This window comes from Sporosarcina sp. SAFN-015 (genome assembly GCF_059415085.1).
The window spans coordinates 35,008-150,350 of sequence record NZ_JBPFDR010000005.1 but is presented as its reverse complement, the minus strand read 5'-3'; the positions used below and the strand labels follow the sequence as shown (position 1 = coordinate 150,350).

Here is a 115,343-nt window from a genome sequence, read left to right as displayed (position 1 = left end):
AAAAGGAAAATGTTGAGCAACTGATTGAGGATATTAAGAATATATAAAGACAAAAGTTGGAGAGTAGGTCAGATTCGATCTGACTAATGCTCCAACTATTTTTCATTTAATCGCGTTTGTTATGATAAATCAGTTGAACAACACCTGAAGAGAAAGTTTTAGTTTCAATTAATTTTAAATCTAGCTGTTTTTTAATGTCAGTAAACAATGCTTTTCCTTCACCTAAAACAACTGGATGAACAGACAACCTGAACTCATCAACAAGATCCAACTCAATGAAGGTTGTAATAAGGCTTGCCCCACCGTATAACCAGATATCCTTTCCAGGCTGGTTTTTTAGTTTATTCACTTCTTCGGCAATGTTTTTATTGATGTAGATTGTTTTGCTGTCAGTTCTGTTTTCATTTTTGGAAAATACATATTTATCTTTGCTGTGGACCAATCTCCACATTTCTTTTTCATCATCAGCGGCATTCGTTGGTGGATTAAATTCTCCCCACATATCATAACTTTTTCTTCCGTATAAAATGGTGTCAATCTGATGCAGGAAATCTGTAAATCCCATTTCAGCATCCATAATGCACCAATCTGTCTCGCCGTTTTTTCCTTCGATGAATCCATCTAGTGTCGTTGCTAAATCCAAAATGATTTTTCTTTGGCTTGTGCTGGACATTGTTTACCTCCTCTGACGATATTTGATAATGAAGCATTAATCGTATATCACATTTTTCCCTTCTTCAGTTAACTTTTGCAAAGATGTAAGCATATGATTTATCTGTTCATCGGAATGTCTTTCCCATGAGCCTAATTCGGCTACTATTTTCAATGGAGATGTTGACCGATAGGAGCGTGTGGGGTTTCCGGGAAATCGCTTGTCCGTTAAGTTCGGATCGTTTTCAAAATCACCTAACGGTTCCACGATATAAATTCTCTCCTTTTCATTGGATTTTGCTAATTCAGCACCCCATTTAGCAGCCTCTAATGTTGCAGTAAAATAGATATGGTTAGATTTTTTATCCTGATAATTGGAGAAGTGTAAAGGTTCAAGAAGATCTCCAATTTCCAGTTTTGCTTTCGTGCCATGAAAGAACGGACCTGGATCTAAGCTATTTTTATTGTCATTCATACAATTGCCCCCTTTTGCATTTTGACTTGCGTAGTACAGTATAAGGCAGTAATGGCGGGAAAAGTAGTCTATAAATGATCAGCAGATGATGGTATACTATAAGTAGAGAATAAGATGTGAATACTATCAATCCGTTAGAGAGTGCGTAAAGGAGAAGGGCAGCCAATGCTGCTCTTCTTTTCTTTTTTTCTATAGAAAAAATACAAATAGAAGCTCTCCATGACAAATCTGCGTTAGGGGTTGGTAGATTTTTCATGTAGTAATTCATTTAGGTTTCTTCTTCCCAATATGCTAAACTTGTTGTCCGAAAGGCAATCAAGAAGGTGGAATACATATGGGAAGAATTGAACATAAACAGCAACAGAACCGATTGAATAGAGAGAAGAAATGGTCAAACATAAAGAAACCTTTCCGAATACTATTATTCGTATTGCTACTTGTAGTCCTTTGTGGATTGGTCATGGTGAATCACCTAATTTCATCAAGTGATGTGAGTAAACTAGAAGAACCTGAACCGAGACCGACGTTTATTTACGATCAAAACGGAGAGATCGTTAGTAAAATTTCAATTTCCAACATTGAAGGAGTTCGTCTAGACCAAATACCAAATGAGTTGATAGAAGCAGTAATTTCTGTTGAGGATCAACAGTTTTATAAACATCATGGAATTAATTATTTCGGGATTGCGCGGGCATTTACTCAAAACCTGTTAAAAGGTGAGGTTGTGGCTGGTGGAAGTACGATCACTCAGCAACTAACAAAAAATATATTTTTAACCCAGGATCGTACATATTCTCGTAAATTCAAAGAATTACTTATCGCGAGGAAAATTGAGAGAACTTATTCTAAAGATGACATACTGGAACGCTACTTGAATCAAATTTACTTTGGCGAAGGAGCATGGGGTGTTCAACGGGCTGCGCAAATCTATTTTGGAAAAGATGTTAGCGAGTTAACGTTAAGTGAATCTGCTACATTAGCGGGATTAATTAAAGCACCTTCCCATTTATCTCCTTATAAAGACATGGAAAAGTCGGTGGAACGCCGCAACATTGTTTTATCGTTAATGAAAAGTGAAAAGTATATTAGTCAAGCAGAGTTCGATGAAGCGGTCGGACAAGAAATTGTGTTAGCCGATTCAACAATGACGGATTATAAAGGGAAATATCCATATTATATTGACTATATTATTGACGAGGCGGTCGACAAGTACAAGATTTCGAAAAACGAAGTGCTGTATGGAGGATTACATATATATACAGCGTTAAATCCTGTCATCCAAGATGCCCTTGAAGAAGTGTATCAGGATGATCGTTATTTTCCGAAGAGCAAGCCGGATCAACTCATTCAAAGCGGTTCGGTCTTCTTGAATCCTAAAACGGGTGGAATTAGTGCCTTGATCGGGGGCAGAGGAGAATATACGTATGGACGCTTTAATAATGCGACCGAGCTCGTTAGACAACCGGGATCATCCTTGAAACCACTTGTCTACACTGCGGCATTGGAGCAAGGCTATCATATTTCGGATTTGCTCGTTGACGAACCAATTAACATTAATGGATATTCTCCGCAAAATTTCGATCATAAGTTTAGAGGGCAAGTGACAATGTACGATGCAGTCACCCAATCGTATAATATCCCTCCCGTCTGGCTGCTACATAACATCGGAATTGAAATTGGCGTGCGGACCGTAGAGCGTTTCGGAATCCCATTGGAAGAAAACGACCATAATCTTGGCCTGGCATTAGGGGGCTTGCACAAAGGAACTTCACCCCTGCGAATGGCTCAAGCTTTCTCTGCATTTGCGAATGATGGGGTTATGATGGAAGCCCATGCTATTGTAGAAATAAAAGATTCAGAAGGCAAAGTCATTGGAAAATGGCGTGAACAATCAGTAGAAGTAACAGAAGCGGAAGTTGCTCAGCAAATGACCTATATGCTGCAAGGTGCTGTCGAAGTTGGTACGGCCAAGAAAGCTCAACTTTCAGGGATGGAAGTTGCCGGTAAAACAGGCACCACCCAGCTGCCATTCACGGGTGTAGATGGATCGAAGGATCATTGGTTCGTCGGCTATACACCGGACATCGTAGGTGCGGTTTGGCTAGGCTATGATAAAACCGATCCTGAACATCACTTAACGTCGACTAGTAGTTTCACAGCCCCACCAATTTTCGGGCAAGTCCTATTAAGGTCAATGAGTGAATATCCTACGAAGGAATTTGATTTACCGTTAATCGCTAAAGATAAAAAAGAGCTTGAGAAACAGAAAGAAAAGTTGAGGGAGAAAGAACAAAAAGCGGAAAAAGAGAAAAGGAAACAGGAGAAGAAAAAAGAGAAAGAACGGGAAAAAAGAGAGAAGAAAGCCAAGAAGGAAAGAGAGAAAGAAAGGAAAAAGAAAGAAAAGGAGAAACGGGAAAAAGAGATGGGGAAAGAAATAGAAGATAGCCTTGACCGATTGAAGAAGTGGATACAAGAATGATAAAGCAAAATGCAAAAAAGGATATTGAGAAGTTGGTCTTGTTTAAGGATCTACATGATTTCGATGCAAAGGAAACCAGTTCTGATTAAAAATGATCAGAACTGGTTTTTTCTTGAAATCGGAGTAAATCGATTTCATTATCATCAATGAAAAACTGGGGAGCCAATTTGATGTTGGGGAGATAGGATAGAGGGCATTGTCCCGTTGTACCATCACAATTTCGGGTACACAACCGTCCCGTTTTCCTCGATGATTGGCATGGCGCCCCATTTTCCAAGTTCGTGTGCGACCAGTTCGCCGCCGTCTTTTGTCGGGATGATGTGGGTGACTTCCCACTCATGAGCAGCAAGCCAATTGCTGATGAGCAGGCGATGGCAGCGGGCGGGGTGGCGCTCTGAGCAGCAGTATGCAGTCCTCTTCGATTTGGCCAGCTTCATCAGTTCATCGACGCCTTCCTGGAAGCAGTGCGACAGTGTGTAATCCGCATAATTATGGAACGAGGCATTCTGCCAACCGTCATTCAGTACAGGGGAGACCAGGTCGGAGGCGGGCCGCCTTCCGCCGAGATCAGGCATATGGCAGTACGCGATGTTGGCATTTGGCAGCCACTCCGCCATCGTTTCTTTTTTGAACCAAGGAAATTTACGGCTGCCCGGAAAAGACCGAACATCGACGAGCTGCTCAATCTTCGCAAGCTTGAGCAGCTCGATAAATTCTTCTTTTGAATGTGAATAATGGCCGATCGTAAAAATCTCCAATTCGTAACCCCCTCTGTTTATTACAAGTTTTCCACTGAAGGGTGCGGGTAAAACATAGCAGTGGAAAGCGCTGTACAGAACTTGCGATTGCCTCGGATGGGGGATTGAAACAGAATCGTCTCTGAATAAGAGAAGAGTTCGGGGTTTATCGTTCGCAGTTACATAGATGACTGCTTCACTATTCAAGCTACTCCGATTTGGATACTTATGCTCTATAGGAAAACTGCTGATTTAGGACATGAGGCCTTTATTTATTTTCTTCAAGTTTTAGTATAATAAATAGATTGTGAAAATGGAAAATATATAAAGTAGGACCAGTTTATCCAATTTAGAACATGACTGTACATAGTGAAGAAATAGGAGGAAAACAAATGGCGGAAGAAGTGAACACAACAGGTTGGGATGCAATTGAAGAAGCGGCAACGAAATTATACGGGGATCAGGAACCGAAGCATTATGGGACTGCGATTCCTTATTTGCTTGGCGGACAAGACCCATTGGATGGCCTTAGCGCGTATAAGGCGGAAACACCTTCTCCACATTGGCATATTATTACGTTTGGCTTTTCCGAGCTTTATGAGAAGGAATCGGAAAATGCCGAGTATAGCGGCTACGGGTTTGAGCTTTCGTTTCGGGTGTCCCGCACTGATGATGAGGAAGAGCCTCCTGCATGGGCTTTGAACCTTCTTCAAAATATGGGGCGCTATGTGTTTAACAGCGGCAACGTTTTTGCTTCAGGTGATTATTTGGATGCGAATGGTCCCATCTGCTTGGGAGCCGATACGGAGTTAACCGCTCTTGCTTTTATCACCGATCCAGAGCTAGGTATACTGCATACGCCTAACGGACGCGTTGATTTCCTTCAAATGGTTGGGATCACCGAGGACGAGCTGGAGGCGATGAAAGTATGGAATACAGCTGGTCTACTAGAAGCTGGAAAAGGACAGATTCCAGGTTATCTTACGGATTTATCCCGAACTTCGATGCTTCAAGTTCCTGCCGTTCAGGAAAGTGTTCAAATCGGCATAGACCGCGACGGTTCGAGCACTGGTTATTTATTTGTGGATCAATTGACTTGGGAACCCGGTAAGAAAGGGTTGTTCAAAAAGAAGCCTTCTGTGCTCACAGTAGGAGCGAAGCAAGCTGAAACGGTTGGAAAGTTGTTGCAAGGCCGGTTGCTGAAGGGTAGAGATTTGAGATTAGTAAGTAAAGAGGCAAACGTCACATTGGAGCTTGCTCCAACGACTGGATTCGAAACAGTTGAGGGCACGGTCCATTTACGTCTTGATGAAACAGTTGTCAACGAGCTAATGCATAAACTTCTTCCAATAGAAGGAGAAATTCATTTGTCTTCTACTAACGACTTCATCATACAAGTCGTTAAAACGTACATTAAGGATCAAGATGGACAGGTCATCTCTATCGTTGGATAAAGGATCGAAACATTGTTTACCTAAGAATTTATTTAGAGGTAAGTATTATGACCACGCATTGTCCACTATTTTTTCTGCAAGCTGCATTTAGGGCGAACACTTTTCGTCATGTTCCGGTGGAAAAGGCTACTAAAGGAGAGACGCAAATGAGTGACATCAACTCTCAAAATTGCAATCTAAATATATGGTATTACCTACCTGATAATGTATGGGATAAAGTGAAAAATATATATGAGAGTATGCCGGGGTGGAAAGGATATAAAGATGGAATTCCTTATTGGTTCGGGTGTGAAGAAGATAATGTTTTCATTACGGCCTCCGTTGAACCAAGCGGATTATCTTTTTATGCGCGGATGAGTAATGATGATTGGCATTCCTGGATAGAGAGATTTAAATTGGAAGCGACACAAGTATTAGGATTTGCTGTCGGTGAACCGGAGGAAGGATTTATGTAACAATGCAATAACATGCAATAATGTCGTACGTGGAGAAGCCGGAATGGTAAGAGCCCGCTTTTAAAGCGAGCTCTCCATGAACCTGATTAAGCTTCTCGCAACGTATTAATAACTTCCTCCGCATAGGAATCGGTAAACCGGATCATCCCGTTCTCCTGTACAATCCGCCCTTCCTGCATGCGAATATCAAGCCAATCTGTAATGAAGGAAGGGGCATAGCCGCCTTGGCCGAATTCATCACCAAATACGATGATGCTCGGATAAACAGCTACATATTGATCGCGGCTCGTGTCTGGATTTGCCCTCGTATATAACCAAAACTGTACGTCATACATGACATATGATAATTCGTCTGCGTGAAATGAAAAATGGCCTTTCTCTTCGACAATCCGTGTACAGATGCTGCGGATTTTCTGTCCCACCTGCTCCAATTCGATTACCCGAGAGCACAGCTCCTCCAGCAGAGGAGAAAATTTGCCGTATGCTACTTTCCCCATGGCCTCGATTTTATCTTCCTCAGAAGTATCATATTGTTCATCGTTCACTAAGCCTTTAATAAACTCCTCGAAATTAGCGGCTAGGAAGGTAATCTTATAATCATCTTCCTGATCGACATGGACAACTGCAGGTTCGCCATCTGAACCGCTTGCCCGATAGTCTAACATGACGACATCATGACCGGCTGAAGGGCAATCACAGATCACCACACCGATATCAGGATATCCCCATTCCTCAATCATAAAAGGACTGCCGAGATCCCCGCACAGTGAATAGCTTTTCTCGCGACCAATTCCCATAATCCCCGAAATGGCAATATGATTTTCCGCCCAAGAAGTCGGTTCCTCTGTTGGAAAGTTGGTGTTCTTCGGCACCCCGCCATTCTAGAATTATCCCGGTAATGCTAAATACAAAGGCTGTCTATCGCTATTATTAGAAGTTCATATAGACTGCTATATATTACAAATAAAAAAACTTCTGCCAATCGGCACTCGTCTAATGTTATGAAGGGGGATATGAAGTGGATAGCTATTCAATTGAACAAACGAAGTTACTACCGTATGAAAAGATCATTGATGAACTCATGATTGATTATGGTCAAGATATATTACAGCTTGTTATGCAATACGTACATAACCTCTCCGTTGCGGAAGATTTAACACAAGAAATTTTTGTAAAGTGCTATAGGGCATTGCCGACATTCCAGTTTAATTCTTCAATGAAAACTTGGTTATGGCGCATTGCGATTAATCATACAAAAGATTATTTGAAAAGCTGGTATGCAAAAAATGTAGAAGCGACCGAAGATAATCGAATCGCACAAGTGAAAAGTGGAGTTTGTGTCGAGCAGCAAGTTATTAGGCAACAAGAAGATGAAGAACTAGCACGTACTGTGTTCGCACTACCGCTGAAATATCGTGAAGTCATCTATTTATGCTATTACGAGGAACAATCGATGAAGGAAATAGCAGACGTCCTGCAGCTAAACAAAAGTACCGTGAAAACGAGATTGCGTAAAGCAAAACAATTATTGAAGAATCGATTGGAGTGTGAGTAGGAGTGGAAGAACGCTTAAAAAATTTGAAAAAAGCAGTCGATCAAACTGTCTTTAATAAAGTAGAATTTAAAACAAAACATCGACAGCAAATACATAAACAGTTACAAGTATTATCCTTACAACAAACATTACTATCCATGCTCACAGAATCAAAGTCAGGCACGGAAATAACGCAAATGCTGCATGTCCGTGGTGTCGAGCAAATTGTTCATAATGAAGGGATGATTTATTCGGTTTTACATGAAGCCGAGCAGCACGGTTGGCTTTCTGCAAGGTGGGAAAGTGGTGTGAAGTACTATCAATTAACGAAGCTCGGGAAAAAGCGATTACAGCAAGACAATGCGCATGAAAAGCTATCTCTTAAGGAACTAATTTGGGGGGTGCGCATGAATGTTGATTAAGGAGTTTCTACAGCAAGTTACAAGCTATATCCGTTCAAAAGAGGCACGTAGCTATGTAGAAGAAGAATTGCACCACCATCTGACGAAATCCAAACAAGCCTGGGTGAATTCAGGCTACTCTTCAATAGAAGCTGAGCAAAAAGCCATTGAGGAAATGGGCTCTGCTTCACAGCTCGGAAAATCAATGGACAAAATTCACCGGCCAAAATGGGATTTCTGGCTAATTGGCGCAGTGTTGCTATTGATTGCTGTAAGCATTACACCAATCTTAACGACAGATTTCAGCCATCGATTTGGTGTAGATATGACGAATTACTTTGTTAAAAATAAAATCCTTCATATCATACTAGCCGTTGCAGGGATAGCCGTCATCATGTATTTTGATTATCGTAAACTGCAATGCTATAGTATGTTCTTTTATAGAGGGGCACTGTTGTTATTAATCGTTCTCTGGGCTATGCCCAACATCTTTGTTAATGGAGAAGCAATGTATAAAATAGGTCCAATTCGTTTGCAGGCATGGATGGCGCTTCCGTTGTTATTAGTAGCCTTTGCAGGATTTTTCACTGAACGCAAATGGAGAGGTTGGAAACTGACTGGATTATTTCTACTTCCAATATTCTTATTCATGATGATAGGAAGTCTTTCTGTAACGCTACTATATATGGGAGTTGTAGCCGTTTTGTTTAGCTTTAGCTATTTCAACCGAAAAGCGAAGCTTATTGTGTTTTTAATAGTAGGGGGAATGGGGTTAGCGATAGCGGCATTTAGTGTTTATGCATATCACTATTTACTTGAGCCATATCAAACAGTACGCATCAGAGCTTTTTTACATCCTGAATTATATGCGGATTCAGCAGGCTACATGATGCTCCAATTAAATGAAGCACTTGCACGGGCTGGCTGGTTCGGGGCAGATAGGCTTCACTACATTCCTGAAGCCCACACTGATTATGCTTTGGTACAGCTTATTCAATCGTATGGCTATGTTGCAGGACTCGCAGTCATTGGTATCATATTCGCTGTTGCGCTACGCATTTTGTGGCTTGTTACTACAATGCCACAATCATATGGTAAGTTACTCGTTATCGCAGCAGGAACATTATACAGTTGCCAGAGTATTTACTCTGTTTTAATGGTGTTTGGCTTCTTACCACTAACAGGCGTGCCGTTACCGTTTATTAGTTACGGGATTACACCATTGCTGATAAATGCCTTTCTAATAGGCTTAGTCTTAAGCGTCTATCGGAGAAAAGCGTTTATCGGAAAACAAATTTACTCTGCATAAATCATCCATCTGAAGATGATGGCAACACAGAATGTGTGACGCTAAGTATATCATTGTCTCTATGGCAAAGATATTTGACTGGCGTCAATATCGGATCAAAAACAAAAATATCGGGTTTACATTTATCACTCTGTCATTTCGTTCATGAGCAGTAAAGCATTGTTACTCAAGGGCGGACAAGCACCAAGGAAATAAATGGTCCAGTTGTAATAGATCATACTATATGATATGGTTTAAAGTGCAAACTAATAGAAATATTATAAATGGCAGCATGATCTTTTATAAAAACTTTAAAAACTTAATAGTATGCACTAGGGGTGTTATTTAACTGAGATGAGTAGAGACTCAAACCCTTTGAACCTGATCTAGCTGAAACTAGCGTAGGAAAGTGTAAACTCTCGGACATACGAAGAGGGATGACTCTGTCTTCTTTTTGGTGTGTCGTCATAGTTTTACGCAACTTTCCTTTTGGAAGGTTGCGTTTTTTTATTAGCTGCCATTTACCGATTCAAAACGTATAAGAACAGGAGTGGTTAGGATGAGTAAAGTCGTATTGGTAACAGGAAGTAGTCAAGGACTAGGGGCAACGATCGTAAGAACATTGGCAAGCCAAGGATTTCGGGTAGTCGTCAATTACAATAAGAGCAAAGAGGCAGCCGACAAGATTGTTTCCGAGATTGGAAAGGAGTATGCGATTGCCATTCAAGCTGATGTAACCAATCGAACAGAAGTGGATCGTATGGTAGAAGAGGCAACTGACTATTTTGGGCAAATTGATGTTGTGGTGAATAATGCATTAATCGATTTCAAATTTGATCCAATCAAGCAGAAACCTTTCGCAGAACTAACTTGGGATGACTATCAAAGACAGTTGGATGGTACTTTAAAAGCAGCATATAACGTAATTCAAAGTGTCATACCTCAATTTATTGAACGACAAAATGGAAGTATTATCAATATAGGGACGAATCTATTTCAGAATCCTGTCGTTCCTTATCATGAATATACAACAGCGAAAGCCGGATTGATCGGTTTTACACGTAATATTGCTGCCGAGTTAGGAGCATATGGCATAAAAGCGAATGTCGTTTCAGGAGGCTTATTGAAAACAACTAACGCCAGTGCTGTTACAACGCCGGAAGTATTCGATTTGATTGCAAGTTCTACGCCACTGAAGAAGGTCACCACGCCACAAGAAGTAGCGAATATGGTCGCATATTTGTCTTCAGACAATGCAAGCGGTATTACAGGGCAGAATATCACAGTCGATGGCGGTTTAACAATGAACTGACAAATGGGGGAGTGAAAAATGGTTGAAATGAACGCAAAACAACTAAACTTAGGTGTTTTGCTGTATGGCTGCGGACACCACCAAGCTGCGTGGCTTATGCCTGACTCAAGTGTTGAACGGATTGGTGATATTACCTATTATCAAAACTTAGCCAAGTTGGCGGAAAAGGGCCTATTTGACGTCGTATTCTTTGCAGATAATCAATCTTTTGTAGGCAAAGATTGCAGTGATATGCCGGCGTTTTGGTTTGACCCGCTCATCAATTTAACAGCCATATCCCAAGTGACAGACCATGTGGGATTAGTTCCAACGATATCAAGTACTTTTTCGAATCCTTTTACAGCTTCACGACAGCTTTTAAGTTTAGACCATCTTACAAAAGGTCGTGTAGGTTGGAATCTTGTTACTTCAATGACTGATGTTGAAGCACAAAATCATAGTATGGATAAGCTGCCGTCTCATGATGAACGCTATGAAAAAGCAGATGAATTTGCTACTTTAATGAATCATTTATTTCTTTCATGGGATAGCAAAGCGTTTCTGCATGAACGTGAAGAGAAAAAATTGATCGATCCTTCACACATCACGCCATTTCATCACGAAGGTACCTACTTTAAAGTGTGTGGTCCGTCCACTACGCCGAAAAGTCCTCAAGGTAAACCGGTCGCAATGCAGGCAGGGGCGTCCAAGCAAGGCATTGCATTAGCTGCAAAGCATGCAGATGCAGTTTACTCAGTGTCGTGGAACTTCAAGCAAGCAAAAAGGTTTCGAGAAAAAATCAATGAGCAAATGAAACAAAGCGAGAATAGCAACAGATATATTAAAGTGTTTCCGGGCTTAGTCACCTATGTCGGCAAGAGTCGTGAAGAGGCTTTAGCCAAGAAAGCGGCATTAGATGTACAGTTACCTATTGACACGGCATTAAAACAGCTGAGCATTTTTATTCGGCAAGACTGCTCCAATTGGGCACTTGATGAAAAGGTTCCACCATTGCCGCCTGTGGAGGAATTTACTGGACCGGTCGGCCGATATGAGACGATAATAGAAATTATTCATGATACAAACCCAACAGTAAGGGAATTATTGGGGTATCTAAATGCTGGTGGAGGACATTTCACGCTCATCGGCACACCTGAAGAGATTGTCGATCAGATGGAGCTTTGGTTTAAAGCAGGGGTAGCCGATGGATTTAATCTTATGCCTCCCACATTGCCGAGTAGTTTAGAAGACTTTGTTGAATTCATAGTACCGGAGCTGCAAAAGAGAGGTCTTTTCAAAAAATATTATGAAGGACATACATTACGTAGACATTTAGGGCTAACATAATAAAAGATCATGAAAAGGGGAGCGATTCAATAACGCTGCCCTTTGGATTCCGTCTATAGCCCCAGAAATTCCGTTGGTTTTTCAGTATAATCAACCCTTTCCAATTCCACATATCAACATTCAATATACGTCCAGATACGGCCCTATGAATTCCGTAGAATTCACGTGCCATTTTTGTGTCTCCGATTGTTGTGGCAAGCAAGTCTTTCATTTCACTAAATAGACTTGTGGCGTACTTCGACGGTCCATTGTCCAACACAATTGAAGGCTTCTCATTTAGTTAGTTAAACTTTTGGGAAGCCTCTTTTCCTGCATGCAAATAGACATCAACTAATATAATCAAATAGTCTGCAAGAAGGGAGGTTAGGAACTGATGGTGACTAAAAAATACGATGAGATCTTTAGCCGAGTCGTGAAATCAAAGCATATACATGAGTCTGTACTATTTATCCAAAATGGAAATGGGGATTTTTCATACAAAAATGAGTATGGGGGCAAGAGCATAGATGCGCCATTGCTCATGGCAAGTATTACGAAGCTGTTTACAACTACATGCATTTTAATTTTGCTGGAGCAAGGGAAACTCTCATTAGATGATAAAGTGACACGTTTTTTTGATAAAGAGAAACTTAGTGGGCTCCATCTCTATAAAGGACAGGAGTATACCGCAAAATTGACCATCGCTCATTTGCTGTTTCAGACAAGCGGGTTACCGGATGTATCTGAAGAAGGTAAAAATAATCTTCGAAAACGTGTACTTCAGGAAGATATGAACATCACAATTGACGAAATAATAGCGTTTACGAAAGAGATGAAACCACACTTTGCACCTGACACATTAAATAGATCACATTATGCGGATATCAATTTTGATATTTTAGGCCAGATTATTGAGTCCCTTACGAATTCTTCATTGGAAGATGTCTATAAATCTTTCATTTTTGAACCATTGAAGCTTGAGAAAACATATTTACCTATAGATGAGGATGATTTTATTCCCAGTATTTATTTTAAAAATAATGCGCTTTCCCTTCCGAAATACATTAAAAGCTGTCGAGCGAGTGGAGGGGCAATTACCACTGCCCGCGAAATGATGGTCTTTATTAAAGCGTTTTTTGGAGGAGATTTATTTAATCAAGAAATCTTCAACCAATTGGAGATGTATAAGAAGTTACAAATCAGCTTTTATCCCATTCAATATGGTGGCGGCTATATGAGAATCCCATTAGGTGGATTTACAATGCTTTTTACTGGTAAGGGGGAATTGATCGGACATTCGGGCTCGACAGGTTCCTTTGCTTTTTATTATCCCGAGAAAGATCTGTTTTTTGTAGGTGATGTAAACCAAACGGCGAACCCTGCAACAGCAGTACGGATGGCGATACGACTTGCGGTTTCGAGTAAATAAAAGGAACGAATGCAATATTGCATTCGTTCTTTTTTTACATACTTTTGGTTACTCTTTGTTAGTGCGTTTCGCACCTTCTGCAGGAAGCGTGTAGTGCAAAGGGATAGAGAATTCCACATAGGAGGGACATACACCATTCAAGTAATAGTTACTACACGTTAGTTTTGGGCTGTCTTCGATTTCCCACGGCGACAAGGATGATCGTGAGAGATAGAACAATCATGCAAATAATGACAGTCCATATTATGGTGGGGTATTGGTTGTTGAATCCGGTTTCTGATGTATGTTTAGAGTAGATACCGAAATAAGCCCATAATACAGCCAAACCATATGCAGGGTTGTGTAAGCGAAGCATTGTTGTGACACTAATGATTGTTCCGATAATCAGGATAAGTATAGTCCATGTCACTTCAGATAACCCAAATCCATCCCATCTGATCGAGACGAGGAAAGCTGTAATGTTGGCAATGGTCGCAACTGTTATCCAGCCAAAATAGACACTAAAGGGAAGTTTGATAAAAAAACTCTCTTTTAAAGAGAGGGAAGCCTCTGCGGTCAATTTGTTGATGTTGATTAGGCAAAGAAGCAGCCCGATCATAGTGATGACGGATAAGAATAGTTTTTCATAATGCCATGCAAGTATCCAAAGGGTATTAAGAATTGAAGAAATTGAAAAGTAGATGCCGACTTGTGTTAACAGACGGGCTGTAGAAGGTTTTAGCTTTTTATGAAAGAAACCGAGTTGGTATAAGACATGTAATCCTAATAAGACATATATGACGCTCCAGATTGAAAATGTAAAGCCTGCAGGGGCAAATAAATTACTGTATTTCGCTGAAATTTCACCCGTTGTTTGCCCGTTAATGGGTAAAACGTTCGCCAATACATTAGTGACAATCATCAAGATGTATGTAAGAACGATTACTGTATTCAACCATACTCGTTTGCTAGTTAACTTCATCGAATCCTCCTTTCTCGAACTATATTCATCACTCTTTTCTACTATTCCTGTATTCCAACAATATAAACGATTTTTGGCAAGTGGCTGTTGAAGTGTAGAATTTCTAGCATTTTTTTGAAAGTTGAAGGAATTGTGCCGCGGAATAGAGAACAAGTACTTGTTAGATGCCATTTCTATTCAGAATACATGGGGAGGTTATCAATTGAAATTATTAGTTATTGGCGGAACATCGTTTGTCGGTCGTCATATTGTTGAGCAATTACTACTAAAAGGACATGAAGTAGTTCTATTCAATCGAGGAAAAACAAATCCTGATTTATTTCCAGCGTGTCGTCGCATTATTGGGGATCGTCGCATAAATATGGATCAGGCTGCCCTCGAACATTGGGATGCTGTCATTGATACAAGCGGTTATACGCCGAATGATGTAAAACCTGTTATTGAGGCACTGAAAGAAAAGAGTGATCATTATACATTTATTTCAACGATTTCAGTTTATGATGATTACTCAAAAGGCGATGTAAATGAGAATGGCTCGATATTTACACATACTGTCAACACGGACGAAGTGACGGGTGCAACGTACGGTCCGCTAAAGGTAATGTGCGAAAATGAAGTAAAGGATGGATTTGGCGAAAAGGCCCTAATTGTTAGACCTTGCATTATCGTAGGTCCGCATGATCCAACGGATAGATTCACATATTGGGCTTTGCGAACTGTAGAGGAAGGGCCAATTGCCATTCCGGGAGGAGACAGGAAAGTACAATGGATTGATGTTCGTGATTTGGCAAAGTGGATAGTAACCATGATTGAGGGGAAGAAAACAGGGACTTTTAACGCTGCTTCTGAACCCGTTTCATTCGAAGCGTTCATTGATGAATTAATTGCTGAACAAGGAATTGAGACAATCGCCATTCCTGATACGATTGTGGAAAAGGTAGAGATGGATGCAAAGCATCGTTTCCCATTGTGGATGCCAATTTCGGAACAGTTTCCACAAGGCTTTTTTATTGTCGATGCATCTAATGCTGTGGAGGCTGGGCTTTCGATTCGTCCCCTTCGCGACACTGCGGATGACACAAGGGAATGGGCAGCACATCTCGATTCCGGAACATGCAAAGTTGGTCCAAATAATGAAATCGAGAAATTATTACTTGAAACTGCTGCGAGAGAAAGAATATCAAATTGAATAACTGATGGGTGCTAATGACATTTGCCCCTACTTGTAGTGCCTATCCCCGAGCAATCTATTCTGTGGGGATAGGCACATTAGGTTATTAAATGAAGTCGTCAAAACGTAAAGCACTTCGATTACAGATTTTACGCGCTAGTATATGGCTTACATAAATCAAAACCAATGTCCAAATAGGAGTGATCTGCATTGTCGGAATCAACGAAAGGGGAAAGTAAATTTCCTGTCAGCATCATAGTTGCATTGGTGACTGCTTTAAGTCTTTTAGGAGATTCAATGTTATATATTGCGTTGCCTTTGTACTGGAAAGAGGCTGGTCTTGACTCCATTTGGCAAGTTGGTGTGCTTCTATCCATTAACCGTTTTATCCGTTTGCCTTTTAACCCACTTGTTGGATGGCTTTATAATAAGATTTCCCTTAAGACCGGATTAGTTATCGCAATTCTATTAGGAAGCATCACGACGTTAGGCTACGGATTATTGAGCGGTTTTATTGCGTGGATAATTTTACGTAGTCTTTGGGGAATTGCTTGGTCATTTTTCAGAATCGGAGGTTTATCCATTTTGGCCGTTGATACAAACAAGGACAATCGGGGTAAATCAATTGGTCTGTACAACGGATTATATCGATTAGGCAGCTTATTTGGTATGTTAGTAGGTGGATTGCTTGTGCCAATTATAGGGTTAAGTGCCGTTTCGATTATTTTTGGTTGTCTTACTCTGTTAGGGCTTCCTTTGATTTTAATGTATGTGAATACAACTTCCTCGATGGCTAATGTGCAGGATAACAAGGCTGTCATTGTTAACGAACGATTTATTAACAGACTTAAACAGGGCAGAGGAATGATTATTTTTACTGGCTTCTGTATCACTCTGCTCATTCAAGGGGTATTCATCTCAACTCTAAGCTCATTGATTGAACATAACCATGGGGAGAATGTCGTCTTGTTTGGATCAGTAATGAGTGTTACTTTCCTGACGGGAATTATTTTATCGATACGATGGATATGGGAACCGTTTTTAGGAGCACGTTTTGGGATTTGGTCCGATGGAGCAAAAGGAAGAGTGCCTTTACTCGTTCTATCCTTGATCTTTGGAGGCTTGACGTTTGGAATTATTTCCAATGAACTTTCACTCGCTGTGATGATTTTCTTTACTTTCTTAGTGATGATTGCATCTACATCACTTACAACCATTGTGGATGCAATTGCCTTGGACGTTTCAAAAAACACAAATGTCGTTTCATTTCTGACAACGTATACAATCGCTCAAGATCTTGGCGCATCTATAGGTCCTTTTATTAGCTTCATGATTTTTGGGTTAGTAAACGGATTCACTTACGTTTACTGGGGAGGGGCAATTGTATTTTTGTTCCTAGCAATCCTTTGGTCATTCAGCTATAAAAAAGAAAGAGGAGCATTTTCTATCACATCATAAACAGCCGTATGGAGAGGAGGAACCTCTCTCATCCGGCTGTTTTTTATTTCATCATTTAACGCTTATTCGATTCATCTTGGAAATCTTAGTAACTTGACGAAAAAGCTAAAGAGGAGTATTATATTTTACCTGTAGAAAAAGTTACATTAAAATAATGTTTTCCATAGATCAGAAGCAAAATAAAAAAGTAAAAGGTTGGTGTTTACATGAGAAAACAATGGAATATGAAAGATTTTCTTTTACACAACTTTTTAGGAATATATGCAATAGCTGTCTTAATGTTATGGATGAAAACATATATCGCTCAAGCTACACAGTTTGAATTAGGGGTAGAAGGACCTCTTCAGCAATTCCTTTTACTGCTAAATCCGCTCGGTTCAGCATTGCTATTTCTAGGAATTTCTTTTTTGTTTAAAGGAAAGAAAAAATATACATCGCTCGTCGTCATGTACATTCTCATGTCGATTCTATTATATGCAAATATCGTCTATTACCGTTTCTTCAGTGATTTCATTACAATTCCTACCCTTATGCAAACGCAAAATTTCGGGGATTTGGGCGGAAGTGTTCTGTCCTTGCTAAAACCTTATGATGTTTTGTTCTTTGTGGATGTATTCGTTATGATGTACCTTCGATTTTCACGTAAGGTACAAAAAGAGACAAATCGGGTAGGATCTAAAAAAGCGGCTGCGATTATTGCTGTCGCCTTAGTCATTTCTATTATTAATCTAGGACTCGCTGAATCAAGCCGTCCGCAACTATTGACTCGAGGTTTTGATCGAAACTATATTGTGAAATATTTAGGGATGTATAATTACACGATTTATGACTCGGTGGAAACGGCGGCAGCGTCATCACAAAGAGCTTTGGCGGATAGCAGTGATCTCACAGAAGTGATCAACTATACACAATCTGCTTACGCCGAACCGAATCCAACCTATTTTGGTGCAGCCGAAGGAATGAACGTCATCTATTTGCATTTAGAATCATTCCAAAACTTTTTGATTGACTATAAATTGAACGGGGAAGAAGTTACACCGTTTTTAAATTCATTAACAAAAGATAAGAATACAGCGTATTTCGATAACTTCTTCCATCAAACGGGCCAAGGTAAAACGTCCGATGCGGAATTCATGTTGGAGAACTCCATATTCGGATTGCCCCAAGGATCTGCTTTTATTACGAAAGCACAAAATACGTACCAAGCCGCCCCAAGCATTTTAAAGGATTATGGGTATACATCTGCTGTCTTCCACGGGAATAACGGAAGCTTCTGGAATCGAAATACCATCTACAAAGAATTTGGATTCGACCATTTCTTCGATGCGAGTTATTATGATACGAGTTCTCCTATCGACATGGCCGAATACGGATTATTGGACAAACCGTTCTATGAACAATCTGAAAGCATGCTCGCTTCATTGCCGCAACCTTTTTATACGAAATTCATTACGGTTGGAAACCACTATCCGTATGCTATGAACCAAGACTTGGTGACCATCGATAAAGCACAGACTGGGGACACCAGTGTGGACGCTTATTTCCAAACTGCGCGGTATACAGATGAAGCAATTGAAAAAGTCTTCACTCGATTAAAGGAAACAGGCTTATATGATAACTCGGTCATTGTTCTGTATGGTGACCATTATGGTATTTCAGAGAATCATAAAAAAGCGATGGGCCAAATCATAGGGAAAGACATTACACCTTATGAAAGTGCGAACTTGCAGCGCGTTCCATTATTCATACATGTTCCTGGAATGAAAGGTGGCATTAACCACACGTATGGTGGCCAGACAGACCTTCTTCCGACGTTATTACATTTGCTTGGAATTGACACGAAAGACTTTGTTCAATTCGGTTCCGATTTATTCTCGGAAGAGCATAATGAAGTCGTCCCGTTCCGAAATGGCGATTTTATCAGCCCGACGATTGATTCAATCAATGAAAAGTTTTATGATAATCAAACAGGCTTGCCTCTGGACGAGCGTCAAATGGAGCGTGCCAATGCTTTGAAAAAAGAAGTGGATTATAAATTGGAGCTTTCCGATAAAGTCGTGAATGGTGACTTATTGAGATTTTATACGCCAAAAGGATATACACCTGTCGATCCTTCTCAGTATAACTACACTAAAGATGCAGATGTACAATTAAACGATTGACATATTGCAGTTGAAGAAGCATGTTCTCTCCTAATGGAGAGGGCATGCTTCTTTTTTTCGCCGATTACCCATTCATAATATATAAAAAACAGCCGAATGGAGAGGGGGATACCTCACTCATTCGGCTGTTTTACATATCATCATTTACTTTCAAAGTCGCAATCCTTTAATGGAATCAGCTTTGTTTTGAACTTAACTTTATAAATTAGCCAAACGATCAAGAAAAGAGGAAGACCTATATAGGAAACGAGTGCGCCGTTCCAATCGATGTTACCGCCAGTAAAGGCTTGGAAGTTTTGGCCGGCAATGATGAAAATACATAGGACCAGAGCTAACAAAGGACCGAATGGGAACCATTTTGCGCGATAAGGAAGATCCGAGAGATTTCTGCCTTGTGCAATAAAGGCCCTTCTGAAACGGTAGTGACTGATTGCAATTCCGAGCCATGTAACAAATCCAGCCATCCCTGATGCGTTCAACAACCAGACGTACACCGTACCGTCTCCGAAGAAAGTGGAAAGGAAGGCAAGGGAACCGACTAATGTCGTAGCGATCAACGCATTGACCGGCACGCCTCTTCTATCTAATTTCGCTAAGAACTTTGGCGCTTTCCCATCACGCGCCAAATCCCAAAGCATTCGGGTAGATGCATACATACCCGAGTTACCAGCAGATAAGACCGCAGTCAAAATGATGGCGTTCATGACAGAAGCAGCAAATGCAAATCCGGCCCGTTCAAATACGAGTGTGAACGGACTGACAGAAACCGACTCACTCAATAATCGTGCATCCGTATACGGAATTATCATCCCGATGACGAAAATCGCAAAGATGTAGAAAAGAAGGATGCGCCAAAAAACAGAGTTTACCGCTTTGGGAATCGTCTTTTCCGGATTTTCACTTTCACCGGCAGCGACACCAAGCAATTCCGTACCTTGGAAAGAAAACCCTGCTGCCATGAAAATACCAAGGATCGCAAAGAATCCTCCGTTAAACGGTGCATCACCAAACGTGAAGTTCGAAAAGCCGATCGCTTCGCCGCCCATAATGCCAAAAATCATTAGAAACCCGGTAATGATGAAGATGATGACCGTTACAACTTTAATAAGTGAAAACCAGAATTCGGTTTCGCCAAAACCTTTAACAGACATATAGTTGATGCCGAACATGATCAGAAGGGCAAGTCCGCTCCATAAGAACGAAGGGCTATCAGGAAACCAGAATTTCATGATCAATACAACCGCTGCCAGTTCCGCAGCAATCGTAATCGCCCAGTTATACCAGTAATTCCAGCCGATTGCAAATCCGAATGCCGGATCGACGAATCGTGTAGCATATTCTTTGAATGATCCTGCCACAGGCATATAAGCGGCCATCTCCGCAAGGCTCGTCATCAGGAAGTACACCATGATCCCTACAGCTGCATACGCAACCAATGCCCCTCCTGGCCCTGCAGCATGGATTGCTCCGCCACTTGCCAAGAAAATCCCCGTTCCAATCGAGCCTCCAAGAGAAATCATCATCAGGTGACGGGCTTTCAATGTTCTTTTCAATTGAGGCGTATTCGTAGTTGTTAACTTGTTCTCCATGTTGTCCACTCCTCTTTATGACGGAAGGTTGTTACATCTACATAGTTTACCCAAATTAAAAAACAGCCATCAAGGCAAATCGACGGCTGTTGGATAAATGCGTAAATCCTTCCGAAGATAGTTCTCCACGTTAAAAACGTGACAATGATGTTCCTATTCGAAAACATCACCAGCATGGATAGCCAATGATCTATCCACACTTCGGCAACTCATCCTTTCAAACGGAGTCAACAATCTCAGAGAATCTCGTCCGTCCTACTCTTATGAGCAGCAGCCTCTATCCCATCGGTGAATGGGAGTATTAAATTAATGAATAAATTATAGGACAATATTATTCATAATGCAATGGTAAAACATTACACAATCAACTTCTTCAGATGTGCTACTTAATAATTTTTAAGATTTGTTTAAACTCTTTCGCATCCGCTGATTCTAGCAATTCATAAATAGCCATTTCTACACTTGTTCCAAAAATGCCAAGTGCCTCCATTTTTTCTAGTCCAAGTTGTTTATTTGCCAACGTGCGGGAAGATACGGCATCCTCAACGATTTGTACATCATAATTCGATTCTTTGAGATCGGCAGCTGTTTGGTAAACACAAATATGCGTTTCGATGCCCGCAATAAGGATTTGCGATTTTTGCGTTGTTAGCAGTGCATTCCTAAATGCCTCAGTTTTATAAGCGCTAAATGTCATTTTAGGAATTGGTGTAAGTCCTTCCAATTGTTCCGCCACTTCTTCTACAGTAGACCCTAAACCATCTGGATACTGTTCGAGCCAAATAATTGGCACATTCAAAATCCGCAAACAGCTGATCAGCTTCCTCAAATTATCGATTAACTCCTCGCTGTCATGCACAATTCTAGCCAATTTGCCTTGAACATCTACAAGTACAAATACCGTTTGATCTTTTGTGAACATGTGAAAATCCAGCCCCCTTTGTAAACTAGATTAATTATTTGATTATTCTATATCCAATCATATCATGTATCGCCAATAGGAACGGTGCAATTAATTATAAAAATTGATTGGAGTATTAAATTTGGGGATGCCCGAAATTCAATTTGCCGAGGTGATTGACGTATGGTATCCTAAATGTGTAATCGGTTACACATTAATGGATTTCCGAATGAAGGATGAAATAGGTGATTGGGTGAAAAAGAAAATAGTCGTCGTTGGCAGCATTAACATGGATATCGTCATTTCAGCGGAACGGCTTCCGAAGATGGGAGAAACAATTTTGGGCGAGCGGGTTACGTATTTGCCTGGAGGAAAAGGTGCCAATCAGGCAGTCGCCGCGGCACGACTTGGCGGTGAAGTCCGAATGGTTGGAGCAGTTGGAAATGATGAGTTTGGTCGTAGTCTTCTCTCGCAGCTGAAGGAAAATGATGTTGATACGGAGTTTGTAGAAACAATTGACGAAGTGCAGACAGGGATTGCGAATATCTATTCCGTCGACCACGACAATTGTATCACTGTCGTGCCTGGCGCAAATTTTGCCATAACTCCCGATAAGATCGATAAGCGGATTGAGCAAGTGATTGCTAGTGCAGATGTGCTTGTGACACAGTTGGAAATTCCGCTTGCCACCGTTGCTAAAGTCTTGCAAGTGGCGAAATATAATGGCGTAACGACAATTTTGAATCCAGCACCCGCACAGATTCTTCCTGTTGAACTGCTAGGATTGGTCGATTTCTTGACGCCGAATGAAACAGAGTTTGAAATGATGACTGGACATTCCTTTACATCTCGCGATCAATTGAGGGCACTAATGGATGAATGGCAAACTGTTCATGATCAAACCCTTCTCGTCACACTTGGAGCGGAAGGGTGCGCCTATTTAGATAACGGTATATTGAAAGTTGTTCCACCGCCCAAAGTAGAGCTGGTCGATACAACTGGAGCAGGTGATTCGTTTAATGGAGCGCTAGCGGTTGGCGTGACAAAAGGATGGTCGATTACTGACATGGTTACATTTTCAGTAAATGCATCGGCCAAGGCTGTGACGAAATTTGGAGCCCAGGAAGGGATGCCTTTCCTGGATGAATTGTAGGATAGGAGGTCAGTAGGATGGAGCATATTTCATTATCTTATATCGAAGAAAACTTAGAGTCCTATTTAAAGGAGACTTATACATTTTTACATCAGCATCCAGAACTTAGTAAAGAGGAGTACGAAACGCAAGCATTTATTGTGAAAGAATTGGAACGGCTCGGAATTTCTTATAGGAAGATGGCAAAGACAGGGGTTTGTGCTGAATTGACTGGAGCGGAGCTTGGAAAGACTATTCTGATCCGCTGCGATATCGACGCACTTCCAATCGATGAACAGACAGGACTTGACTATGCATCCACCCGGTCTTGTGTCATGCATGCGTGTGGCCATGATGCACATGTAACGGTCGGGCTCGGTCTTCTAACTATATTGAAAGAGCGGGAAGCCGACTGGAAAGGGACTGTGAAGGTGATGTTCCAGCCATCTGAGGAAGTACATCCTGGCGGAGCGAAATTAATGATCGATGAGGGAATTTTGGAAAACCCGAAAGTGGATGCGGCAATCTGCCTTCACACTAATCCATTTCTGACACCGGGAAAGTTTGAAATGAAGAAGGGGTATATGCTTGCAAATACAGATAGAATATTTGTTTCACTGATCGGGAAAGGTGGCCATGCGGCAGCGCCACAGCAAGGGATCGACGCTATAGCGATGGCGGGCCAATTCATTTCAGGAACGCAGAATATTGTGTCCCGTCAAACCTCGCCGCTCGATCCTGCGGTCATTACATATGGAACAGTGAACGGTGGTTTCACTTCAAATGTTATGTGTGATCGCGTGGACATTTCTGGAACTGTCCGCACGATCAAGAAGGAAACGCAGGACCGTATTGAACAGCAGATCGAGGCGCTGTTGCAGTCGGTGACTTCTTTTTGGGGTGGGACGTATGAATATGAATATAACCGGGGGTATCCGGCATGTTGGAATGATCCAGAGATGACAGAGGTCGTTTCCAATGCAATCCGAACAGCTTTTGGCGATGATAAAGTGGTGGAAGTAGAGCATCCATATATGAGCGGAGACGATTTTTCGATTGTCGCGAGCCACGTGCCGTCCGTCTTCATGTATTGGGGTACTGGGTCGACGGAGAAAGAGAATTTCCCATGGCATAACGCCAAATATCACGTTAATCTTGATGCACTTAAATATGGTATGGCGACTGCAGTAGAATGTATTGCAGCCTTACTCGAAACAAACAAGGTAGGAGGAGAGGAAGCATGAAAAAAGTAATTATCGATGTGGATACAGGAATAGACGATGCTATCGGTCTTTGTTTGGCAGTCCAAAGTGGACAAGCTGATATTGTTGGCATTACGACAGTGAACGGCAATACTTCACTAGAGCAAGCGACCGTTAATACGACAAAAGTGATGAAGTTGCTTGGCAGGGAAGATGTAGCTATCGTTAAAGGCGCTAACCGTCCATTGTTGAGAGATCCTCATTTTGAAGTGAGCGTCCATGGGAATGACGGAATTGGCGGCGCGTTGAAAGAGATGGAAATAGTAGTGAATGAAGACGGGTTCGCTCCTGACTTCATTATTGAACAGGCGGCAAAGTACAAGGGCGAGCTGACAATCATTTTGTTGGCACCAATGACAAATATGGCGCTTGCAATTCGTAAAGAACCACGATTGAAAGATTGGGTGAAGGAGCTAGTCATCATGGGAGGAGCTGTGAGTTCACCTGGCAATATAACTCCTACCGCGGAATATAACATTTTTATCGATCCTGAGGCAGCAAAGATTGTTCTTCATGCCGGTATTCCAATTACACTTGTCGGTCTGGACGTAACGCGGCAAACACTCTTGACGGAAGCGGATATTGAGCGGATGAATGCAGGTGCCGTCCGTGACTTCGTGCAAGAATCAACTACCCATTACATGAACCGTCATTTTCAATTGACTGGGAATCGTGCATGCGCGATGCATGATCCGCTTGCTGTAGGGGTGGCTCTCGACAAATCGCTCGTACGTACAGAACTGCACTACGTAGATGTGGAAACGAAAAGCGACTTATGTGACGGACAGACGGTTTGTGATTTCAAAGGCTGGCTGAAGAAAGAGCCAAATGTCAATGTGTGCGTGGAAGTGGATCGGGACCGGTTCATTGAGACATTAGTGGATACATTAGGTAGATAAGCTTTGGATTGGAGTCTGACGAAATGTGTCAGACTCTTCTCCGTTTAGAAAGAAGGAAATTGAATGAACTCTTTATCGAAGCCGGCATTATCGCTAGCCGGGGTGCAATGGCTGTTTTTCATGTTTGCCAATACGGTTGTCGTTCCGTTGTCTGTAGGTGCCGCATTTGAGTTGCCTGACATGGAAATAGCGGGCATTATCCGGACATCCTTCATCGTTACAGGGGCAGCAAGTATATTGCAGGCGGTATTGGGTCATAAGTATCCTCTTATGGAAGGCCATGGAGGAGTGTGGTGGGGATTGGTGCTCAGTCTATGTGCATCAGCGCCTGCTGTCGGACTCAGTTATGCAGAGGTCGGTGGCAGTCTTGCGCTCGGTATCATCCTCGCGGGAATAATGACGATTCTTCTCGGTGCATTCGGATTTGCGGGTACCTTGAAGAAGCTCTTCAACCCTATCGTCTTGACGGTATATCTGTTTTTATTGTCTTGCCAGCTGATCATGGTGTTCTTTAAAGGGATGCTTGGAATTGATGAGGAAGGGAAGATTAATGCACCTATCGCCATGCTATCGATCGGAATTGTAGTTCTTGTATTAGTACTTGCAACGAAAGGATTCGGAAAACTTGGGAATTATTCTATTTTGATTGGGATGATGGTTGGTTGGATTGCACATAGCCTTTTAATTACAACAAGTGTACAAGTGAGCGGTGGTTCGTCTACGCTCCTCCCGTTTTTACCTTGGGGAGCATTCCGGATGGACATCGGTATTGTCCTGACCGCTTTTCTCGCCGGACTGATTAATATGGCCAATTCATTGGTAGCTATTACAACAATTGAAAAGTTGTTAAAGACGAAGACTTCAGCTCGCCAATATCGCAGTTCTTTTATTCTGACAGGTTTTCATACGATCATTGCAGGGTTGTTCGGCCTCATCCCCTACGGGCCATATACATCATCGATCGGTTTTTTGGAGAGCACGAGAATTTACGAGCGACTGCCCTTCATTATAGGTGGAAGTCTTTTTATTGTGATGGGACTCGTACCGATGCTCGGTTCGTTTTTCTCAATGATGCCGACGAGTATTGGGGATGCCGTATTATTTGTCGCTTATTTACAGCTGTTTGGCAATGCGGTGAAAAATATTCGGCAGTTGCCGCTAGAGGAGATTCCCTTATACCGGCTGACCATACCTGCTCTTGTAGGATTAAGTGTCATGACTCTTACACCTGTGGCATTCAGCGTATTTCCTGTTCTTGTGCAGCCAATTATCAGCAATGGGCTGCTTGTCGGTGTTTTGCTATCATTGATAATGGAAATATCTTCGAAGAAGAAAGTGGAAGTTTGAAAAAAAGGTGAGTTCCATATTAGGAACTCATCTTTTTGTTGATTGTTTTTCCATCAATTTTACTGGGAAGCGTCTGCTCATTACATCGATAGATTTTTTATTAATTAACGCGACGACATACTCCATTGCCGTCTTACCGATCTCATAAATGGGCTGTGCAATAGTCGATAGCTCCGGCACCATCATTTCCATATGAATCCCGTCAAAACCGATGACTTTCACATCTTCTGGCACTTTGATGCCTCGTTCTATCAATGCTTTAACAGCGCCTGCAGCCATCAAATCATTGCTGGCGAAAATGCCGTCAAGATCGGGATGGGCGTTAAGGAGCTCATTCATAGAATCGTAACCGCCCCTCACTGTGAAATCACTGTAAGTAATGAGACTTGGCATGAATTGTCCTGTCTGCTTATAAGCCTCCTCATATCCTAAAGTGCGTTCTCGAGAGGAGATGATATGCATTGGACCGCAAATATGTCCGATCTTCCGGCAACCTTGCTCGACAAGATACTGTGTCGCTAATATGCCGCCGCCTCGATTATCAGCAAGAAGAGAAATGATATCCTGCCCTGGAAAAGCATTATCCATCAGAACGACGGGAATAGAGTGCTTTTGCAGATTAGCCACCTGATCTGGCTTAATTGTATAAGAAGAGATGATAATGCCATCGATCTGTTTCTGGATAAGTGTCTCGATGTATTTTGCTTCCTTATCAGGATCATTATCCGTATTGCAAAGCATGACTGTGTAACCGATTTCATGTGCCGCATCTTCTACCGCACGGGCAATTTCAGGGAAAAATGGATTTAAGATATCTGGAACCATTAGGGCGACAGTCGCTGTCTTTTTCCCTGCTAAACTCCTAGCAATATTATTTGGTCTGTAATTCAATTTTTCAATTACCTCTGTAATCGCTTGCGCCGCTTCTTTACTAACATATCCATTCTTGTTCAGAAAACGGGAGACGGTTGCCACGGAGACACCGGCCAGTTTGCTCACGTCTTTGATTGTAGCCATAAAGCACCTCAATTGTGATATCGTTTACATCAACATAACAACAATCCATAACTTGGTCAATGGTATGTTTTTAAATTCACATTGACAGTCGATAAAATGATATGGTAAATTACGTGTAACCGATTACACATAAAGTGTAAATGAGTTTAGTTTGGAACGGGGGAAAGGATTATGAATATATTAGTAGGCCTGTTAGGCTGTCTTGTAATCTTGGCAATTGCATTTCTATTATCCGAAAATAAAAAGAAGATTAACTATCGAATCGTTGGTATTGGGGTTCTTTTGCAAATTCTGTTTGGTTATATCGTGCTCAAATCCTCAGTCGGCCGAATAGTGCTTGAAAAAATATCGGAAGGGGTCAGGAATATTATCCATTACGGAAATGAAGGATTGATGTTCGTTTTCGGTGGATTGGCGGATGCCTCCCAACCTACCGGTTTCATTTTCGGTATCCGTGTCGCTGCAATGGCTATATTTGTAACAGCACTCATTTCTGTATTGTATCATTTCGGGATTATGCAACTTTTTGTCCGTGTTATCGGAGGAGGACTTTCAAAGCTCCTTGGGACAAGTAAGGCTGAATCGCTGACGGCTGCTTCAAATATTTTCTTAGGCGTTCAAGAAGCACCGGTCATCATCAAGCCCTATATTAAAACATTAACACGATCAGAAATTTTTGCGGTCATGGTTGGCGGATTGGCTTCCGTTGCCGGCGGTACGCTCCTTGCATATGCAGCACTTGGTATTCCAATCAATTATTTGCTCGCTGCTAGTTTCATGGCCGCGCCAGCTGGACTCGTTTTCGCAAAAATTTTGATCCCCCAAACTGAAACGCCATTGAATATAGTGGATCCGGAGAAATCTAATGCGACTGAAGCTGATGAAGTAAAACCGAGTGTAATTGACGCGATTACTAGAGGTGCCATGGAAGGTTTAAAGATGGCGGGTCTTATTATCGCCATGCTAATCGCCTTCATTTCGATAATGGCTCTGTTTAATGGTTTACTTGGAGGCATCGGTGGATGGTTCGGATATCCAAAGCTGTCGCTCCAACAGATTTTTGGTTATATTTTCTCCCCACTCGCTTTCGTGATGGGAGTCCCTTGGTCGGAAGCATTAACTGCAGGTAACTTGCTTGGCCAAAAGGTTGTATTAAACGAAATGGTAGCTTTCACGTCGTTCCAGCCTTTGATCGATTCATTGTCTGACAAGACGGTAGCCATTATGACATTTGCATTGTGCGGCTTTGCCAATGTGGGATCTCTTGGAATCTTGATAGCCAGTATGACCGCATTTGCGGAAAATCAACGCGGTGTTGTCGCTAAGCTTGGTATGAAAGCGGTTCTGGCTGGGACGCTCGCCAACTTGATGAGTGGTACCATCGCCGGAATGTTTATGTAAAAAAATAACCGTCCTGACATGATTTGTCGGGACGGTTTTGTATTTACCTAACTCTTTGTTTCCTCATCCATTGCGTTGCGACCCACTTTTCACCAGTGATAACAGGTGCACCGCCGTGTAAAGTTAAATCATTTAGATCTTGATCGTTATAGAAGTATTCGAAGTAGACTGCAGTCCCTTTTTTAGGCGATACTGAAAAGTTCAGTTTAGGGAAATAGGTTTCTCCGCCTTCTTCAACATCATTTAAATACATAACGAGTGTACTAATTCTATTGTTTGTTACTTTGCTTGTTGATGAAAAGAAATCATAATGAGCCTTATACTGTTGACCAGGAGTATACCGTAGGATTTGAAGGCCTTCTCCATGTTCAATAGGTATGTTCATAATCGTTGAGATTCTCTTTTCGATTCTCTCCACAATTTCGTTTTCACTTTCTTCGATAAACATACTGCTACTTGTTCTCAACTCATTTTCTTCGCGTGTTGTTCCAATCTTTGAGCGTTTCATTCTATCTGAAGACAATTTGATCAGTTCATCGCATTCTTCGTCACTTAAAATATTTCCTAAAACGACTACTAATGGCTCCTCTAATCTAGCGACAATGTCAATTTCTCTATCTGTCATAATTTTGCTTCCAACATGATTAAATATTGTTTGCTCTTTATTATCCGTTATCATCTTCGAACACCTCTTAAACTGTTTAGTTTTTAAAACAAATACGTTTTTGGGCAATAGGTAACTTGTAATAACGGCCTTCTTGTACGGTTTCCACTTCCTTTTGGAATTAAATTCAATTTATTTTATCACGTAGTTTTATATCACGTAAAATTTTAACTGAGGGATTTTTTCGGAATTATTTTCCAAGCGCGCTATGTAATAAATTTAAAATGATAAACCATATTAATCCGTAAAAAAGAAGCCAATCATAAGTCCTTGATTGGCTCCCTGTGTGTACATTATGGCAACTGTGCGTTCAATTTATACCTTTCTTTTCGAATACAAAAATAGACCTAACAACAATACTGTCTGTCCAAGAAAAGCAATGGCATCCCAAAAAGCGGATGGAGTCGAAGAATGAAATAGATTAGAAAGAACTCGTGAGTAAGCATAATAGGCTTGTGGCAGGAAGTAAAAGACAAGTAGACTAAGTGATAACAAAATCCCGCCGATATAAAATACGCTGTACATACGTACAACTCTTTGCTCTCCATCGAACGTCTCGGCATCCCTAGAGTACCTTCTTAAAAATGGCAGCCATTTACTTAAATATTGCCTCCCACTTTCCATCAAGTTATAACATCCAGTTATGTTTTCAACGAAGTAATATACGTCAGTTTTCATGTAGAAACAGCATTGATAGATTGTTTTTATGAAAATATCAAAAACGACTATACTAAGTATCCCTATTAAAATTGCATTCCCTTCCGGAAAGAGAAGCTGTATTGTTAATGCGATTAAAACACAAACTTGTTCAAATGACATACCGGCAAAATAGAGGATATTTCTTTGCCTTGGCGCCAGTCTCCATGCTGATGTTAAGTCTGTTTCAAAAACAACAAAGATAAGTCTGTTCCCAATCCCTAATGCAGCGGGTAAATTATAGGATCTTATAGCCAAAATATGTCCAAACTCATGGATGAAGATTAATACGAGGGAAATCAGCATGTAAGTAATGATATTGAACATCATCGAATCGAATATAAATATATCTTGATAATGTGGGAATAATCCAGGGTTCCACATGATAAGCGAAAGATTGATCAATACTAAAATGACATAAATCTTATTCATTATCCCATTAAAAAAGAAACGTCCGACAGAAGGGGGGAGCCATGTAAAACCACCAGAAGCTTGAATTTCTTTTTTTTGAATGATACTTTCCCCATCTATCTTTTCAACAAGACCTAATTCAATAAGCTGTTCGCCAAATTCGATCATGTCTACGTTTTCATTTGGATATTTCTTCTGCAGCTCTTTTTCGATTTCCCCTAATGTCTGGCCTTTATTTATTCTTTCAATCGCTTCTATACATATAACTGGCATTTCAAAAAAGTCACCAGAAACAGGTTCTTCCACGATATAATTCTTCTTATCTTTTTGTATGGTTAAAGGATATAAAGTGAATTGTGCTAGCAATGTTAATTTCAAACTTAGCTCCACCTCCCTTTAAAATGAAAATAGGATGCTATCAGATAGCATCCTATTGGTAGGATTCCTTAAACTTTGGGAATTAAGAAGCACCACCAACATGTCACTTTAACTTTCTTAAGCTTACGGATTTTCATGTTTGCATCCCTCCTTTGGTGTATGGTCTTTTAAATATTGTTTAGAGATTGTTATCCAATCTGGATACACTTGTTTAAAAACTTCCACCAATTCAGGATCAAACTGGGATCCTTTTCCGTCAATGATTCGTGTATATGCTTCTTCAAAAGGAAGCGCTGGTCGATAAGATCTAGTAGAAGTCATTGCATCAAAGGCATCTGCCACAGCTGTAATTCGAGCAACTAAAGGTGTTTCTTCTCCCACAAGCCCATCCGGATAACCCTTGCCATCCCATCTTTCATGATGATGATAAACGACGGCAAGATTATCGCCAATTCCTTCTACATCTTCAATTGCTTTAGCTCCTACAACAGGGTGGGTTTTAATAACTTCATATTCTTCTTCTGTAAGTTTACCATGTTTCGCCAAAATAGTGTCAGGAATATTTACTTTACCGATATCATGCAATAGACATGCATAATAAAAAGAATGTAATTCAGAATCATTTACTTTCCCTGTTGCTTTTGCAAGACTCATCGCATACTCCGCCACTCGCTCACTATGTCCACGTGTATAAGGGTCTTTGAGTTCTAATGTGGCGATGACTCCTTTCACCATACCAGCTAATTGCTCGTCATAAGAAGTTTTTAATACTGTAACGTATCTTAAGATTCGGTGTAGGAGAATATAAGATATACCTGCCAATATGATAAGAATAATAACTGGGAATAATATGACAGGGTCCTGTATGAATACTCCTACCAGTAAGTATTTTAAGATCAATCCTGATGTAACTAGATAAAAAAATCGTTTGTTAATGAAAATCGGCGAAAACATTATAATAACTAGCTCAACTAGGTTGCCACTTGAATAAGAATCTGCTTTGCCAAAGTAATAATAAATATCCGTGATGAGGTTCGTAACTAAAAAAGTAATGACGACAATATATTTGACCTTTCCGGGGTCTCCTTTTTTGAAGAAATAGATCGTAATAGGAATAAGACAGATAATAATAAAATGTTTAATGAAATTTAATAAATACCAAACTCCATCTGGTTTCACATTCGCCGTCCATGGAAATAACGGAAACAGATTATAATAAAAAATATCATATAAAAAAAAGACTATATAAAATAAGGACATAAATAAAACAGTAGCTCTTTTTTCTTCTTGTAATAAGGATGTAATCTTCATTTTTCTGCCCCAGTAAGTATGGCTCTAAGGTGATGTAGTTGTAACTCTCTCATAATCACTAGCTTCCTTCGTAATAGATTTTGCTTTATACATTCTTTTATCGGCAATTGTTAGCAAATATGAAGTGTTCTGCCCATCATAATGACGAGGAATGGAAAAATTAAAAGGGAGCCGATCATGTCAGTGCATGATTGGCTCCTTCTTCGTAGATTTTTAATCTAACTCGTTCTCCAAAACTTCCTTCACTAACCGACGTACTTCATCTGTCGTTTTCGTATTCATCAATTCGTTCCTCAATTCAGCAGCGCCTCTAAATCCGTGAATATAATACATACTCGTTTCATGCCTATTCCGTCTCGTATGTTGAAATGCCTCAATAGTAATTACTATACTAAAGAGATTTGAATAACGTGTGTAGACACAAAGAAGTCATCAATTCATGTGAATGCATGGATTATCCCTTCATCTGCATACCTTTTTGATAATTATTTTCTATACTAATTGCATGAGGAGAGGAGAACAAACTGTATTGAATAAAATTTCGAAAAAACTAGCTGCATACTTTATCATTTCTTTCCTTGTCCTTGAAACAGTTCTCATGATGTATTTGCACCAAAATATTGTTCATACAAGAGTGGATGAAGAATATTCTCGCCTATTGGCAACAGGCTCCAATCACCGAAACGTCTTAATCGATTATTATTCTGAAGAAACGATTACGCACATTGTGTTAATGGAAACCGAAGGAGACAGGGGAGTTATCATTACCGACAAGAACGGGGAAATCATTCGAAGTTCGGATGGAAAGCTGGAAGATCTCCTTCCGTCACGATTTTTATCACCTAACTCATTTGTTCAAGATGATCGGATTATAGAGCAAGAATGGGAAGATTCGCCATATATCATAAGCGCTCATCCCTACATGATTGACGAGAAGCATGCGGGGAATGTGTTGATGTTTCAAAGCACTGAACCATTGGAACAGCTGGTGCGCAAGCTGAATCTTCATTTTGGTTTAGCGGGTGGAGCAATTATTGTCATCCTGTTTATCATCTATTCGATTTTGTCCAAATTTCTTACTCGGCCTTTAATTCGAATGAAGGAGGCGACAGAGAAGTTAAGCGATGGGAAATTCGATGTTAGCCTTCCGGCTGGAGGTAATGATGAGCTTGGTGAATTATCGATTGCGATTCGGAGACTGGCGAATGATTTGGAGAGGATGAAAAAGGAGCGAAATGAGTTTCTTGCATCGATCTCACATGAATTAAGCACCCCTCTAACCTACTTAATTGGTTATTTGAAAGTGGCTATGAGACCTGATCTGACTGAAGAAGAGAGAAATCATTATTTAAAGATTATAGCGGAAGAATCAAATCGAATGAAAGATTTAATGAAAAATTTAATGGATTTAGCAAAAATGGATGAATTGACATTTTTAATTTCAAAGTCGGATTTTTCTGCGCGAAAATTCGCTGATGATATTTATCGCCTTGTCCAACCTTCTTTTGCTTTAAAGAATGTACATCTGGACTTGAAATGCAACGAGGATTTTCAAATTCATGCAGATCCGGTGAGATTGGAACAGGTTGTACTGAATCTATTGGATAATGCGTTAAAGTATTCAAATGAAAAAACTACTGTTACGTTTAGGATTTCCAAAGAACAAAATCGAACGGTCATTACAGTTGCGGATGAAGGAATTGGAATCCCGGCAGAGCAAATCGATATGATTTTCGAGAAGCTTTTCAGAGTGGAGAAATCCCGCTCGAGATCGTTTGGAGGATCGGGGCTTGGACTTGCTATTGCGAAGGAATTGGTGGAAGCACATGGCGGTTTGATTGAAGTGAAAAGTGAGTTGGGCAAAGGGAGCGAATTTACAATTAGGATGTAAAACGGTAAGGAGTTGAACAAATGCATACGATTTTGCTAATAGATGACGAACAGAGAATGCTTGATTTACTGGGGTTATTTTTGGCACCCCATGGATTCGAATGTATAAAAGCGCATACCGGAAAGAAAGGACTTGAAATCGTAAAGAACGAAAATGTCGATCTCGTATTATTGGATGTAATGATGCCTGAACTGGATGGTTGGGAAGTGTGCAAAAAGTTACGAGAACTGTCGACCATTCCGGTAATTATGCTCACTGCAAGGGCAGATAAAGTAGACATCGTGAAAGGCCTGGAATTTGGGGCGGACGATTATATCACAAAGCCTTTTGATGAAAGGGAGCTAGTGGCGAGAGTGAATGCATTACTCCGCCGCGCTTCAACCGAAGTTGCTGAAAGCAGCAATACAGTGTATGGAGATTTCATTTTGAATCGGGATTCTTATTCATTACATTACAAAAACATGGAAGTGCAATTGACGTTAAAAGAATTTTATATTATTGAGGCGTTGATCACTCAGCCGAAAAGGACATTTACACGTGAACAGCTTTTACGTACAGCGTGGGACTATAACACATTCACGGATATTCGAACGGTGGACTCGCATATACGGAATTTAAGGGAAAAACTAAAAGTTGCAGGCTTCCCAATTAATGACTTCCTAATAACGGTGTGGGGAATTGGATATAAGTGGAACTGATTCTTGAATCTTGGATTGAGTGAGATAAGTTGCTGAATAAACGATAGGAGGAGAGATCCTCAATGTATACGTTTTTATCGAAAATTAGCCAGGTCATCACGGAGCCGATTACAGGCATCCTTCATTCGTACGCAGATTTCCCGCTCATGTTTGCATTACTGTTAGGGGTGGTTGGCGCTGTTGCACCATGTCAATTGACAGGGAATATAAGCGCTATCACGCTATACGGCAATCGTACTGTTCAATTCAAGACTGATTGGCTCGAAATTTTTGCTTTTATTGCAGGAAAGGTTGTCGTTTTCAGCTCTTTTGGTCTTTTGGCATGGGGGTTCGGTCAAGCATTTGAATCCAAGATGACGGAATATTTTCCGCTTTTCCGTAAAGCGATAGGCCCTCTTATTGTTTTTACTGGACTTGTTCTATTGGGCGTATTGAAACTGAGAATCTTTCAACGTATGACGATACATATTCCGGTACGGATTCGAGAATGGAAGGCAGGTTCCTTTTTGTTAGGTGTGAGTTTTTCACTTGCATTTTGTCCGACAATGTTTGTTCTGTTTTTCGTGTGGCTCATGCCAATTATTTCCTCCACCTCTTATGGACTCATACTCCCCGCTGTCTTTGGGATTGCCACATCGTTTCCCCTTATCCTTCTATTCTTGATGATATGGCTATTTGAAACAGATCGCCGAATCATGAAAAAAAGTGTGAAAATCGGCCGGGCCATTCAACGTTTGGCGGGATTGCTACTAGTGGTGATCGGGTTTTTTGATACGTTGACGTATTGGGGGATGTAACGATTGGTCTCGTAAAATGCGTTTATCTGTAAGGAGTGTTTCTATTTGTTCACTGATTTGAATTTATTTCTAGCATTTGGTGCAGGTCTTCTTAACTTCATATCACCTTGTACGCTACCCCTGTATCCGGCTTTCATTTCCTATATTACAGGCATGTCCTTGGATGAATTGAAATCGGATAAAGTGAAAATAAGGAAAAGCGGTGTGATACATACGATTTTGTTCTTAATTGGCTTTTCCATCATTTTTATCTTTCTTGGATTTAGCTCTTCTTTCGTAGGTACTTTCTTTATTCAATACCAGAATTTGCTTCGGCAAATCGGTGCTATTTTCATCATTCTTTTTGGTTTGATGATCATTGGTCTGTTTACACCGGAATTCCTAATGAAGGAAAAGAAAATGCAGTTTAAAAACCGACCGGCTGGCTATTTTGGCACATTTCTTATCGGACTAGCGTTTGCAGCGGGGTGGACGCCATGTACCGGTCCTATTACAGGAGCTGTATTCATGCTTGCTTCCCAAAATCCGGGTGCAGGCGTCTGGTATATGCTTGCCTATGTTCTTGGATTCGCCATTCCGTTTTTCCTACTCTCCATTTTCATTACTCGTATTAAATGGATTCAAAATTATAGCCGAACAATTACGAAAACCGGTGGCGTTATTATGATTGCACTTGGAATTCTACTGTTCTTTGATGGATTGACGTTAATTATTGCATGGCTCAGTCCATTTTTCGGCGGATTCATGGGGTTCTAATACGAAAGTAATATCTAAAAGGAGTACGTGGTTATGGGCTTGCAAAAATATTATTTCCAGCAGCCAAATATATGTTATGTGTTACCTTACGATAGGTAGCCCCTGAAAGCTAATTCTTTGCATAAATTACGACCATTAGTAGAAACAACTGTCATATGCATATTTTTTCATACATTCTTGAAATACTGAAAAATGTAATCATCAACGAAAGGGGAAATAAGAGGTGGGTTTAAGGATAAAACTTGCCGCAACGGCAATCGGTATATTAGTCATCAGTGGGTGTAGTAAAAACGCTCAGCTTGGCGAGGAAATGGATCACTCGACAATGAATCAACATATGGAGGACATGGATCATTCCTCTATGGGTGATATGATGGAAGGACATATGAGTCATGACGATGTAGTTATGTTACATGATTCGACAGGGGAAAATGAATTGAAAATCCCTACGATGCTTGAACGGGATGCTGGGGAAGGGATTATATACACGGTTCGAGCACAAAAAGGAAAGACCGAAATATTCGACGGGACTAAAACGGAAACGTATGGATACAACGGATCGTTTTTAGGGCCGATGCTCCGTTTCGAAAAAGGGGACAAAGTTAAAATTAGAACGATCAATGAGCTGGACGAAGATACCACTTTCCATTGGCACGGGCTGGAAGTATCTGCGAATGTGGACGGCGGTCCCCACGATGCGCTAAAGCCGGGTGAAGAAAAGGTGATTGAATTTGAAGTTGCCCAAGAGGCGGCGACTTTATGGTTTCATCCACACCCTCATGGTAAAACATCTGAACAAGTATACAATGGGCTTGCCGGTTTAATTTATATTGAAGATGATAATTCGAAAAGCATTGGACTCCCGAGTATATATGGTGAAAATGATATCCCTTTAATTTTTCAAGATCGGAAATTTGATGATAAAAAACAATTGAATTACACCGCAGTAAAGAATGAAGACGGAACAATTGGCGATACATTATTGATTAATGGGACGTTGAATCCCAAGTTGACTGTAAAAAAAGAGAAGGTGCGTCTTCGTTTAGTAAATGGATCCAATGCCAGGAATTACACATTTAAATTGAGCTCTGGGGATCCGTTCGTTCAAATCGCGACAGATGGCGGTTTATTGAATGAACCGGTTACGTTGAAAAAGGTGACATTGACGCCTTCAGAGAGAGCGGAAATTATTGTTGATTTCTCTCAGATGAATTCGGAAGGTGAAATAGCATTAATTAATGAGGAAGGGTCAGTTCTTTTACCTTTCAAGGTTTCTGACCAAAGTGGTGCTGTCAGCAGAATACCAGGAGAGATGAATGATTTTTCATTGATAGAAGAAGAAATGGACTTGCCCGTCACAAAGAAGATAGAGCTTTTTGGAATGATGAAGATGGTAACGATAAATGGGAAGAAATTTGATCCGGAAAGAATTGATTTTACACAGCAACAAGGGGTTACGGAAGTGTGGGAGATTTATAACAAACCGGATATGATGGGTGGCATGATCCATCCATTCCATATACACGGCGCACAATTTAAAATCATCTCCAGAGATGGGGAAGCACCACCGGAAAATGAACGAGGATGGAAGGACAGCATTTCTGTAAAACCAGATGAGAAAGTGAAAATAGCTATACAATTTAAGCATAAGGGTGTTTATATGTTCCATTGTCATATTCTCGAACATGAAGACAACGGAATGATGGGACAAATTTTGATAGAGTAGCACAGTAAATGTTGAATATAGAAAGGGAGGGACATCATTCATGAGAAAAAGTGTACTCGTTGTATTCGGTTTATTGCTAAGCCTTGTTTTAGTCGCTTGTAGCAATGATTCGTCCGAAAGAAAGGAAATTGAAGATATAAAAGAAAAAGTACATGAGTATAGCGTTGGGAATTTTGGAGATGATGTAACAGCGTCCATTACATCTCATGAACTCATTGTTAAAGACAAAGGAAAAGAAACGACATATGACTTGCCAAGTAATGAATTCTTCGTTTCTATTGCTCCATTCATTACAACTACACATCCTTGTGGAATCCACAGTTTAACAGGGTGCCAAGGTGAATTAGTTAAAAAGGATTTCGACGTGTTTATTCAAGATGTAGAGGGCAACGTTGTGGTCGATGAAACAATGACCTCACTAGAAAATGGGTTTATCGATTTATGGTTGCCGCGGGATAAAAATTTTAAAGTGAAAATTACACATGACGGGAAAACGGTTGATGCTAATATTTCTACCTTTGAAGGCGACAATACTTGTATTACAACGATGCAACTAACTTAATGACTTACTTTTCATTCACACGGAATCGTGAAGTATTCACCATACTTCTCACGGTTCTTTTTATTTTTCAAGAGACTTCAATAATGAAACGAGAAATAAGGATTTTATAAGGAGATATGCAATTTCCGTTTAAATTAATACCCCTAGGGAAAAAATACACCGAATGAAAATCTCAGGAGGTGCGTTTATGAATACGAAATACGCAGAAACAATTAAGGTGATTCTAGAATGTCTTAAGGAATGCAATAGTTGTTTCGATGAATGCTTGAACGAAGAAGATGTAAAAATGATGGCTGAATGTATTCGGTTGGACCGAGAATGTGCCGACGCTTGTACATTCGCCGCGCAAGCGATAACGCGTAACAGCCCATTCACGAATCAGGTTTTAGAACTTTGTGCTGAAATCTGCAACCGTTGTGCTGAAGAGTGTGATAAGCATGACATGGATCATTGTAAACGCTGTGCAGAGGCTTGCCATAAATGCGCTGAAGCATGCCGTCAAGCAATAGCGTAATCGATATTGATGAAACTTCATTGGAGGAGCTATCTCGAGAAATGTAAGACGGTTTCTTGCGATAGCTTCATTTATAACTAATTTAGAAAAAAACAGAGGTGTAGTAGACAAATGAAGAAGCATGTATTTTTTCTAGGTCTCGCGATGGTTATCGGTTTAAGTGGATGTGGGGACAAAACGACCAACGAGAATAGTACAGACGTTAATAATGAGCCGCAACAAGAAGAAGATATGGAAATGGAGATGAACCATTCCGGCTCAGGTGAAGTGCCTGCAAACTTGAAAGTGGCTGAAAATCCAACCTATGAAGTCGGAAGTGAAGCCATCATTAAAGCTGATCATATGAAAGGGATGAAGGGGGCCGTTGCGACCGTTGTGGGTGCTTATGATACGACAGCTTATGTAATTTCATATACTCCGGTAACTGGCGGAGAAAAAGTGGAAGATCATAAATGGGTAATCCAAGAAGAGATTAAGGATGCTGGTGATAAAAAATTGGAGACAGGTACTGAAGTCACCGTAGAGGCAGACCATATGAAAGGGATGAAAGGAGCGATAGCAGAAATTGATTCAGCTGAAAAAACTACAGTTTACATGATTGACTATATGCCAACTACCGGCGGTGAAAAAGTAACTAATCATAAGTGGGTAACAGAAGAGGAACTTACAGCTAACTAACGATATAAAAGGAACGCCCCATATGTTGAGGGAATATCAACTTATGGGGCTAATCAGTTTATATGCAATTAAATTGAACTTGCCTCAATCCAATTCGTTATCCATAACTTCCTTCACTAACCGACGTACTTCATCTGTCGTTTTCGTATTCATCAATTCATTCCTCAATTCAGCAGCGCCTCTAAATCCACGAATATAAATTTTGAAAAAGCGGAGAAGTGGTTTGAATGGACGCGGCTCTTCTTCTGTTGAATATTTATCGTGTAAATCCAATTGCAATAACAGTAAATCGAGATATTCCTTCACGCTATGTTCTCTCGGTTCTTTCTCGAAAGCAAATGGATTCGTGAAAACGCCGCGGCCGATCATAACGCCGTCAACGCCGTATTGTTCCACGAGTTTTAGTCCTGTTGCACGGTCAGGAATATCGCCGTTGATTGTTAACAACGTATTTGGCGCAATTTCATCCCGTAACTTTTTGATTGCCGGGATCAATTCCCAGTGTGCATCCACTTTGCTCATTTCTTTTCTTGTGCGAAGGTGAATGGACAGGTTTGCAATGTCTTGCTCCAAGACATGCCGTAACCATTCGTGCCACTCGTCGATTTCAATATAGCCAAGTCTTGTTTTTACACTGACTGGCAATCCACCAGCTTTAGCGGCTTGAATGATTTCCGCTGCAACTTCGGGGCGTCGTATTAATCCCGCACCTTTTCCGTTTGCAGCAACGTTTTGCACTGGGCAGCCCATATTGAGATCGATGCCTTTAAAACCGAGTTTCTTCATGTCGATGCTCATTTGTTTAAAATACTCAGGTTTATCGCCCCAAATATGCGCGACAATCGGCTGTTCATCTTCTGTGAACATTAAGCGGCCACGAACGCTTTCTCTCCCATTCGGATGGCAATAGCTTTCCGTATTCGTAAATTCCGTGAAATACACATCAGGTGGTGCTGCTTCAGCGATGACATGACGAAACACTACGTCAGTCACATCTTCCATAGGTGCTAATATAAAAAACGGCTTTGGTAGATCAAGCCAAAAATTATCTTCGTTACTCATTTTGTATCCTCCTGTTGCATGCAAAATCCTTTGCTCATCAAATAGTATCATTTATTGTGGTCAATTGCACTGATACATTCTTAAAAAGTAGTAGTTTGTATGCATGATCGAATTAGGGCTCCATTAATCGCACAAGGGCTCCATTATTCTGCCAAGGGCTCTATTAATCGCATAAGGGCTCAATTAATCGAGCAAGGGCTCCATAAATCGCATAAGGGCTCAATTAATCGAGCAAGGGCTCCATTAATCGGTCAAAGGCTCCATTAATTGCACAAGGGCTCTATTCTATCGTCGTCGGAGTCATTTATTGAATGGAAAAACTAAACGTTCGGTCTTCCACAAACTCTCCGTCCCGGTATGTCCTTTCGACGAAAGTGATGTTATTCTCATTATCGATGAGAAGAGCTGTCGAAGAGCGGGTGCCATATCCTTCAGATTTAATGAATAGGGAAGAAAGAATACGTTCCAGTTGTTTTCCCACACCTGTATCAGGAAGTTGTTCGTCCGGAAACGGTTCGGCATGTTGCAGTATATCGAATAGTTCACTGGACTGTATGACGCGTTTCTGTTCGACAAGTCCCCGGAGATCTGCTTTTCCCTTAACGACTTTTGGCCATGGTGTATCAATAAAATGGTTACATAGCCCATATGTTCCGGGGGAAATCTCCTTCACTTCATTTTCGATATTCGAGTAATAGAACAACTCATCCGAAGTACCGACGATTACGTTGAATCCCGCATACTCCGCCTGCTTTCGTTGCAACGATTTCAGAAATTCAGCGGCAGTCAAATCGGAATCGAGAAAATTAGTCACAATTTCACCACGCGACCGAACGTTCTTCTTTTGCTCAGATGGATTTCTGTAGTTGGTCAGTGCAGCAAACCGGCCTTTTTTCGTAATGCCAAGCCATGTTCCGCCTTGGGATAAATCCTTGCCTGCCAACAAATAGGGCTTGTCTTCCCAAAAATGCGCCGGTGCAGTAGGGCGTTCGTAAAACTCATCACGGTTCGCAGCTACAATCAAACGGTAGATCGGATGGTCTTGAAAATGAAAATTAATCAAACACATGACAACATCACTTCTCCTTTCTAAAAGTATACATTGTTAATTGGGATTCGTACTACAGATAGTGAACGCTACTCCTACTTACCACAACTTTTGATAGAAGGATCTTTTATACAATGACATCATCTCTACGTACAATGTTTACGTGTTATACTAATTTTACAAACTTTGTAACTATTTTATATTAGATAGGTTTTTTGAAGGGGAATACAATAATGAACAGATGGCTTTTTGGATTTTTAGTCGTATTAACAACATCTTTAATGGGGTCAGCTTTCGCAATCGGAAAGATTGGATTGGTTTACGCTACACCGATCATGCTTGTAGCATTGCGCTTCCTTATAGCTGGGGCCATTATGTCAATAATTGTAAAATGTTTACGAATCGCTCATCCAAAGCAGATGGCAGATTGGATAAAAATAGCGTTGATCGGTTTTTTTCAAACGGCTGGTGTCATGGGATGTATTTTCGTCAGTTTACGGACGATAACAGCGGGGCAATCATCAATATTAACCTTTATGAACCCGCTTTTAGTTGTTATATTTGGAACGCTTTTTATGAAAATGAAATATAGTTGGCGCCAATGGTTCGGCGTTATTTTAGGTTTTGTTGGTGTAATGATAACGCTTGGAGCACAGGTGGACTTGAAAATTGGAACCCTTTTTGGCTTTCTGTCTGCCATTTCGTGGGCCATTGGAACTCTCCTCATTAAAAAGTGGGGCGTTCAATTTAATACTTGGGTGTTAACAGCTTATCAGATGTTGTTTGGTGGTTTGATTTTATTCGTTGGTAGTTTTCTACTGGAAGAACCTTCATTTCAAATTACCGCTATATCAATAACCATCCTATTATGGCTAGCACTCATGGCTTCCATAGTGCAATTCGCCGTATGGTTTTACCTTTTACAAACAGGAGAACCCGGTAAGACAAGCGCATTTTTGTTTTTAGCTCCATTTTTCGGTGTTCTTACTGGCTGGTTATTACTTGATGAAATGATTGCGTGGAATGTTGTAGTCGGTGGTGTATGTATATTTGGGGGTATATTTATGGTGAATTGGACGGCTAAAGTAAAGAAAAGTGTATGAGAAAGGAGGGGAGTACTCAAAATGGAAACAAGCTATAAAACGATATTTGACCGCGTCTCTATCTATTTACTGGCGATTTTCGTTTCTCCCATCCTCTTTGGAATTTTCATGGCACTCTACTCGATGATCGCTTTTCAAGACTCTTGGAGTTTTGGCCCGACCGTCATAGTTGTAGCTTTATATTCTTGGCCATTCTTTGGATTTGGGGCCTTTCCTATTTCAGTTTACATCGATTTTTCAGCTCGACTAAAGGAGCATCCGAACTGGATAAAGGCGTTAGTATATGCATGTTCAGGTGGCATAGCGGGTCTTATTGCTAGCGTTATTTTTTATGGTCTGTTCTCGATGATCTTCATGTTCCTCTTTGGTATGGTCGGCGGAGTAATTCATTTTATCGTATTGGTACTGATTAAAAAATTCCTAAAGTAATACTCGCGTGAAAAAGGGATGTATTTGTTGCATGAAGATAAATAAAGACCTGAAGATAAGCGAGAAAGATTGAGACAATAAAAATTAATAAGAAACCTAGGAGGAAGTATTTTATCCAACAAAAAAGACCCCTATTGAATTTAATTAGGGGAAAACAAGATGTGTGGCTTAAAAAAGGAATCTATAACATGCGGATAGTTCCTAAATCCACCAATAAATAGGTAGACATGAAAAAGTTCAACATTTTTTCTTGTTGCATTTTTTATTATTAGCGAATATTGCGATAAATGCACCCGACAAAACAGTCATCCATAAAATGAGATTCATTTTCCACCTCCAATCGGCTAGTTATATTATTATACTTCGGATAATGCGGGAACAGCAATTGCGGACTATCAAGAAAAAATAAAAAGTTAATGTCACAGTTCGATAATATTGTTCAATAATTCCTATAATCATTCGAAGGGTGCCTTTGGTAATCTCTCCTTCATCAATTAAATCTATACCTACCCCATCTGTAACCTTTTGGAATTCATCATGTTGGGCTTAAACCGTAATCATGACACTACGGTTTGACAATAAAATAGCGAGTTTTGTATGATTAACAAATCGGTGTCGAACGACCCGTGTTAAGGAGGGGAGCAATCAGGAAAATCGGAAACCAATGAAAGCGCCAGTGCTGGGAAAATCGGACGTCCCACATTCCCAGCAGACGAGGTGGAGGAGTATCGAAACATTCGGCGGATGCCTCCCGATCGAAACGCCCGATTGTAACTTTTACCTACAAAACATCCGAGCAATCGTATGGACAACAAGGTAAAAAGGCTATTCTAACAAGTAATAGGCAAACACTTCGGAATCCCGAGGTGGACTTTGTCATTTCTTCATGAGGAGGAAATTAATATGTGTGGAATTGTCGGTTATATTGGAGAGCAGGATACGAAAGAGTTCTTACTGAAAGGGCTCGAAAAACTTGAATATCGTGGATACGATTCAGCAGGACTTGGACTTCTGACAATGAACGGTGTAGAAGTCATCAAAGAAAAAGGACGGATTGCGGATTTGCGAAAAGCAGTTGATCCATCCATCGAATCCAAAACAGGGATTGGCCATACCAGATGGGCGACACATGGGATTCCCGATCGGAAGAATTCCCACCCGCACCAAAGCGAATCCGGACGCTTTACGCTTGTACATAACGGCGTCATTGAAAACTATGTACAATTGCAAAAGCAATATTTGCAAAACGTGAACATGAAATCGGAAACTGATACGGAAGTAATCGTACAATTGGTTGAAGTGTTCGTAATAGATGGCATGACAACCGAAGAGGCTTTTCGTCATACGTTATCCTTATTGCACGGTTCCTACGCCATTGCCATGTTAGATACGGAAGACCAAGGAACAATCTATGTTGCTAAAAATCGCAGTCCGTTGCTTGTCGGCGTCGGGGAAGGCTTTAACGTTGTCGCGTCCGATGCGATGGCGATGCTGCAACTGACTGACCAGTTCATCGAGCTCCACGATGAAGAAGTCGTCCTAGTGACAAAAGAAGCCATCCACATCATGACACTCGACGGTACGGAAATCAACCGGGCTCCTTATACGGCGAAACTCGACATGAGCGATATCGAAAAAGGAACATACCCGCACTATATGCTCAAAGAAATCGATGAGCAGCCAGGCGTTATGCGCAAGATTTTAACAGCTTACACGAATGATCAAGAAGAACTTACAATCGACCCTGCAATCATCCAAGCAATTAAAGATGCCGATCGACTCTACATTATCGCAGCAGGTACGAGCTATCACGCTGGCTTGATAGGTAAGCAATACTTCGAAAAGCTCGCAGGCATTCCAGTCGAAGTGCATATTTCAAGCGAATTCGGCTACAATATGCCATTGCTTTCGAAGAAACCGTTATTTTTATTCATCACCCAATCCGGGGAAACAGCGGATAGCCGCCAAGTGCTCGTGAAAATCAAAGCGCTCGGCTACCCGACGATCACAATGACAAACGTTCCGGGCTCAACGTTGTCACGGGAAGCGGATCATACATTGCTTCTTCATGCAGGTCCAGAAATCGCGGTCGCATCGACGAAAGCGTACACAGCCCAAGTCGCAGTGATCGCCGTCACTGCATATGTTGTTGCAAAACAATTGAACAGGGAAATTGATTTCGATTTGAGACAGGAACTATCCATCGTCGCTAATGCCATCCAAACGCTCGTCGACTCGAAGGATGATATGGAACAGATTGCGAAGGAGTACCTTGAAACGACACGCAACGCCTTCTTCCTAGGCCGGAACCTAGATTTCTACGTTAGCCTGGAAGGCGCACTCAAACTAAAAGAAATTTCCTACATTCAGGCGGAAGGCTTTGCCGGCGGAGAACTGAAACATGGAACAATCGCTCTTATTGAAGAAGGCACACCTGTCTTCGCCTTAGCAACTCAAAAATCCGTCAGCCTCAATATTCGAGGCAACGTGAAAGAAGTCGTTGCTCGTGGAGCGCATCCTTGCATCATTGCTATGGAAGGCATTGAAGAGGAAAGTGATCGCTTCGTCTTGCCGCCTGTGCATGAGTTACTAACACCAATTATTACTGTTGTTCCGCTGCAGCTGATTGCATATTATGCATCGCTTCATCGTGGATGCGACGTAGATAAGCCACGGAATTTGGCGAAGAGTGTTACAGTTGAGTGACTAAGCTTTTTAGTTGTGTAGTTGTAGGTTTGATATAAAGTAGTAGCGATTATGAAAAAGATGTGGTGCCCGCTTGTGTAAGAACGTTTTATGGGATATTTGACATTCTTTACATATTCCTCATCACTACGTATAATAGACCTGTAAAGTCGATTTCAATGAGCATATCAAATAAATTGATAAGTGGTGAACTTTGTGAGTGCGGTAGTCTCTAAATAAGAAAACATTATAGGAAATAAGGAAGTTTTAACAACAGGGGATTTCAGTTATATTCACCCCCTTTATTTTGTTGTGGACTTATTTCCACTTATGAAGACACCTACCATACTTTACAAACAAACAAGCGCATCACTTCATGATTAGAACTATCGTTATAGATGGTTTTATTTATGTATTTTACTTTTGCATTGTAAATGTAAGCTGCGGTAGATACCGCAGCTTTTTATATTTATCTCCAACTCATTGAAATTTTGCCGTTAGGTTTCTTCATTGCTGATTTAATAATCACATGGAGGAGAATGAAAACATGAATGAAAGTACTTTTGAAAAATTACAGTACAACGAACTAAAAGAGATTATAAAATCTTATTGCGTTAGCGGACTGGGCAAACAACTATTTGACAAATTAATTCCCAGTTCTAACTTAAAAGTAGTCAAACATCGATTAACCGAAACATCTGAAGCGCGTGCCATTCTGGATGCAGGAGGAAACGTACCTTTCATGGGGGTTTCCAACATTGAACATACAATTGATAAATTGGATAAAGGCATAATTTTAGCCCCAATAGAACTTTTAAGTATTTCCGATTTTTTAAGAGGTTGCCGAAAAATAAAAGTTTTCATGTCCGGTAAAGAATTTCTTGCTCCGATATTATCGTCATATGCCATTTCCATGACAGAATTCATGGAGTTAGAAGAGGAAATCAACCTTTCTATAAAAAATAATCAGATTGACTCGAACGCCAGTAAAGAACTCAAACGTGTTCGTCATCATATCCAAACAACTGAACAAAAAATAAAAGAACGATTAAATAAATTTCTAAACAGTAGTGTAAATAGAAATTATATTCAGGAGTTCATAATTAGTATCAAGAATGATCGCTATACAATACCAATAAAATCCTCATACAAAAATCAAGTACAGGGAACTATCATTGAAATATCATCTAAAGGTTCGACAGTCTTTATGGAACCTAGTATAGTGCAAAAATTAAGTGTAGAACTAGCAACATTAAAATCTGAAGAGGCAATGTTGGAATATCAAATACTAGCTACTTTGACAGGTCTAGTGACTGAAAATCTTAAAGCCATTACTATTAATATTGAGCTCATTTCTCAGTACGATATGATTTTTGCTAAAGCTAAATATAGCAAACATGTGGATGGAATTGAGCCAAACATAAATGATTATGGGTATATAAAATTAGTTAATTGCAAGCATCCATTACTATCGGGTCATGTTATACCACTTCAGTTTCAGATTGGGAGCACTTATCGTAGTTTAATCATAACCGGACCTAATGCCGGGGGAAAAACAATTGTGCTGAAGACAATTGGCCTTGTTACTTTGGCAACTATGTCTGGGTTCCATATTACTGCTTCGAAAGAAACTGAAATTGCAGTATTTGAGCGCATGTTTGTAGATATTGGTGACAATCAGAGTTTAGAAAATGCACTTAGCACGTTCTCTTCTCACATGAAAAACTTGTCTGAGATACTTCGATCAGTAAACAACAATACCCTGCTACTATTTGACGAAATCGGAAATGGGACTGAACCAAATGAAGGAGCAGCATTAGCAATCTCCCTCTTAGAAGAGTTTTATCTTAAAGGATGTATTACCGTTGCTACAACGCATTATGGAGAAATAAAACGTTTTTCCGAAATGCATAGTGACTTTATGAACGCCGCCATGCAATTCAATCATGAAACGTTAGAACCGCTATTTAAACTTCTCATCGGACAGTCTGGGGACAGTAATGCTTTATGGATCTCTAGAAAAATGAATGTGCCGGAAAATGTTTTAAAAAGAGCAGAGGAGTATATGGAAAATAAAGAGTATCGCTTGGAACGGTTAAATGAAAGCAAAATCCTTAGACCGAAAACAGTGGTTGGAAAAGTTGAAAAAAATATTGACTATCAAAAGGGAGACCGTGTAAAACTGCTTGACCACGATGACTTTGGGATAGTGTATAAAGAAAAGGACAACTATTATAACGTTACTGTGTATTATCAAAATCAATTTATTGAAGTGAACGAAAAACGCTTGTCACTAGAGTTAAAAGCTGAAGAGTTGTATCCAGAGGGCTATGACTTAGACACTTTATTCATTGATTATAATACTAGAAAACTAAATCATGATATAGAGCGAGGATCGAAAAAAGCACTTCGTAAAATCCAGAAAGAAATTCGAGATAATAAATAAACAAAAAAAGATTCCCACTTTCGTTCGAAGGTGGGAATCTTTTGTGATTTAAATACTTATGGGTGTTGTTTGCTGTCCGGTCGTTTGCAAATCCTTTATCTGAAAAAAATAGCATTCACATTCGGCAACTGACTCATAAAAAAATGATATTTTATGGTGTTTCAAGTTGATTGACACACGGCCAGCAGATCAATATTTCATATAATCCTCAACCAATTCATAACATCTCTCTTCTGTCAGATTTGCTAACACAACCACATATTCCAAATGTTCCTGTGTACCTCCTTCGTATTGTAGTGAAGCTTCCTTTGCAGTAACATCCCGATATGTTATCCAGTTTCGTTGTTCATCTCTCAATTGATTCATTTCTTCTGTAGCAAGTTGTTCTTGTAGGATGCCATACACTTCATTCAATAATCCATCCCACAGATCATATCGATCTCCTTCAACTTTTTTCATAGCGTAAGTAGAGGAATCATTGGAATATGTATTTCGGATTTCTTCAACTTCTTCGTTAATATCAGCAAGTTTTTGTAAATATTTTTCTTTCATAGTGCCATTTTTATCTTCACTATCTGCATCAACTTTGTCGATGCCTGTAGTGTTTTCTGTTGTGTTAATAGTAGAGGAATCGTTAAATTGTGACTCATCCGATGAGTTTCCGCAAGCGGCTAATGCAACAACTACTGTCACCATTCCTATGACTGATTTCCAATAGTTTTTCATGAAATACCAACTTTCATCTTTAGATTTACTCTTGTCCGTTACAGCCGGGCGATAAGAATTTCTTTTCTACTATACAATATCAGAAATTCTAGTTTTACATTTAGTAATTAGGTCGGTAAGTTAGAAAAGGATATTAGTTTGAGTTTGTGGAATACAATAATATGTTAGTGAGCAGCAAAATAAAAAGACTCAGAATGATTTCTGAGTCTGCACTCCTTATTAATGTTTCCCCAGTAGAGCCATTAAACCTTTGTAGATGAGGAAAAGGGAAAAAATTAAAATAGCTACGATACCTATAATGTCAGTGATGGGCTCTAAACCTGCTAGAAAAGTACCTGCCAAGGGAACCTTTACTAATGCAAATCCGGCTAAAATAGTAGCCAATATCAATAAAATCAATCGATCCATTCAGTTAACCCTCCTTTCACTACATTATATGAGCACGATTCAAGTGGAGTAGGGGTAACGTTTTGTTCAGTTTATGTTGGAAGTAAAGAAGTTATTGAAAAGGAGATTACAATGAACACATTAACTAGTAAAGAACTTCACTCCAAAGAAGAAATTCTTGAGGCTTTTCCTGTAATGAATCAACTACGGACCCATCTGAATGAAAACACGTATATTGATCTTGTGATGGAAGCGAAAGAAAAGGATATGTATCGATTATTTGCACTTTACGATCATGGAGAAATCGTTGCAGTTACCGGCTTTAAACCAATGATCACCTTATACTACGGACGTTTCATTTGGATATGTGATTTAGTTACTGATAAGAACAAGCGCTCAAACGGATATGGTGAGAAGCTTCTATCTGTCGTTCATGAATGGGCTAAAGAAAATGGCTTTGAACGTGTCGCTTTATCATCGGGTTTACAACGAAGCGATGCACATCGATTCTACGAAGACAAAATGGGCTATGACAAAGTGAGCTATGTATTTAAAAAAGAAATTTGATTGAATGGCTTCTCGGTGAATAAACTTCTCCAACTTTTAAGATTAAACACTTGCCAATTCCTCTATAAACGAATAATATATGTAATGGATTAAATAATGTTCGTCTTTGGAGGAGTATCTCTTTGTTTAAATTACAAGAAAACAATACAACTGTAAAAACGGAAGTCCTTGCAGGGTTCACGACCTTTTTTACGATGGTCTATATAGTAATTGTTAACCCAATCATTTTAAAAGATGCAGGTGTCCCGTTTGACCAAGTGTTTACGGCTACAATCATTGCGACAGTCATCGGGACATTGTGGATGGCGCTTGCAGCGAATTATCCGATTGCAATTGCACCAGGAATGGGCATGAATGCTTATTTTGCCTATTCAGTCGTAGGAACGAATGGTATTACGTATGAAACAGCGTTCTCAGCTGTGTTCGTTGCAGGCATCATTTTCGTTATCTTATCGCTTACCTCCTTCCGAAAAGTGTTGATTGAAGCGATTCCTGATAACTTGAAGCATGGGATTACCGCGGGGATTGGCTTATTTATCGCTTTTATCGGAATGAGACAAGCTGGCATGATCGTCTCCCATCCATCGAATCTTGTAGCGCTCGGGGATCTACATTCGCCAACTGTGCTTTTTGCCTTGCTCGGACTAGCTGTTACGCTTATTTTGATGGCATTGAGAGTGCATGGGGCATTGTTCCTCGGTATGATCCTTACAGCAGTCGTTGCCTTTTTCACAGGGCATTTATCGTTTGACCAAGGTTTCGTTCAAATGCCGTCACTTCCGGATGGGATCATCATTTCCAATCCGTTCACTGCCTTCACAGATGTATGGCAGCATATGCTGTTCCCGGTCGTCTTTTCATTCCTAATGGTAACGATTTTCGATACGACAGGAACGATGATCGGTGTTGCACAACAAGCCGGCTTAATGAAAGACAATAAAATGCCAAGGGCTCGCCAAGCATTACTCGCTGACTCTGTTGCAGCAACGGCTGGCTCGATGTTCGGAACAACACCGACGAGTGCGTATATCGAATCATCTGCAGGTGTCGCGGCAGGTGGAAGAACAGGACTCACTACGGTTACGGTTGCCATTCTATTTATCGTTGCAGCGTTTTTCGGACCTCTTGTTAGTGCGGTTTCAGGATTATCTTCCATTACAGCTCCAGCATTGATCATCGTCGGCAGTTTAATGATGGGATCCATTGCGAAAATCAAATGGGATGAAATTGACGAAGCATTCCCTGCTTTTCTCATCATTTTAAGCATGCCACTCACGTCAAGCATCGCAACGGGGATTGCATTAGGGTTCATTTCATATCCGATTTTGAAGGTCGTAACAGGGAAATGGCGTGTAGTCCATCCGCTTGTTTATGTGTTCGCGGTTCTATTCTTTTATCAATTGGCATTTCTGCCTCATTAATCTAGTCATCTGTGAAAAAAGCAACTCCCAATTTCTTGGGTAGTTGCTTTTTTCATTGATTAACCGGTAAATGGAAGCGACAATTTCAATTCGCTATAGGTGAAAAAGGAATATTAGCAGGCTCCATTCACATAAATTATATGTAGATTGAATGACCAACTAGCGATTATTGGGGAGTGAAATATGGGTGCTATTAATGGAAGAGATTATATTAACCGAATAAATCAGCTACATAATGAAGTTTGGTACGACGGTGAAAAAATTGCAGGGCCGCTCTCGGAACACCCAGCATTTAAAGGGCTCATTCATTCAAAAGCAGCACTTTATGATTTGCAGCATGATCCACAAATTAAAGATGAGATGATATTTATTTCACCGGTATCTGGAGAACCAATTGGTCTTTCCTATTTGCAACCGAAAACGAAAGAGGACTTAGTCCGAAGAAGAAAGATGATGCAACATTGGGCCAAGTATTCTAAGGGAATCATGGGAAGAAGCCCAGATTATTTGAATACGGTTATAATGAGTTTTGCTTCTTCAGTTAACTTTTTAAGAAATAAAGAAAATTGTTTTCCGAATAATCTACAAGCCTTTTATGAATACGCTAGAGAACATGACTTATCATTTACACATACATTTATTTCCCCTCAAGTAAACCGTTCTCAAATTTACATTGAAGACAGCGATGAGCCAATCGCTGCAAAAGTTGTGGCAACAAATGAAGAAGGAATTGTCATTAAAGGGGCCCGTCTTTTAGCAACGCAAGGGGGCTTAACAGATGAAGTTTTAGTATTTAGTGTTGGTAAGTTTTTACTCGATGAAGATCAAGCTTTCGCTTTTTCTATTCCTTCTAACACGAAAGGAATAAAATTCATTTGCAGGGATACATTCTTGGGAGGTCAATCTTCCTTTAACCATCCATTGAGCTCGCGGTTTGAAGAGATGGACTCGATCATTGTCTTTGACAACGTAGTAGTGCCTTGGAATAGAGTGTTTTTTTACAACAATGCAGAGGTTGCTGAAGAATTCCCATTTCAAAGCTCATTCCACTCCTTTGCAAAGCACCAAGTCGTGACCAGACAAATTGTGAAAACAGAGTTTGTATTAGGGATTGCTGAGCTTTTGATCGAAACAATTAATGTTAGTGGATACCAACATATACAGGAAAAGATGTCGGAAATCATCATAGGACTGGAAACGTTGAAAGCCTTATTGGAGAAATCGGAGAATAACGCGGAGGTAGATGAATGGGGTTATATGCGACCAGAAATGTTCCCGCTACAAGTAGCAGGAAACATCTTTCCTAAAATCTACCCTCGATTCACTGAAATTATCCAACTAATTGGAGCAAGTGGAATGATTGCATTGCCAACCGAAAATGCATTTCATTCTAGTATTAGAAATGACTTGGATCATTATCTTAAAGGAGCAACGAAGACGGCAGAGGAACGGGTAAAGATTTTTCGTTTAGCGTGGGATTTAACAATGAGCTCATTTGGAACGAGACAAACTCAATATGAGCGATACTTTTTTGGCGACCCTATTCGGTTGGCGAGCGATTTATATAAAAGCTATCCTAAAAATGAATATGTAGAGACGGTTAGTGATTTTTTACATCTGACAAGAGAAGAGTAACTCCCAAAATGTCGGGGGTTCTCTTTTTTAATGGCGGTTTACTCAAATAATTTTAACACTTATAATTTTGGAAGGGGGGGATTGATGTGATTCGTTTAGTAAATACAAACGATTTAGAACAAGCTGCTTCTTTAGTGACGATGGCTTATCCAGGGATGCAAATATCGGGAGAGGAAGCTCAAAAAGGATTTATTGAGAGACTGACACTCGAAATTGAATCAGAAAATAACTTGAAGTATTACGGATTGTTTAATGAACAAAATGAGTTGTTAGGGTTATATAAACTGCATGATCTGAATGGAAATGTAAACGGAAAGATGATTCGTATTTGGGGAATTGGCACGGTAGCCGTTCATTTTTTCCATAAGAAAGAAGGTATAGCGAAACAGTTGCTGCAGCATTTTCACGAGCTTGCTAGACAAGAAAATGTCGGGATTGTGTCGTTATATCCCTTTAGCACGTCTTTCTATCAAAAGATGGGATACGGCTATGGACCAACACGCTATCAATATAAACTGAAGCCTGCAAGCTTTCCAAATAGTGGTGATCGAAAGAAAGTTGTCATGTTGTCACCAGCCAATGAGGAAGAGATTGTTGCCGTATACAATGAATTCGTATCGATGCATCATGGCATGATCGAACGGACTTGGCATGAACGGAACTTAATTAAGAAAAAAGCTACGTATTATGCGGGAGTTTATGAGGGAAAAGAGTTAGTCGGTGCACTCGCTTATACATTACAACCGGTGAAAGATAGTCATTTTCTTCATCATGAAATGAATATTTTCGAATGGATATGGACGAAACCAAGCGCTTTCATTGATATGTGTACGTGGATCCATTCACAACAGGATCAAGTAGACCGTGTATACGTTCGAACACAAGATGAGTCACTCATCTATCAACTTGAAGATCCGAAGAATGATAGCAATCGTTTGATTCCGAGCGTTTATCATGAAATCGGAACGGTTGGTACAGGGCTCATGTATAGAATTAGCTCTATTACATCGTTTGTGGAACAAACGAATTTTCATTCGCTAGAGCGGCCTGATGGACCTGTTTCGATTTCTTTATTTGTTCAAGATTCATTTATTCAGGAGCAAAACGGGAGTTTCCGTTTAACATTTACGGAAGATTGTTGGAACATAGAGAAATTGTCCAATTCGATGGAAGAAGTCGACTTGTGCATTTCGATTTCAGATTTAAGTTCTTGGTGGATGGGCTGTGTCAGCTTGGAAAAGCTAGCCGAATATGGAAAAGTGGAAGTGAACAATTGGCACGCTAAGCAGTTGGATCGATGGTTCATGCCTTCTTCGAAACCAGTGTGCCTAACTTCTTTTTAATAATTAATCATTGTAAAGTGAGGGCAAGTCATGAGTATTTCGTATAAATTGATGTCTGCTATGACCTTTGAGGAAGCGCATGCTCTGTTTAACCGAGGGTTTGAAGGTTATGTAATGCCAATGAATTTACCGTTTGATACTTTCGTTGGCCGTTTCGGAAGTGATGGACTCTCTCCGGCACAATCAATCGTTGCGTATGATGGAGCAGTCCCATTCGGTTTTGTGCTCCAAGGGATAAGAGATGTCGATGGTCAAAAGATATCCTGGAATGGTGGAACAGGTATTATTCCAGAATACAGGGGGAGGAAGCTGGGGATTCCCTTGATGGAGGAAGCGGAAAAACTCTTAAAGGAAAATAATGTTTCTGTAGCGACGTTAGAGGCGCTTTCTGAAAACAAGCCAGCTATCTCTTTATATGAAAAATGTGGTTACAAAGTTGAGGATGATTTGCTCTTTTTACGGGCAAACGGGGTTCTAAATAGTCAACTGCCGGATCTTGATGGTTATGAAATGGTAAGAATTCCGGCTGCCCAATCGATTGGCTCAGATTTATTTCCAACTATTGTCCCTTGGCAAACGGATGCGAGTAATACTCCGAAAGTAGGTGGGGAAGCTGTTCTAATTACTAAGAATGGGGAAGTACAGGCAGCTTGTCTCATACGGAAAAAATGTGTGTTTGACACTGAGGCGGAAAGCATTACATTATTTCAAGTGAAGGAAAATGGGAATAAAGATGCTTTCAACAAACTTCTTGCTCACGCTTTGGAATATGACCAACCGATTAATCGCACAACTTATAACTTCCTAACAGGGAATGGTCGTGTTGTTTCCTATTTGCTTGAAAGCGGTTTTGAAAATACGCCAATATCTCAAGTTTTCATGACGAAAACTTTCTAAATTAACGAGTCGAATTGTACCGGTGCCTGGGCATCGTGCTTGTGCATAGGCACCGGTTAGAATTACAGTTCAGGAAAAGTAATTATCATTTCACCGTCGTTGTTGATTACTTCAATGGTTGCATGGTCAAATAGATAAGGTGTGTCACTTCCGTCTTGCGGCTTAATTTTTTCGTACATGTTTCTTACAGATAAAACCGGGAAAGTTACAGGTATGAATCGCCCTTTATGCAACACTTTCATATTACCCATTAAAAACAATTCTTTACTGGAAGCTGCAAAGCTTAAGTGGCCAACTTCCTTCTTTCCGCTTTCCGATAGCAATTTAACGTTTTGCAGCAATGAAATAATGCATAAGATGAAATCATTTATAACTTCGGGAGGCAGTTTTTCCAGACCTTGTTCAGTGAATAATGTATTGAAGCCATTCCGAATTTCTTTAAAGGAAAACATATTCTCGATTTTTTGCTTTTTACCTTTGCCTAGATTATTTATTATTTGCTTGCACTCATCGAAGAACGATTTCACATGACCCGTACAATTTTCTCTATGTACAATAAAATCTCCCAGTTCTTTAATTACTTTATTGTCTTGTGCATCATCTTTTACAAATAGAAGAAAGCTTAAAAGATCTTTTTCGTCAAACTTCCTATCTGCAAACTTTCTGTAATAATAATCAAAGATTTGTTGTTCTTTGTTGTCCACTGCTCTTCACTCCTTAACATCATGATGTAATCGCGGCATGCGTACATCCATTCCTCCATCATACCACGCAATGTTTCGTGAATAATATTATTTCGATTAAACCTACTTGAAATTATAATGTTGCACAAGGGAAACATTAGACATATAATAGCACTATCGATATGACAGTAAGAAGTAAGGAGAATAGATATGATGGATTATTTTTTAGGGCTAAGTCCAGTCTATCAAGCATTGATCGCCACATTGTTCACATGGGGGATGACTGCTATCGGGGCTGCTTTGGTCTTTACGACCAAGAAAGTTAACCAGAAGTTAATGGATGGTATGCTGGGATTTGCGGGCGGCGTAATGATTGCGGCCAGCTTTTGGTCGTTGCTAGCGCCCGCTATCGAAATGGCCGAGGCTAATAGTTCGTTTCCATCTTGGTTTCCTGCAGTTGTCGGCTTTTTATTGGGTGGCCTTTTTCTAGGAGTGGCGGATAAAATCATTCCTCACTTGCATCCAAGCTCTTCCATGAAAGATGCAGAAGGCATAAATCCTGCCAGCAAGCGACGAAGCACACTTCTTGTCTTCGCCATCACTTTGCATAATATACCTGAAGGTCTCGCGGTTGGTGTAGCATTCGGTGCAGTAGCGGCTGGAATGCCGTCCGCTACAATGGCAGCTGCAATTGCTTTAGCAATTGGAATAGGGATTCAAAACCTTCCAGAAGGGACAGCTGTTTCGATGCCGCTTCGCCGAGACGGGATGTCTCGCCGGAAAAGTTTCTTTTACGGACAATTCTCAGGAGCGGTTGAACCGATAGCCGCTGTGATTGGTGTACTTGCAGTGACAACGATGCAGCCACTTCTTCCATTCGCCTTAAGTTTTGCTGCGGGCGCAATGATCTTCGTCGTTGTGGAAGAGGTCATCCCAGGTTCGCAGGAAAATGGCAATAAGGATCTAGCATCGCTTTGTTTAATGCTTGGATTTGCTGTAATGATGATATTAGACGTCGCATTTGGATAAGAATAAAACTACAAAAGTACAGCCAGTGTGAATGATACCACTGGCTGTTTTATTATTTGTTTTCATATATACGATTTAAAATTTCAATTAAGGGAAAATAAAACTGACCGTAAATAGAGAAGGAGGGAGTAACATGGACAAGAAATACGAGGAGTGTCTCAAAGTAATTCAAGAATGTCTAAAAGCATGCAATACATGTTTTGACGCATGCTTAAAAGAAGAAGACGTCAAGATGATGGCTGAATGTATCCGATTGGACCGTGAATGTGCGGATATTTGCGCATTTGCTGTACAAGCGATCACGCGGAACAGTCCTTTCACAAATCAGATTTTAAATCTCTGTGCAGATGTGTGTGAACAGTGTGCTGAAGAATGTGCGAAGCATGAACATGAACATTGTAAGCGTTGTGCTGAAGCTTGCCGGAAATGTGCAGACGCCTGCCGTAAAGCAGCAGCATAAAAAAACTATGGAACTTTTCTGGAGTATCGAAACTATTTCCAGAAAGGTTCCATTTTATAATATATGTATCTATATCGTTTTATCACGCAAAAGTAAATTTGGGATGACGCGAATATAAATAAGTGAACCGATTAGCTCCACAATTGTTTGGGTTACAATTAGGGCTACAACTAACGAACTTACATTATCAGGCAATGCCAATGCAAAAGGAAGGACAACAAGTGAATTACGAGTAGCTCCGCTAAAAATTAGCGCGCGTCCTGTTTTAATCTCAAGCTTAAATAACATTACGATGATTCGAGAGATGACAGGCATAATGATCATAAAAGCGATATAAATCGGAATCACCTTACTAATTACATCTATGTATACATAAAGTTTCCCTATTTGTGAAGCTACAATAACAAGTAAGGTAAGAGCCATAAAAGGAACTGGAAGCCATGAGGAGAAATCAATAATGTTAGCTCCGATTCTTGCGTTTTTTGAATACAACTGGATCACTATTGCAATTCCTAAAGGGATGACAATTAACCCGAAAAATGCTTCAAGAAATGGTCCCACTTCCACGATTCCTACCGCTTTCCTTCCCATAAACAACGATAAATATAAAGGTAGTAGGATCATTTGGGTGACGAAAAGAATAGGAGTCGCCATCAGCAATAACTTTTCATTTCCCCGACCGAGAGCCGTAAAAACAATAACATAATCAATGCAAGGAGTTAACAAAACTAAATAAACGGCAAGCAATAATGGCGGATAATCCGGTAATAACTTGGTTAATAGCCATACGACAATAGGCACCGCCATATAGTTAACAGTAAGTAAAGCTCCAATAAAACGGCGGTTCTCAAATGGGTTTTTCAAAGATGCAAAAGGAATTTGAGAAAACATACTATACATCAATATACCAATGACTACAGTAATCGTAGTATCCAATCGACCAGCGAAGTCAGGTGCGAACAAACCTAATCCGGCAGCAACCATTATAACTATTGCATACAGTATTATTTGTCCTTCTTCTAATTTTTCTCGCGTCATCATTTCAGCAAACCCTCCGGTATGTTCCAATCCATAATTTCTCGTAGTACATCCACACTTCACTATAGTAGCATTCCAAAGATTCGATTGTAACGATCAAGGTTCGTGCTTTTTTCGTGCTTGGGAAAATTTTTTCGTGTTTAGTTCCTAAGAGAGTTTTAACCGAATTGGGCTCGATTGCATATAATAACTGTGCGCGTCAATTCAATATCATAGATTTTTCCGCGTGATGATATTGGAACTATATTATTTTGTTACTGCATAGGATAAATATATAGATTTGAATTGAAGGACTTGAGAATAATAAATTTAAAGAACTATAGAAATCTGGATAACTGTGACAATTCGCTGTAAAGGGGATGAGTAAGCCTATGCAAGAAACGATCAGCTTACATGATTTGATCAAAGTAGTTAGAAAGCGGTTTATATTCATTATCGGTACCGCCCTATTTGCAATGGCCATAACTGGAGTCATAAGTTACTTTTTCTTGACCCCTACTTACAAAGCATCAACACAAATACTTATAAATCAGAAGCAGACAGAACAATTCCAAGTTAGTGCTCAAGACATTCAGACGAATATTCAACTTATAAATACATATATCGTCATTATCAAAAGCCCTGCAATTCTTTCGAAAGTCATTGATATTTTGGAACTGGATACAACTCCGGCTTTACTTGAAAAAAAGATTAAAGTAGAAACTACACAAGATTCCCAAGTTATTAAAATAAGTGTCAACGATCAAGAACCTTATAGATCGGTAGATATAGCCAATACGATTGTAGAAGTTCTCCAAGAGGAAATCCAACTATTATTGAACGTTAATAATGTGTATGTCCTCTCGCCGGCGGTCTATCTCGAGAATCCAATACCCGCAAAGCCAAATCCGTTGCTGAATATGACAATCGCGGCTGTCAGTGGATTAATGATTGGAGTCGGAATGGCGTTTCTCCTTAATTATTTGGATATGACCGTTAAAACAGAGCAGGATATTGAAGAATTATTAGGTCTTCCCGTTATTGGGATTGTAAGTCCGATTGCGGAAACGGAACCCAATAGGATAAAAGGGGTATTAGGTCGTATATGGAGAAGGGGATAGTAGGATGTTTAAAAAGAGAAAGAAGAACAGTCGAACAGCTTCACGTAAACTTGTTGGTAGAGATGTCTCTAAGTCTCTCTCTTTAGAGCAATTCCGAATGATCCGAGAGAATATTATTTTTTTAATGCCGGATAAAAAAATAAAAACCCTTCTTTTTACCTCTACTTCTTCCGGGGAAGGAAAGTCGACAATGGCAGCAAATGTCGCGATAGTTTTCGCTCAAGCCGGAAAGAAAGTATTGTTAGTCGATGCAGATATGAGAAAACCAACGACACATTATACGTTTAGAACAACAATTTCGCCTGGTCTATCCCATGTTTTAAAAAGACAAGGGGGACTAAATGAGGTTATCAAAAGAACCCAATTCAAAGGGCTGGAACTTGTCACTTGTGGGACGATGCCAATCAATCCCGCCGAACTCCTTGGATCAAGTACAATGGATGATCTTATCACTGAAATGAAATCAAAGTATGACATTATTATTATCGACGCACCGCCAATTCTTTTAGTTGCTGACGCACAAATTCTTTCAAACAAATGTGATGGAACAATTTTAGTCGTTAGTTCTGGAAAAACCGAGAAAAACGACGTTAAAAAGGCGAAGGGATTGCTAGAAACTTCCAAGGCGAATGTCTTAGGAGTCATATTGAACAATTATAAACTTGAAAAGGGCCATTATTATTATAATTACAATGGTGTTAAGGGGGAATAGGAAGTATCAATTTATACTCTTTTACTGCTAGGAAGGAGAGACAAATGATTGATATGCACTGTCACGTTTTGTTTGGTGTAGACGATGGACCAAAAACAATTGAGGATACAATACGTATTGTGGAAAAAGCAGTGAAAGAAGGAATTACAGATATGATTGCAACACCGCATGCATTCAGTCCTCATTACCATGTCCCCAAAAAAGAGATCGAAGGTCAAATTCGACTTCTTACAGATAGTCTGCGTGCAGGGAAATATCCAATCAAACTTCACACCGGACAAGAAGTGCGACTTCATGAAAACGTCATAGAAAAAATAATAGAGGGTGAAGCGATGACGCTTGCAGGGTCACGTTATTTACTACTCGAACTGCCGTCACAATCTATTCCACTTTATATAGAAAGAGTCATACAATCGATGCTTGAATATAACACTATACCAATTATTGCACACCCTGAACGGAACAGTGCCATTGCTCAGAAACCCGCGCGACTCGAGCGGTTGATTCGACTTGGAGCATTTGCACAGGTGAATGCAGGAAGCCTATCAGGTCATTTCGGGAAAAGAGTTCAACGACTTTCAATTCAACTTGTCGAAGCAAATCTAATTCATACATATGGATCGGATGTTCATGATACAAAGGCGAGGCCGTTATTGTTCAATGAAGGACTTCGCTATCTAGAAAAAAAGAAAAAACACGATAGTATTGACATTTTATTAGAAAATAACGAGCGTATTTTAAAAGACGACGCGTTCATTGTTCTAGACCCGGAAATTCCAGTGAAAAAAAAATGGTGAAATCAATGAGCTAAGCCCCAGTTACTTTCAAGTCTAGCGAGTATTCTGGAAAGGAGACAATTATGTAAAGACGTCATTTGACTGCGACGCTTACTATTTACATAGTTGGGTTGGGAAGGAGTGGGAGGGGCCCTCGTGTTAATGAAAATGAAAATGAGAATGAGTATACTCGCAATTATCGATTCCCTTATTGTTCTATTTTCGATCTATGTCGGGTATTTCATCTTGTATCCGCACATCAATGTATTTACTAATAAAGTGCTCTTCATATGCGTCATCACAATTCAAATTGCACATCATTACTTTGCGTGGAAGTTTGGGCTTTATAGAAAAGCCTGGTCCTACGCGTCGACTGGTGAACTGAATTCGATCTTCAAGGCAGTAACGTTGACTATAACAGTTGTCATGGTCGTCCAACTTGTCCTCATGTATAACGTATCTTATAGAGCGCTCATTCTCACATGGATGCTGCATATTCTTTTAATCGGAGGATCGAGATTATCTATTAGACTCATGAGTGAAACGGTAAATCGACAAAAGAACATTGAGGCAACCCGCGTAATGATTGTCGGAGCAGGGAAGGCAGGGACAATGATAGCTCGCCAAGTCCTCCAGAATCCCGAATCAGGAATGAAACCTGTACTATTCGTTGATGATAATCGATCTAAAACCGGATTAGAGATTTATGGAGTGAAAGTTGCAAGCGGCACAATGGATATTCCGAAGCTCGTAAAAGAATATGATATTGAAAAAATTGTTATTGCTATTCCATCCTTATCAAAACAGAATATGGTGAGCCTTTCAAAACGGTGTATTGAAACGGGAGTAAAGACAATGACAATCCCACGTATCGAGGATTTGATGACGGGAAAAGTTTCTGTCACTGACATGCGTGACGTAAAAATAGAAGATCTCCTCGGTAGAGAAGAAGTTGAGCTTGATTTGAAAGCAATTGAAGAAAAGCTTGCAAATAAAACAATTCTTATCACAGGCGCGGGAGGGTCAATAGGGTCTGAAATTTGCCGGCAAGTAAGTAAATTCAAGCCTAAAAGTATCATACTTATAGGTCATGGTGAAAATTCAATTTACAACATAGATATGGAATTACGAAAGAATGTGGATGTTCATACAAAAATTATCCCGATTATTGCTGATATTAAAGACCGTTTGAGGATCTTAGAAATAGTCAGTGAGTTTAAGCCGGATGTTATCTATCATGCGGCAGCATATAAACATGTCCCTTTGATGGAAGCAAATCCAAAGGAAGCCGTCAAAAATAACATATTCGGTACGAAAAATATCGCCGAAGCGGCAGACGCGTATGACGTCACGTATTTTGTCATGGTCTCTACGGACAAAGCAGTTAATCCTACGAATGTCATGGGTGCGTCGAAACGGTTCGCTGAAATAATTGTGCAGAACCTTGCGAAAGAAAGCAAAACGAAGTTTGCTGCAGTGCGTTTTGGGAATGTGTTAGGGTCTCGAGGAAGTGTAGTCCCACTGTTTAGAGAACAGATTAAAGAAGGCGGCCCGATTACTGTCACAGACCCCGAGATGACAAGATATTTTATGACAATACCAGAGGCTTCTCAGCTTGTCATTCAGGCTGGTACGCTTGCTATGAAGGGAGAGGTGTTTGTACTCGACATGGGCGAACCGGTAAAAATAATCGATTTGGCAAAAAACTTAATTAAACTATCGGGGTATAGCGAAGATGAAATAGAAATAGTTTTCTCTGGAATTCGTCCAGGCGAAAAACTTTTTGAAGAGCTTCTGAATGAAGACGAGATTCAAACCAATCAAATCTTCCCTAAAATTTATGTAGGAAAATCAGCACCGATAAGCAAGGAAGAAATGAACAGCATACTTGAAAAACTTTTGGATATGCCGGTAGATGAAATGACGAAGACGTTAATTGAAGTAGCTAACCGCAAAACATCTGTAGCATGAAATATATTTTAATATTGAATGGGACAGAATATAGTATTCATGAAGTTTAGATTATTATCATTCGACTATACGAAGGAGATAATAATGAATTCGAACAAAATGATCCCCATCCTTCTTGGTGTTGCATTGAGCTCTACATCCTTTACGAAAGTAAGGTTTTTTGGACCTGTTGGAATAGGTGAATTGTTATTAACAATTACGGTAATCATGCTGGTCATTCAACTGGCATACAACCAAAAAATATATGTAACTGAAAAAAGTATTAAACTTGTTTCTCTTTTATATTCATTTATATTATTGGCTTTCATTTCAAATCTTTTCGGCGCGTTCAAAGGATCAATTGAAATTATAGACTTTAGGGATACAATTGCATTTTTACTACCAATCGTTTTAATCATTCTCGTAGTACATTTACCTGATTATCAAGACGTATTAACAAAAGCCGCTCTATTTTTTTATATTTTTTCGCAAGTATATATTTATTGCTGCTTATTGTATATATTGTTCATTCGTAAAATCTTCTATATAGATTTCCTTTATTATTACTCGACAAGATTTAGTGGACTTTCACTTAACCCCAATCAATTAGCAATATTGACCCTACTCCTTCCAATTATCTCTTTATATTTAATGAACAGTAAAAAAATACCGGTTTACCTAGGATTTCTAAATATAGTCGCAGCTGTCTGGGTCGGATTAAAAATAGAAAGCGATGCCTTAATATTGACTTGGATCGTATCACTTCTTATATATTGTTACGTTATTTTCTTCAAGGCGATGAAATTTAAAAAAAATGTAAAAGTGATCATAAATATTTTCGTCCTTTCATTTCTTGTAAGTATGCTGAAAATATCATTAGATATTGTTAAAAGTGTATCAAATTCGTTTAACGAAGTAAGCAATCAATCGTCTATAAGATATATCTTATGGGAAAACGGAATAAAAGCATTCGCTGGATCACCTTTAATTGGAAATGGAACTAAATCACAATCTGGCTTAACTTCTCCTTTCGAAGGAGTGGAAGCACATAATACGTTAATCGATTTAATTTCTATGTTAGGTCTACTTGGATTAATAATTATTCTACTACTATTCTTTTGGGCGACTATTAATTCACGAAATAATCTATATTACCTTATTTTATTATTACAAGTATTATTTTTTTCTAACTTTCACAATGTAATGAGGCAACCGATATTCTGGTTTGTCCTATTTATTCTATTGTTGAATAGTCAAAAGCAGGAATTGATACCATCCAATGTAGGGAACGAAATTGGCTAGCGTGCACTCTAATTGCTTGGGGAGGGATGGGCTTAGTAATGTGTGGTTTTACTGGAGTTTTAAATAAATTAAGCGCTGAATTACAGTTTCAGGACAATGAACTACTACATGCTGTGGCTGAACAATCGACTTTTTATAAAACGAATTCTAAAACAATTAGATTTACCGGAAAAATATACAATGCTCAAGAGCTAAAGAAGAAATTTGAAAATGACAATCATCAATTTAAAACCAATACTGATTCTGAATTGATCCTTACCATGTATGAACAATACGGTGAACGCTTCATGAATTATTTGCATGGTTCGTTTGCCATTGCAATTTGGGATGAAGCTAAAAAGGAATTAGTCATGGTAAGAGATAGAGTAGGTAAAAAACCATACTATTATTGTAATGGGCATGATAAGTTGCTATTTGGCTCAAATTTGAAAAAAATACTAGCTGATAACAAGCAAGAAATCAATTTCGAAGCAGTAGAGAGTTTTTTGCGTTTTTATTATATCCCGCAGCCAATAACAATATTTGAGAATGTCTTTCAATTAATGCCGGGACATTATATTACTTATTCTTTAGAAAAAGATACTTTGAAAGCAATGAAATATTGGGACATAAAACAAGATATTGCTGAAATAGATGATTCTTATCAATCTATTCAAAAAAGGTTAAGGGAGACGTTAACTAGCTCTGTTAAAGAACGTATGGAGAGCGAAGAAGCTGCTGGCGCATTTTTAAGCGGAGGCATTGACTCAAGTATTGTTGTAGGTTTGATGGCTGAACAGTCAAAGAATCCTCTCAATACGTTTACGATTGGCTATAAAAATCAAAAACAATACGATGAGTCAGCTTTAGCGAAGCAAGTTTCAAAACTGCATAATACTACTCATCATGAACTATTTATCGAATTTAATGATTTACAGGAAGTCATAGAAACAATTATAGGAAAAATGGAAGAGCCCTTTGCCGATTCCTCCGCTATTCCAACGTACTACGTTTCCCGGCTAACTAAAAATCATAGTTCTATCGCTTTAAGTGGCGATGGTGGGGATGAGTTATTTGCCGGTTATAATAAATACACAAGTGTCTATTATCAGCAGCTGTATTATAAAATTCCAAAGCTGATTAGAGAGAAGATCATTGAAGCTCCATTGCGTTTAATTCCTGAAGACAAAAGAAATCCAATTACTTCATTCGCCATGAAAGCGAAGAAGTTCGTCAGAAGCGCTACGACCGAAACCTTTCAAATGCATGTTAATCTAATGGAATCATACGGCCAAGACGAGATTTCTCGATTAGTTAAAAATAAATCTTCCAATAGATTCAATGTGGATCAACAGTTGCTTCATTACTTTCAGTATTTAAACACGAATGAGCCAGTAAATCGGATGATGTACACCGATTTCAAATTCGCTTTACCAAATGACATGCTCGTAAAGACCGACCGAATGAGTAAAATAAATGGGTTAGATATACGTTCACCTTTTCTCGATCATCAAGTAGTGGAATTGGCGTATGAAATTCCTTTGAAATACAAAAAGCGAGGCGCGCAAGGGAAAATCATACTGAAAGAGACGTTTTCGGACTTACTCCCCAAGGATATACTTACTGCCAAAAAGAGGGGATTTGAAATCCCTTTAACTGAATGGTTCAAGAATGAACTAAAAGAGTTGGTAGTTACCTCTCTGTCTAAAGAAAAAGTAGAAAAGGCAAACCTCGTTCATTTCCATATCGTTGAAATCATCATTGAAGAGCATATGAAGAGTAAAAAAAATCACGCCAACCTTATATGGAGTCTTATTGTTTTACACAAATGGTATGAAAACTTCCTTAGACATATTGAGGGAGGAGAAAAATGAAGGTATTGATTACAGGTTCATCCGGTTTTATAGGCTTTCATTTATCGGAAAAATTGTTATCCATGGGTCTTGAAGTCGTTGGTGTAGACAACATGAACAATTATTATGAAACTTCATTAAAGGAAGCAAGGCTAGAAAAACTCATTCATCATAAGTGTTTCAAGTTCTACCATACTGATTTAGTAGACCGGGAGAAAGTTCAAACGGTATTTAGTGAAAATGAAATCGATATCGTTATTAATTTAGCTGCACAAGCAGGTGTGAGATATAGCATTGAGAATCCTTATGTCTACATCGATTCGAATATCGTCGGCTTTATCAATGTGTTGGAAATGTGTCGTCAGCATAAGGTGAAGCAATTGATATATGCATCGTCCAGCTCCGTTTATGGTGCCAATACAACATTGCCATTCTCCGTGCACGATACGATCGATCATCCTCTCAGTTTATACGCGGCGACTAAGAAAGCGAATGAACTGATGGCGCATACGTATAGCAGCCTTTACAAATTACCGACGACGGGTCTTCGGTTCTTTACGGTATACGGACCGTGGGGGCGTCCGGATATGGCTCTCTTCAAGTTTACGAAAAATATTATTGAAGGAAAGCCGATCGATATATATAACAATGGAAACATGATGCGCGATTTCACATACGTAGATGACATTGTAGAATCCATTTCCCGTCTTCTTCATAAGCCCGCCATGCCTAATCCGAATTGGTCCGGGGAAAATCCGGATCCCGGCACGAGCTATGCCCCTTACCGAGTCTACAACATTGGAAATAGTAGCCCGGTGAACTTAATGGACTTCATTTCTGCTATTGAAGAAAAGCTAGGAAAAGTAGCGGTAAAGAACTTCATGCCATTGCAGGAGGGGGATGTCCCTGCCACTTACGCAAATGTCGATGACTTATATCAAGAAATCGATTTCAAACCAAAAACATCCATCAAAGATGGCGTCGACAAATTTGTTGACTGGTATTTGGCGTATTATCAAATAAAGTTGTGAAAGGGTCGTCTGTGATGGATAGAAAAATAGCTGTTATCGGCTTGGGATATGTAGGGTTACCTGTGGCGGTTGCTTTTGGAAAAAAACATCCGGTAATCGGTTTCGATATTAACGAACATCGAATATCTACATTACAGATCGGCGTCGATTATACAAATGAAGTTCAGGTGAACGATTTAAAGGAAGCGCAAATTGAATTCACATTTGATAGTGAAAAATTAAAGGAGGCAGACTTTATGATCGTGTCTGTCCCTACACCAATTGATGCACATAACCGACCTGATTTGTCACCATTGCAGCATGCTTCCGAAACAGTGGGGAAAAATCTTCATAAAGGGACAATTGTTGTTTACGAGTCAACCGTCTATCCAGGCGCTACCGAGGAAGTGTGCATACCTATATTGGAAAAGCATTCAGGCTTAAAGGCGGGCATTGATTTTTTTGTCGGTTACTCTCCAGAACGAATTAATCCTGGTGATAAGGAACATACATTTACGAAGATCACAAAAGTTGTATCGGGTCAGACGCCAGAAGTGTTGGACATCATTGCACAAGTTTATAGCGATGTTGTCGAAGCAGGTGTATATAAAGCGAGCACCATCCGTGTTGCAGAAGCCGCAAAGGTAATTGAAAACACACAAAGGGACGTCAATATTGCACTTATGAATGAATTAGCCTTAATATTTGACAGCCTCGGGATTGATACTGCAGAAGTGTTGGAAGCGGCAAGTACGAAATGGAACTTCCTTAACTTCTTCCCAGGGCTAGTCGGTGGTCATTGTATCGGTGTAGATCCTTACTACTTGACTTATAAAGCGCAAGCAGTCGGCCACTATCCGGAAGTGATCCTTGCAGGTCGTCGGATCAATGATAGTATCGGACGTTATATTGCACGGGCATTAGTGAAAAAAATGATAAAACTCAATTTGCCTGTACAAGGTGCGAAGGTAACAGTTCTTGGATTGACTTTTAAAGAAAATGTCCCAGATCTTCGCAACTCTAAAGTAATTGACGTCATTCGAGAGTTGCAGGAATTTGGGGTGGAAGTGCAAGTAGCCGATCCGCATGCAGATGTGGATGAGGCCTTTGCTGAATATCAACTCGCATTGACACCTTACGAAAAGCTGCCGCCTGCAGACGCCGTTGTGTTAGCCGTATCTCATATGGAATATGTCAATGAAGGTTGGACCCAGTTCGATCGGTTATTAAAACATGGCAAAGGGATCGTTATGGATATTAAAAGTGTGTTCGACAAGACGACTAAGCCCGATCAGATTCAATTATGGAGACTATAATGAAGGTTTTACAAATTACGAATGTAAGTTTTACAGTTAAGAAGTTTTTGCTTCCGCTTATAGATGAGATGAGTAAACAGAAATACGACGTTCACATCGCTTGTTATAAAGATCCGACAAGATATGAAATTGAAAAGGATGGGTATGTCGTTCACCACATACCGTTTCAACGAAATTTGAATGTCTTTAGCCACTTGAAAAGCATGCTAGCTTTGGTCAAATTGATAAGAAAAGAAAGATTTGACATCGTCCACTCACATACCCCAGTTGCCAGTCTCGTTGCTCGATTGTCAGCACGATTGGCTAACGTACCTTTAATCGTTTATACCGCACACGGATTTTACTTCCACGAAAATATGAAACCAATACCCTATAAGATCATTTATTCGCTTGAAAAGATTTGGGCGAAATATTTCACCGATAAACTATTCTTCCAAAGCAAAGAAGACTATGAATTGGCCTTAGCAAAAGGCTTTCAAAAACCGGAAAACCTTATTCATATTAATAATGGTGTGTCGGGTGATCGATTTAACCCCGCATTATATAGCAGAGTGAAGAGCAGAGAGTCGTTAGGAATTACGAATGAAAAAGTGATTATGTTTGTCGGGAGATTAGTGAGAGAAAAAGGCATCGTTGAACTTTTAGAAGCATTTCAATTGGTTCGGGACGAAATGAAGGACGCAACGTTAATGATAGTAGGGGATTCAGTTACCGGCGATCGGGATGGACTGGATGTTGAACAGCTTATTCAATCGATGCCAATGGAAACAAAAGAGAGAATTCGACTCTTAGGAATGAGAGAGGATATACCGGAACTATTATGTGCTGCGGATTTGTTTGTATTGCCATCGTACCGTGAAGGGCTGCCACGTTCCATCATTGAAGCGATGGCTATGGGCAAACCGATTGTGGCGACGGATGTTCGCGGATGCAGAGAAGAAGTCTTTCCAGATGTGAATGGGTACTTATGCAAGACGAAAGATAGCAGCTCATTGGCAAACACGATCCTTGAAATTATGAAAGATGAGTCCATACTGAAGCGGTTTGGAGAAAACTCACGAAGACTATTTTTGGAAGAGTTCAATGAGAAGGTCGTTTTAGAAAGGCAGATGAATGTATTTAACGAATTTCGAGAGGAAAGGTCGATGAACAAAAGACCAAGGAAGTGAGGAATGAAAAACAATCTTACTTTTTTTGAAAAGGTTGTCAAACGATCTTTTGATCTTTTGTTTTCCATAGTCGGACTCGTACTGACGGGGTGGATTATACTAATTGCTTTCATTATTGCTTCTATTGATACAAGAAGCAACGGTTTTTTCATTCAAGAACGTGTAGGGAAAAACGGGAAGCTTATTAACGTGATCAAAATAAAAACAATGAAACCGGCAGAGAATAATCATTCCACGATAACGACAAGCAGTGATTCAAGAATTACTGTATGTGGACGTTTTTTCAGGAAGACAAAAGTTGATGAGCTTCCGCAGCTATTGAATGTTTTGAAAGGCGATATGAGTTTTGTAGGCCCCAGGCCGGATGTGCCAGGTTATGCAGATAAATTAACTGGGGAAGATCGGGTCATTTTAACGATACGACCAGGAATTACTGGACCTGCGTCGATTAAATATAAAAACGAAGAACAGATATTAGCAAACGTAGACGACCCAAAATGGCATAACGACCATATCCTTTTTCCGGATAAAGTAAAGCTGAACGTGGAGTATATTCGGAACTATCGTTTTTTGAAAGATATCAACTATATTCTCATAACGATATTGGGTGAAAAGAGGAGTTATGATTTGGAGCCGAAAAGGATTTTTCTTTCAGTACCGCATATGAGTGGGAATGAGCAAAAATATATCAATGAAGCATTTGAGTCGAACTGGATTGCACCACTTGGAAAAAATGTGAATGAGTTTGAGAAAGAAATGGCCGAGTATACTGGAGCGGCAGGAGCAGCTGTCTTGTCATCGGGAACAGCCGCCATCCACTTGGCTTTGGAATTGCTAGACGTGAGATATGGAGATGTCGTTTTCTGTTCCAGTTTGACGTTCGTTGCAAGTGCAAATCCAATTTATTATTTGGGCGGTGAGCCTGTTTTCATTGATTCCGAAAATGAGACGTGGAATATGTCCCCCGTTGCGTTAGCGCGGGCAATGAAAGATGCGCAAGCAAAAGGAAAGCTGCCAAAAGCGGTTGTCGTCGTAAACTTGTTTGGCCAAAGTGCAAAGATGGATGAAATATTGGCAATTTGTGATTCTTATGCTGTCCCCGTTATTGAAGATGCTGCTGAATCACTAGGTTCAACTTATAAAGGGAAGCAGAGCGGAACGTTTGGCACGTTTGGCGTCTATTCATTTAATGGCAATAAAATTATTACAACATCGGGTGGCGGGATGCTCGTTTCCGATGATGTTGAAAAATTGGATCGTGCCCGCTTTTTAGCAACCCAAGCGCGTGAGAAAGCTAGGCATTACGAGCATCAAACTGTTGGCTATAACTATCGTATGAGCAATGTTCTAGCGGGAATCGGCCGGGCGCAGTTAGAAGTGCTCGATGATCGTGTAAAAGCTAGAAGAGCTGTATTTGACCGTTATGAAAAAGCACTTGGCGGGATTGATGGGGTAGTGTTCATGCCAGAGCTCGAAGGAACCTATTCGAATCGTTGGTTAACGGCGATGGAAGTGAATCCGGACATAACAGGCGTTACGGCAAATGAACTGATGGATGCCCTGGAAGCGGAAAATATTGAAGCGAGACCGGTTTGGAAGCCGCTTCATTTGCAGCCGTTGTTTAAAGGATGTAAGTTTTATCCGCATGCAGATGATGACATAGTAAGTGAACGCTTGTTTGCAAGAGGGATATGTCTTCCTTCCAGTTCGAAAATGACTGTGAAAGAGCAGGAAAGAGTTATTCGAGTCATTAGAGAGAAATTAAGGTACCGCCAGTAGAGATATGACCTCGTCACATCTCTACTGGAAAGTTAAACTTTGAGGTGTTACTAATTATAAAAAACAGGTGAAAAAATGCCGACTCAGATGTCGTTAAAAAGTAAAACAATCACAGGGCTTTTTTGGAGTTTCACAGATTTAATGGCAAACCATGGGATTCAATTTGGCGTGCAGATTATTCTTGCTCGGTTGCTGCTCCCCGAACATTTTGGAATTATTGGGATGATATTAGTCTTAATATCCGTTTCCAACGCAATTGTAGATAGTGGATTTTCTCAAGCGTTAATACGGGATCAACATACGACACAAGAAGACTATTCAACTGTTTTTTATTTTAACTTTTTTATTTCGTTAGTACTGTATGCTCTATTATTTAGCACGGCTAATTTGATAAGTGTGTTTTTCGAAGAACCACAACTGACAAAAATTATAAGAGTTCTCTCTTTAATATTTATCATCAATTCATTAGCGATTATCCAAAAAGCAATGCTTGTGAAGAGAGTGGATTTTAAAACATTAACAAAAATAAGTGTCATTTCTGTCGTTTTATCCGGAAGTATTACGATTTTATTGGCAATGTCAGGTTTTGGTGTTTGGAGCCTCGTATTCAATATGATCGCTTTGCAATCCATACAGACAGGATTATTTTGGTATTTTAATAAATGGATGCCTTCATTGACATTTAAAATTCAATCATTTAAAAGGTTTTTTAGTTTTGGATACAAGTTATTACTATCAGGGCTAATTGATACTTTTTTCTATTATAGTTACTTCGTTATTATTGGGAAAATGTATTCTTCCAATCAACTTGGTTATTATTCAAACGCAGTAAAAATAAAAGATCTTGCTTCATTTGCAATCGTTTCGACGGTACAGCGCGTCACGTATCCAGTCCTTAGCAGCATTCAGCAAGAAGAAGAACGTTTGAAATATGGGTTTAAGTCCGTTATTAAGACTTCAGCATTTATTAACTTTCCTTTAATGGTTGGTTTAGCAGCAATTGCAAAACCGCTGTTTATTGTATTGTTCGGTATTAAATGGATACATTCGGTTATCTATTTTCAATTATTATGCTTTGCAGGAATGCTTAATCCCATTCACTCTATCAATCTAAATGTTCTTCAAGTTAAGGGTAGATCGGACTTAATCCTGCTATTGGAAATTATTAAAAAGAGTTTATTGGCGATTCTAATTGTATGTTCTTTATTGTTTGGGTTCGGCATTATCGGCTTAATATGGACGACAGTAATTCATTCATTTATTTCTTTTTTAATTAACTCTTACTACTCGGCGAGAGAAATCGATTACTCTTCAATGGAACAGATAAAAGATCTGCTTCCCAGTTTTTTAATCTCTTTTATTATGGGGATTGCAGTCTTCCAGGTTGGTAGAATCGTCGATGAAAATCATCTTCTCCAACTAATTGGGCAAATCACATTAGGTGTAGCCATTTATATAACTATCAGTAAGATATTAAAGGTTAAAGAGTTGAATACCCTGTACCTTATCGTTTTACCAATAGTAAATAGGATTAAAGATTTTAAAGGACCAAGGTGATTAGTAGGACGATTCAAGCAATAAAAGGAGGAGATTATGGAGCTTACACGGATTACATCACTTGATCAACTCGAACAATACCGGGATGATTGGTCGCTCATATTGGAGGAAAATCAGAATACAAATCCGTTTATTGAATTTGTTTGGGTTTATGAATGGTGGAAGCATTTTGGCGGCGAATATAATATGGAAATTATGCTCTTCAAACAAGATGATAGGCCAATTGGATTTGTTCCATTGATCCACAAAAAAAGATGGTTTGGTCATACGTATACTTTTATGGCTTTCGGTCATGCGAATTATATGGATTTTGTTGTATATAACCATTTGTTAAAAGACGTTATTGAATCCACATTCGATGAATTAATAAAAGAGAAAAAGAATGTAGTGTTTTACTTATACGGGTTATTAGAAAGTACTGAGACGCCAAAAAACATTGAGGATTATTTACGACAACGAAAATACAGTTTTTCACTTCACCGAGTAATTACTCCATACATTAATTTAAAAGATATAAAACATGAAGATTATATGGATAAAAGAAAGAAACTACATCGGCTGGATAAAAGAGAAAAGCGGTTACGGGAAAATGGAGAAGTCAAATTTTCGCGTAGCGGACAAGAAGAAATGGATACAGTCTTTCAACTCCATGACAATCGATGGAAGAAAAAGCGAGACACGAGCGGATTTACGAATGACAAGGATAAAGAATTTTACCGAAGTCTTGTAGGTATACAGGAAGGACCGATGCAAACGGAACTTGATGCACTTTACATTAATGATACGATGATTGCTTTCCATTACGGATTCAAATGTCGGGGAAGAGTGCTTTCGTATGTGTTAGGTTTTGATGATAACTTTGAACCGTTCGGGCCGGGAAGAATACTGGAAAGAGAAAAGATTTTGCAATGCAAAAAAGATAGGATTACGGTATTTGACCTAAGTATCGGATATGAACCATACAAATTTGCGTTGAATACAAATGTAGATTACACAAGAAAAATGATTTTCTCATCTTCTGTAATGACCGCGAAAATTAGACGATTCTTATTATCGATGAAGGAATCTTTAATCGAACGATTAAAGAAGAATTATGAATTCGTGTTGTTTATTCGCATTACAATCGGCAAGTTTCTTTTTGTTATCCGTAATTTATTCAACAAGACAGAATCAGATGGTGCAAGGAGAGAGTTGCATGCGTTTTTGTCGCGTATTAAAAAGTACTTATATGAAAAAGAGCGATATGTAGTTTATCGAATGGAGAATAAAGACGTTCCTGAATTAGCAATCACTGAAGACATTATCGAATTGACAATAAACGATGCGATGAGTAGTCCAACCATTTCCCCCAAAAAATTAAAGGAAATTTGCGAGAAAATGTATCGTGGATATAAGGGGTATTATCCGGCAGGCAATCTAGTATTCGAAAATATAATTTGGATGAATGACAAAGTACTTCGAATTGGCCCTATTTCTTATAGTGAACGACTCGGGAGAAAAGCAATTCATTTCAAGAATTGGCATGAGGGCAATTTGGAGGCTGCATGCTCCTTTGTCAAGAAGAACAATAAGGCAAAAACAGTGTTTGTAACTGTAAAAGACGAATTTGGAAATAAGCCTAATGTTCTCGAAACTATAGGCTTTTCCATTGATAAGCAGATTGAAAAACGAACATTTTTTGGAAATGAAAAATATGAAATCATAGAATGAAAAGGAAGTAGGATGAATCATACTATTGAAAGGAGGAAAATATGGAGCTTGCACGGATTACATCGCTAGATCAACTTGATAAGTACCAGGATGATTGGTCGCTCATCTTGGAGGAAAATCAGAATACAAATCCGTTTATCGAATTTGTCTGGGTTTATGAATGGTGGAAGCATTTTGGCGATGTATACGATGTAGAAATTATACTCGTAAAATTAGATGGAAGACCAATTGGATTTTTTCCTTTTATCCACAAAAGTAGATGGTTCGGACATACGTATTCTTTTATAGCTCTCGGAATCGCAAATTATATGGATTTCGTTGTTTATAATCATTTGAAGGAAGATGTCATCGAATTCGTATTTGATGAACTAGTAAAAGTACAAAAGAACGTTGTTTTTAATTTACATGGATTACTTGAAAGTGACAAAACTCCGGAAAGGATAGAGGCTTATCTAGAGAAACGAAAATATAACTTTTCGATTCATCGAGTGGTCACCCCCTTTATTCATTTGGGAGAAATAGATCTTGAAGAATTTAGCAGCAAAAGAAAAAGACTTTATCGGATTGATAGAAGGGAAAAGCGATTACGAAAAAATGGAGCAGTGAAGTTTTTACAAAGCGGCCAAGAAGACTTGGATTCGGTCTTTCAATTGTTTGATAAAAGGTGGAAGAAAAGAAGGACTACAAGTGATTTTACGAGTGATAGAGGAAAAGCGTTTTTTCGCAGTCTTGCTCGTATTCACGAAGGGCCAATGCAAACTGAAATAGATGGACTTTATATAAACGACAGGATGATTGCTTTTCAGTATGGTTTCCTTTGTCGGGAAAGATTTGTTGGGTATGTAAAGAGCTATGATGATGATTTCGATGTGTTCGGTCCGGGAGTAATTTTGGAAAAACAAAAGACATTACAATGTAAAAGAAATGGAATTATAATATTTGATTTAAGTATTGGATATGAACCATCCAAATTCGAATTGAATACAGGTGAAGATTATACAAGTAAAATGATTTTTTCTTCTAATTCGGTGATCGGAAAGTCTATTCGACGCTTTTTTACATTGAAGGAATCTTTGCGAGAGCGAATGAAAAAAAATTACCGCTTCGTTCTATTTATCCGAAATACAATTGGAAAGATGCTTTTCGTTACTAGGAATCTATTCAGAAATACAGAATCAAAAGCAATTAAGGAAGAAATAGTAGCGTATTGGACTCGGGTCAAAAAGTATTTATATGATAGAAAGAAGTACATTGTTTATAAAATAGAGAATAAAGATCTTCCGGATTTACCTGATACAGGGGACTTTCACGAATTGACGATTGGAGATGCTGTAGATTGTCCTAGTATTGCAAATAGCTATATGAAGGAAATTTCTAAAAAGTTATTTGCCGGTTATCAAGGATATTATCCCGCAGATTGTTTGTCTATGAATTCAATCTTTTGGTTGAATGAAAGAGTATTACGTATTGAAAACATATCTTATGCAGAAGAACTTCATAAGAGTTCAGCCTCCTTACAAAATTGGTCGGTTGAAAACTTGGAGAAAATATGTTCATTCGTGAAAAGAAAAAATGCGGCTAGTACTCTGTATGTGAGCGTTGAGGAAGGGGCTACATACAAAATAGCCAAACTGGAAGATTTAGGATTTACAATAAGGAAATATGTGTTCAAAAGGACGTATTGTGGTTTTGTAAAAGAGATCATTAAACCTCTAGAAGATTCAGGATGAAATCTATTAAAACAAAGGTTAGGAGAATTCATATTCAAGAAGAATAGTGTGAGCAAAAAAGGAGCAATCATCATCTCGCTTGATTTTGAATTGAATTGGGGGGTACATGATGTTGTTCCATTAGAAAAATATAAAGAAAATCTCTTAGGTGTTCGAGAAGCAATACCGCAAATGCTAGAATTATTTCAACGCTATGATATTCATGCTACATGGGCAATTGTGGGAATGCTCTATTGTGAAAATAAAAAAGAGTTGTTGAATAGTCTGCCTTCAATCCAACCAAACTATGAAAACAGTAATTTTTCTCCCTATAAAAAACTAAACGATATTGGAACAGATGAGAAAAGTGACTTGTTTCATTATGCAAAGTCATTAATAAAACAAATTGAAATATATCCGAATCAAGAAATTGCAACACACACATTTTCACACTACTATTGTTTAGAAAAAGGACAAAACGAAGAAAGTTTTGAAGCGGACTTACAAGCCGCGATAAACATTGCAAATGGAAACGGCCATGTTGTTAAATCGCTAGTGTTTCCAAGAAACCAGATGAATCAAAGTTATTTACAAGTATGTAAAAAGCACGGGGTTCAATGTTTTAGAGGAAATGAACTAGGATGGCCTTATAGGGCAAGTCGTTTCCATAGCGAAGGGATTCTGAAAAGAGTACTTAGATTATTGGATAGTTATTTTAATATTTGCGGACATGATACGTATCCGATGACTGAAGTTGAGACAGAACCGATCGTCAACTTGCCTTCCAGCAGATTTTTAAGGCCTTACATTGCCAGGTTGAAGATTTTAGAACCTTTGCGTTTAAGAAGAATTAAAAAAAGCCTAACGCACGCCGCTCGGAGAGGTGAAGTGTTTCATCTCTGGTGGCATCCTCATAATTTCGGTAAAAACATCGATGAAAATATTCAATTTTTGACTGAGATTCTACAGTTAGTATCGCAATTGAGGAGTGAATACGGCTTCGAGAGTCTTAGTATGGCAGAAGCCTCGGACATAGTATTAACGGTGAATAGATGAATGGGAAAACCTCCATCCAAGATTGAACTGGATGGAGGTTTACTTTGTAAGGTTCGTCAAAAACAAGTAAATTGGTCAATCCGATTCAAGTCAATACCGAAATACTCCCAACGTCGACGGCTAGGTCTCCAGCGGTATCCTGCCACAGATGTACGACCGACGAATGTAGGGAAGTACCAGAATCCATTACGTCTTGATGTCCAGACGTAAGTGTATCTGAATAGACATCCTCTAATAGCACCTGGGTCTACTGCGAAAAGCTGCGCTTGATTCCCACCCGGGTAGGATGGTGTGTAGTTTGGTGGTGGTGAAGATGGCGCTTGTTGTCCGCCTTGACCGCCTTGCCCCGGCGGGAATCCACCGCCTGGGAATCCGCCGCCTGGGAATCCGCTGCCTGGAAATCCACCACCAGGAAATCCGCCACCTGGAAACCCTGGTGTTTGCCCTGGTGGAAATCCTCCTGGAAAACCTGGCCCGCCTTGACCCGGAGGAAATCCGCCGCCTGGGAAGCCCGGTCTGCCTTGCCCTGGAGGAAATCCTGGAAATCCCGGTATTCCAAATTGTGCCACCCCGTTGTACTCTCCCCAATTCATTTCAGGATATTGCATTCCCATAGAGGACATCCAGTCCGTTCCGTAGTTTGGCATGCCAGTACCCGGCATGAATCCACCCATTCCCTGTCCTTGCATTCCATCAACCTCCCCTGTATATCCTTCCGGTAGTTGTGGATACCACTGTTCTTCTTCGTAATTCATGTTCGTCATCATTTCTCTCCCTTCAAGCGATTCCTCCTATCTTATGTCCCTATGAGAGAAATGGGTTGGACTCTTGGGTAAGGAAAAATTTTTCTACTACATCACCACACTAAAACAACATCACATTACTATAGAACAAATTTTCGTAAAAATCGCCAAAATCCTTTTAACTTCGTGTACGATGACAGTATGAATACGATTTTTTTTAGATGAAAGGATGTTTTGGATGATTGAATTAACTGGAGCCTCTCTAACACTCGAACAAATGGAAAGTATTTTATATAAAGGGAAACAGGTTGAGTTAAATGTTGATGCTTTAGAACGCGTGCGAAAAAGCAGGGAAGCTGTTAATCGAATCGTCGAGAATGATAAAACGGTATATGGCATTAATACTGGCTTCGGCAAATTCAGCGATGTGAAAATTGATGAAAAAGATACGAAGGCATTACAATTGCATTTAATTCGCTCACATGCTTGCGGCGTTGGTGAACCTTTTTCTGAAACTGTATCGCGGGCTATGGTCGTACTGCGTTTGAATGCGTTGTTGAAAGGCTTTTCGGGCATACGAGTAGAGGTGCTGGAACGTTTTGCATTCATGGTGAATAATGGAATCCGCCCTGTCATACCGCAACAAGGGTCGCTCGGTGCGTCAGGAGACCTTGCACCGCTATCTCATTTGGCGTTAGTGCTGTTAGGGGAAGGATTTGTTTGGAAAGATGGCGGGCATGTGCCTGCAGAGCAAATTTGGAAGGAATTCGGAATAGAGCCGATCGTTCTTGAAGCGAAGGAAGGACTTGCGTTGATTAATGGCACGCAGGCAATGACGGCGCAAGGAGTCGTTAATTACTTGGAGGCAGAGAAGCTCGCATATAGCAGCGAATGGATCGCCGCTATGACAATGGAAGCGTTACATGGGATTACAGATGCTTTTCATCCAGCAATTCATGAGGCACGCGGTTATAGAGAGCAAGTGGATGTTGCAGCTAGAATATTGGATTGGCTGGAGGATAGCCGCCTTACGACATCACAGGGAGAGACGCGCGTTCAAGACGCCTATTCAATCCGTTGCATCCCGCAAGTCCACGGAGCTAGCTGGCAAGTGCTTTCTTATGTGAAAGAAAAATTGGAGATTGAAATGAATGCGGCGACAGACAACCCTCTCATCTTTGAAGACGGTGAAATTGTCGTGTCGGGCGGAAATTTCCACGGGCAGCCTATCGCATTTGCGATGGACTTTTTGAAAATTGGTGTAGCTGAACTCGCGAATATATCCGAGCGTCGTATTGAGCGACTTGTCAATCCTCAATTGAACGAAGGACTGCCGCCTTTCCTTAGCCCGCAGCCTGGATTACAATCAGGAGCGATGATTTTGCAATACTCAGCAGCGAGCCTTGTGTCGGAAAATAAAACACTGGCACATCCGGCATCCGTCGATTCAATTCCATCTTCCGGCAACCAAGAAGATCATGTGTCGATGGGGACGATCGGTTCCAGGCATGCACAGCAAATTATTAAGAATGCTAGAAATGTATTGGCAATTGAAGCGCTATGCGCCATGACGGGCTGTACTTTCCGTGGTGTTGAAAATATGGCGCCGAAAACGCGCAAGGCACTTGAAGGACTTCTGCAAATCGTAAAACCGATTGATGAAGACCGGATCTTTGGACCGGATATTGAAAAGATTGCAGACTACTTGAATAAATAATTAGTAGAGGCTGCGCGGGAGGTCAGGGAAGACTAGATTACCGCGGCAGTCTTTATTTATATCGCGTCCAAAGCAAGTCGCCGCGCGTCCAAAGTGAGCCGCCGCGCGTCCAAAGTGAGTCGCCGCGCGTCCAAAGCGAGCCGCCGCGCGTCCAAAGTGAGCCGCCGCGCGTCCAAAGCGAGTCGCCGCGCGTCCAAAGCGAACCGCTCCGCGTCCAAAGCGAGTCGCCGCGCGTCCAAAGCGAGTCGCCGGGCGTCCAAAGTGAGCCGCCGCGCGTCCAAAGCGAGCCGCCGGGCGTCCAAAGTGAGCCGCCGCGCGTCCAAAGTGAGCCGCCTCGCGTCCAAAGCAAGTCGCCGCGCGTCCAAAGTGAGCCGCCGCGTGTCCAAAGCAAGCCGCCGCGCGTCCAAAGCAAGTCGCCGCGCGTCTAAAGCGAGTCGCCGGGCGTCCAAAGTGAGCCGCCGCGCGTCCAAAGTGAGCCGCCGCGCGTCCAAAGCAAGTCGCCGCGCGTCCAAAGTGAGCCGCCGCGCGTCCAAAGCAAGTCGCCGCGCGTCCAAAGTGAGTCGCCACGCGTCCAAAGTGAGCCGCCGCGCGTCCAAAGCGAACCGCCACGCGTCCAAAGTGAGCCGCCGCGCGTCCAAAGTGAGTCGCCGCGCGTCCAAAGTGAGTCGCCGCGCGTCCAAAGCGAGCCGCCGCGCGTCCAAAGCGAGTCGCCGCTCGTCCAAAGTGAGAGGGGAGCCCTCCAACTCTATTATAAAATCATCTCCCCATTCACTTCCTCAGCATTTCTAGTCAACTGCACAATATGTGCTGCAGGGTGTTTAATTCTACATAGCTGATCAGCAAGTATTTCTGCGCCAAGCATGCTGTAGACCGTGCCATTTCCTCCGTACCCCAATAGATAAAAATGTTTTTTTCTATGTGGATGTTCGCCAATGAATGGCAAATTGTCTAGAGATTCCCCGAAGGTGGCACAATACGCGTAATCTATTTTTATTTCCAAATGTGGAAAGACTTCATTAAATTTATCTCGCAATTCATTACCACGTTTTGTAAGCAGATCATCCGAAATTTCGACCACGCCATTGTTTTCATCTAATCCTCCAACGATGATCCTCCTGTCTGCAGTCGTTCTCATATAAAGATAAGGGCGTTTTGTCTCCCAAATAAGCGCATTATCATACCAAGCGGGCACCTCTCCCAGCGGCTCGGTCACGATGACGTATGACCGGTTAATATCCGCGCCGTTCCGTTTACCAATCGGTAATGTTTCGTAGCCGGTCGTGAAAATGATATTTTTAGTTTGCATGTCTCCATCTGTTGTAGAGATTCTAAGTATATCTTCAAACTCATTCACATCCAGCATTTCCGTGAATTCGAATAGGTGAGCTCCCTTCGTTTCCGCAAGGTCGAAAATTCCATTTGCAAATGCATAAGGATTCACTTCCGCATCCCTGAATGTCACAATGGCGCATGGTCGATTGATGCCGGTATTGCTTAGTAACGATTCCTTGCCCCAATAGGTGCAGGGAAAGCCGTATTTCGTCAATGTTTGATACTCTTTTTCAATCTTCACCACATCGTCCTCATCACTTGCGTAATAAATACTTTCTTTACGCATGAAATGAGGATCGACTGACAGTTGGCTGGCGACATTCTCCAATTGTCCTACCGCTTCTAGGCAGTTCCTGTAAAAATGAACAGCATCGTTTAGACCGATCTGTTCAATCAATTCATGAAGCATGATATCATTAGAGTATTGCAGAAGACCTGTATTCGCGGACGTGCTTCCAGCCGCAAGTTGCCTTTTATCTAAAACTGCGATTTTTAAATTTCGTTCTACTAAGGATAAAGCGGTCAATGCGCCTGATATACCGCCTCCAACGATGACTGCATCATAGCAATCCTCTTTTTTTGTTTGTTTTTTTCTATGAGTTGATTGATAAGTTGTCGGCCAATACAATGAACCTTTATGTAAATCCATAAGTATACCCCCTTCCTTTTCTATACCCATTTACTAGTGGGGAGAAAAGCGAAATACAAAATTTTAGGAGATGATAGCAATGACTGACGAACATAAGCCGCATATTTTACTAGTAGACGGCATGGCTTTATTATTCAGATCGTTTTTTGCAACTTCAGCGATGGGACATTATTTTCCAAACGACGCAGGAGTACCGACAAACGGAGTTCAAGGATTCGCTCGACATGCATTGACGGCAGCTTCAATTTTCAATCCAACCCATATGGCGGTTTGTTGGGATATGGGTGCACATACATTCAGGAATGATTTGTTTGACGGCTATAAAGCAAACCGTCCTGAACCAGCACCGGAGCTTGTGCCGCAATTTGACATGACACGGGAATTATCCGAACTGATCGGTTGGAAGAACTACGGAATTCCAGGGATGGAAGCTGACGATTTGATCGGCTCGCTCGTTTGTGAATGGGAAGGCAAGGCAGATATCACCATTGTCACGGGAGACAAGGACCTTTTACAGCTATTGCGTCCTGGTGTGAAAATCGCCTTCATGAAAAAAGGGTACAATGTATATGATATTTATTCCGAAGAGCGGTTCGTTGAAGAATACGAGATTACTCCGGAGCGTTTTGTCGAAGTGAAAGCATTCACGGGAGATACGAGTGATGGCTATCCGGGCGTAAAGGGGATCGGCCCGAAAACAGCGTTGAAACTCGTGAAAGAATATGGAACAGTTGAAAATGTCATCGAGTCATTGGCGGAACTCGCACCAGGAATGAGGAAGAAGATTGAAGCGGATATGGATATGCTGCTTTTATCAAAACAGCTAGCACAAATCCATTGCGAGCTTGATTTTGATGAGCCTATCGAGCAATTAAGCCTTCCTGATTTCTCGGGAGTGAGGGAACAATTAGAAGAGAGAGGCTATTCTATGGTCATAAGACAGCTGAACTCTTTATTTCCGGAATTGATTGCTTAATCGCTGGCGTTTAATAAGAACGAAAAACCACTGCTTACTTGGCAGTGGTTTTTCTAATCTTTATAAACGATAAAATTGGCTTGTTAGGTTCATACGGAATAGCGCGGATTCGGCTTTCGCGGTTCCTTCCTCCATTGTCATGAACGAGTAGCGTTAGTCCACTATCGTCTTCTCTATAACCAATGACCGGAACCCAATGATAATCAAAGGCATATTCGCCGAACCAATGAAAAGTGAACCATTTATCGAACTTTGCCGCAACTGGTCGTCCTTCATTGATTTCCTCTTTCAATTCCTCAATGGTACAATGTGCAACTTTCCATCCTGAACCGAGCAGTTTTCGCATGTTGCGGATGAAACGCCATTTAAACAGTCCAATTCGAGTCCCACCAAGAATTCGGTACAGTTCATTTACGTTAATGGTGGAATTATGGAGATGATGTCGGAGGATGGTGAATGCAGTTACCGGACCGCAGGCGGAAGGCTGGAAACGTATATCGATTTCGTCATTATATTGTGATTGACCTTGAAAACCTTCCACCTGTTTCATTTACTATCCCTCCACTAACCGAATTATAGCGAAGCTTTCTGTTCTTTTAGAAGGACTTTAAGTGCCATCCTGAAATTGATATATGATTCAAAGTCCATTTGGACTCCAGCAGCAATGATCTTTCTGACGATTTGCGGATTGAAACCGACTGAGATCGGTCGGACATCCATCAGTTTCAACGTATTGTACAGCATTTGCAGTTCAAGCGCGAGCGAGTCATATTCATGCAATTCCTTCTCATTCAAATCAGCAGCCGTAAAATCGAAAATGACACAAATTACATTACGGTGCTTGTCAAGATATTCTAAGACGAGGGTACGGATCAGCTCAAACCGCTCTGCTCCCGTATAGCCAACAACCGGAACTAGAATTGTGTTATCGACAACTGATGAAATGATGGGTACGGATGATCTTTTGATGGACTCTTCCAAGTCGGCAATTCTTTTTTTATATGTTTCTATTTCTTTTTCGTAATCCATTTGGCACCTCGGTATATGCATTTTCTTTTATTATACGATAAACCGATAGAAAAGAGGCAGAATAAAATAGGAGGAGACCTATTGGATGGCCTCCTCCTTTAATTATATAATTAATTTATTTCACAGTTTCAAGAAAATCGGTTACTTGATCTGGAGTTTTGGCGTTTGCACTATGTAAGTGTGCCTTTTTCTCTCCGTTTTGGAAAATGAGCAAACTAGGAATTCCCATTACTTCGTACTTCTCTGCAATCTCGGGCAATACATCACGGTCCACGTCATACCATGTATACGTATCATATTCCTTCACGATCGGATCGATGAACATATCCATGCGCGTGCAGTCCGGACACCATCCAGCTTGGAATTTGATAAGGGATTTGTTGTCGCTGTTAATGACTCTGTTGAATTCTTCTACTGTAGTAATTGATTTCATATTAACCACACTCCTTTAGTATGTAGTGTACCTTCTTTTCATGAATGAACATAGAAAAATGCCCATAACAAAAAATAGGGAAAAAATACATTTCAATATTGCGAAAAAGAAGAGAATGATTTAGACTGATAGATATAGAGACTGTTTCTATTTTTTTTGCTCATAAAATGAATGAGTGTTCATTCAAAAGAAAAAGGGAGGCTTCGCAACGTGGCATATCAAATCAAGAAAGCGGCAGTATTAGGTTCAGGTGTAATGGGATCTGGCATTGCAGCCCATCTCGCCAACATCGGCATTCCTGTCCTTCTGCTGGACATCGTTCCAAACAAGCTGACAGAACAGGAAGAAGCAAAGGGCCTTACATTGGAAAACCCACAAGTCCGCAATAAATTTGCGGCGACTGCTTTGGAGAAACTTTTGAAGCAGAAGCCGGCACCATTGGCTGCCAAACAAAACCTATCACTAATTGAAGTCGGCAATTTCGAGGATGACTTGGAAAAATTGAAAGACGTTGACTGGATTATCGAAGTCGTCGTTGAAAATTTGGACATTAAAAAGAGTTTGTATGAAAAAATAGATGCAGTACGGAAACCGGGGACAATTATCAGCTCCAACACTTCAGGCATCAGCATTGAAGCGATGGCAGAAGGACGTTCAGAAGACTTCCAAAAGCATTTCCTCGGAACTCACTTCTTTAATCCGCCGCGCTATTTGAAGCTGCTTGAAGTGATTCCGACGAAAAAGACGGATCCTGAAGTTCTCGCATTTTTATTGAAGTTTGGAGAGGATCGTTTAGGAAAAGGTGTCGTCATCGCCAAAGACACACCAAATTTCATTGCGAACCGAATTGGAACGTATGGCCTTCTCGTAACACTTCGCGAAATGGAGAAGAGAGGCTATTCAATCGGCGAAGTCGACTCGGTGACAGGAACATTGATCGGCCGGCCGAAATCCGCTACTTTCCGCACATTAGATGTAGTCGGATTGGATACATTCATGCATGTTGCTAAAAATGCGTATGACAAGACGGAAGGCGAAGAGCAGAAAGTGTTTGAGCTTCCGCCGTTCATGAAGAAAATGATTGATAATGGCTGGCTCGGAGCGAAATCGAAGCAAGGATTTTACTTGAAGGAAGGCAAAGAGATTCTTGAATTGGATCCAAAGACATTTGAATACGGACCGATGAAAAAAATGAAAACGCCTTCAATGGAAATGGCTAAGCAACAAAAAGGCCTTTCGAACAAAGTGAAGACGCTCGTATACGCTAATGATCGGACAGGAGAAATCCTTTGGAGCATCCTTTCGCCGACGCTTCGCTATTCAGCTGAATTGACGGGTGAAATCGCGGACGATATCGTTGCAATCGACAATGCGATGAAATGGGGCTTCGGATGGCAGCAGGGACCATTCGAAGTTTGGGATGCAATCGGAGTTGCCAAATCAGTTGAGAAGATGAAAGAGGAAGGTGCCAAAATTCCTCCATTTGTAGAAAAAATGCTCGAAAACGGTGTTGAATCTTTCTACAAAGAAGAGGAAGGCGACCTATACTTCTATGACGGAGAAGGATATAAGCCGGTGCCAGTCAATGAAAAAGCGATCGACTTGAAACGGTATAAGAAAAAGCATGGTGTCATCAAAAAGAACTCAGGCGCCAGTCTAATTGATCTTGGTGACGGTATTGCTCTTTTGGAGTTTCATTCACAAGCAAATGCAATCGGCCCTGATATTATTCAAATGATTAATTTTGCAATTGACGAAGTGGAGAAAAACTATAAAGGCCTCGTAATCGGAAACCAAGGAAAGAACTTCTGTGTAGGTGCGAACCTTGGCATGATTCTTATGGAAGCACAAGACGATAACATCTTTGAGCTTGATTTTATTATCCGTTCATTCCAAGCTGCAATGATGAAAATAAAGTACAGCCGAAAGCCGGTCGTCGCGGCGCCATTCCAAATGACGCTTGGCGGGGGAGCGGAGGTAAGCTTGCCGGCAGCGCATATTCAAGCCTCAATGGAAACGTATATCGGCTTGGTCGAAGTCGGTGTCGGTTTGATTCCTGGTGGCGGCGGCAACGTCAATCTATACACGAAGCATTTGAAAGGTTTGCCGCACGGTGTGCAAGTTGATTACCAATACGTCGCAAATAAAGTGTTTGAAACGATTGCGATGGCGAAAGTGTCAACTTCAGCCGAAGAGGCACGGGAAAATAACTTCCTAAACTTTGCAGACGGTATAAGCGTCAATCCTGATCACTTGATTTACGACGCGAAGCAGGCCGCGCTTGCACTGCATGAAGCGGGCTACACACCGCCGAAGAAAGAGAAAATCCCAGTAACCGGAGATTCCGGGTATGCAACGATGCTTCTTGGGGCTGAAGGTATGTACCTGTCAGGATATATTAGTGAGCACGATTTGAAAATAGCGAAAAAGCTTGCATTTGTTTTATCCGGCGGAAAAGTGCCGTATGGAACACTTGTCGATGAACAATACATGTTGGACCTTGAAAGGGAAGCGTTCCTGAGCCTAGTCCAAGAACCGAAATCCCAACAACGTATGCAGCATATGCTCCTTAAAGGGAAGCCGCTGCGCAACTGATCTGCACATATAGCAAAAGGAGGAAGTCAAATGCGTGAAGCAGTAATTGTAGCAGGTGCCAGGACACCGGTCGGGAAAGCGGGCCGTGGCTCTCTAGCAACTGTTCGCCCGGATGATTTAGGTGCTTTAACAATTAAAGAAACATTAAAACGTGCAAATGGATACGACGGTCCGATCGATGACTTAATCATTGGATGTGCAATGCCGGAAGCGGAGCAAGGAATGAACGTCGCTCGCAATATCGGGGCGCTTGCAGGATTACCTGATACAACGCCTGCCATTACGGTTAACCGGTTCTGTTCTTCGGGTCTCCAATCAATCGCATATGCTGCTGAGCGGATCATGCTTGGTCATTCCGAGGCGATCATCGCTGGCGGCGTCGAATCGATGAGTATGGTACCCATGATGGGGAATACGATCCGACCGAACTTCAAGCTTGCTGAAACAGCTCCCCAATATTATATGGGAATGGGCCATACAGCCGAACAAGTGGCAGTAAAATATGGCGTCAGTCGAGAAGACCAAGATGCATTTGCAGTTCGTTCCCATGAAAAAGCGGCTGCAGCAATCGCTGAAGGGAAATTCGTAGATGAAATCGTCCCAGTAGAAGTTGTGAAACGATTCGTCGATGAAAAAGGAAAATATCAAGAGAAAACAGTCCTGTTTGAAATGGACGAAGGCGTGCGAACGGGCACATCGATGGAAGTGTTGGCGAAATTACGCCCAGCTTTCTCAGTGAAAGGTTCTGTCACCGCAGGAAATGCATCGCAAACGTCTGACGGAGCTGCATCTGTGCTAGTCATGGACCGTGAAATCGCTGAAGGGAAAGGCTTGAAGCCAATCGCGAAATTCCGTTCGTTTGCTGTAGGAGGCGTGCCCCCTGAAGTGATGGGTATCGGACCGATTGAAGCTGTTCCGAAAGCGCTGAAGCTTGCGGGACTTTCCATTGAGGATATCGATCTATGGGAATTGAATGAAGCATTCGCATCTCAGTCATTGCAAGTCATCCGCCACTTAGGCTTGGATATGGATAAAGTGAACGTCAACGGCGGCGCAATTGCTTTAGGCCATCCACTTGGCGCAACTGGCTCTGTTTTGACTTTGAAGCTAATGAATGAATTGAAACGCCAAGGCAAACAATTCGGCGTCGTCACAATGTGCATCGGCGGCGGAATGGGCGCAGCCGGAGTGTTTGAGCTGCTTTAATTTGATGAAAAATAAGGGAGGAATAATAAAATGACTGAAACAACAACAAAGGATTTCATTCGTGGAGGAGCATTCCTTATCGAAGAAATCGACGCATCACGCGTGTTTACACCTGAGGATTTTTCAGATGAACAAAAAATGATCGCAAAAACAACAGAAGACTACGTCAAAAACGAAGTACTACCTGTCGTTGAAAAATTAGAAAACCATGAATTTGAGCATTCTGTCAGACTACTCAAATCCGCAGGAGACCTTGGTCTTCTTGGAGCAGACGTACCAGAAGAATATGACGGCTTAGGCCTTGACAAGATTTCATCCGCTTTGATATCCGAAAAGATGTCTGTAGCAGGCGGCTTCTCCATCACCCACGGAGCGCATGTAGGAATCGGTACATTGCCTATCGTCCTCTTCGGTAACGAAGAACAAAAGAAAAAATACTTGCCGAATTCAGTGACGGGTGACAAAATCTCAGCTTATGCGTTGACTGAGCCAGGTTCCGGTTCAGATGCACTTGGGGCCAAAACAACTGCGAGATTGAACGAAGCAGGCACGCACTATGTTTTGAACGGTGAAAAACAATGGATTACAAACGCTGGATTTGCGGATGTATTCGTTGTTTATGCAAAAGTAGACGGCGATAAATTCTCGGCATTCATCGTCGAAAGGGAATTCCCTGGCGTGTCTGTCGGAGCAGAAGAAAAGAAGATGGGAATCAAGTCGTCTTCCACACGCACGCTTATCCTTGAAGATGCACAAGTGCCGGTTGAAAACCTTCTTGGTGAAGTAGGTAGAGGACATATTATCGCATTCAACATTTTGAATATCGGCCGCTACAAACTAGGAGTAGGCACAGTTGGAGGTTCTAAACGGGCTTTTGAATTGGCGGTTACGTATGCAAATCAGCGTCAACAATTCAAGACACCGATTTCGTCATTCAATCTAACAAAAGAGAAGCTTGCGACAATGGCTTCAAAGATCTATGCAGCAGAAAGCTTAATTTACCGCACAGTCGGTTATTTTGAAGAACGCAACAGCCAAATGACGCCAGAACAGCAAAAAGACGGAAAAGCGGTTGCAGCTTCCATTGCTGAATACGCAATCGAATGCTCCATCAACAAAGTTGTCGGTTCCGAAGTACTTGACTATGTTGTCGATGAAGCTGTTCAATTGCACGGCGGATATGGCTTCATGCAAGAATACGAAGTGGAGCGAGCTTACCGTGATTCCCGCATTAACCGTATCTTTGAAGGAACAAACGAAATCAACCGCATGATCGTTCCAGGCACTTTTTTGAAAAAAGCGATGAAAGGCGAACTGCCATTGCTTGAACAGGCGCAAAGCTTGCAGGAAGAACTGCTCATGATGATGCCTGAAGAAATTGGCGACGAAGCACTTGCTCAAGAAAAGGTGCTTGTGAAAAACGCGAAGAAAATCGGTTTGCTTGCAGCAGGTATGGCTGCTCAACGTTTCGGTACGAAACTGGAATCAGAGCAGGAAGTTCTTGTGAATATCGCTGATATTGCAAACAACATCTTCGCTATGGAATCTGCGTTACTCCGGACAGAAAAAGCGATTGCGAAAAACGGGGAAGAGAAGGAGAAACAAAAAATCCTTTACACAGAAATCTTCTGCCAAGAAGCGTTCGAAGCAATTGAAAAGGATGCGAAGGAGACCCTTCTTGCATCCGTTGAAGGCGATAACCAACGGATGATGCTTTCTGCACTCCGCAAGTTGACACGTTCGAATCCGTATAATATTATCGCGAAAAAACGTGAAGCATCCGTCAAATTGATCGATGCTGAAAAATACATCGTTTGATCGTACACCGCCCAGGTTATTTTATACCTGGGCGGTTTCTCTGTTATACTTGAGAAAAATGGAGGTGTTGCGAAATGGCTATGACTTATTACGGATATCCGAAATGCGGGACTTGCAGGAAAGCGAAAAAATGGTTGGAAAACGCCGGGCTTGAATTCGAGGACATCAACATCGCTGAAAACCCGCCGACAAAAGAGCAACTGAAGGAAATGATCGCGAATTCAGGTCTTGATATTAAGAAGTTCTTCAACGTGAGCGGAATGAAATACCGTGATTTGAACTTGAAGGACAAGCTCCCAGAAATGACGGATGATGAAAAAATGAGCTTGCTCGCTACAGATGGCATGCTCATGAAAAGACCGATTGTAACAGACGGCTCAAAAGTGACTGTCGGCTTTAAGGAAGATGAGTACCAAGAAGTATGGGGAGCATAATATACCTTCTTGTCTTTAGCTTCGGAATATGTCAAAATTGAATGTGAATCAATAAATGTTTACTTATGGAGGGTTATGGGATGAGCACACCTAAAGACTTGCGTTATTCAGAAGAACACGAGTGGGTAAAAGATGAAAGCGGAAAGTATCGTATCGGTATTACACATTTTGCACAATCCGAACTTGGCGATATCGTATTCGTTGAATTGCCACAAGTTGGAGATGAGTTGAAAGCGGACGAGCCGTTCGGTAGTGTTGAATCGGTGAAAACAGTATCCGAACTATACGCTCCTATCAGCGGTAAAGTAGTTGAAGTAAACGAAGAATTGGAAGACAGCCCTGAATTGGTGAATGAATCTCCATATGAAGGTGCTTGGATGGTTGTTGTAGAAGCTTCGGATGAATCTGAGCTTGATGCACTTATGTCAGCTGAAGACTACGAAAAAATGACTGTCGGCGAGTAATCGTAAAAGTAGCGCCTGGATCTATGACTCCGGCGCTTTTTTCAATGGAAACCAAACAATTAATTCTGTGCATATGGGTATCCTTTAAGGAGGCGGGCAGATGGACAGTCAAAAAGTCTTGATCGTTGAAGGTGGATCGGACCGGAAAAGATTGCAAAAGGTGCTTGCAGAACCGGTTGAAATCATTTGCACGAACGGGACAGTCAGTCCGTATCGGATCGAAGAGATGCTAACGCCTTATGAAGAGTTTGAAATGTTTGTTTTTCTAGACGCTGATGAGTCAGGGGATAAGATCCGAGCTTTATTCAAAAGGTATTTTCCTGAAGCGATACACCTTTATACGGAACGGACTTACCGCGAAGTTGAAACGACTCCATACCGTGTGCTTGCAGCCGTCCTACTAGCCGCGAATTTTGAAGTGCATTCCGAATTCTTACTTTGAAGGTGATAAATAGTGGCCAATATTGAAAACTGGACACGTGAACAATGGGAAAAGAGCAAAGTCGATTTTCCAAAATCGATTTTTTATTTATATACACCAATGTGCGGAACATGTGCAATTGCTTCCAAGATGATTGAAGTCATTGCCGCCATGAAACCTGACTTGCCCATTGGGAAAGCGGACATGAATTATGTAGAAAAACTCGCTGTCGATTATGAAATTGAAAGTGTCCCTTGTTTACTAATTCAGAAGGATGGACAATTAGTACATAAAATCTATGCGTTCCATTCCATTCCGCATCTTCTCGAAAAGATAGGTTGACATTCTGCCGACAGACATGATATAAGTATATCTATTAACTTTAACTGAATATGTCGCTCTTATAAAGAGAGGTGGAGGGAAGTGCCCTATGAAGCCCGGCAACCGTCACGAAAGTGAAATGGTGCCAAGTCACACAAAGCGTTTGCTTTGAGAGATGAGAGATCGGATGGACGTTTATTTATAAAACGTTGTAGCCTTTCTGCTTGTCTGCAGAAAGGTTTTTATTTTGGACAAGATAGTAGTAGAGGTGATAATGATGATTCAATTAAAAGACGTTAAGAAAAGTTTTGGTGCAACGAACGATCAAATCTTGGCGGTAGATGACGTCTCCTTGACGATTGATGAGGGAGAGATCTTCGGCATCATCGGTTATAGTGGTGCTGGGAAAAGTACATTGATCCGCTTATTGAATGGTCTTGAGACACCAACAACGGGAACAATCAAAATTGGAAATCGTGAAATATCGGCATTCACAGGTAAAGAGCTTCGGGAAGCAAGACAAAAAATCAGCATGATCTTTCAACATTTCAACTTGCTCTGGTCCCGGACTGTTAAACAGAATATAGCTTTTCCGCTTGAAATCGCCGGAGTGAAGAAAGCGGATCGGGAACGAAAAGTGGCAGAACTGATCGAGCTTGTCGGTCTGAGCGGCAGAGAAAATGCTTATCCATCGGAACTGTCCGGCGGTCAAAAGCAACGTGTCGGTATCGCAAGGGCGTTGGCGAACGATCCAGAAGTGCTGCTTTGTGATGAAGCGACTTCTGCGTTAGACCCGGAAACGACAGATGCTATCCTTGATCTTCTAACAAGTATTAATGAACGGCTTGGGCTAACAATTGTTTTGATCACACATGAAATGCATGTCATCCGGAAAATCTGTCATCGCGTGGCGGTCATGGAAGCAGGAAAAGTGGTGGAAATCGGTCCCGTACTTGAAGTATTCCAATCACCGCAAGCACCGATTACAAAGCGCTTTGTTTCCCAAGTGACGGAACCTGCGGGAACTGAACAGGTTCTTGCGCATATACCAGGAGGAACGCTCATCAAACTCGCATTTGTCGGAGAGAAGACTGAGCATCCTGTGTTGGCAAGTTTGATTCGAAAATACGACATTGATGTAAATATCGTCCAAGGGAACATATCCCATACAAAAGGCGGCGCTTATGGCTCGCTTATATTACAGCTTCTTGGCAATGAAGATGATGTTGATCAGGCGATTGCCTATCTCCATGAGCTAGGTGTACAGACAGAGGTGATCGGCAATGATTGAAGAGTTATTTCCAAATGTAGATTGGGAAAAAATGTGGGAAGCAACTCTTGAAACGTTATATATGACTGGGCTTTCTACTTTATATACATTTGTTTTCGGACTAGCACTTGGCGTTCTTCTATTCTTATCAAGTCCGGGGCAATTATGGAAAAATAGATTGGTGTATGGCGTGACGGGAGCATTTGTTAATATTTTTCGTTCTATTCCATTTATCATTTTGATTATTTTGCTTATCCCGTTTACGACATTGTTGGTCGGATCAATACGCGGTCCAGAAGCTGCAATACCTGCGCTTGTCATCGGGGCTGCACCATTTTATGCGCGAATGGTCATGATCGGATTGCGTGAAATTGATAAAGGTGTAGTCGAGGCAGCAAGATCGATGGGTGCAAAAACAAGTACGATCATCTTTAAAGTGTTGCTGCCCGAATCAATGCCCGCTCTTATTTCGGGAATTACGGTAACGGCGATTGCGCTTGTCGGATATACAGCAATGGCTGGAGTCATAGGAGCAGGCGGACTCGGGAACCTCGCGTATTATGAAGGATTCCAGCGAAGCCGCTCTGACGTGATGGTTGTTGCAACTATTATTATTCTGATTATTGTATTTGCGATTCAAATTATCGGCGATTTTGCAGTGAGGAAATTGGACAAACGATAATTTACAGGAAGTACCTGTTAATTATATAAACCAACTAAGAATGGAGAGAACATGATGAAAAAGATTTTAACCGCATTATTATTAACGGTTCTTGTGCTCGCATTAGCAGCATGCGGAACGAAAGATAAAGAAGAAGGCGCAAACAGCAACAGTGCAGGTGGGAAGGAAGAGAAGACTAAAATCGTCGTCGGCGCTTCCAACACGCCGCATGCCGTCATTTTGGAAAAAGTGAAGCCGTTGTTGAAGGAAAAAGGCTTTGACTTGGAAATCGAAACATACCAAGATTATATTTTGCCGAATAAAGACTTGGAATCAGGACTATTGGATGCGAACTATTTCCAAACGATCCCTTACTTGGAAAGTCAAATTGCTGATTTCGGCTATGACTTTGTCAACGCGGGAGGAATCCACATCGAACCAATGGGTGTTTATTCAAAAAAATATAAATCGTTAAATGAATTGCCTGAAGGTGCGACGATCCTTATGAGCAACTCGGTTTCGGATCATGGCCGTGTGCTTGAAATGCTTGAAAAAGAAGGATTGATCACACTTGCTGAGGGTGTTGATAAAGTTAAAGCTGAACTTGGCGATATCGTGGACAACCCTAAAAATCTGAAGTTTGAACCCGATTATGAAGCAGCTTTAATGCCGACACTTTATAAAAATGGTGAAGGCGACGCACTTCTCATCAATTCCAACTATGCCATCGATGCAGGTATAAATCCACTTGAGGATTCAATTGCGCTTGAAGAGACTGATTCACCATATGTCAACGTTATCACAGTTCGTTCAGGTGATGAAAACAGCGCCGCAATCAAAGCACTCGTAGAAGTGTTGCAAACCGAGGAAATCCAGGAGTTCATGTTGAAAGAGTGGGGCGGCTCAGTCGTGCCAGTAAAATAATTGAAAAACCGTCTGCTTCCGTCAATCGGATGTAGACGGTTTTTTCATTTAAAAGTACAAAACTCAAAATAACTGTTCCCATTTTTTCTTTACTATGATAAAGTGGTGTTGTTGTTTTCATAAACATTTGTACACCTGAGGAGGACATCTTATGAAATGGAAGATTGGCCTTATATGGCGAATCATTATCGCTATAGGGCTTGCGGTGGGGCTAGGACTGTTGCTCCCCAAAATACATGAAGGATTCGCAGGTTGGTTCACGAGCTTATTTGCAACGTTCAATATGATTTTCGGCGGTTTCTTGAACTTTGTCGTACCGTTCATCATAATTGCATTCATTGCACCGGGAATTGCGAAACTAGGCGCTGGATCCGGAAAGCTTTTAGGGATAGCAACTGTACTTGCATATGCCTCTACAATAGTAGCTGGGGTATTGGCATACTTCGCAGCAATGTCGATTTTACCGAGCTTTATAGGAGGCATCGGTGCTGAATCTGTTGCTAATTCAGGAAAATCACCTGCTGAATCATTTTTTGAGCTGGAAATGACACCGATAATGGGAGTCATGTCTGCATTGCTGCTCGCATTTATATTTGGAATTGGAATGGCGTCCATTAATAGCAAAACAATGCTTTCTTTCTTTGAAGAGATGAATGTTCTTATTGAAAAAGTTATCTCATTTATTATCATTCCGTTATTGCCATTCCATATTTTTGGTATTTTTCTTAACATGACTTATAGCGGGCAAGTTGCGAAAGTACTATCAGTCTTCTCACTCGTCTTCGTCATGGTCATTGCCTTGCATTTGCTCATGCTCGTAATTCAATACACAGTCGCGGGAACTCTTTCAAAGAAGAATCCGTTCTTCCTGATGAAAACTATGGCACCTGCATATATGACAGCAATCGGAACACAATCATCCGCAGCAACCATTCCAGTCACATTGAGACAGGCGAAGAAGACAGGTGCTTCAGAAAAAGTAACGGACTTTACGATTCCGTTGTTTGCTACGATCCATTTGTCCGGAAGTACAATCACCTTAGTATCCTGTTCAATCGGAGTATTGCTCATGAACGATATGTCGTTCAGCTTTTCAAGCTATCTGCCATTCATCCTTATGCTCGGCGTAACGATGATCGCTGCTCCTGGAGTTCCAGGCGGAGCCGTAATGGCGGCAGTAGGACTTCTTAGCACAATGCTAGGGTTCGATGAATCAATGGTTGCACTCATGATCGCGCTGTACATGGCACAAGACAGCTTCGGCACAGCCACCAATGTAACAGGCGACGGAGCCTTGGCCATGATCGTAGACCGCCTAACGCCAAAAGTAAAAGGCGTAGATGTAAAGTAAAGTTTCATTTTAAAAGTAGAAGAGGGAAGTTATCATTTCCGCTTCTGCTTTTTTATTTTTATTTTAAATATCAAAACTTTGTTTAGGATTGAAGCGTACCAGCGTCCGACCTACTGGTAATCCGTTTACTAACATACTAAAGAAAGAAAACTATATTCGTTGATTCTCAATAAGCGCCGGATAATTGAAAATGGGTTACCTTGCAAATTATATGATAAAACGTTGAATTAATCGTATTTCCCCCACAAAACGATAATAATTCTTAATGATTTGCAACAATGTGCTGAATGCGCTAAAATTAGAATGATACTAAATAGAGAATGGATTATCCCGTTCATCTTTATCATATTGGAGGTATTGGAATGGCAACTTTGGAAATTAAAGACCTTCACGTCGAAATTGAAGGTAAGGAAATATTGAAAGGCGTCAACCTAACAATTAATACAGGTGAGATCCATGCGATCATGGGACCTAACGGAACCGGTAAATCGACACTTGCATCCGCAATCATGGGCCACCCTAAATACGAAGTCACTTCAGGAACTGTCACGCTGGATGGCGAAGACGTACTTGAAATGGAAGTGGATGAGCGTGCGAAAGCGGGACTTTTCCTTGCTATGCAATACCCAAGTGAAATTACAGGAGTTACGAACGCGGACTTCATGCGCTCAGCAGTCAATGCACGCCGTGAAGAAGGCGATGAAATATCCCTCATGAAATTCATTCGTGAATTGGACAGCAAAATGGAAGTCCTTGAAATGGATCAAGATATGGCAACACGATATCTAAACGAAGGATTCTCGGGCGGAGAGAAAAAACGTAATGAAATCCTCCAATTGATGATGCTGAAACCGAAATTTGCAGTGCTTGATGAAATTGACTCAGGACTTGACATTGACGCATTGAAAATTGTTTCGAAAGGTATCAATGAGATGCGTGGAGAAGGTTTCGGATGCTTGATCATCACTCACTACCAACGCCTCCTCAACTACATTACGCCTGATTTTGTCCATGTTATGATGCAAGGCAGAGTCGTTAAGTCCGGCGGAGCAGAACTTGCGAAACAGCTTGAAGAGAGCGGTTATGATTGGATTAAAGAAGAATTAGGAATCGAAGACGAAACAGTTGGACAAGAAGCATAAGAAAGGGGACGATTCAAAATGACGGTTGAAACAAAAATGGCATTGACCGAACAGGACGTCCGCTCTTTTTCCGCAAACATGAATGAAGCCGATTGGATGGCAGAATTCCGCGCAGATGCGTTAGCGAAAGTGGAACAGCTTCCGATGCCAACACCAGATAAAACTAAAATTGATAAATGGAACTTTACTGAGTTCCCTACACATGCAGTTGAAAGCTCCACATATGCTTCACTCGCCGATTTGCCTGCTGAAGCGAAGGAATTGGTCGGCGACGATCAAAAGAACATCTACGTGCAACATAATAATACGCCTGCATTCATCTCACTTTCAGCCGATTTGAAGGCGCAAGGTGTCGTTCTGACTGATATTTTCACTGCTTCACGCGAACATGCCGATCTGTTGAAAAAGTATTATATGACGGATGGCGTTAAAGTGGATGAGCATAGACTGACTGCTTTACACGCAGCACTTATGAATGGCGGCGTTTTTGTCTATGTACCGAAAAATGTCGAAGTCGCAGAACCTCTTCAAGTTCTATTTTTACATGATGATGCACAAGCATCTCTTTTCAATCATGTCATCGTTGTAGCTGACGCGAACAGCACTGTAACATATGTGGAAAACTATTTGTCAACAGTCGAAGAGGCTGCAGGACAAGCGAATATCATTTCGGAAGTATTCGCAGGCGATAATTCTAAAATTGTATATGGAGCAGTGGACGTCCTTGCAAAAGGATTCACGACATATGTCAACCGTCGCGGAGTTACTGGAGCTAACGCGCGCATCGAGTGGGCGCTTGGCTTGATGAACGACAGTGACACAATTTCAGAAAACATTACACATCTCGTCGGAAACGGCTCTTCAAGTGATTTGAAGACTGTCGTTGTCGGCCGAGGCAGCCAAAAACAAAACTTCACTTCCGAAATCGTCCATTGGGGACTCGATACAGACGGATTCATCCTTAAACATGGCGTCATGAAGGAATCTGCTTCTTCAATCTTCAACGGCATTGGCAGAATTGCCAAAGGTGCTACAAGATCGAATGCTGTCCAAGAATCACGGGTTTTGATGTTGAGTGAAAAAGCCCGCGGAGATGCAAACCCGATTCTATTAATTGATGAAGACGATGTAACTGCAGGACACGCTGCTTCTGTAGGCCGTGTAGATCCGCTTCAATTGTTCTACTTGATGAGCCGTGGTATTTCGAAACAGGAAGCAGAACGCCTAGTCATCCATGGTTTCCTTGCACCTGTCGTTAGCAAATTGCCAATCGAAGGTGTCAAGAAGCAATTGACGGAGGTAATCGAAAGGAAAGTGCGCTAAATGCTCAGTAAAGAGATCCGCAACCATTTCCCGATACTTGACCAGGAAATCAACGGGCACCCGCTCGTTTATTTGGACAGCGCCGCGACTTCCCAAAAGCCGCGGCAAGTCATTGAGGCAATCAGTGACTATTATTTGTTCAATAACGCGAACGTCCACCGCGGAGTTCATACATTGGGCAATAGGGCTACGGATCAATATGAAGGTGCGCGTGATAAGGTCCGCAAATTCATCAATGCGAAATCTACGCAGGAAGTGATTTTTACCCGCGGAACAACAACAGCACTTAACATGGTAGCCCAAAGCTATGGACGCGCGAATATCAACGAAGGCGATGAAATCGTCATCACCCATATGGAACACCATTCCAACATTATTCCGTGGCAGCAATTGGCGAAGGAAAAAGGCGCAGTCCTGAAGTACATCGTTTTGGAAGAAGACGGAACACTCTCCCTTGATAAAGTTCGTGAAACAGTCACGGATCGTACAAAAATAGTATCAATGATGTACGTATCTAATGTGCTTGGCACAATGAATCCTATTAAGGAAGTGACAGAGATTGCGCATGCACACGGCGCCGTCATGGTCGTCGATGGTGCACAGGCTGCTCCTCACTTGAAGTTGGATGTCCAAAACTTGGATTGCGATTTTCTCGCTTTTTCAGGCCATAAAATGTGCGGCCCTACGGGGATTGGTGTCCTTTATGGAAAAAAAGATTTATTGAATGAAATGGAGCCGGTTGAATTCGGTGGTGAAATGATCGATTTTGTCGGCCTCTACGATTCTACGTGGAAAGAGCTTCCGTGGAAATTCGAAGGAGGTACGCCGATCATTGCAGGTGCTATCGGATTGGGCGCCGCCATTGATTTCTTGGAAGAAATCGGTTTAGATCAAATCGAACGGCATGAACACGAGTTAGCGGGTTATGCTATGGAGAAAATGTCATCGATGGACGGTCTTTCGATTTATGGACCACAGGATCCAGATAAGCGTGCAGGCATCGTGACATTCAATTTAGATAACGTCCACCCACATGATCTGGCCACGGTACTAGATATGAACGGAATCGCAGTGCGGGCAGGTCATCATTGCGCGCAGCCGCTTATGAAATGGCTCGAATGTTCAGCGACCGCCCGTGCAAGCTTCTATGTATACAACACAAAAGAAGATGTTGACCGTCTCGTAGAAGGACTCCGTATTGCAAAGGAGTATTTCCAATAATGCCTACAAACAATTTAGATCAGCTATATCGTTCAGTCATCATGGATCATTATAAGAATCCACGGAACAAAGGTGTACTGGAAGAAAACAATGTTACAATTGACATGAACAATCCGACGTGCGGCGATGTCATCCATTTGACTTTAAAAGTCGAAGACGGCATTGTGCAAGATGCAAAGTTTGAAGGGGAAGGCTGTTCGATCTCCATGGCTTCCGCATCGATGATGACACAAATTATCAAAAACAAAGACGTGGATACTGCAGTTAAATATGCTCATTTGTTTTCTGATATGATGCTCGGCAAGGAAATCGACGACTCCGTCGACCTTGGCGACATCGAAGCCCTTTCCGGCGTAGCCAAATTCCCTGCGCGCATCAAATGCGCAACATTAGCATGGAAAGCAATGGAAAAAGGGGTAGGAGAAAACGCTGAGCAATAATGAAAGAACGGAGGAATAATGATGGCTAAAAAAATGCCTGAAATTGGCGATTACAAATATGGTTTCGCAGATAAAGACGTATCTGTTTTCCGTTCGGAACGTGGTTTGACACGTGAAATTGTTGAAGAAATCTCCAAAATGAAAGAAGAACCACAATGGATGCTAGACTACCGTCTTAAATCCCTTGAAATCTTCTATAGCAAACCAATGCCTCAATGGGGCGGAGATTTGAACTCCCTTAACTTCGACGAAATCACATATTACGTAAAACCTTCCGAAGCGACAGAGCGTTCATGGGATGAAGTGCCTGAAGAAATCAAACGCACATTCGATAAACTGGGAATTCCAGAAGCTGAGCAAAAATACCTTGCTGGTGTTTCTGCACAATACGAATCCGAAGTTGTTTATCACAACATGAAGGAAGAACTTGAAGACATGGGAATCGTCTTCAAAGACACAGATTCTGCTTTACGTGAAAACGAAGAGCTCTTCAAGAAATATTGGGGAACAGTTATCCCGAATACGGATAACAAGTTCGCTGCATTGAATTCCGCTGTATGGTCCGGTGGTTCATTCATCTACGTACCACCAGGCGTGAAAGTGGAAACGCCACTTCAAGCTTACTTCCGAATCAACTCGGAAAACATGGGACAATTCGAGCGTACGTTAATCGTCGTAGACGAAGGCGCAAGCGTCCACTACGTAGAAGGATGTACAGCACCTGTTTATACAACGAACTCACTTCATAGTGCGGTCGTTGAAATCATCATTAAAAAAGATGCATACTGCCGTTACACAACGATTCAAAACTGGGCAAACAACGTTTACAATCTTGTAACTAAACGTGCAGTTTGTGAAGCGAACGCGACGATGGAATGGATCGACGGCAACATCGGTTCGAAGCTTACGATGAAATACCCTGCATGTATCCTTAAAGGTGAAGGTGCACGTGGTATGACATTGTCTATCGCTTTAGCTGGTAAAGGACAACACCAAGATGCAGGAGCAAAAATGATGCACTTGGCGCCAAACACGTCTTCTACTATCGTTTCCAAATCGATTTCCCAACATGGCGGTAAAGTAACATACCGTGGAATTGTCCACTTCGGCCGCCGTGCAGACGGAGCACGTGCTAACATCGAATGTGACACGCTCATCATGGATAAACTATCAACTTCCGATACGATTCCATACAATGAAATCTTGAACGATAACATTTCACTCGAGCACGAAGCGAAAGTTTCCAAAGTCTCCGAAGAACAGCTCTTCTACTTGATGAGCCGTGGTATCGGTGAACTGGAAGCGACAGAAATGATCGTCATGGGCTTCATCGAGCCATTCACGAAAGAATTGCCGATGGAATACGCAGTAGAAATGAACCGCCTTATCAAGTTTGAAATGGAAGGTTCAATCGGATAATTAACACGTAAGACCGCCTCCTTGCAGGCGGTTTTTTCGTCTTCAATAGAAAGAGAAACCAATTCGCGCTCAAGAATTATGCTCCGCGCTCAAGAATAGCAATATGCGCTCAAGAATTATGTTCCACGCTCAAGAATAGCATTTTGCGCTCAAGAATTATGTTCCACGCTCAAGAATAGCATTTTGCGCTCAAGAAATATGCTCCGCGCTCAAGATATAACATTTTGCGCTCAAGATTTACGATTCGCGCTCAAACATGTGTAAATCCCGCTCAACAACACCCGCCTTGTCCATCCCCGTCCACACGCTCAAGGTGCAAAATGGCGGAATCCCCCCGTAGACATATGATATGATGGGAAATATTCATCTACGAACGGAAAAGAGGGATACTATGATTCAAATTGGATTGACGGGTTGGGGCGACCATCCGGATGTTTACTCGCCGACTTCGAAGAAAAATGAAAGGTTGATTGATTACAGCTCCCATTTTCCAATCGTTGAGCTAGACGCATCTTTTTATGCCATTCAGCCTGAGCGCAATATTCGAAAATGGATTAACGAAACACCTGATGACTTTCAATTTATCGTAAAAGCATATCAAGGAATGACGGGACATCAGCGTGGAAAGCTGCCGTATGATACTCCCGAAGAAATGTTTCAGCAGTTCAAGCTTTCTATTGATCCGATGAGGGCTGCTGGCAAGCTTGCTATGATTCTCGTACAATTTCCTCCTTGGTTTGATTGCAAACGTGAAAATGTAGACCAAATTAGATACATACGCAGTCAACTGGAAGGATACGATGTAGCAATCGAGTTTCGCCACCAATCATGGTACGATTCATCCATGCGGGAAGGTACACTTACATTCCTGAAGGATTTGGATTTCATACACACCGTTTGTGATGAACCGCAATCTGGAGATGGCAGTGTTCCGCTCGTTGCCGAAACAACTCGCAGCGATAAAGTATTCGTCCGTCTGCACGGCAGGAATGTGAATGGCTGGCGAAATACAACAGGAGATAATGAAGCGTGGAGAAAAGTTCGCTATCTTTATAATTATTCTGACAGTGAATTGGCGGAAATTCTTCAAGTTGTCAATAAATTAAAGAAAGAATCGAAAGATGTATTTATCATCTTCAATAATAATTCTGGTGGCCATGCAGCTGAGAACGCCAAACGTTTTCAAAAAATGATGGGTATTGACTTCCAGGCACTTGCACCTAAGCAGCTTGACTTTTTTGAGGAGGAATGAGCATGGCATATTTATTGTTGGCGATTATTGGTGCAATATCCGGCATTATGGGATCGATTGTTGGCCTAGGAGGCGGTACGATACTCGTGCCGCTGACGTTATTAGTTGGAATCGACCTCGGTTGGATTCCGGGTATAACACCGCAAAGCGTAGTTGGAATTTCAGTCATCATGATGATTTTCAATGGTCTTTCATCCACTATTTCGCATATGAAAGGGAAGACAGTCGACTTCCGGACAGGTTGGATATTTTTCGCAGGTTCCATACCCGGCTTAATGATTGGAGCGTTTGTAAATAAAGGGATCGATCTGCCTTCATTTAATCTATACTTCGGCATTTTGCTTATTGTTCTATCTATCCTTTTACTGGCGCGTAAATATTTGAAACCAATCAAGTGGTTTGTCGAGCACGGCAAACAGAGGACATTTATCGATACAAATGGAGATACTCATGTGTATGGGTACCCGATCTGGTTCGCCCTTATTCTGACATTCCTTATCGGATTCACTTCGGGGCTATTCGGCATCGGAGGAGGCACGATGATTGTACCTGCGCTTATCCTATTGTTTTTGTTCCCGCCGCATGTCGCAGTTGGTACATCGATGTTCATCGTCTTCCTGTCAGCAATCGTGAACTCTGCCACCCATATTTCTTTAGGGCATGTGCCTTGGCTTTATGCGCTTCCGGTTATTCCAGGTGCTTATATCGGCGGTATGATCGGGACGAAGCTTAATAAGAAGATGAATTCGGATACATTGGTTCTCGTGTTGCGGCTCATGCTGTTATTATTCGGGGTAAGATCAATCATTGAGGGGATTTGGGGTTGAGTCATGAAACGCCAAGTAGAAACAATCCATTTTTATCATACGAATGATATTCATAGTCACTTTGACAGCTGGCCAAAGATTAACAGATATCTTCTTTCCAAAAGGCAACAGCATGAAATGGGAGGAGAGGCATGCTACATTTTCGACATAGGAGACCATGTCGACCGATCTCACCCATTTACGGAAGGGACGTTCGGTAAAGGGAATGTCGCATTGCTGAACAGTGCTGGATATGACGCGGTAACAATCGGCAACAATGAAGGAATTACGATGTCCAAAAAAGCGTTAAACAGCCTTTATGAGGGAGCGGATTTTGATGTCGTCCTATGCAATTTATCAGAGACAGATGGATCATTCCCGAAATGGCTGGTGCCTTATAAAATATATAGCACGGAGCAAGGCATAACCATTGGAGTCGTTGGCGCAACAGCGATGTATACGGCGTTTTATGAGAAATTAGGATGGCATATCGAAGAGCCAAAAAGATTACTGAAAAAAATCGCCGACCAAATCAGGCATAAAACAGATATCATTGTTTGCCTTTCGCATTTAGGTGTACATGAAGATAGATTTCTCGCGGAACAATGCGATTCCATCGACGTTATTTTAGGTGCGCATACCCATCATTTATTCCCAGAAGGAGAATTGGTGAATCATACATTGCTAGCCGCTACAGGTAAATTTGGCGAATACGTAGGACATATTGCCATCCAATTAGATATGGATACAAGGAAGGTTATCGGGAAAAAAGCGGAAGTTATCCATATGAATGAGTTGGAAAGTCACGAAGAAGATATACAGGAAGCGAATGAATTTATCCAAGCTGGGAATGAAGCGTTGGATGAAAAAGTGTTCTTCAATGCAAGCCCGCTAAAACAACAGCTTTTTGTAGATAGTCCGATGTCATCATTTTTCGGAAGAGCATTAATCGATTATACGGGTGCGGAATGTGCCATGTTCAATGCAGGTATTTTCCTAGGGAGCCTTGAACAGGGATGGGTGACAAAAAGGATGGTACACTCTTTGCTGCCGCATCCGATCAATCCTTGTACAATAACGTTGGACGGTGCAGAGCTGCTGGAAGTTTACAAACTAGCAGGCAATGAATCATGGCCAGAGACGGAAATTAAAGGGCTCGGATTCCGCGGTACGTTCATGGGCAAAATGATTTTTGAAAGGTTATTCAGGAAAAGTGATGGAGAACTGTATGCCGGCAATCGAAAAGTGGTCGTCGGCCAAACCTACACACTTGCAACACTCGATATGTTTACATTCGGCTTCTTCTTCCCTGGATTGAAAGATGCGGTTAAAGAATATCATATGCCTGAATTGATCCGGGATGTCTTCATTTGGTATGGAATGAAAAAGGATAGCCGAAACAGATCCGAGACAAATCAAGCCAACTTTACACAAGAATGAACGGCCCCTTTCCTGCATAATATTAGGCAGGAGGGGTCGTTTTGAGATTTTATGGGCAACCGTCCCGAAATTATAGAAAAAGGAACAGATATCGTCGTTCCAGTCCTAATGGCAAACCTCGTCGAAAGCGCCGTTTGTTGCCACTCATCTTTCCAGCATTCCTCGTAACAATCGCTCTATTTCTATATTTTGTAAACTCAAAACTCACTCCGATTTATCTGCAATATGCGGAAGTTGAAACGGAGAGGATTGCGGCGCATGTTATTACACAGGCGATTAAATCACGATCTACGGACATTTACGATGTGAATGAAATCATCGAAAATGTACCGAATGATTCACCTGGAATGGTGACCAATACATTGAATGCTGAAATCATTAACAAATCGAGGGCAGAGATACATAGCCTTGTGGAGGCTTATCTCAAAATGGCCGAGAGCGGAAATCTAGAAATGCTGCCTCTTAGTGAAAACATCGAATATGATCCTGATGCGATGGAGGCTGACGGTGGTGTCGTCTTCTTCGTTCCGATGGGGCAAGCAACAGGTATCCCGATGATCGGAAATTTTGGTCCGAAAATCCCAATTCGATTTCATGTTATCGGGGAAGCGCAGACGACTGTCGAGACGGGTATTACAGAGTTTGGCATTAACAACGCAATGGTGGAAGTGAATATTTTAGTGACGGTGAATGTCCAAATCATCGTCCCTTTGGCAACGCGTAGAAGTGTTGTGGAGCAGAAAATACCTGTAGCAATCGGATTGATTCAAAGCCCGATTCCTCAAATTTACAATCGGAGCGGCGACAATCCTCCTCAAATAGAAGTTCCATTTCCAATCGTAGGCGGTGGGGAATAAGCGCTTGAAATAACAATGAGTACCTGTTATGCTAGTAGCCTATAGAGGAACACCGATTAGGTAGAGGCTGCAAGGCTTATTAGTAGTGGACGCGAGATTGGCATCAAAGACCGCCCATGAAAGGAAGTTTTGCCGAAGCTTGGAATGGAAGGCCGACCATCCATGCTGGGGTCATTTCGAACAGGAATGGCACTGTCATGTGCTTAATGCATGATGAGCTACAGATCGTACGTTAGATAAAACATCTTAGATTATCTTACAAACGAACCGTAGAATACGCCGACACCTATTACACATTCTAGTGTAAAGGGTGTCGGTTTTTTACGTTTAGCTCGTGGTGGCATACTAGCCGCCATCCACATTTGGTCTGTTCTTCAATAAATCAATTATTGGAGGAATGTTTAAATGATAGGCACTTGGGTTTCAATTTTGCCGCCAATCGTGGCAATTGTTATGGTATTGACGACAAAAAGGGTACTCTTATCCCTTGGAGCGGGAATTGTAACAGCAGCATTATTAGTTGCTAGTTTTTCCCCGTTCGATACATTGCAAAATCTTTGGACTGCGATGACCGTGTCCTTCTGGTCTGAAGGGGAATTGAATACGTATAATATTTTTATAATGGTTTTCATCTTGCTTCTAGGAGTTATAACGGCGTTTGTCAGTTTGTCCGGCGGCAGCAGGGCTTTTGCTGAATGGGCAATCAAGCGAATAAAGACAAGAAGAGGGGCTAAGCTGCTCACAGTTTTCATTGGTATTCTAATTTTTGTGGATGATTATTTCAATTCTTTGGCAGTAGGACAAATTGCAAGGCCGATTACAGACCGACATCGCATTTCACGGGCGAAATTGGCCTATTTTATCGATTCTACATCCGCTCCAATTTGTGTAATTTCGCCGATTTCGAGCTGGGGTGCATTTCTCATCGGCCAATTGGCACTTATTTTTGGTACATCTGCCGCAATTAGCTATTCTCCACTATCTGCGTTTCTCATGATGGCACCGATGAATTTTTACGTTATTGCCACATTGGCAATGGTATTTTTCTTTGCTTGGACAAATATCGATTATTTTGACATGAGAAAACATGAGATGCGTGCTCAAGAGAAAGGGGAGCTTTTTGATCCAGAAAAAGAGATTCCGGGACAATTAAAAGAAGATTTTCCAGTTCATTCTTATGGACGTGTCATTGATTTGATTGCACCGATTATTACACTTGTCGTCGTTACATTAAGCATGATGGTTTGGACAGGTTATCGTATCGGTGGATCATCGAGTATTTGGACGATTTTTGAAAATACAGATGTTCCCTTGTCATTAGTAGTAGGAGGCCTTGCGGGCACAGTTTTGGCATCAATCCTGTACATTTCCCAAATGGGTAAAAACGAGACCGCTACCTATAGCCTTATTGGAAAAGCGTTCATTAGTGGAGTTAAAGCAATGATGCCTGCGATTCTCATCCTGATTTTCGCATGGGGATTAACAGACTTGATCGACGTATTGGAAACAGGTCCATTCTTATCAAGTGTCGTGGAACAGTCTAATGTGCCCGTTCACTTTTTGCCGGTCATTATGTTTGTTCTTGCTGGCCTAATGGCGTTTTCAACAGGAACTTCTTGGGGGTCTTTCGGTATCCTTCTTCCGATTGCCGGTACGATTATGATCAATGCAGAACCGGAATTGCTTCTACCTGCATTGTCCGCCGTATTGGCTGGGGCTGTGTTCGGGGATCATTGTTCACCGATTTCAGATACGACCATTCTTTCATCAACCGGTGCTGGGTCCAACCATATGGATCACGTGTCGACACAGCTTCCGTACGCTTTAATTTCAGCCGGCATTGCCGTGATCGGCTACTTAATTCTAGGCGTTACAGGATCGGTTTGGATTGGTCTTGTCGCGGTTATCATTTTAATCGCTAGTTTGTTCACCATATGGATTTCGAGACGGAATAAAGCTGAAGTGAAAGCAACTTCTGTCTAATACATTGCGAACCGCCACAACCACTAAATAAATAGTGGATGTGGCGGTTTTTTATTGAATCGAAGTATAAACCTTGCCTTTCAATCATAAATTTTCACTACAAGAGCGTTTTCAGAATCTTGTGTCGAAGAAAAAAGTCATATATCAAAATACATATTCTACCTATAAAAAACATTTTGACAATAGTAGTTAAGATAGATATACTAACTTTAAGATTATATAATAATCTGAAAAAATAATATTATAGAACAATAGGAAAGGGGAATTGTAATGGAACAGCGTTCGCAATGGGGGACACGCGCCGGCTTTATTCTAGCGGCTGTTGGATCGGCTGTCGGTTTGGGAAATATCTGGCGTTTTCCATACGTCGCGTACGAAAACGGCGGAGGGGCATTTTTTATACCGTACTTATTTGCACTATTGACCGCCGGTATTCCGATTTTGATTATGGAATTCACGATAGGTCATAAGTATCGTGGTTCAGCGCCTTTATCATTCTTCAGGATGAAAGGGAAAAAGGCAGAGTGGATCGGATGGTGGGGGATATTCGTTTCGTTTGTCATTTCAACGTACTATGCAGTTATTATAGCTTGGGCGATGAAGTACACGATCTATTCCTTCAATATGGCTTGGGGGGATGATACAGGAGGATTCCTATTCGGCAATGTTCTGAACTTGGCGGATAATCCAGGGGAAGTCGGTGGACTCGTTCCAGGAGTGCTAATCCCGCTCATCTTAGTTTGGGCAATCGCTATCACTATTTTATTAGCAGGAGTCAAACGGGGAATTGAAATGGCGAATCGGATTTTCATTCCTACACTCGTCGTTGTGTTTCTTCTTGTCGTCATTCGGGCAATTACTCTCGACGGAGCAGTTCTCGGGCTCGAAGCGTTCTTCAAGCCGGATTTAAGTAAACTGGCGAATCCAACTGTATGGGTAGCGGCTTATGGACATATTTTCTTCAGTCTTTCGATAGCTTTTGCCATTATGATCACATACTCAAGTTACTTGCCTAGAAAATCCGATTTAACAAACAACGCTTTTATTACAGGCTTTGCTAATTCAGGTTTTGAATTACTTGCAGGAATCGGAGTTTTCGCAGCTCTAGGCTTCATGGCAGCACAAGCGGACACATCGGTTGCAGAAGTTGCTTCGGCAGGTGTAGGACTCGCTTTTGTCGTATTCCCGAAAATTATTAATGAAATGCCTGGGATGAACGGTCTATTCGGAGCATTGTTCTTCCTGTCGCTTGTCCTTGCGGGTCTAACATCACTTATCTCGATCTGTGAGACATATATCGCTGGTCTGTCGGAAAAATTCAATATTTCTAGAACGAAATCCGTATTATTTGGTGTTGGACTTGCGGCGATAATTTCATTACTTTTCGCTACGCGGGGAGGTTTGTATTTCCTCGATACGGCAGACTACTTTATTAACCAATTCGGAGTCGCTGCAATCGGTTTGGTCGAAGTCGTTTTAATCGCTTGGGTCTTCAGAAAGCTTCGCGTTTTCGAATCACATGCGAATGAAATCTCGGATATACGAGTCGGTATGTGGTGGAAAATTTGTTTAGGTGCTATCACTCCAATTGTCCTTGGCTATATGATGGTAGGCTTACTACGCACCAATATTATGAAATTGCATGAAACTGACAATGGAAACTACGAAGGATATCCAGATGCGTTCATTATGTCAAGCGGTTGGATGGTTGCATTATTCGCTATAGCTATGGCGATTATCTTTACGATACTCAAATGGAACAAAAAAACAATGGAATCAACAGATTATGATAATCGATAAGGAGGATTCGCTATGAGCGGTGGAGCTATTTTTATGATGATTGTCGGAATCCTCGTTATTTGGGGAGGATTGGCCGGTAGTATATTTTGGGCAATTTCTAAATCGAAAAGTAGAGCCTGAATCTATTTGAAGTGAAACAACTTATAAGGAAAGCGCCTATTCCACGGCGCTTTCTATTCTTTTTTACTACTTTTTTTATTGGCTATCAATAGTTGTTGGATGTCAGAATATATGTTACATTGACAGAAGGTGATAAAAGCAAAACAAGCAAATAGATTGGAGTCGGTTATCGTGTCATGCAGATCAGAGATAGGGAAAAAGACAGAACATGTTCGTAAGCCCGATTGGCTTAAAATTAAATTGAACACGAACGAAAACTATACAGACTTGAAAAAATTGATGCGCGAAAAAAACTTACATACCGTCTGTGAAGAAGCTCGTTGTCCAAATATCCACGAATGCTGGGGCGAACGTCGCACGGCTACATTCATGATTCTTGGCGCAGTTTGTACTCGCGCTTGCCGTTTCTGCGCCGTGAAAACCGGATTACCGAATGAGCTTGACTTAGCTGAGCCTGAGCGCGTTGCAGATTCCGTTTCTCTCATGAACTTGAAACATGTTGTAGTTACAGCAGTGGCGAGAGATGACTTAAAAGACGGAGGATCGGCAGTATTTGCTGAAACAATCCGTGCCATCCGACGCAAAAACCCATTTACAACCGTTGAAGTGTTGCCGTCTGACATGGGAGGGGATTATGATAATCTCGAACGTTTGATGGACGCAAAGCCGGATATTTTAAATCATAATATTGAAACGGTGCGCAGATTGACACCTCGGGTCCGTGCACGCGCGACATATGAGCGTTCATTGGAACTTCTTCTTCGTGCAAAGGAATTGCATCCGGAAATCCCTACGAAGTCCTCGTTGATGCTTGGACTTGGTGAGACAGTGGATGAAATCATTGAAACGATGGACGATTTGCGTGCCCATAAAGTGGACATTATGACAATCGGCCAATATTTGCAACCAACTAAAAAACACTTGAAAGTCCAAAAATATTATACGCCTCAGGAATTTGCAGAGCTTCGTAAAATTGCAATGTCAAAAGGCTTTTCACATTGTGAAGCAGGTCCGTTGGTACGTTCAAGCTACCATGCTGACGAACAGGTTAATGCCGCGGCAAAAGAAAAACAGCGTATTGGGGACGAACTCTTAGAGTCAACAGTACATAGCTAAAATGGCGGTGATAAGTTTGGTAATAATAAATAATTATGAGTATGAAATCATTACGGATTACCGGAATGGTTTTAATGAAGAAGCATTAGTTGCGAGATTCAGCGATGTGCTTTCTAAATATGACTATATTTTAGGCGATTGGGGTTACGGTCAGCTTCGGCTGAAAGGTTTTTACGAGGATCGTAATTCCAAGGCGACATACGAATCGAAAATTAGTACATTGCAGGATTATCTATATGAATACTGCAATTTCGGTTGTGCCTACTTTGTCCTTCAAAAAGTAGGAAGAGTAAAAGTGCAGCCTGTCGAACAAGAATAAAATGGATGAACCGCCTCGTACACGGGTAACTGTGTACAAGGCGGTTCATTCGTGTGTTCAATATGATATGATGAAGAGGAGTTTAGACTACCGGGAGGGAACAATTTTGTACTTTATCGATCGTCAAAAAATCAATGAAACACTCGCGTATATGGAAAGCCTTCTCGCTTTATTTGAAGGGCATCAAAAATGGAATGAAAGTAAAGTTCAAGCTTTAGCGCTTGAAAGGATTGCACATACGATTGTCGAATCAATCATTGATGTCGGCAATTCAATGATTGACGGCTTTATTATGCGTGATCCGGGAAGCTACGACGATATTATCGACATTATGGAAGATGAAAAAGTAATTACAGCTGAAATGGCGGAGCCGTTGAAAAAAGTGATCGGACTCCGGAAAATGATTGTTCGGGAATTTGTCGATGTTGACAATGACGAGATCGAATCGGTTTTGAACGAAGCAAAAGAAGAGATTAAAGCATTTCCAATAAAGGTGAGACATTATTTGGAGAACGAACTAGGTCCTGTATCCGCCTTCAGTCCGCTGGAGCAGTAATGATGGATCACTATAAAGCGGTTTGTTTTGACCTGGATGGGACTGTCTATCGAGGCAATGAAGTGATTCCGGAAGCTTCCGCTTTGATTCAAGAACTTCAGCGGAATGGCATCGAACCTTATTATGTAACGAATAATTCTTCTCTCACGGCAAGACAGTTTCAGATTAAGTTACTTCAAATGGGGATTAGGACAGAGCCGGATCAAATTATGACATCTGCAATTGCATCCGCGAAATATTGCAAAGAACAATTCGAAGGTGCTTCTATTATGATGATCGGTGAAGAAGGGCTTGAACAAGCTCTTCTTTCTGAAGGGTTCCAGCTGACTGAACAAAATCCTGACGTCGTCGTCATCGGAATCGATCGTAGCATTACATATGAAAAGCTCGCTGCCGCCAGTTTGGCGATTCGCGCAGGGGCGCATTTTTTAGCGACAAACGGAGATCGGGCATTCCCGACAGAAAGAGGTCTCGTCCCGGGAAATGGATCATTTGTGAAACTTTTGGAATCGACAACGGACCGCAATGCCATCTATGTCGGAAAACCGGAGCCGCATATGCTGCATTTCATTCAGCAAAAAGGGTATAGAAAAGACGAGATGATCATGATTGGAGACAATTATGAAACAGACATTCAAGCAGGGATCCGCTTTGGAATCGATACGATTCATGTAGAAGGCGGTGTGACAAGCTTGGAGACGGTAAAGAAGCAGACGGAGCTTCCGACATATCTGTACAAAAGCCTCGCGGATTGGAAATAATCAAAAGCGCATGGAGCTGTACGACAAAAAGAACCGTAATAAAAGTTTACGGTTCTTTCGTCTAGCTCTATGCGCCATTCGCTTTTGGATTTAGAATAACGGGTTCTCTTCTATGTACTGATAGATCTGTTCCGTCAATTCATCAGGTGTCTCAGCTTCGACGACTTCACCGTTGACGAGTGCATATAATCCTTCAGCACATTTTGTGCAATAACTGAGACAACCATATTCTAATACATCTATATTCGGATCCTTTTCCAACGCTTCCAATGTTTTCTGTGAACCGTTTGCAAGATTGCTCATACAGAATTCTACGATCGGATTCACGACGATCACCTCACCTACTTGGCATGCTACTCTTATTTTCACCTGCCGTCAAATAGGATGTCTTATTGTGAAACTTCTCACAAACTGGTATAATTGCGATGGGAATATATCGGAAAATTGATTGGCAAAGGAGAAAGCTATGAGAAAACTAGTGTTATTAGGTGCAGGCTACGGGAATATGCGTATTTTGCTTCGTCTACTCAACAAAGAATTGCCCGCCGATCTGGAAATCACATTAATTGACAGGACACCATTCCATAGTCTTAAAACAGAATTCTATGCACTTGCAGCTGGAACAGCGCCGGATTCGGACATCCGGGTCGCGTTACCTGCACATGAAAAGCTAAAGGTCGTTGAAGGGGAAATTGCAGAAATTAAATTGAAAGACAAGGCGATTGCTCTTAAAAATGGCGACGAAATTACGTATGACGAGCTAGTGATCGGACTTGGCTGCGAAGATAATTACCACGACGTACCGGGTGCTGCTGAATATACGAGCAGCATACAGACGATTGGACAGTCGCGTGCAACGTACAAGCTGCTTCAAGGCCTTGGAGGCGGTGCGACGGTCGGAATTGTTGGCGCAGGACTGAGTGGAATTGAACTAGCGAGTGAATTGCGTGAAAGCCGGCCAGACTTGAAAATTAAATTATTCGATCGGGGACCGCGTATCCTAAAAGATTTCCCTGAAAGACTAAGTAATTATGTTAAAGATTGGTTCGACAAACATGATGTAGAAGTCGTCTCCAACTCGAACATTACGAGAGTCGAAGAGAATGTTTTGTATAATCACGAAGACGAAATCCATGTCGATGCCGTTGTATGGACTGCAGGCATCCAGCCGGTAGCCATCGCTCGTGAAATGGATGTGGAAACAAACAGGGGACGCATTGTGCTGAACCAATACCACCAAATTCCAGGATATGAAGATGCTTACGTAGTTGGTGACATCGCAGACCTTCCTCATGCGCCGAGCGCCCAGCTCGCGGAGGAACAGGCAGAACAGATTGTCCGTGTGCTCCGTCTCGTATGGAATAACGAACCTCTGCCAAATGAGATGCCCGAAATCAAGCTCAAAGGTTTCATGGGCTCTTTAGGAAAGAAGCAAGGCTTCGCTTATCTAGCAGACCGCACTGTGACAGGACGGATAGCAAGACTACTGAAATCAGGTGTGCTTTGGATGTATAAGTGGCATAATGGATAATAGTAAAAAACCTTTTCCAATTAATGGAAAAGGTTTTTCGTTCTCAGTTAACTACATTTATTATCAATCATAATATTACGCTGGAATGTATCCGTGCTTTTCCAATTCGTTGAATACCGGTTTCAGCTGAATATAGCCTTCGCCAATGACTTCATTCTCGATGATGACAAGCGGATAGAAATATTCGTCATTCCTCACTTGCTCTGCAATGTCTTTCTTTTTCGGATCTTCGATGTCCGATTCGATATCGATATATTCAATATCAAAAGGTTGGCCCGGATATTTCCTCCCAATTGCTGCTTGCAGCCACTCATATGTATCTTTTGAAGAAGGAGCATTCACACAGCTTGCGCATATAATATCGGCTCCATAAATTTCGATTTTCACTTTGTGTTTCTCCATGAATATGACCCCTTTCAATTCTCTATTGGATTTTTTCCGTAATCCAGTTTATAATAAGTATAATGAAAGGAGAGAAATAATACAATGACAGATACAGCTATGATGGAACCTGTACAAGAAGTTTTAAATAAATTACGCCCTTTCCTCCTGCGTGACGGAGGAGACTGTGAGTTAGTCGATATCGAAGAGGGAGTTGTCAAGCTTCGTCTCTTAGGTGCATGCGGTACATGCCCAAGTTCAACGATCACTTTGAAAGCGGGTATCGAAAGAGCTTTGCTTGAAGAAGTGCCTGGAGTCGTGGAAGTTGAACAAGTATTCTAATTGAAAAAGGGACTGCCCGGAAAGAATTCACGGGCAGTCTTTTTTGTTCATTTTAAAAATGGCGCGTCCAAAGCAAGCGGTTCCGCGTCCAAAACGAGGTGCTTGGCGTCCAAAGCAAACGGTTGCGCGTCCAAAACGAGGTGCTTGGCGTCCAAAGCAAGCGGTTGCGCGTCCAAAACGAGGTGCTTGGCGTCCAAAGCAAGCGGTTCCGCGTCCAAAACGAGGTGCTTGGCGTCCAAAGCAAAGCAATCCGCGTCCAAAGCGAGGTGCTTGCCGTCCAAAGCAAGCGGTTCCGCGTCCAAAACGAGGTGCTTGGCGTCCAAAGCAAACGGTTGCGCGTCCAAAACGAGG

The 115,343-nt window shown here is 41.1% G+C and carries 107 protein-coding genes, 3 pseudogenes and 4 riboswitches (1 of these 114 running past the window's edge); of the genes and pseudogenes, 83 read left to right on the top strand and 27 right to left on the bottom strand.

Going from position 1 to position 115,343, the window contains the following annotated elements:
* Positions 1-47, top strand: partial view of a threonine aldolase family protein gene (locus ACR65H_RS10875; protein WP_440500268.1) — the final stretch only. It extends 988 nt beyond the left edge of the window; 47 of the gene's 1,035 nt are visible here — the last part of the coding sequence; its start codon lies off the left edge, out of view; the stop codon is at positions 45-47.
* 59 nt (positions 48-106) lie between these two features.
* Here ACR65H_RS10875 and ACR65H_RS10870 read toward each other — a convergent pair whose 3' ends face one another.
* Positions 107-673: a dihydrofolate reductase family protein gene (locus ACR65H_RS10870; RefSeq protein ID WP_440500267.1), complete on the bottom strand. Its 567-nt coding sequence runs from the start codon at positions 671-673 to the stop codon at positions 107-109.
* 36 nt (positions 674-709) lie between these two features.
* Entirely contained in the window at positions 710-1,126 is a 417-nt protein-coding gene (gene arr, locus ACR65H_RS10865) for an NAD(+)--rifampin ADP-ribosyltransferase (protein WP_440500266.1), read from the bottom strand.
* Between the two features lie 334 nt (positions 1,127-1,460).
* On the opposite strand from arr, the gene ACR65H_RS10860 reads away from it, so the two are divergent.
* Positions 1,461-3,605, top strand: coding sequence for a transglycosylase domain-containing protein (locus ACR65H_RS10860; RefSeq protein ID WP_440500265.1), 2,145 nt, complete (start codon positions 1,461-1,463; stop codon positions 3,603-3,605).
* 212 nt (positions 3,606-3,817) lie between these two features.
* Here ACR65H_RS10860 and ACR65H_RS10855 read toward each other — a convergent pair whose 3' ends face one another.
* Positions 3,818-4,363, bottom strand: a complete 546-nt coding sequence (locus tag ACR65H_RS10855) for a DUF488 domain-containing protein (protein WP_440500264.1) — start codon at positions 4,361-4,363, stop codon at positions 3,818-3,820.
* A 371-nt stretch (positions 4,364-4,734) separates the two neighbouring features.
* Here ACR65H_RS10855 and ACR65H_RS10850 point away from each other — a divergent pair, with 371 nt between their 5' ends.
* Complete coding sequence (locus ACR65H_RS10850) at positions 4,735-5,796, top strand: suppressor of fused domain protein (protein ID WP_440500262.1); 1,062 nt, start codon at positions 4,735-4,737, stop codon at positions 5,794-5,796.
* Between the two features lie 146 nt (positions 5,797-5,942).
* On the top strand, positions 5,943-6,251 hold the full coding sequence (locus ACR65H_RS10845; RefSeq protein WP_440500261.1) for a hypothetical protein: 309 nt from the start codon (positions 5,943-5,945) through the stop codon (positions 6,249-6,251).
* 86 nt (positions 6,252-6,337) lie between these two features.
* Here the strand turns inward: ACR65H_RS10845 and ACR65H_RS10840 are convergent.
* Positions 6,338-7,132: pseudogene (locus ACR65H_RS10840) on the bottom strand (SMI1/KNR4 family protein); the annotation flags it as partial.
* A 137-nt stretch (positions 7,133-7,269) separates the two neighbouring features.
* On the opposite strand from ACR65H_RS10840, the gene ACR65H_RS10835 reads away from it, so the two are divergent.
* The 6 genes from ACR65H_RS10835 to ACR65H_RS10810 all read left to right on the top strand — a co-directional run bounded on the left by ACR65H_RS10835 (position 7,270) and on the right by ACR65H_RS10810 (position 13,520).
* The gene (locus ACR65H_RS10835; RefSeq protein WP_440500260.1) at positions 7,270-7,806 is read left to right on the top strand and encodes a sigma-70 family RNA polymerase sigma factor; all 537 of its coding nucleotides are present in this window, start codon (positions 7,270-7,272) and stop codon (positions 7,804-7,806) included.
* Between the two features lie 2 nt (positions 7,807-7,808).
* Entirely contained in the window at positions 7,809-8,207 is a 399-nt protein-coding gene (locus ACR65H_RS10830) for a helix-turn-helix transcriptional regulator (protein ID WP_440500259.1), read from the top strand.
* A complete protein-coding gene (locus tag ACR65H_RS10825) occupies positions 8,197-9,495 on the top strand; it encodes an FtsW/RodA/SpoVE family cell cycle protein (protein ID WP_440500257.1) in 1,299 nt (432 codons plus the stop codon). Before ACR65H_RS10830 ends, ACR65H_RS10825 begins: the two co-directional genes overlap by 11 nt.
* Before the next feature lie 303 nt (positions 9,496-9,798).
* A riboswitch (TPP riboswitch) is annotated at positions 9,799-9,899 on the top strand.
* Between the two features lie 134 nt (positions 9,900-10,033).
* A complete protein-coding gene (locus tag ACR65H_RS10820) occupies positions 10,034-10,786 on the top strand; it encodes a 3-oxoacyl-ACP reductase (RefSeq protein WP_440500256.1) in 753 nt (250 codons plus the stop codon).
* 18 nt (positions 10,787-10,804) lie between these two features.
* Positions 10,805-12,112, top strand: coding sequence for an LLM class flavin-dependent oxidoreductase (locus ACR65H_RS10815; protein ID WP_440500255.1), 1,308 nt, complete (start codon positions 10,805-10,807; stop codon positions 12,110-12,112).
* 373 nt (positions 12,113-12,485) lie between these two features.
* A complete protein-coding gene (locus ACR65H_RS10810; RefSeq protein ID WP_440500254.1) occupies positions 12,486-13,520 on the top strand; it encodes a serine hydrolase domain-containing protein in 1,035 nt (344 codons plus the stop codon).
* Between the two features lie 151 nt (positions 13,521-13,671).
* Here the strand turns inward: ACR65H_RS10810 and ACR65H_RS10805 are convergent, their stop codons facing one another.
* Complete coding sequence (locus tag ACR65H_RS10805) at positions 13,672-14,481, bottom strand: TspO-related membrane protein (RefSeq protein WP_440500253.1); 810 nt, start codon at positions 14,479-14,481, stop codon at positions 13,672-13,674.
* Positions 14,482-14,683: 202 nt separating this feature from the next.
* On the opposite strand from ACR65H_RS10805, the gene ACR65H_RS10800 reads away from it, so the two are divergent.
* From ACR65H_RS10800 to ltaS, 3 genes are all read left to right on the top strand, one after another.
* Entirely contained in the window at positions 14,684-15,670 is a 987-nt protein-coding gene (locus ACR65H_RS10800; protein ID WP_440500251.1) for an NAD-dependent epimerase/dehydratase family protein, read from the top strand.
* Between the two features lie 192 nt (positions 15,671-15,862).
* The gene (locus tag ACR65H_RS10795) at positions 15,863-17,110 is read left to right on the top strand and encodes an MFS transporter (protein ID WP_440500249.1); all 1,248 of its coding nucleotides are present in this window, start codon (positions 15,863-15,865) and stop codon (positions 17,108-17,110) included.
* A gap of 206 nt (positions 17,111-17,316) precedes the next feature.
* A complete protein-coding gene (gene ltaS, locus ACR65H_RS10790) occupies positions 17,317-19,272 on the top strand; it encodes a lipoteichoic acid synthase (RefSeq protein WP_440500248.1) in 1,956 nt (651 codons plus the stop codon).
* A gap of 140 nt (positions 19,273-19,412) precedes the next feature.
* Here ltaS and ACR65H_RS10785 read toward each other — a convergent pair whose 3' ends face one another.
* A complete protein-coding gene (locus ACR65H_RS10785) occupies positions 19,413-20,861 on the bottom strand; it encodes an amino acid permease (RefSeq protein WP_440500247.1) in 1,449 nt (482 codons plus the stop codon).
* Between the two features lie 110 nt (positions 20,862-20,971).
* A riboswitch (Lysine riboswitch) is annotated at positions 20,972-21,149 on the bottom strand.
* Between the two features lie 94 nt (positions 21,150-21,243).
* Entirely contained in the window at positions 21,244-21,783 is a 540-nt protein-coding gene (locus ACR65H_RS10780) for a hydrolase (RefSeq protein ID WP_440500245.1), read from the bottom strand.
* Positions 21,784-21,910: 127 nt separating this feature from the next.
* On the opposite strand from ACR65H_RS10780, the gene rbsK reads away from it, so the two are divergent.
* From rbsK to ACR65H_RS10760, 4 genes are all read left to right on the top strand, one after another.
* Positions 21,911-22,915, top strand: coding sequence for a ribokinase (gene rbsK / locus ACR65H_RS10775; RefSeq protein WP_440500387.1), 1,005 nt, complete (start codon positions 21,911-21,913; stop codon positions 22,913-22,915).
* Positions 22,916-22,932: 17 nt separating this feature from the next.
* A complete protein-coding gene (locus tag ACR65H_RS10770; protein ID WP_440500244.1) occupies positions 22,933-24,138 on the top strand; it encodes a M20 metallopeptidase family protein in 1,206 nt (401 codons plus the stop codon).
* A complete protein-coding gene (locus tag ACR65H_RS10765) occupies positions 24,135-25,055 on the top strand; it encodes a nucleoside hydrolase (protein ID WP_440500243.1) in 921 nt (306 codons plus the stop codon). Before ACR65H_RS10770 ends, ACR65H_RS10765 begins: the two co-directional genes overlap by 4 nt.
* A 63-nt stretch (positions 25,056-25,118) precedes the next feature.
* Positions 25,119-26,402: a uracil/xanthine transporter gene (locus ACR65H_RS10760; RefSeq protein ID WP_440500242.1), complete on the top strand. Its 1,284-nt coding sequence runs from the start codon at positions 25,119-25,121 to the stop codon at positions 26,400-26,402.
* A gap of 27 nt (positions 26,403-26,429) precedes the next feature.
* On the opposite strand, the gene ACR65H_RS10755 is transcribed toward ACR65H_RS10760, so the two are convergent.
* Positions 26,430-27,419, bottom strand: a complete 990-nt coding sequence (locus ACR65H_RS10755) for a LacI family DNA-binding transcriptional regulator (protein WP_440500241.1) — start codon at positions 27,417-27,419, stop codon at positions 26,430-26,432.
* A 171-nt stretch (positions 27,420-27,590) separates the two neighbouring features.
* Between ACR65H_RS10755 and ACR65H_RS10750 the strand changes: the two genes are divergently transcribed.
* Entirely contained in the window at positions 27,591-28,820 is a 1,230-nt protein-coding gene (locus tag ACR65H_RS10750; RefSeq protein ID WP_440500240.1) for a NupC/NupG family nucleoside CNT transporter, read from the top strand.
* A gap of 43 nt (positions 28,821-28,863) precedes the next feature.
* Here ACR65H_RS10750 and ACR65H_RS10745 read toward each other — a convergent pair whose 3' ends face one another.
* The 4 genes and pseudogenes from ACR65H_RS10745 to ACR65H_RS10730 form a co-directional block, all read right to left on the bottom strand.
* Positions 28,864-29,499 (bottom strand): 2OG-Fe(II) oxygenase, encoded by a 636-nt coding sequence (locus tag ACR65H_RS10745; protein ID WP_440500239.1) that lies wholly within the window; start codon positions 29,497-29,499, stop codon positions 28,864-28,866.
* Positions 29,500-29,799: 300 nt separating this feature from the next.
* On the bottom strand, positions 29,800-30,969 hold the full coding sequence (locus tag ACR65H_RS10740; protein WP_440500238.1) for a PqqD family protein: 1,170 nt from the start codon (positions 30,967-30,969) through the stop codon (positions 29,800-29,802).
* Between the two features lie 123 nt (positions 30,970-31,092).
* A complete protein-coding gene (locus ACR65H_RS10735) occupies positions 31,093-32,280 on the bottom strand; it encodes an HD-GYP domain-containing protein (protein WP_440500237.1) in 1,188 nt (395 codons plus the stop codon).
* Positions 32,281-32,493: 213 nt separating this feature from the next.
* A pseudogene (locus ACR65H_RS10730) lies at positions 32,494-32,607 on the bottom strand (tRNA-dihydrouridine synthase); the annotation flags it as partial.
* A 202-nt stretch (positions 32,608-32,809) separates the two neighbouring features.
* Here ACR65H_RS10730 and ACR65H_RS10725 point away from each other — a divergent pair.
* From ACR65H_RS10725 to ACR65H_RS10690, 8 genes are all read left to right on the top strand, one after another.
* On the top strand, positions 32,810-34,171 hold the full coding sequence (locus ACR65H_RS10725; RefSeq protein WP_440500236.1) for a sensor histidine kinase: 1,362 nt from the start codon (positions 32,810-32,812) through the stop codon (positions 34,169-34,171).
* A 20-nt stretch (positions 34,172-34,191) separates the two neighbouring features.
* A complete protein-coding gene (locus tag ACR65H_RS10720) occupies positions 34,192-34,869 on the top strand; it encodes a response regulator transcription factor (protein WP_440500235.1) in 678 nt (225 codons plus the stop codon).
* Between the two features lie 62 nt (positions 34,870-34,931).
* Positions 34,932-35,666: an urease accessory protein UreH domain-containing protein gene (locus ACR65H_RS10715; RefSeq protein WP_440500234.1), complete on the top strand. Its 735-nt coding sequence runs from the start codon at positions 34,932-34,934 to the stop codon at positions 35,664-35,666.
* A gap of 45 nt (positions 35,667-35,711) precedes the next feature.
* Entirely contained in the window at positions 35,712-36,422 is a 711-nt protein-coding gene (locus ACR65H_RS10710; RefSeq protein WP_440500233.1) for a cytochrome c biogenesis CcdA family protein, read from the top strand.
* Between the two features lie 223 nt (positions 36,423-36,645).
* Positions 36,646-38,148 carry a multicopper oxidase family protein gene (locus tag ACR65H_RS10705; protein WP_440500232.1) on the top strand — a complete coding sequence of 501 codons (1,503 nt, stop codon included), beginning with the start codon at positions 36,646-36,648 and terminating at the stop codon, positions 38,146-38,148.
* Positions 38,149-38,188: 40 nt separating this feature from the next.
* The gene (locus ACR65H_RS10700; protein WP_440500231.1) at positions 38,189-38,710 is read left to right on the top strand and encodes a CueP family metal-binding protein; all 522 of its coding nucleotides are present in this window, start codon (positions 38,189-38,191) and stop codon (positions 38,708-38,710) included.
* Positions 38,711-38,897: 187 nt separating this feature from the next.
* Positions 38,898-39,224, top strand: a complete 327-nt coding sequence (locus tag ACR65H_RS10695; protein ID WP_440500230.1) for a four-helix bundle copper-binding protein — start codon at positions 38,898-38,900, stop codon at positions 39,222-39,224.
* Between the two features lie 111 nt (positions 39,225-39,335).
* Positions 39,336-39,902: a YdhK family protein gene (locus ACR65H_RS10690; RefSeq protein WP_440500229.1), complete on the top strand. Its 567-nt coding sequence runs from the start codon at positions 39,336-39,338 to the stop codon at positions 39,900-39,902.
* An 84-nt stretch (positions 39,903-39,986) separates the two neighbouring features.
* On the opposite strand, the gene ACR65H_RS10685 is transcribed toward ACR65H_RS10690, so the two are convergent.
* A complete protein-coding gene (locus ACR65H_RS10685; RefSeq protein WP_440500228.1) occupies positions 39,987-40,964 on the bottom strand; it encodes a tRNA dihydrouridine synthase in 978 nt (325 codons plus the stop codon).
* Between the two features lie 304 nt (positions 40,965-41,268).
* Positions 41,269-42,033, bottom strand: a complete 765-nt coding sequence (locus ACR65H_RS10680; RefSeq protein ID WP_440500227.1) for an NRDE family protein — start codon at positions 42,031-42,033, stop codon at positions 41,269-41,271.
* 212 nt (positions 42,034-42,245) lie between these two features.
* Between ACR65H_RS10680 and ACR65H_RS10675 the strand changes: the two genes are divergently transcribed.
* From ACR65H_RS10675 to ACR65H_RS10660, 4 genes are all read left to right on the top strand, one after another.
* A complete protein-coding gene (locus tag ACR65H_RS10675) occupies positions 42,246-43,115 on the top strand; it encodes a DMT family transporter (RefSeq protein ID WP_440500226.1) in 870 nt (289 codons plus the stop codon).
* Positions 43,116-43,136: 21 nt separating this feature from the next.
* Complete coding sequence (locus ACR65H_RS10670) at positions 43,137-43,544, top strand: hypothetical protein (protein WP_440500225.1); 408 nt, start codon at positions 43,137-43,139, stop codon at positions 43,542-43,544.
* Positions 43,545-44,447: 903 nt separating this feature from the next.
* Complete coding sequence (glmS, locus tag ACR65H_RS10665; protein ID WP_440500224.1) at positions 44,448-46,250, top strand: glutamine--fructose-6-phosphate transaminase (isomerizing); 1,803 nt, start codon at positions 44,448-44,450, stop codon at positions 46,248-46,250.
* A gap of 526 nt (positions 46,251-46,776) precedes the next feature.
* Entirely contained in the window at positions 46,777-48,675 is a 1,899-nt protein-coding gene (locus ACR65H_RS10660) for an endonuclease MutS2 (protein WP_440500222.1), read from the top strand.
* Positions 48,676-48,864: 189 nt separating this feature from the next.
* On the opposite strand, the gene ACR65H_RS10655 is transcribed toward ACR65H_RS10660, so the two are convergent.
* Together ACR65H_RS10655 and ACR65H_RS10650 are read right to left on the bottom strand one after the other, a co-directional pair.
* Positions 48,865-49,401, bottom strand: a complete 537-nt coding sequence (locus tag ACR65H_RS10655) for a lysozyme inhibitor LprI family protein (RefSeq protein ID WP_440500221.1) — start codon at positions 49,399-49,401, stop codon at positions 48,865-48,867.
* Between the two features lie 219 nt (positions 49,402-49,620).
* Positions 49,621-49,809 (bottom strand): hypothetical protein, encoded by a 189-nt coding sequence (locus ACR65H_RS10650; protein ID WP_224654594.1) that lies wholly within the window; start codon positions 49,807-49,809, stop codon positions 49,621-49,623.
* Between the two features lie 111 nt (positions 49,810-49,920).
* Between ACR65H_RS10650 and ACR65H_RS10645 the strand changes: the two genes are divergently transcribed.
* The 5 genes from ACR65H_RS10645 (at position 49,921) to ACR65H_RS10625 (ending at position 55,651) form a co-directional block, all read left to right on the top strand.
* The gene (locus ACR65H_RS10645; RefSeq protein WP_440500220.1) at positions 49,921-50,355 is read left to right on the top strand and encodes a GNAT family N-acetyltransferase; all 435 of its coding nucleotides are present in this window, start codon (positions 49,921-49,923) and stop codon (positions 50,353-50,355) included.
* Positions 50,356-50,477: 122 nt separating this feature from the next.
* Complete coding sequence (locus ACR65H_RS10640; RefSeq protein WP_440500219.1) at positions 50,478-51,776, top strand: NCS2 family permease; 1,299 nt, start codon at positions 50,478-50,480, stop codon at positions 51,774-51,776.
* Between the two features lie 183 nt (positions 51,777-51,959).
* Positions 51,960-53,411 carry a 4-hydroxyphenylacetate 3-monooxygenase, oxygenase component gene (gene hpaB / locus ACR65H_RS10635; protein ID WP_440500217.1) on the top strand — a complete coding sequence of 484 codons (1,452 nt, stop codon included), beginning with the start codon at positions 51,960-51,962 and terminating at the stop codon, positions 53,409-53,411.
* 86 nt (positions 53,412-53,497) lie between these two features.
* Positions 53,498-54,754: a GNAT family N-acetyltransferase gene (locus ACR65H_RS10630; RefSeq protein WP_440500215.1), complete on the top strand. Its 1,257-nt coding sequence runs from the start codon at positions 53,498-53,500 to the stop codon at positions 54,752-54,754.
* 30 nt (positions 54,755-54,784) lie between these two features.
* Positions 54,785-55,651, top strand: a complete 867-nt coding sequence (locus ACR65H_RS10625) for a GNAT family N-acetyltransferase (protein WP_440500214.1) — start codon at positions 54,785-54,787, stop codon at positions 55,649-55,651.
* A 62-nt stretch (positions 55,652-55,713) separates the two neighbouring features.
* On the opposite strand, the gene ACR65H_RS10620 is transcribed toward ACR65H_RS10625, so the two are convergent.
* Positions 55,714-56,355, bottom strand: coding sequence for a hypothetical protein (locus ACR65H_RS10620; protein WP_440500213.1), 642 nt, complete (start codon positions 56,353-56,355; stop codon positions 55,714-55,716).
* A gap of 189 nt (positions 56,356-56,544) precedes the next feature.
* Here ACR65H_RS10620 and ACR65H_RS10615 point away from each other — a divergent pair, with 189 nt between their 5' ends.
* Entirely contained in the window at positions 56,545-57,363 is an 819-nt protein-coding gene (locus ACR65H_RS10615) for a ZIP family metal transporter (protein ID WP_440500212.1), read from the top strand.
* Positions 57,364-57,496: 133 nt separating this feature from the next.
* Positions 57,497-57,823, top strand: coding sequence for a four-helix bundle copper-binding protein (locus tag ACR65H_RS10610; protein WP_440500211.1), 327 nt, complete (start codon positions 57,497-57,499; stop codon positions 57,821-57,823).
* A gap of 69 nt (positions 57,824-57,892) precedes the next feature.
* Here the strand turns inward: ACR65H_RS10610 and ACR65H_RS10605 are convergent, their stop codons facing one another.
* A complete protein-coding gene (locus ACR65H_RS10605; RefSeq protein ID WP_440500210.1) occupies positions 57,893-58,864 on the bottom strand; it encodes an arsenic resistance protein in 972 nt (323 codons plus the stop codon).
* A gap of 356 nt (positions 58,865-59,220) precedes the next feature.
* Here ACR65H_RS10605 and ACR65H_RS10600 point away from each other — a divergent pair, with 356 nt between their 5' ends.
* The 15 genes and pseudogenes from ACR65H_RS10600 to ACR65H_RS10530 all read left to right on the top strand — a co-directional run bounded on the left by ACR65H_RS10600 (position 59,221) and on the right by ACR65H_RS10530 (position 77,839).
* On the top strand, positions 59,221-59,961 hold the full coding sequence (locus ACR65H_RS10600) for a YveK family protein (protein ID WP_440500209.1): 741 nt from the start codon (positions 59,221-59,223) through the stop codon (positions 59,959-59,961).
* A 4-nt stretch (positions 59,962-59,965) separates the two neighbouring features.
* Positions 59,966-60,673: a CpsD/CapB family tyrosine-protein kinase gene (locus tag ACR65H_RS10595; protein WP_440500208.1), complete on the top strand. Its 708-nt coding sequence runs from the start codon at positions 59,966-59,968 to the stop codon at positions 60,671-60,673.
* A gap of 44 nt (positions 60,674-60,717) precedes the next feature.
* The gene (locus tag ACR65H_RS10590; RefSeq protein WP_440500206.1) at positions 60,718-61,470 is read left to right on the top strand and encodes a tyrosine-protein phosphatase; all 753 of its coding nucleotides are present in this window, start codon (positions 60,718-60,720) and stop codon (positions 61,468-61,470) included.
* A gap of 141 nt (positions 61,471-61,611) precedes the next feature.
* A complete protein-coding gene (locus ACR65H_RS10585) occupies positions 61,612-63,420 on the top strand; it encodes a polysaccharide biosynthesis protein (protein WP_440500386.1) in 1,809 nt (602 codons plus the stop codon).
* An 84-nt stretch (positions 63,421-63,504) separates the two neighbouring features.
* Positions 63,505-64,701: an O-antigen ligase family protein gene (locus ACR65H_RS10580; RefSeq protein WP_440500205.1), complete on the top strand. Its 1,197-nt coding sequence runs from the start codon at positions 63,505-63,507 to the stop codon at positions 64,699-64,701.
* A gap of 26 nt (positions 64,702-64,727) precedes the next feature.
* Complete coding sequence (gene asnB / locus ACR65H_RS10575) at positions 64,728-66,554, top strand: asparagine synthase (glutamine-hydrolyzing) (protein WP_440500203.1); 1,827 nt, start codon at positions 64,728-64,730, stop codon at positions 66,552-66,554.
* Positions 66,551-67,564: an NAD-dependent epimerase gene (locus ACR65H_RS10570; protein WP_440500202.1), complete on the top strand. Its 1,014-nt coding sequence runs from the start codon at positions 66,551-66,553 to the stop codon at positions 67,562-67,564. Before asnB ends, ACR65H_RS10570 begins: the two co-directional genes overlap by 4 nt.
* Before the next feature lie 14 nt (positions 67,565-67,578).
* Positions 67,579-68,859 (top strand): nucleotide sugar dehydrogenase, encoded by a 1,281-nt coding sequence (locus ACR65H_RS10565; RefSeq protein ID WP_440500201.1) that lies wholly within the window; start codon positions 67,579-67,581, stop codon positions 68,857-68,859.
* Positions 68,859-70,028 carry a glycosyltransferase family 4 protein gene (locus ACR65H_RS10560; RefSeq protein WP_440500200.1) on the top strand — a complete coding sequence of 390 codons (1,170 nt, stop codon included), beginning with the start codon at positions 68,859-68,861 and terminating at the stop codon, positions 70,026-70,028. Before ACR65H_RS10565 ends, ACR65H_RS10560 begins: the two co-directional genes overlap by 1 nt.
* Positions 70,029-70,031: 3 nt before the next feature.
* A pseudogene (locus tag ACR65H_RS10555) lies at positions 70,032-70,619 on the top strand (sugar transferase); the annotation flags it as partial.
* 72 nt (positions 70,620-70,691) lie between these two features.
* Positions 70,692-71,807 (top strand): aminotransferase class I/II-fold pyridoxal phosphate-dependent enzyme, encoded by a 1,116-nt coding sequence (locus tag ACR65H_RS10550; RefSeq protein WP_440500385.1) that lies wholly within the window; start codon positions 70,692-70,694, stop codon positions 71,805-71,807.
* A 75-nt stretch (positions 71,808-71,882) separates the two neighbouring features.
* On the top strand, positions 71,883-73,364 hold the full coding sequence (locus ACR65H_RS10545) for a lipopolysaccharide biosynthesis protein (protein ID WP_440500199.1): 1,482 nt from the start codon (positions 71,883-71,885) through the stop codon (positions 73,362-73,364).
* Positions 73,365-73,400: 36 nt separating this feature from the next.
* Entirely contained in the window at positions 73,401-75,074 is a 1,674-nt protein-coding gene (locus tag ACR65H_RS10540; protein WP_440500197.1) for a GNAT family N-acetyltransferase, read from the top strand.
* Positions 75,075-75,115: 41 nt separating this feature from the next.
* The gene (locus ACR65H_RS10535) at positions 75,116-76,804 is read left to right on the top strand and encodes a GNAT family N-acetyltransferase (RefSeq protein ID WP_440500195.1); all 1,689 of its coding nucleotides are present in this window, start codon (positions 75,116-75,118) and stop codon (positions 76,802-76,804) included.
* A gap of 48 nt (positions 76,805-76,852) precedes the next feature.
* A complete protein-coding gene (locus ACR65H_RS10530; RefSeq protein WP_440500194.1) occupies positions 76,853-77,839 on the top strand; it encodes a polysaccharide deacetylase family protein in 987 nt (328 codons plus the stop codon).
* A gap of 56 nt (positions 77,840-77,895) precedes the next feature.
* Here ACR65H_RS10530 and ACR65H_RS10525 read toward each other — a convergent pair whose 3' ends face one another.
* Positions 77,896-78,603, bottom strand: a complete 708-nt coding sequence (locus ACR65H_RS10525; protein WP_440500193.1) for a hypothetical protein — start codon at positions 78,601-78,603, stop codon at positions 77,896-77,898.
* 217 nt (positions 78,604-78,820) lie between these two features.
* Here ACR65H_RS10525 and hutH point away from each other — a divergent pair, with 217 nt between their 5' ends.
* Complete coding sequence (hutH, locus tag ACR65H_RS10520) at positions 78,821-80,299, top strand: histidine ammonia-lyase (protein ID WP_440500192.1); 1,479 nt, start codon at positions 78,821-78,823, stop codon at positions 80,297-80,299.
* Between the two features lie 52 nt (positions 80,300-80,351).
* Here hutH and ACR65H_RS10515 read toward each other — a convergent pair whose 3' ends face one another.
* Together ACR65H_RS10515 and ACR65H_RS10510 are read right to left on the bottom strand one after the other, a co-directional pair.
* Entirely contained in the window at positions 80,352-80,690 is a 339-nt protein-coding gene (locus ACR65H_RS10515) for a hypothetical protein (protein ID WP_440500191.1), read from the bottom strand.
* A 357-nt stretch (positions 80,691-81,047) separates the two neighbouring features.
* Positions 81,048-82,280 (bottom strand): NAD(P)/FAD-dependent oxidoreductase, encoded by a 1,233-nt coding sequence (locus tag ACR65H_RS10510; RefSeq protein WP_440500189.1) that lies wholly within the window; start codon positions 82,278-82,280, stop codon positions 81,048-81,050.
* Positions 82,281-82,359: 79 nt separating this feature from the next.
* Here ACR65H_RS10510 and ACR65H_RS10505 point away from each other — a divergent pair, with 79 nt between their 5' ends.
* Positions 82,360-83,256: a 5'-3' exonuclease gene (locus ACR65H_RS10505; protein WP_440500188.1), complete on the top strand. Its 897-nt coding sequence runs from the start codon at positions 82,360-82,362 to the stop codon at positions 83,254-83,256.
* A 34-nt stretch (positions 83,257-83,290) separates the two neighbouring features.
* Here ACR65H_RS10505 and ACR65H_RS10500 read toward each other — a convergent pair whose 3' ends face one another.
* From ACR65H_RS10500 to ACR65H_RS10490, 3 genes are all read right to left on the bottom strand, one after another.
* Complete coding sequence (locus ACR65H_RS10500; RefSeq protein ID WP_440500186.1) at positions 83,291-83,806, bottom strand: C39 family peptidase; 516 nt, start codon at positions 83,804-83,806, stop codon at positions 83,291-83,293.
* Between the two features lie 23 nt (positions 83,807-83,829).
* Positions 83,830-84,285 carry an STAS domain-containing protein gene (locus tag ACR65H_RS10495; RefSeq protein WP_440500185.1) on the bottom strand — a complete coding sequence of 152 codons (456 nt, stop codon included), beginning with the start codon at positions 84,283-84,285 and terminating at the stop codon, positions 83,830-83,832.
* Between the two features lie 115 nt (positions 84,286-84,400).
* Positions 84,401-84,718: a thioredoxin family protein gene (locus ACR65H_RS10490; RefSeq protein WP_440500184.1), complete on the bottom strand. Its 318-nt coding sequence runs from the start codon at positions 84,716-84,718 to the stop codon at positions 84,401-84,403.
* 210 nt (positions 84,719-84,928) lie between these two features.
* Here ACR65H_RS10490 and ACR65H_RS10485 point away from each other — a divergent pair, with 210 nt between their 5' ends.
* The 27 genes from ACR65H_RS10485 to ACR65H_RS10355 all read left to right on the top strand — a co-directional run bounded on the left by ACR65H_RS10485 (position 84,929) and on the right by ACR65H_RS10355 (position 112,738).
* The gene (locus tag ACR65H_RS10485) at positions 84,929-87,313 is read left to right on the top strand and encodes a 3-hydroxyacyl-CoA dehydrogenase/enoyl-CoA hydratase family protein (protein ID WP_440500183.1); all 2,385 of its coding nucleotides are present in this window, start codon (positions 84,929-84,931) and stop codon (positions 87,311-87,313) included.
* A 30-nt stretch (positions 87,314-87,343) separates the two neighbouring features.
* Entirely contained in the window at positions 87,344-88,519 is a 1,176-nt protein-coding gene (locus ACR65H_RS10480) for an acetyl-CoA C-acetyltransferase (RefSeq protein WP_440500182.1), read from the top strand.
* Positions 88,520-88,549: 30 nt separating this feature from the next.
* Entirely contained in the window at positions 88,550-90,337 is a 1,788-nt protein-coding gene (locus tag ACR65H_RS10475; protein WP_440500181.1) for an acyl-CoA dehydrogenase FadE, read from the top strand.
* 74 nt (positions 90,338-90,411) lie between these two features.
* On the top strand, positions 90,412-90,771 hold the full coding sequence (locus tag ACR65H_RS10470) for an arsenate reductase family protein (RefSeq protein ID WP_440500179.1): 360 nt from the start codon (positions 90,412-90,414) through the stop codon (positions 90,769-90,771).
* An 80-nt stretch (positions 90,772-90,851) separates the two neighbouring features.
* Positions 90,852-91,235 (top strand): glycine cleavage system protein GcvH, encoded by a 384-nt coding sequence (gcvH, locus tag ACR65H_RS10465; RefSeq protein ID WP_440500178.1) that lies wholly within the window; start codon positions 90,852-90,854, stop codon positions 91,233-91,235.
* Positions 91,236-91,335: 100 nt separating this feature from the next.
* Positions 91,336-91,677, top strand: coding sequence for a toprim domain-containing protein (locus tag ACR65H_RS10460; protein WP_440500176.1), 342 nt, complete (start codon positions 91,336-91,338; stop codon positions 91,675-91,677).
* A 12-nt stretch (positions 91,678-91,689) separates the two neighbouring features.
* Positions 91,690-91,998: a thioredoxin family protein gene (locus tag ACR65H_RS10455; protein WP_440500175.1), complete on the top strand. Its 309-nt coding sequence runs from the start codon at positions 91,690-91,692 to the stop codon at positions 91,996-91,998.
* A gap of 56 nt (positions 91,999-92,054) precedes the next feature.
* A riboswitch (SAM riboswitch) is annotated at positions 92,055-92,159 on the top strand.
* A gap of 95 nt (positions 92,160-92,254) precedes the next feature.
* Positions 92,255-93,268, top strand: coding sequence for a methionine ABC transporter ATP-binding protein (locus tag ACR65H_RS10450; protein WP_440500174.1), 1,014 nt, complete (start codon positions 92,255-92,257; stop codon positions 93,266-93,268).
* Positions 93,261-93,929 (top strand): methionine ABC transporter permease, encoded by a 669-nt coding sequence (locus tag ACR65H_RS10445; protein WP_440500172.1) that lies wholly within the window; start codon positions 93,261-93,263, stop codon positions 93,927-93,929. Before ACR65H_RS10450 ends, ACR65H_RS10445 begins: the two co-directional genes overlap by 8 nt.
* 54 nt (positions 93,930-93,983) lie before the next feature.
* Entirely contained in the window at positions 93,984-94,832 is an 849-nt protein-coding gene (locus ACR65H_RS10440) for a MetQ/NlpA family ABC transporter substrate-binding protein (protein WP_440500171.1), read from the top strand.
* 151 nt (positions 94,833-94,983) lie between these two features.
* Positions 94,984-96,183, top strand: a complete 1,200-nt coding sequence (locus ACR65H_RS10435) for a dicarboxylate/amino acid:cation symporter (RefSeq protein ID WP_440500170.1) — start codon at positions 94,984-94,986, stop codon at positions 96,181-96,183.
* A gap of 362 nt (positions 96,184-96,545) precedes the next feature.
* The gene (sufC, locus tag ACR65H_RS10430; RefSeq protein WP_440500169.1) at positions 96,546-97,325 is read left to right on the top strand and encodes a Fe-S cluster assembly ATPase SufC; all 780 of its coding nucleotides are present in this window, start codon (positions 96,546-96,548) and stop codon (positions 97,323-97,325) included.
* Positions 97,326-97,343: 18 nt separating this feature from the next.
* On the top strand, positions 97,344-98,648 hold the full coding sequence (gene sufD / locus ACR65H_RS10425) for a Fe-S cluster assembly protein SufD (protein WP_440500168.1): 1,305 nt from the start codon (positions 97,344-97,346) through the stop codon (positions 98,646-98,648).
* On the top strand, positions 98,649-99,869 hold the full coding sequence (locus tag ACR65H_RS10420) for a cysteine desulfurase (protein ID WP_440500167.1): 1,221 nt from the start codon (positions 98,649-98,651) through the stop codon (positions 99,867-99,869). It abuts the gene before it with no gap.
* Positions 99,869-100,309 carry a Fe-S cluster assembly sulfur transfer protein SufU gene (sufU, locus tag ACR65H_RS10415; protein ID WP_440500166.1) on the top strand — a complete coding sequence of 147 codons (441 nt, stop codon included), beginning with the start codon at positions 99,869-99,871 and terminating at the stop codon, positions 100,307-100,309. The genes ACR65H_RS10420 and sufU overlap by 1 nt, the downstream gene beginning before the upstream one ends.
* Positions 100,310-100,330: 21 nt before the next feature.
* Positions 100,331-101,728, top strand: coding sequence for a Fe-S cluster assembly protein SufB (gene sufB / locus ACR65H_RS10410; protein WP_440500165.1), 1,398 nt, complete (start codon positions 100,331-100,333; stop codon positions 101,726-101,728).
* A 391-nt stretch (positions 101,729-102,119) separates the two neighbouring features.
* The gene (locus tag ACR65H_RS10405; RefSeq protein WP_440500164.1) at positions 102,120-102,980 is read left to right on the top strand and encodes a DUF72 domain-containing protein; all 861 of its coding nucleotides are present in this window, start codon (positions 102,120-102,122) and stop codon (positions 102,978-102,980) included.
* Positions 102,981-102,982: 2 nt separating this feature from the next.
* Positions 102,983-103,807 (top strand): sulfite exporter TauE/SafE family protein, encoded by an 825-nt coding sequence (locus tag ACR65H_RS10400; protein WP_440500163.1) that lies wholly within the window; start codon positions 102,983-102,985, stop codon positions 103,805-103,807.
* A gap of 3 nt (positions 103,808-103,810) precedes the next feature.
* Positions 103,811-105,226, top strand: coding sequence for a bifunctional metallophosphatase/5'-nucleotidase (locus ACR65H_RS10395; RefSeq protein WP_440500162.1), 1,416 nt, complete (start codon positions 103,811-103,813; stop codon positions 105,224-105,226).
* Between the two features lie 41 nt (positions 105,227-105,267).
* On the top strand, positions 105,268-106,083 hold the full coding sequence (gene yunB, locus ACR65H_RS10390) for a sporulation protein YunB (RefSeq protein WP_440500161.1): 816 nt from the start codon (positions 105,268-105,270) through the stop codon (positions 106,081-106,083).
* A 53-nt stretch (positions 106,084-106,136) separates the two neighbouring features.
* A riboswitch (Lysine riboswitch) is annotated at positions 106,137-106,312 on the top strand.
* A gap of 176 nt (positions 106,313-106,488) precedes the next feature.
* Positions 106,489-108,066 (top strand): Na+/H+ antiporter NhaC family protein, encoded by a 1,578-nt coding sequence (locus ACR65H_RS10385; protein WP_440500160.1) that lies wholly within the window; start codon positions 106,489-106,491, stop codon positions 108,064-108,066.
* Between the two features lie 270 nt (positions 108,067-108,336).
* Positions 108,337-109,866 (top strand): sodium-dependent transporter, encoded by a 1,530-nt coding sequence (locus tag ACR65H_RS10380; RefSeq protein WP_440500159.1) that lies wholly within the window; start codon positions 108,337-108,339, stop codon positions 109,864-109,866.
* 12 nt (positions 109,867-109,878) lie between these two features.
* Positions 109,879-109,986, top strand: coding sequence for a methionine/alanine import family NSS transporter small subunit (locus tag ACR65H_RS10375; protein WP_440500158.1), 108 nt, complete (start codon positions 109,879-109,881; stop codon positions 109,984-109,986).
* A gap of 189 nt (positions 109,987-110,175) precedes the next feature.
* Positions 110,176-111,102, top strand: a complete 927-nt coding sequence (lipA, locus tag ACR65H_RS10370; RefSeq protein ID WP_440500384.1) for a lipoyl synthase — start codon at positions 110,176-110,178, stop codon at positions 111,100-111,102.
* Positions 111,103-111,118: 16 nt separating this feature from the next.
* Complete coding sequence (locus tag ACR65H_RS10365; protein ID WP_440500157.1) at positions 111,119-111,421, top strand: YutD family protein; 303 nt, start codon at positions 111,119-111,121, stop codon at positions 111,419-111,421.
* Positions 111,422-111,527: 106 nt separating this feature from the next.
* Complete coding sequence (locus ACR65H_RS10360; protein ID WP_440500156.1) at positions 111,528-111,977, top strand: DUF86 domain-containing protein; 450 nt, start codon at positions 111,528-111,530, stop codon at positions 111,975-111,977.
* A 2-nt stretch (positions 111,978-111,979) separates the two neighbouring features.
* Positions 111,980-112,738 carry a TIGR01457 family HAD-type hydrolase gene (locus tag ACR65H_RS10355; protein ID WP_440500155.1) on the top strand — a complete coding sequence of 253 codons (759 nt, stop codon included), beginning with the start codon at positions 111,980-111,982 and terminating at the stop codon, positions 112,736-112,738.
* Positions 112,739-112,828: 90 nt separating this feature from the next.
* On the opposite strand, the gene ACR65H_RS10350 is transcribed toward ACR65H_RS10355, so the two are convergent.
* Positions 112,829-113,065 (bottom strand): YuzB family protein, encoded by a 237-nt coding sequence (locus ACR65H_RS10350; RefSeq protein ID WP_440500154.1) that lies wholly within the window; start codon positions 113,063-113,065, stop codon positions 112,829-112,831.
* A gap of 139 nt (positions 113,066-113,204) precedes the next feature.
* Between ACR65H_RS10350 and ACR65H_RS10345 the strand changes: the two genes are divergently transcribed.
* A complete protein-coding gene (locus ACR65H_RS10345) occupies positions 113,205-114,269 on the top strand; it encodes an NAD(P)/FAD-dependent oxidoreductase (RefSeq protein ID WP_440500153.1) in 1,065 nt (354 codons plus the stop codon).
* A 75-nt stretch (positions 114,270-114,344) separates the two neighbouring features.
* Here ACR65H_RS10345 and ACR65H_RS10340 read toward each other — a convergent pair whose 3' ends face one another.
* Entirely contained in the window at positions 114,345-114,671 is a 327-nt protein-coding gene (locus ACR65H_RS10340; protein ID WP_440500152.1) for a YuzD family protein, read from the bottom strand.
* Between the two features lie 84 nt (positions 114,672-114,755).
* Here ACR65H_RS10340 and ACR65H_RS10335 point away from each other — a divergent pair, with 84 nt between their 5' ends.
* Positions 114,756-114,992 (top strand): NifU family protein, encoded by a 237-nt coding sequence (locus tag ACR65H_RS10335; RefSeq protein ID WP_060210554.1) that lies wholly within the window; start codon positions 114,756-114,758, stop codon positions 114,990-114,992.
* Positions 114,993-115,039: 47 nt separating this feature from the next.
* Here ACR65H_RS10335 and ACR65H_RS10330 read toward each other — a convergent pair.
* Positions 115,040-115,343 (bottom strand): hypothetical protein (locus ACR65H_RS10330; protein ID WP_440500151.1); only part of this gene is annotated, 304 nt, incomplete at its 5' end.

Excerpts from the sequence above, each read along its gene's own strand:
- ACR65H_RS10600 (WP_440500209.1), top strand. The coding sequence starts at position 59,221 with ATGAGTAAGCCTATGCAAGAAACGATCAGCTTACATGATTTGATCAAA.
- ACR65H_RS10785 (WP_440500247.1), bottom strand. The coding sequence starts at position 20,861 with ATGGAGAACAAGTTAACAACTACGAATACGCCTCAATTGAAAAGAACA.
- ACR65H_RS10525 (WP_440500193.1), bottom strand. The coding sequence starts at position 78,603 with ATGACGAACATGAATTACGAAGAAGAACAGTGGTATCCACAACTACCG.
- ACR65H_RS10340 (WP_440500152.1), bottom strand. The coding sequence starts at position 114,671 with ATGGAGAAACACAAAGTGAAAATCGAAATTTATGGAGCCGATATTATA.
- ACR65H_RS10435 (WP_440500170.1), top strand. The coding sequence starts at position 94,984 with ATGAAATGGAAGATTGGCCTTATATGGCGAATCATTATCGCTATAGGG.
- ACR65H_RS10460 (WP_440500176.1), top strand. The coding sequence starts at position 91,336 with ATGGACAGTCAAAAAGTCTTGATCGTTGAAGGTGGATCGGACCGGAAA.
- glmS (WP_440500224.1), top strand. The coding sequence starts at position 44,448 with ATGTGTGGAATTGTCGGTTATATTGGAGAGCAGGATACGAAAGAGTTC.
- ACR65H_RS10755 (WP_440500241.1), bottom strand. The coding sequence starts at position 27,419 with ATGGCTACAATCAAAGACGTGAGCAAACTGGCCGGTGTCTCCGTGGCA.
- ACR65H_RS10615 (WP_440500212.1), top strand. The coding sequence starts at position 56,545 with ATGATGGATTATTTTTTAGGGCTAAGTCCAGTCTATCAAGCATTGATC.
- ACR65H_RS10570 (WP_440500202.1), top strand. The coding sequence starts at position 66,551 with ATGAAGGTATTGATTACAGGTTCATCCGGTTTTATAGGCTTTCATTTA.
- ACR65H_RS10405 (WP_440500164.1), top strand. The coding sequence starts at position 102,120 with ATGATTCAAATTGGATTGACGGGTTGGGGCGACCATCCGGATGTTTAC.
- ACR65H_RS10750 (WP_440500240.1), top strand. The coding sequence starts at position 27,591 with ATGAATATATTAGTAGGCCTGTTAGGCTGTCTTGTAATCTTGGCAATT.
- arr (WP_440500266.1), bottom strand. The coding sequence starts at position 1,126 with ATGAATGACAATAAAAATAGCTTAGATCCAGGTCCGTTCTTTCATGGC.
- ACR65H_RS10720 (WP_440500235.1), top strand. The coding sequence starts at position 34,192 with ATGCATACGATTTTGCTAATAGATGACGAACAGAGAATGCTTGATTTA.
- ACR65H_RS10470 (WP_440500179.1), top strand. The coding sequence starts at position 90,412 with ATGGCTATGACTTATTACGGATATCCGAAATGCGGGACTTGCAGGAAA.
- ACR65H_RS10690 (WP_440500229.1), top strand. The coding sequence starts at position 39,336 with ATGAAGAAGCATGTATTTTTTCTAGGTCTCGCGATGGTTATCGGTTTA.
- ACR65H_RS10770 (WP_440500244.1), top strand. The coding sequence starts at position 22,933 with ATGGAGCATATTTCATTATCTTATATCGAAGAAAACTTAGAGTCCTAT.
- ACR65H_RS10745 (WP_440500239.1), bottom strand. The coding sequence starts at position 29,499 with ATGATAACGGATAATAAAGAGCAAACAATATTTAATCATGTTGGAAGC.
- ACR65H_RS10605 (WP_440500210.1), bottom strand. The coding sequence starts at position 58,864 with ATGATGACGCGAGAAAAATTAGAAGAAGGACAAATAATACTGTATGCA.
- ACR65H_RS10860 (WP_440500265.1), top strand. The coding sequence starts at position 1,461 with ATGGGAAGAATTGAACATAAACAGCAACAGAACCGATTGAATAGAGAG.
- ACR65H_RS10825 (WP_440500257.1), top strand. The coding sequence starts at position 8,197 with ATGTTGATTAAGGAGTTTCTACAGCAAGTTACAAGCTATATCCGTTCA.
- ACR65H_RS10505 (WP_440500188.1), top strand. The coding sequence starts at position 82,360 with ATGACTGACGAACATAAGCCGCATATTTTACTAGTAGACGGCATGGCT.
- hpaB (WP_440500217.1), top strand. The coding sequence starts at position 51,960 with ATGGGTGCTATTAATGGAAGAGATTATATTAACCGAATAAATCAGCTA.
- ACR65H_RS10450 (WP_440500174.1), top strand. The coding sequence starts at position 92,255 with ATGATTCAATTAAAAGACGTTAAGAAAAGTTTTGGTGCAACGAACGAT.
- ACR65H_RS10400 (WP_440500163.1), top strand. The coding sequence starts at position 102,983 with ATGGCATATTTATTGTTGGCGATTATTGGTGCAATATCCGGCATTATG.
- ACR65H_RS10700 (WP_440500231.1), top strand. The coding sequence starts at position 38,189 with ATGAGAAAAAGTGTACTCGTTGTATTCGGTTTATTGCTAAGCCTTGTT.
- ACR65H_RS10695 (WP_440500230.1), top strand. The coding sequence starts at position 38,898 with ATGAATACGAAATACGCAGAAACAATTAAGGTGATTCTAGAATGTCTT.
- ACR65H_RS10420 (WP_440500167.1), top strand. The coding sequence starts at position 98,649 with ATGCTCAGTAAAGAGATCCGCAACCATTTCCCGATACTTGACCAGGAA.
- ACR65H_RS10810 (WP_440500254.1), top strand. The coding sequence starts at position 12,486 with ATGGTGACTAAAAAATACGATGAGATCTTTAGCCGAGTCGTGAAATCA.
- ACR65H_RS10820 (WP_440500256.1), top strand. The coding sequence starts at position 10,034 with ATGAGTAAAGTCGTATTGGTAACAGGAAGTAGTCAAGGACTAGGGGCA.
- ACR65H_RS10815 (WP_440500255.1), top strand. The coding sequence starts at position 10,805 with ATGGTTGAAATGAACGCAAAACAACTAAACTTAGGTGTTTTGCTGTAT.
- ACR65H_RS10490 (WP_440500184.1), bottom strand. The coding sequence starts at position 84,718 with ATGAAATCAATTACTACAGTAGAAGAATTCAACAGAGTCATTAACAGC.
- ACR65H_RS10650 (WP_224654594.1), bottom strand. The coding sequence starts at position 49,809 with ATGGATCGATTGATTTTATTGATATTGGCTACTATTTTAGCCGGATTT.
- ACR65H_RS10480 (WP_440500182.1), top strand. The coding sequence starts at position 87,344 with ATGCGTGAAGCAGTAATTGTAGCAGGTGCCAGGACACCGGTCGGGAAA.
- ACR65H_RS10355 (WP_440500155.1), top strand. The coding sequence starts at position 111,980 with ATGGATCACTATAAAGCGGTTTGTTTTGACCTGGATGGGACTGTCTAT.
- ACR65H_RS10535 (WP_440500195.1), top strand. The coding sequence starts at position 75,116 with ATGGAGCTTGCACGGATTACATCGCTAGATCAACTTGATAAGTACCAG.
- ACR65H_RS10870 (WP_440500267.1), bottom strand. The coding sequence starts at position 673 with ATGTCCAGCACAAGCCAAAGAAAAATCATTTTGGATTTAGCAACGACA.
- ltaS (WP_440500248.1), top strand. The coding sequence starts at position 17,317 with ATGAGAAAACAATGGAATATGAAAGATTTTCTTTTACACAACTTTTTA.
- ACR65H_RS10395 (WP_440500162.1), top strand. The coding sequence starts at position 103,811 with ATGAAACGCCAAGTAGAAACAATCCATTTTTATCATACGAATGATATT.
- ACR65H_RS10670 (WP_440500225.1), top strand. The coding sequence starts at position 43,137 with ATGGAAACAAGCTATAAAACGATATTTGACCGCGTCTCTATCTATTTA.
- ACR65H_RS10540 (WP_440500197.1), top strand. The coding sequence starts at position 73,401 with ATGGAGCTTACACGGATTACATCACTTGATCAACTCGAACAATACCGG.
- ACR65H_RS10495 (WP_440500185.1), bottom strand. The coding sequence starts at position 84,285 with ATGGATTACGAAAAAGAAATAGAAACATATAAAAAAAGAATTGCCGAC.
- ACR65H_RS10685 (WP_440500228.1), bottom strand. The coding sequence starts at position 40,964 with ATGAGTAACGAAGATAATTTTTGGCTTGATCTACCAAAGCCGTTTTTT.
- ACR65H_RS10595 (WP_440500208.1), top strand. The coding sequence starts at position 59,966 with ATGTTTAAAAAGAGAAAGAAGAACAGTCGAACAGCTTCACGTAAACTT.
- ACR65H_RS10675 (WP_440500226.1), top strand. The coding sequence starts at position 42,246 with ATGAACAGATGGCTTTTTGGATTTTTAGTCGTATTAACAACATCTTTA.
- ACR65H_RS10375 (WP_440500158.1), top strand. The coding sequence starts at position 109,879 with ATGAGCGGTGGAGCTATTTTTATGATGATTGTCGGAATCCTCGTTATT.
- ACR65H_RS10610 (WP_440500211.1), top strand. The coding sequence starts at position 57,497 with ATGGACAAGAAATACGAGGAGTGTCTCAAAGTAATTCAAGAATGTCTA.
- gcvH (WP_440500178.1), top strand. The coding sequence starts at position 90,852 with ATGAGCACACCTAAAGACTTGCGTTATTCAGAAGAACACGAGTGGGTA.
- ACR65H_RS10760 (WP_440500242.1), top strand. The coding sequence starts at position 25,119 with ATGAACTCTTTATCGAAGCCGGCATTATCGCTAGCCGGGGTGCAATGG.
- ACR65H_RS10565 (WP_440500201.1), top strand. The coding sequence starts at position 67,579 with ATGGATAGAAAAATAGCTGTTATCGGCTTGGGATATGTAGGGTTACCT.
- ACR65H_RS10380 (WP_440500159.1), top strand. The coding sequence starts at position 108,337 with ATGGAACAGCGTTCGCAATGGGGGACACGCGCCGGCTTTATTCTAGCG.
- ACR65H_RS10585 (WP_440500386.1), top strand. The coding sequence starts at position 61,612 with ATGAAAATGAAAATGAGAATGAGTATACTCGCAATTATCGATTCCCTT.
- ACR65H_RS10500 (WP_440500186.1), bottom strand. The coding sequence starts at position 83,806 with ATGAAACAGGTGGAAGGTTTTCAAGGTCAATCACAATATAATGACGAA.
- ACR65H_RS10445 (WP_440500172.1), top strand. The coding sequence starts at position 93,261 with ATGATTGAAGAGTTATTTCCAAATGTAGATTGGGAAAAAATGTGGGAA.
- sufC (WP_440500169.1), top strand. The coding sequence starts at position 96,546 with ATGGCAACTTTGGAAATTAAAGACCTTCACGTCGAAATTGAAGGTAAG.
- ACR65H_RS10765 (WP_440500243.1), top strand. The coding sequence starts at position 24,135 with ATGAAAAAAGTAATTATCGATGTGGATACAGGAATAGACGATGCTATC.
- ACR65H_RS10335 (WP_060210554.1), top strand. The coding sequence starts at position 114,756 with ATGACAGATACAGCTATGATGGAACCTGTACAAGAAGTTTTAAATAAA.
- ACR65H_RS10590 (WP_440500206.1), top strand. The coding sequence starts at position 60,718 with ATGATTGATATGCACTGTCACGTTTTGTTTGGTGTAGACGATGGACCA.
- sufD (WP_440500168.1), top strand. The coding sequence starts at position 97,344 with ATGACGGTTGAAACAAAAATGGCATTGACCGAACAGGACGTCCGCTCT.
- ACR65H_RS10385 (WP_440500160.1), top strand. The coding sequence starts at position 106,489 with ATGATAGGCACTTGGGTTTCAATTTTGCCGCCAATCGTGGCAATTGTT.
- ACR65H_RS10550 (WP_440500385.1), top strand. The coding sequence starts at position 70,692 with ATGAGTGGGAATGAGCAAAAATATATCAATGAAGCATTTGAGTCGAAC.
- ACR65H_RS10560 (WP_440500200.1), top strand. The coding sequence starts at position 68,859 with ATGAAGGTTTTACAAATTACGAATGTAAGTTTTACAGTTAAGAAGTTT.
- ACR65H_RS10475 (WP_440500181.1), top strand. The coding sequence starts at position 88,550 with ATGACTGAAACAACAACAAAGGATTTCATTCGTGGAGGAGCATTCCTT.
- rbsK (WP_440500387.1), top strand. The coding sequence starts at position 21,911 with ATGCCCGAAATTCAATTTGCCGAGGTGATTGACGTATGGTATCCTAAA.
- ACR65H_RS10735 (WP_440500237.1), bottom strand. The coding sequence starts at position 32,280 with ATGAAGATTACATCCTTATTACAAGAAGAAAAAAGAGCTACTGTTTTA.
- ACR65H_RS10845 (WP_440500261.1), top strand. The coding sequence starts at position 5,943 with ATGAGTGACATCAACTCTCAAAATTGCAATCTAAATATATGGTATTAC.
- ACR65H_RS10715 (WP_440500234.1), top strand. The coding sequence starts at position 34,932 with ATGTATACGTTTTTATCGAAAATTAGCCAGGTCATCACGGAGCCGATT.
- sufU (WP_440500166.1), top strand. The coding sequence starts at position 99,869 with ATGCCTACAAACAATTTAGATCAGCTATATCGTTCAGTCATCATGGAT.
- ACR65H_RS10850 (WP_440500262.1), top strand. The coding sequence starts at position 4,735 with ATGGCGGAAGAAGTGAACACAACAGGTTGGGATGCAATTGAAGAAGCG.
- ACR65H_RS10655 (WP_440500221.1), bottom strand. The coding sequence starts at position 49,401 with ATGAAAAACTATTGGAAATCAGTCATAGGAATGGTGACAGTAGTTGTT.
- hutH (WP_440500192.1), top strand. The coding sequence starts at position 78,821 with ATGATTGAATTAACTGGAGCCTCTCTAACACTCGAACAAATGGAAAGT.
- asnB (WP_440500203.1), top strand. The coding sequence starts at position 64,728 with ATGGGCTTAGTAATGTGTGGTTTTACTGGAGTTTTAAATAAATTAAGC.
- ACR65H_RS10545 (WP_440500199.1), top strand. The coding sequence starts at position 71,883 with ATGCCGACTCAGATGTCGTTAAAAAGTAAAACAATCACAGGGCTTTTT.
- sufB (WP_440500165.1), top strand. The coding sequence starts at position 100,331 with ATGGCTAAAAAAATGCCTGAAATTGGCGATTACAAATATGGTTTCGCA.
- ACR65H_RS10805 (WP_440500253.1), bottom strand. The coding sequence starts at position 14,481 with ATGAAGTTAACTAGCAAACGAGTATGGTTGAATACAGTAATCGTTCTT.
- ACR65H_RS10680 (WP_440500227.1), bottom strand. The coding sequence starts at position 42,033 with ATGTGTTTGATTAATTTTCATTTTCAAGACCATCCGATCTACCGTTTG.
- ACR65H_RS10780 (WP_440500245.1), bottom strand. The coding sequence starts at position 21,783 with ATGTTCACAAAAGATCAAACGGTATTTGTACTTGTAGATGTTCAAGGC.
- ACR65H_RS10440 (WP_440500171.1), top strand. The coding sequence starts at position 93,984 with ATGAAAAAGATTTTAACCGCATTATTATTAACGGTTCTTGTGCTCGCA.
- ACR65H_RS10580 (WP_440500205.1), top strand. The coding sequence starts at position 63,505 with ATGAATTCGAACAAAATGATCCCCATCCTTCTTGGTGTTGCATTGAGC.
- ACR65H_RS10345 (WP_440500153.1), top strand. The coding sequence starts at position 113,205 with ATGAGAAAACTAGTGTTATTAGGTGCAGGCTACGGGAATATGCGTATT.
- ACR65H_RS10645 (WP_440500220.1), top strand. The coding sequence starts at position 49,921 with ATGAACACATTAACTAGTAAAGAACTTCACTCCAAAGAAGAAATTCTT.
- ACR65H_RS10510 (WP_440500189.1), bottom strand. The coding sequence starts at position 82,280 with ATGGATTTACATAAAGGTTCATTGTATTGGCCGACAACTTATCAATCA.
- ACR65H_RS10660 (WP_440500222.1), top strand. The coding sequence starts at position 46,777 with ATGAATGAAAGTACTTTTGAAAAATTACAGTACAACGAACTAAAAGAG.
- ACR65H_RS10625 (WP_440500214.1), top strand. The coding sequence starts at position 54,785 with ATGAGTATTTCGTATAAATTGATGTCTGCTATGACCTTTGAGGAAGCG.